General features: G+C 62.7%; 105 protein-coding genes and 12 pseudogenes (1 of these 117 running past the window's edge). 69 read left to right on the forward strand and 48 right to left on the reverse strand.

Translation table 11 applies throughout. From position 1 onward, the window contains the following. Positions 1-32 precede the first annotated feature (32 nt). From HV744_RS02815 to HV744_RS02830, 4 genes are all read right to left on the reverse strand, one after another. Positions 33-356: a hypothetical protein gene (locus HV744_RS02815; protein ID WP_175148030.1), complete on the reverse strand. Its 324-nt coding sequence runs from the start codon at positions 354-356 to the stop codon at positions 33-35. 59 nt (positions 357-415) lie between these two features. Beyond that, complete coding sequence (locus HV744_RS02820; RefSeq protein WP_175148031.1) at positions 416-2,482, reverse strand: MAC/perforin domain-containing protein; 2,067 nt, start codon at positions 2,480-2,482, stop codon at positions 416-418. Positions 2,483-2,503: 21 nt separating this feature from the next. Then, the gene (locus tag HV744_RS02825) at positions 2,504-3,370 is read right to left on the reverse strand and encodes a hypothetical protein (protein WP_175148032.1); all 867 of its coding nucleotides are present in this window, start codon (positions 3,368-3,370) and stop codon (positions 2,504-2,506) included. A 488-nt stretch (positions 3,371-3,858) separates the two neighbouring features. Further along, entirely contained in the window at positions 3,859-4,212 is a 354-nt protein-coding gene (locus tag HV744_RS02830) for a hypothetical protein (RefSeq protein WP_175148033.1), read from the reverse strand. Between the two features lie 525 nt (positions 4,213-4,737). Here HV744_RS02830 and HV744_RS02835 point away from each other — a divergent pair. Beyond that, positions 4,738-5,487: a glycoside hydrolase family 19 protein gene (locus tag HV744_RS02835; protein ID WP_175148034.1), complete on the forward strand. Its 750-nt coding sequence runs from the start codon at positions 4,738-4,740 to the stop codon at positions 5,485-5,487. 85 nt (positions 5,488-5,572) lie between these two features. Here HV744_RS02835 and HV744_RS02840 read toward each other — a convergent pair whose 3' ends face one another. Beyond that, positions 5,573-6,037: a response regulator transcription factor gene (locus HV744_RS02840; RefSeq protein WP_217469080.1), complete on the reverse strand. Its 465-nt coding sequence runs from the start codon at positions 6,035-6,037 to the stop codon at positions 5,573-5,575. A 763-nt stretch (positions 6,038-6,800) separates the two neighbouring features. On the opposite strand from HV744_RS02840, the gene HV744_RS02845 reads away from it, so the two are divergent. After that, complete coding sequence (locus HV744_RS02845) at positions 6,801-7,829, forward strand: NHL repeat-containing protein (protein ID WP_175148035.1); 1,029 nt, start codon at positions 6,801-6,803, stop codon at positions 7,827-7,829. Positions 7,830-8,213: 384 nt separating this feature from the next. Then, positions 8,214-8,636 (forward strand): cupredoxin domain-containing protein, encoded by a 423-nt coding sequence (locus HV744_RS02850; protein ID WP_175148036.1) that lies wholly within the window; start codon positions 8,214-8,216, stop codon positions 8,634-8,636. Positions 8,637-8,675: 39 nt separating this feature from the next. On the opposite strand, the gene HV744_RS37080 is transcribed toward HV744_RS02850, so the two are convergent. The 3 genes and pseudogenes from HV744_RS37080 to HV744_RS02865 all read right to left on the reverse strand — a co-directional run. Further along, a complete protein-coding gene (locus HV744_RS37080; RefSeq protein ID WP_246278921.1) occupies positions 8,676-9,026 on the reverse strand; it encodes a hypothetical protein in 351 nt (116 codons plus the stop codon). A 241-nt stretch (positions 9,027-9,267) separates the two neighbouring features. Further along, positions 9,268-9,804 (reverse strand): type III PLP-dependent enzyme domain-containing protein, encoded by a 537-nt coding sequence (locus tag HV744_RS37085; protein ID WP_246278922.1) that lies wholly within the window; start codon positions 9,802-9,804, stop codon positions 9,268-9,270. 94 nt (positions 9,805-9,898) lie between these two features. Beyond that, positions 9,899-10,684 (reverse strand): annotated as a pseudogene (locus HV744_RS02865) (LysR family transcriptional regulator); the annotation flags it as partial. Positions 10,685-10,798: 114 nt separating this feature from the next. On the opposite strand from HV744_RS02865, the gene HV744_RS02870 reads away from it, so the two are divergent. From HV744_RS02870 to HV744_RS02885, 4 genes and pseudogenes are all read left to right on the forward strand, one after another. Beyond that, positions 10,799-11,965 carry a mandelate racemase/muconate lactonizing enzyme family protein gene (locus HV744_RS02870; RefSeq protein WP_175148038.1) on the forward strand — a complete coding sequence of 389 codons (1,167 nt, stop codon included), beginning with the start codon at positions 10,799-10,801 and terminating at the stop codon, positions 11,963-11,965. A gap of 33 nt (positions 11,966-11,998) precedes the next feature. Next, a pseudogene (locus HV744_RS02875) lies at positions 11,999-12,205 on the forward strand (C4-dicarboxylate transporter DctA); the annotation flags it as partial. Positions 12,206-12,406: 201 nt separating this feature from the next. Further along, positions 12,407-13,177, forward strand: a complete 771-nt coding sequence (locus HV744_RS02880) for a tetratricopeptide repeat protein (RefSeq protein WP_175148040.1) — start codon at positions 12,407-12,409, stop codon at positions 13,175-13,177. Positions 13,178-13,459: 282 nt separating this feature from the next. Further along, positions 13,460-13,789: an ArsR/SmtB family transcription factor gene (locus HV744_RS02885; protein ID WP_175148041.1), complete on the forward strand. Its 330-nt coding sequence runs from the start codon at positions 13,460-13,462 to the stop codon at positions 13,787-13,789. A gap of 74 nt (positions 13,790-13,863) precedes the next feature. Here HV744_RS02885 and HV744_RS02890 read toward each other — a convergent pair whose 3' ends face one another. Then, entirely contained in the window at positions 13,864-14,067 is a 204-nt protein-coding gene (locus tag HV744_RS02890) for a hypothetical protein (RefSeq protein ID WP_175148042.1), read from the reverse strand. Positions 14,068-14,193: 126 nt separating this feature from the next. On the opposite strand from HV744_RS02890, the pseudogene HV744_RS02895 reads away from it, so the two are divergent. Both HV744_RS02895 and HV744_RS02900 read left to right on the forward strand, forming a co-directional pair. Next, positions 14,194-14,295: pseudogene (locus HV744_RS02895) on the forward strand (methylamine dehydrogenase accessory protein MauD); the annotation flags it as partial. 467 nt (positions 14,296-14,762) lie between these two features. Continuing rightward, a complete protein-coding gene (locus tag HV744_RS02900) occupies positions 14,763-16,025 on the forward strand; it encodes a phospholipase A (protein WP_246278923.1) in 1,263 nt (420 codons plus the stop codon). A 269-nt stretch (positions 16,026-16,294) separates the two neighbouring features. Here HV744_RS02900 and HV744_RS02905 read toward each other — a convergent pair whose 3' ends face one another. Next, positions 16,295-16,549, reverse strand: a complete 255-nt coding sequence (locus HV744_RS02905) for a hypothetical protein (RefSeq protein WP_175148043.1) — start codon at positions 16,547-16,549, stop codon at positions 16,295-16,297. 704 nt (positions 16,550-17,253) lie between these two features. Then, positions 17,254-18,076: pseudogene (locus HV744_RS02910) on the reverse strand (TonB-dependent receptor domain-containing protein); the annotation flags it as partial. Between HV744_RS02910 and HV744_RS37095 the strand changes: the two are divergent. Further along, positions 18,073-18,198, forward strand: a pseudogene (locus tag HV744_RS37095) (response regulator); the annotation flags it as partial. The pseudogenes HV744_RS02910 and HV744_RS37095 sit on opposite strands and share 4 nt — an antisense overlap. Positions 18,199-18,429: 231 nt before the next feature. Here the strand turns inward: HV744_RS37095 and HV744_RS02915 are convergent. Then, positions 18,430-18,759, reverse strand: coding sequence for an ArsR/SmtB family transcription factor (locus tag HV744_RS02915; RefSeq protein ID WP_175148041.1), 330 nt, complete (start codon positions 18,757-18,759; stop codon positions 18,430-18,432). 87 nt (positions 18,760-18,846) lie between these two features. Between HV744_RS02915 and HV744_RS02920 the strand changes: the two genes are divergently transcribed. After that, the gene (locus HV744_RS02920; protein ID WP_175148044.1) at positions 18,847-19,944 is read left to right on the forward strand and encodes an NADH:flavin oxidoreductase/NADH oxidase; all 1,098 of its coding nucleotides are present in this window, start codon (positions 18,847-18,849) and stop codon (positions 19,942-19,944) included. Positions 19,945-20,116: 172 nt separating this feature from the next. Here the strand turns inward: HV744_RS02920 and HV744_RS02925 are convergent, their stop codons facing one another. Next, positions 20,117-20,884 (reverse strand): DUF4410 domain-containing protein, encoded by a 768-nt coding sequence (locus HV744_RS02925; protein WP_175148045.1) that lies wholly within the window; start codon positions 20,882-20,884, stop codon positions 20,117-20,119. Positions 20,885-21,595: 711 nt separating this feature from the next. Further along, complete coding sequence (locus HV744_RS02930; RefSeq protein WP_175148046.1) at positions 21,596-22,051, reverse strand: hypothetical protein; 456 nt, start codon at positions 22,049-22,051, stop codon at positions 21,596-21,598. Positions 22,052-22,402: 351 nt separating this feature from the next. On the opposite strand from HV744_RS02930, the gene HV744_RS02935 reads away from it, so the two are divergent. After that, positions 22,403-22,825, forward strand: a complete 423-nt coding sequence (locus HV744_RS02935; protein WP_175148047.1) for a phasin family protein — start codon at positions 22,403-22,405, stop codon at positions 22,823-22,825. A gap of 89 nt (positions 22,826-22,914) precedes the next feature. Here the strand turns inward: HV744_RS02935 and HV744_RS02940 are convergent, their stop codons facing one another. Continuing rightward, positions 22,915-24,099 carry a zinc-binding metallopeptidase family protein gene (locus HV744_RS02940; protein WP_246278925.1) on the reverse strand — a complete coding sequence of 395 codons (1,185 nt, stop codon included), beginning with the start codon at positions 24,097-24,099 and terminating at the stop codon, positions 22,915-22,917. A 320-nt stretch (positions 24,100-24,419) separates the two neighbouring features. Here HV744_RS02940 and HV744_RS02945 point away from each other — a divergent pair, with 320 nt between their 5' ends. From HV744_RS02945 to HV744_RS03045, 21 genes are all read left to right on the forward strand, one after another. Next, the gene (locus HV744_RS02945) at positions 24,420-27,920 is read left to right on the forward strand and encodes a transglutaminase family protein (RefSeq protein ID WP_175148048.1); all 3,501 of its coding nucleotides are present in this window, start codon (positions 24,420-24,422) and stop codon (positions 27,918-27,920) included. A 29-nt stretch (positions 27,921-27,949) separates the two neighbouring features. Further along, complete coding sequence (locus tag HV744_RS02950) at positions 27,950-30,610, forward strand: circularly permuted type 2 ATP-grasp protein (RefSeq protein ID WP_175148049.1); 2,661 nt, start codon at positions 27,950-27,952, stop codon at positions 30,608-30,610. Further along, positions 30,607-31,497 carry a transglutaminase family protein gene (locus tag HV744_RS02955; protein ID WP_175148050.1) on the forward strand — a complete coding sequence of 297 codons (891 nt, stop codon included), beginning with the start codon at positions 30,607-30,609 and terminating at the stop codon, positions 31,495-31,497. Before HV744_RS02950 ends, HV744_RS02955 begins: the two co-directional genes overlap by 4 nt. A gap of 324 nt (positions 31,498-31,821) precedes the next feature. Further along, complete coding sequence (locus HV744_RS02960; RefSeq protein ID WP_175148051.1) at positions 31,822-32,244, forward strand: MarR family winged helix-turn-helix transcriptional regulator; 423 nt, start codon at positions 31,822-31,824, stop codon at positions 32,242-32,244. A gap of 81 nt (positions 32,245-32,325) precedes the next feature. After that, positions 32,326-32,748, forward strand: coding sequence for a MarR family winged helix-turn-helix transcriptional regulator (locus tag HV744_RS02965; protein WP_175148052.1), 423 nt, complete (start codon positions 32,326-32,328; stop codon positions 32,746-32,748). A gap of 82 nt (positions 32,749-32,830) precedes the next feature. Next, on the forward strand, positions 32,831-33,931 hold the full coding sequence (locus tag HV744_RS02970; RefSeq protein ID WP_175148053.1) for an HlyD family secretion protein: 1,101 nt from the start codon (positions 32,831-32,833) through the stop codon (positions 33,929-33,931). A gap of 7 nt (positions 33,932-33,938) precedes the next feature. Further along, a complete protein-coding gene (locus HV744_RS02975) occupies positions 33,939-35,510 on the forward strand; it encodes a DHA2 family efflux MFS transporter permease subunit (RefSeq protein WP_175148054.1) in 1,572 nt (523 codons plus the stop codon). A 10-nt stretch (positions 35,511-35,520) separates the two neighbouring features. Further along, the gene (locus tag HV744_RS02980) at positions 35,521-36,954 is read left to right on the forward strand and encodes an efflux transporter outer membrane subunit (RefSeq protein ID WP_175148055.1); all 1,434 of its coding nucleotides are present in this window, start codon (positions 35,521-35,523) and stop codon (positions 36,952-36,954) included. Positions 36,955-37,433: 479 nt separating this feature from the next. Continuing rightward, positions 37,434-38,690 (forward strand): MFS transporter, encoded by a 1,257-nt coding sequence (locus HV744_RS02985; RefSeq protein ID WP_175148056.1) that lies wholly within the window; start codon positions 37,434-37,436, stop codon positions 38,688-38,690. 76 nt (positions 38,691-38,766) lie between these two features. Beyond that, on the forward strand, positions 38,767-39,696 hold the full coding sequence (locus tag HV744_RS02990; protein WP_175148057.1) for a LysR family transcriptional regulator: 930 nt from the start codon (positions 38,767-38,769) through the stop codon (positions 39,694-39,696). Positions 39,697-39,920: 224 nt separating this feature from the next. Then, positions 39,921-40,415, forward strand: a complete 495-nt coding sequence (locus tag HV744_RS02995) for a cupin domain-containing protein (RefSeq protein ID WP_175148058.1) — start codon at positions 39,921-39,923, stop codon at positions 40,413-40,415. Positions 40,416-40,633: 218 nt separating this feature from the next. Further along, positions 40,634-41,653 (forward strand): hydroxyquinol 1,2-dioxygenase, encoded by a 1,020-nt coding sequence (locus HV744_RS03000; protein WP_175148059.1) that lies wholly within the window; start codon positions 40,634-40,636, stop codon positions 41,651-41,653. A gap of 47 nt (positions 41,654-41,700) precedes the next feature. Further along, positions 41,701-43,167 carry an aldehyde dehydrogenase family protein gene (locus HV744_RS03005; protein WP_175148060.1) on the forward strand — a complete coding sequence of 489 codons (1,467 nt, stop codon included), beginning with the start codon at positions 41,701-41,703 and terminating at the stop codon, positions 43,165-43,167. A gap of 7 nt (positions 43,168-43,174) precedes the next feature. Further along, complete coding sequence (locus HV744_RS03010; RefSeq protein ID WP_175148061.1) at positions 43,175-44,242, forward strand: maleylacetate reductase; 1,068 nt, start codon at positions 43,175-43,177, stop codon at positions 44,240-44,242. Positions 44,243-44,272: 30 nt separating this feature from the next. After that, on the forward strand, positions 44,273-45,145 hold the full coding sequence (locus HV744_RS03015) for an intradiol ring-cleavage dioxygenase (protein ID WP_175148062.1): 873 nt from the start codon (positions 44,273-44,275) through the stop codon (positions 45,143-45,145). A 5-nt stretch (positions 45,146-45,150) separates the two neighbouring features. After that, the gene (locus HV744_RS03020) at positions 45,151-45,462 is read left to right on the forward strand and encodes a YciI family protein (protein WP_175148063.1); all 312 of its coding nucleotides are present in this window, start codon (positions 45,151-45,153) and stop codon (positions 45,460-45,462) included. A gap of 3 nt (positions 45,463-45,465) precedes the next feature. Next, complete coding sequence (locus HV744_RS03025; RefSeq protein WP_175148064.1) at positions 45,466-45,798, forward strand: Rieske (2Fe-2S) protein; 333 nt, start codon at positions 45,466-45,468, stop codon at positions 45,796-45,798. A 114-nt stretch (positions 45,799-45,912) separates the two neighbouring features. Next, positions 45,913-46,305 (forward strand): cytidine deaminase, encoded by a 393-nt coding sequence (locus tag HV744_RS03030; RefSeq protein WP_175148065.1) that lies wholly within the window; start codon positions 45,913-45,915, stop codon positions 46,303-46,305. Beyond that, positions 46,302-47,267 carry a nucleoside hydrolase gene (locus HV744_RS03035; protein WP_175148066.1) on the forward strand — a complete coding sequence of 322 codons (966 nt, stop codon included), beginning with the start codon at positions 46,302-46,304 and terminating at the stop codon, positions 47,265-47,267. The genes HV744_RS03030 and HV744_RS03035 overlap by 4 nt, the downstream gene beginning before the upstream one ends. A gap of 280 nt (positions 47,268-47,547) precedes the next feature. Continuing rightward, on the forward strand, positions 47,548-48,483 hold the full coding sequence (gene panE, locus HV744_RS03040; protein WP_175148067.1) for a 2-dehydropantoate 2-reductase: 936 nt from the start codon (positions 47,548-47,550) through the stop codon (positions 48,481-48,483). A gap of 86 nt (positions 48,484-48,569) precedes the next feature. Beyond that, positions 48,570-48,869 (forward strand): hypothetical protein, encoded by a 300-nt coding sequence (locus tag HV744_RS03045; RefSeq protein WP_175148068.1) that lies wholly within the window; start codon positions 48,570-48,572, stop codon positions 48,867-48,869. A gap of 95 nt (positions 48,870-48,964) precedes the next feature. Here HV744_RS03045 and HV744_RS03050 read toward each other — a convergent pair. Then, a pseudogene (locus HV744_RS03050) lies at positions 48,965-49,114 on the reverse strand (ABC transporter substrate-binding protein); the annotation flags it as partial. A 458-nt stretch (positions 49,115-49,572) separates the two neighbouring features. Between HV744_RS03050 and HV744_RS03055 the strand changes: the two are divergent. The 4 genes from HV744_RS03055 (at position 49,573) to HV744_RS03070 (ending at position 52,917) form a co-directional block, all read left to right on the forward strand. Then, a complete protein-coding gene (locus HV744_RS03055; RefSeq protein WP_175148069.1) occupies positions 49,573-49,944 on the forward strand; it encodes a hypothetical protein in 372 nt (123 codons plus the stop codon). 210 nt (positions 49,945-50,154) lie between these two features. Beyond that, positions 50,155-50,526 (forward strand): hypothetical protein, encoded by a 372-nt coding sequence (locus tag HV744_RS03060; RefSeq protein WP_175148070.1) that lies wholly within the window; start codon positions 50,155-50,157, stop codon positions 50,524-50,526. Continuing rightward, entirely contained in the window at positions 50,526-51,089 is a 564-nt protein-coding gene (locus HV744_RS03065) for a lysozyme (RefSeq protein WP_175148071.1), read from the forward strand. Before HV744_RS03060 ends, HV744_RS03065 begins: the two co-directional genes overlap by 1 nt. A gap of 823 nt (positions 51,090-51,912) precedes the next feature. Then, entirely contained in the window at positions 51,913-52,917 is a 1,005-nt protein-coding gene (locus tag HV744_RS03070; RefSeq protein ID WP_175148072.1) for a C-terminal binding protein, read from the forward strand. 219 nt (positions 52,918-53,136) lie between these two features. On the opposite strand, the pseudogene HV744_RS37100 reads toward HV744_RS03070, so the two are convergent. Further along, positions 53,137-53,319: pseudogene (locus tag HV744_RS37100) on the reverse strand (carboxymuconolactone decarboxylase family protein); the annotation flags it as partial. Positions 53,320-53,421: 102 nt separating this feature from the next. Here HV744_RS37100 and pdxR point away from each other — a divergent pair. From pdxR to HV744_RS03115, 8 genes are all read left to right on the forward strand, one after another. Then, complete coding sequence (pdxR, locus tag HV744_RS03080) at positions 53,422-54,903, forward strand: MocR-like pyridoxine biosynthesis transcription factor PdxR (RefSeq protein ID WP_175148073.1); 1,482 nt, start codon at positions 53,422-53,424, stop codon at positions 54,901-54,903. 170 nt (positions 54,904-55,073) lie between these two features. Further along, complete coding sequence (locus HV744_RS03085) at positions 55,074-57,128, forward strand: bifunctional 2',3'-cyclic-nucleotide 2'-phosphodiesterase/3'-nucleotidase (RefSeq protein ID WP_175148209.1); 2,055 nt, start codon at positions 55,074-55,076, stop codon at positions 57,126-57,128. Continuing rightward, positions 57,125-57,871 carry a tetratricopeptide repeat protein gene (locus HV744_RS03090; protein ID WP_175148074.1) on the forward strand — a complete coding sequence of 249 codons (747 nt, stop codon included), beginning with the start codon at positions 57,125-57,127 and terminating at the stop codon, positions 57,869-57,871. Before HV744_RS03085 ends, HV744_RS03090 begins: the two co-directional genes overlap by 4 nt. 446 nt (positions 57,872-58,317) lie before the next feature. Next, complete coding sequence (locus tag HV744_RS03095; protein ID WP_007177969.1) at positions 58,318-58,770, forward strand: HU family DNA-binding protein; 453 nt, start codon at positions 58,318-58,320, stop codon at positions 58,768-58,770. Between the two features lie 381 nt (positions 58,771-59,151). Beyond that, positions 59,152-60,561 carry a circularly permuted type 2 ATP-grasp protein gene (locus HV744_RS03100; RefSeq protein WP_175148075.1) on the forward strand — a complete coding sequence of 470 codons (1,410 nt, stop codon included), beginning with the start codon at positions 59,152-59,154 and terminating at the stop codon, positions 60,559-60,561. A 161-nt stretch (positions 60,562-60,722) separates the two neighbouring features. Beyond that, positions 60,723-61,673, forward strand: a complete 951-nt coding sequence (locus tag HV744_RS03105) for an alpha-E domain-containing protein (protein WP_175148076.1) — start codon at positions 60,723-60,725, stop codon at positions 61,671-61,673. A 12-nt stretch (positions 61,674-61,685) separates the two neighbouring features. Next, positions 61,686-62,513, forward strand: coding sequence for a transglutaminase family protein (locus tag HV744_RS03110; protein WP_175148077.1), 828 nt, complete (start codon positions 61,686-61,688; stop codon positions 62,511-62,513). 168 nt (positions 62,514-62,681) lie between these two features. Next, on the forward strand, positions 62,682-63,554 hold the full coding sequence (locus HV744_RS03115) for a proteasome-type protease (protein WP_175148078.1): 873 nt from the start codon (positions 62,682-62,684) through the stop codon (positions 63,552-63,554). Between the two features lie 191 nt (positions 63,555-63,745). On the opposite strand, the gene HV744_RS03120 is transcribed toward HV744_RS03115, so the two are convergent. After that, positions 63,746-64,945: a porin gene (locus HV744_RS03120; RefSeq protein ID WP_175148079.1), complete on the reverse strand. Its 1,200-nt coding sequence runs from the start codon at positions 64,943-64,945 to the stop codon at positions 63,746-63,748. 425 nt (positions 64,946-65,370) lie between these two features. Continuing rightward, positions 65,371-66,666: a YihY/virulence factor BrkB family protein gene (locus HV744_RS03125; RefSeq protein WP_175148080.1), complete on the reverse strand. Its 1,296-nt coding sequence runs from the start codon at positions 66,664-66,666 to the stop codon at positions 65,371-65,373. Between the two features lie 228 nt (positions 66,667-66,894). Here HV744_RS03125 and HV744_RS03130 point away from each other — a divergent pair, with 228 nt between their 5' ends. Continuing rightward, a complete protein-coding gene (locus HV744_RS03130) occupies positions 66,895-67,434 on the forward strand; it encodes a YbaK/EbsC family protein (RefSeq protein ID WP_175148081.1) in 540 nt (179 codons plus the stop codon). A 198-nt stretch (positions 67,435-67,632) separates the two neighbouring features. On the opposite strand, the gene HV744_RS03135 is transcribed toward HV744_RS03130, so the two are convergent. From HV744_RS03135 to HV744_RS03145, 3 genes are all read right to left on the reverse strand, one after another. After that, positions 67,633-68,223, reverse strand: coding sequence for a BPSL1445 family SYLF domain-containing lipoprotein (locus HV744_RS03135; RefSeq protein ID WP_175148082.1), 591 nt, complete (start codon positions 68,221-68,223; stop codon positions 67,633-67,635). A gap of 225 nt (positions 68,224-68,448) precedes the next feature. After that, the gene (locus HV744_RS03140) at positions 68,449-69,837 is read right to left on the reverse strand and encodes an FAD-binding oxidoreductase (RefSeq protein WP_175148083.1); all 1,389 of its coding nucleotides are present in this window, start codon (positions 69,835-69,837) and stop codon (positions 68,449-68,451) included. A gap of 341 nt (positions 69,838-70,178) precedes the next feature. Continuing rightward, positions 70,179-70,940 (reverse strand): 3-oxoacyl-ACP reductase, encoded by a 762-nt coding sequence (locus HV744_RS03145; RefSeq protein WP_175148084.1) that lies wholly within the window; start codon positions 70,938-70,940, stop codon positions 70,179-70,181. 1,358 nt (positions 70,941-72,298) lie between these two features. Here HV744_RS03145 and HV744_RS37105 point away from each other — a divergent pair. The 4 genes from HV744_RS37105 (at position 72,299) to HV744_RS03165 (ending at position 75,705) form a co-directional block, all read left to right on the forward strand. Continuing rightward, on the forward strand, positions 72,299-73,096 hold the full coding sequence (locus tag HV744_RS37105) for a nitrilase-related carbon-nitrogen hydrolase (RefSeq protein ID WP_246278926.1): 798 nt from the start codon (positions 72,299-72,301) through the stop codon (positions 73,094-73,096). A gap of 312 nt (positions 73,097-73,408) precedes the next feature. Continuing rightward, positions 73,409-73,759 carry an FKBP-type peptidyl-prolyl cis-trans isomerase gene (locus tag HV744_RS03155; RefSeq protein ID WP_175148210.1) on the forward strand — a complete coding sequence of 117 codons (351 nt, stop codon included), beginning with the start codon at positions 73,409-73,411 and terminating at the stop codon, positions 73,757-73,759. Positions 73,760-73,858: 99 nt separating this feature from the next. Next, positions 73,859-74,320, forward strand: coding sequence for a DUF488 domain-containing protein (locus tag HV744_RS03160; protein ID WP_175148085.1), 462 nt, complete (start codon positions 73,859-73,861; stop codon positions 74,318-74,320). A 311-nt stretch (positions 74,321-74,631) separates the two neighbouring features. After that, complete coding sequence (locus HV744_RS03165; protein WP_175148086.1) at positions 74,632-75,705, forward strand: DUF6765 family protein; 1,074 nt, start codon at positions 74,632-74,634, stop codon at positions 75,703-75,705. A gap of 84 nt (positions 75,706-75,789) precedes the next feature. On the opposite strand, the gene HV744_RS03170 is transcribed toward HV744_RS03165, so the two are convergent. Both HV744_RS03170 and HV744_RS03175 read right to left on the reverse strand, forming a co-directional pair. Continuing rightward, the gene (locus HV744_RS03170; protein WP_175148087.1) at positions 75,790-76,026 is read right to left on the reverse strand and encodes a hypothetical protein; all 237 of its coding nucleotides are present in this window, start codon (positions 76,024-76,026) and stop codon (positions 75,790-75,792) included. A 53-nt stretch (positions 76,027-76,079) separates the two neighbouring features. Further along, positions 76,080-76,391: a hypothetical protein gene (locus HV744_RS03175; protein ID WP_175148088.1), complete on the reverse strand. Its 312-nt coding sequence runs from the start codon at positions 76,389-76,391 to the stop codon at positions 76,080-76,082. 371 nt (positions 76,392-76,762) lie between these two features. On the opposite strand from HV744_RS03175, the gene HV744_RS03180 reads away from it, so the two are divergent. The 4 genes and pseudogenes from HV744_RS03180 to HV744_RS03195 form a co-directional block, all read left to right on the forward strand. Beyond that, entirely contained in the window at positions 76,763-77,101 is a 339-nt protein-coding gene (locus HV744_RS03180; protein WP_175148089.1) for a hypothetical protein, read from the forward strand. A 207-nt stretch (positions 77,102-77,308) separates the two neighbouring features. After that, positions 77,309-78,172, forward strand: a complete 864-nt coding sequence (locus tag HV744_RS03185) for an H-NS family nucleoid-associated regulatory protein (RefSeq protein ID WP_175148090.1) — start codon at positions 77,309-77,311, stop codon at positions 78,170-78,172. A 22-nt stretch (positions 78,173-78,194) separates the two neighbouring features. Then, positions 78,195-78,680 (forward strand): hypothetical protein, encoded by a 486-nt coding sequence (locus HV744_RS03190; protein ID WP_175148091.1) that lies wholly within the window; start codon positions 78,195-78,197, stop codon positions 78,678-78,680. 275 nt (positions 78,681-78,955) lie between these two features. After that, positions 78,956-79,603: pseudogene (locus HV744_RS03195) on the forward strand (phospholipase D-like domain-containing protein); the annotation flags it as partial. Between the two features lie 363 nt (positions 79,604-79,966). On the opposite strand, the gene HV744_RS03200 reads toward HV744_RS03195, so the two are convergent. From HV744_RS03200 to oxlT, 5 genes are all read right to left on the reverse strand, one after another. Next, positions 79,967-80,509 carry a hypothetical protein gene (locus HV744_RS03200; protein WP_175148093.1) on the reverse strand — a complete coding sequence of 181 codons (543 nt, stop codon included), beginning with the start codon at positions 80,507-80,509 and terminating at the stop codon, positions 79,967-79,969. 166 nt (positions 80,510-80,675) lie between these two features. Continuing rightward, a complete protein-coding gene (locus tag HV744_RS03205) occupies positions 80,676-81,107 on the reverse strand; it encodes a PAS domain S-box protein (RefSeq protein ID WP_175148094.1) in 432 nt (143 codons plus the stop codon). A 102-nt stretch (positions 81,108-81,209) separates the two neighbouring features. After that, entirely contained in the window at positions 81,210-82,460 is a 1,251-nt protein-coding gene (gene frc, locus HV744_RS03210) for a formyl-CoA transferase (RefSeq protein WP_175148095.1), read from the reverse strand. A gap of 25 nt (positions 82,461-82,485) precedes the next feature. Further along, a complete protein-coding gene (gene oxc, locus HV744_RS03215) occupies positions 82,486-84,228 on the reverse strand; it encodes an oxalyl-CoA decarboxylase (protein ID WP_175148096.1) in 1,743 nt (580 codons plus the stop codon). A 64-nt stretch (positions 84,229-84,292) separates the two neighbouring features. Then, positions 84,293-85,633 (reverse strand): oxalate/formate MFS antiporter, encoded by a 1,341-nt coding sequence (gene oxlT, locus HV744_RS03220; protein ID WP_175148097.1) that lies wholly within the window; start codon positions 85,631-85,633, stop codon positions 84,293-84,295. A 647-nt stretch (positions 85,634-86,280) separates the two neighbouring features. Here oxlT and HV744_RS03225 point away from each other — a divergent pair. Next, positions 86,281-86,670, forward strand: coding sequence for a hypothetical protein (locus HV744_RS03225; protein WP_175148098.1), 390 nt, complete (start codon positions 86,281-86,283; stop codon positions 86,668-86,670). Positions 86,671-86,735: 65 nt separating this feature from the next. Here HV744_RS03225 and HV744_RS03230 read toward each other — a convergent pair whose 3' ends face one another. Beyond that, positions 86,736-87,383 (reverse strand): response regulator, encoded by a 648-nt coding sequence (locus HV744_RS03230; RefSeq protein ID WP_175148099.1) that lies wholly within the window; start codon positions 87,381-87,383, stop codon positions 86,736-86,738. Positions 87,384-87,385: 2 nt separating this feature from the next. Further along, the gene (locus HV744_RS03235) at positions 87,386-88,795 is read right to left on the reverse strand and encodes a cache domain-containing protein (protein WP_175148100.1); all 1,410 of its coding nucleotides are present in this window, start codon (positions 88,793-88,795) and stop codon (positions 87,386-87,388) included. Between the two features lie 294 nt (positions 88,796-89,089). On the opposite strand from HV744_RS03235, the gene HV744_RS03240 reads away from it, so the two are divergent. Next, the gene (locus HV744_RS03240) at positions 89,090-89,287 is read left to right on the forward strand and encodes a DUF3311 domain-containing protein (RefSeq protein WP_175148101.1); all 198 of its coding nucleotides are present in this window, start codon (positions 89,090-89,092) and stop codon (positions 89,285-89,287) included. Then, positions 89,284-90,765, forward strand: coding sequence for a monocarboxylate uptake permease MctP (gene mctP / locus HV744_RS03245; protein WP_175148102.1), 1,482 nt, complete (start codon positions 89,284-89,286; stop codon positions 90,763-90,765). The genes HV744_RS03240 and mctP overlap by 4 nt, the downstream gene beginning before the upstream one ends. An 83-nt stretch (positions 90,766-90,848) precedes the next feature. On the opposite strand, the pseudogene HV744_RS03250 reads toward mctP, so the two are convergent. The 4 genes and pseudogenes from HV744_RS03250 to HV744_RS03265 form a co-directional block, all read right to left on the reverse strand. Beyond that, positions 90,849-91,109, reverse strand: a pseudogene (locus HV744_RS03250) (PKHD-type hydroxylase); the annotation flags it as partial. Continuing rightward, a pseudogene (locus HV744_RS03255) lies at positions 91,107-91,331 on the reverse strand (TonB-dependent siderophore receptor); the annotation flags it as partial. The pseudogenes HV744_RS03255 and HV744_RS03250, both read right to left, overlap by 3 nt. Next, a pseudogene (locus tag HV744_RS03260) lies at positions 91,327-91,695 on the reverse strand (aldo/keto reductase); the annotation flags it as partial. The pseudogenes HV744_RS03255 and HV744_RS03260, both read right to left, overlap by 5 nt. Positions 91,696-91,906: 211 nt before the next feature. Then, positions 91,907-93,139, reverse strand: a complete 1,233-nt coding sequence (locus tag HV744_RS03265; protein WP_175148104.1) for an NAD(P)/FAD-dependent oxidoreductase — start codon at positions 93,137-93,139, stop codon at positions 91,907-91,909. Between the two features lie 346 nt (positions 93,140-93,485). Here HV744_RS03265 and HV744_RS03270 point away from each other — a divergent pair, with 346 nt between their 5' ends. Genes HV744_RS03270 through HV744_RS03285 form a run of 4 tightly spaced genes read left to right on the forward strand, consistent with a single transcriptional unit; the run spans position 93,486 to position 97,683 of the window. Continuing rightward, a complete protein-coding gene (locus HV744_RS03270; protein ID WP_175148105.1) occupies positions 93,486-94,232 on the forward strand; it encodes a DUF3348 domain-containing protein in 747 nt (248 codons plus the stop codon). 10 nt (positions 94,233-94,242) lie between these two features. Beyond that, the gene (locus HV744_RS03275) at positions 94,243-96,339 is read left to right on the forward strand and encodes a DUF802 domain-containing protein (RefSeq protein WP_175148106.1); all 2,097 of its coding nucleotides are present in this window, start codon (positions 94,243-94,245) and stop codon (positions 96,337-96,339) included. Further along, the gene (locus HV744_RS03280; RefSeq protein ID WP_175148107.1) at positions 96,336-96,983 is read left to right on the forward strand and encodes an OmpA family protein; all 648 of its coding nucleotides are present in this window, start codon (positions 96,336-96,338) and stop codon (positions 96,981-96,983) included. The genes HV744_RS03275 and HV744_RS03280 overlap by 4 nt, the downstream gene beginning before the upstream one ends. Then, positions 96,976-97,683, forward strand: coding sequence for a DUF2894 domain-containing protein (locus tag HV744_RS03285; RefSeq protein ID WP_246278927.1), 708 nt, complete (start codon positions 96,976-96,978; stop codon positions 97,681-97,683). Before HV744_RS03280 ends, HV744_RS03285 begins: the two co-directional genes overlap by 8 nt. Positions 97,684-97,688: 5 nt before the next feature. Here HV744_RS03285 and HV744_RS03290 read toward each other — a convergent pair whose 3' ends face one another. Both HV744_RS03290 and HV744_RS03295 read right to left on the reverse strand, forming a co-directional pair. Then, complete coding sequence (locus HV744_RS03290; protein ID WP_175148108.1) at positions 97,689-97,946, reverse strand: TFIIB-type zinc ribbon-containing protein; 258 nt, start codon at positions 97,944-97,946, stop codon at positions 97,689-97,691. Further along, positions 97,940-98,205, reverse strand: a pseudogene (locus HV744_RS03295) (TerC family protein); the annotation flags it as partial. The gene HV744_RS03290 and the pseudogene HV744_RS03295, both read right to left, overlap by 7 nt. Positions 98,206-98,326: 121 nt before the next feature. Between HV744_RS03295 and HV744_RS03300 the strand changes: the two are divergent. Then, complete coding sequence (locus HV744_RS03300; protein WP_175148109.1) at positions 98,327-99,208, forward strand: LysR family transcriptional regulator; 882 nt, start codon at positions 98,327-98,329, stop codon at positions 99,206-99,208. 52 nt (positions 99,209-99,260) lie between these two features. On the opposite strand, the gene HV744_RS03305 is transcribed toward HV744_RS03300, so the two are convergent. After that, on the reverse strand, positions 99,261-99,656 hold the full coding sequence (locus tag HV744_RS03305) for a TerB family tellurite resistance protein (RefSeq protein ID WP_175148110.1): 396 nt from the start codon (positions 99,654-99,656) through the stop codon (positions 99,261-99,263). A 150-nt stretch (positions 99,657-99,806) separates the two neighbouring features. On the opposite strand from HV744_RS03305, the gene HV744_RS03310 reads away from it, so the two are divergent. The 3 genes from HV744_RS03310 to HV744_RS03320 all read left to right on the forward strand — a co-directional run bounded on the left by HV744_RS03310 (position 99,807) and on the right by HV744_RS03320 (position 101,091). Further along, positions 99,807-100,052 carry a hypothetical protein gene (locus HV744_RS03310; RefSeq protein WP_175148111.1) on the forward strand — a complete coding sequence of 82 codons (246 nt, stop codon included), beginning with the start codon at positions 99,807-99,809 and terminating at the stop codon, positions 100,050-100,052. A 92-nt stretch (positions 100,053-100,144) separates the two neighbouring features. Further along, the gene (locus tag HV744_RS03315; protein WP_246278928.1) at positions 100,145-100,330 is read left to right on the forward strand and encodes a DUF2269 family protein; all 186 of its coding nucleotides are present in this window, start codon (positions 100,145-100,147) and stop codon (positions 100,328-100,330) included. 86 nt (positions 100,331-100,416) lie between these two features. Next, complete coding sequence (locus tag HV744_RS03320; protein ID WP_175148112.1) at positions 100,417-101,091, forward strand: HAD family hydrolase; 675 nt, start codon at positions 100,417-100,419, stop codon at positions 101,089-101,091. A gap of 70 nt (positions 101,092-101,161) precedes the next feature. Here the strand turns inward: HV744_RS03320 and HV744_RS03325 are convergent, their stop codons facing one another. After that, positions 101,162-101,914, reverse strand: coding sequence for a hypothetical protein (locus tag HV744_RS03325; protein ID WP_175148113.1), 753 nt, complete (start codon positions 101,912-101,914; stop codon positions 101,162-101,164). Between the two features lie 561 nt (positions 101,915-102,475). Here HV744_RS03325 and HV744_RS03330 point away from each other — a divergent pair. Continuing rightward, on the forward strand, positions 102,476-103,438 hold the full coding sequence (locus HV744_RS03330; protein WP_175148114.1) for a response regulator: 963 nt from the start codon (positions 102,476-102,478) through the stop codon (positions 103,436-103,438). A 30-nt stretch (positions 103,439-103,468) separates the two neighbouring features. Here the strand turns inward: HV744_RS03330 and HV744_RS03335 are convergent, their stop codons facing one another. Together HV744_RS03335 and HV744_RS03340 are read right to left on the reverse strand one after the other, a co-directional pair. Then, positions 103,469-104,419, reverse strand: a complete 951-nt coding sequence (locus HV744_RS03335; protein ID WP_175148115.1) for an alpha/beta hydrolase — start codon at positions 104,417-104,419, stop codon at positions 103,469-103,471. After that, positions 104,412-104,921, reverse strand: a complete 510-nt coding sequence (locus HV744_RS03340; protein ID WP_175148116.1) for a thioesterase family protein — start codon at positions 104,919-104,921, stop codon at positions 104,412-104,414. Before HV744_RS03340 ends, HV744_RS03335 begins: the two co-directional genes overlap by 8 nt. A gap of 381 nt (positions 104,922-105,302) precedes the next feature. Here HV744_RS03340 and HV744_RS03345 point away from each other — a divergent pair, with 381 nt between their 5' ends. Then, positions 105,303-105,629, forward strand: coding sequence for a DUF4148 domain-containing protein (locus HV744_RS03345; protein WP_175148117.1), 327 nt, complete (start codon positions 105,303-105,305; stop codon positions 105,627-105,629). 97 nt (positions 105,630-105,726) lie between these two features. Here HV744_RS03345 and HV744_RS03350 read toward each other — a convergent pair whose 3' ends face one another. The 6 genes from HV744_RS03350 to HV744_RS03375 all read right to left on the reverse strand — a co-directional run bounded on the left by HV744_RS03350 (position 105,727) and on the right by HV744_RS03375 (position 111,731). After that, positions 105,727-105,900 (reverse strand): hypothetical protein, encoded by a 174-nt coding sequence (locus HV744_RS03350; protein WP_175148118.1) that lies wholly within the window; start codon positions 105,898-105,900, stop codon positions 105,727-105,729. Positions 105,901-106,079: 179 nt separating this feature from the next. Then, on the reverse strand, positions 106,080-107,192 hold the full coding sequence (locus HV744_RS03355) for a porin (protein WP_175148119.1): 1,113 nt from the start codon (positions 107,190-107,192) through the stop codon (positions 106,080-106,082). Positions 107,193-107,274: 82 nt separating this feature from the next. After that, positions 107,275-108,525 carry an MFS transporter gene (locus HV744_RS03360; protein WP_175148120.1) on the reverse strand — a complete coding sequence of 417 codons (1,251 nt, stop codon included), beginning with the start codon at positions 108,523-108,525 and terminating at the stop codon, positions 107,275-107,277. Between the two features lie 88 nt (positions 108,526-108,613). Beyond that, on the reverse strand, positions 108,614-109,579 hold the full coding sequence (locus HV744_RS03365) for a PDR/VanB family oxidoreductase (protein WP_175148121.1): 966 nt from the start codon (positions 109,577-109,579) through the stop codon (positions 108,614-108,616). A 12-nt stretch (positions 109,580-109,591) separates the two neighbouring features. Next, a complete protein-coding gene (locus HV744_RS03370; RefSeq protein ID WP_175148122.1) occupies positions 109,592-110,374 on the reverse strand; it encodes an SDR family NAD(P)-dependent oxidoreductase in 783 nt (260 codons plus the stop codon). A gap of 85 nt (positions 110,375-110,459) precedes the next feature. Then, positions 110,460-111,731 carry an aromatic ring-hydroxylating dioxygenase subunit alpha gene (locus HV744_RS03375; protein WP_175148123.1) on the reverse strand — a complete coding sequence of 424 codons (1,272 nt, stop codon included), beginning with the start codon at positions 111,729-111,731 and terminating at the stop codon, positions 110,460-110,462. A 150-nt stretch (positions 111,732-111,881) separates the two neighbouring features. Here HV744_RS03375 and HV744_RS03380 point away from each other — a divergent pair, with 150 nt between their 5' ends. Beyond that, the gene (locus HV744_RS03380; protein ID WP_175148124.1) at positions 111,882-112,670 is read left to right on the forward strand and encodes an IclR family transcriptional regulator; all 789 of its coding nucleotides are present in this window, start codon (positions 111,882-111,884) and stop codon (positions 112,668-112,670) included. Between the two features lie 91 nt (positions 112,671-112,761). Next, positions 112,762-113,094, forward strand: a complete 333-nt coding sequence (locus HV744_RS03385; RefSeq protein ID WP_175148125.1) for a porin family protein — start codon at positions 112,762-112,764, stop codon at positions 113,092-113,094. A 44-nt stretch (positions 113,095-113,138) separates the two neighbouring features. Here HV744_RS03385 and msrA read toward each other — a convergent pair whose 3' ends face one another. Continuing rightward, positions 113,139-113,391, reverse strand: partial view of a peptide-methionine (S)-S-oxide reductase MsrA gene (gene msrA, locus HV744_RS03390; RefSeq protein WP_175148126.1) — the 3' portion only. It continues 515 nt past the right edge of the window; 253 of the gene's 768 nt are visible here — the last part of the coding sequence; its start codon lies off the right edge, out of view — the gene reads right to left on this strand; its stop codon occupies positions 113,139-113,141.

The following is a 113,391-nucleotide window of genomic DNA, read 5'->3' on the forward strand; positions in this document are numbered from 1 at the left end:
GTTTGCCTCGGGTGTGCCCCGCTCCCCGCAAATCAGGAAACGTTGATAAGCCCGAGCTCGTTGCTTAGGGTCGTGCCGGTGATGCTGTAGCGCGCCGTCTTCCCGCAGCCCTTCTGATAGGTGAAAGCCTGCTGCGCCTCGTTGTCGTTGCCCCAAACCACGATGGCCTTGAGCTTGACCTTCGAGCCGTCCGGCACGTTCAGCGCGCTCAGGTCGACCGTGCGCTCCTGGCCGAGCGGGATGTCGTTGTTGTCGGGGTAGGTTTTGCCCTCGCCGCCGGTGGCGGGCGCGGCGATCACATGGAGCTTGGCAACGAACCCCCCGCCATTCTTCAGGCTGATCTTTTCGATGTTCATGGTCTTTTCCTCTTCAGTCGCGCCGCCCTCCGACAATCGGGAGCGGCCTGAAATTCATTTCAGATGTCCACCTCCTCGCCTCCCGGCTTGACCGTCTGTGGTTGCGATTGTGGCTCTCCCGCCTGGACGGGGGCCGGCTGTGGAGTGTCGACCTGTTGCGGCCCGGCCGGCTGAACCGGTGGTAGCGTCCCGGGCGCATCGGCGCCTGGCGCCGGGCTCGCGGCGAAGCTGATCTCTTCGCCGCCCTGCTGGGTGCGGACGAGATCCTTCAGCATCTGGGCGCGGTAGGTCGCCCAGTCGATCGGCGTGGACAGCGCGGCCCCGAGCTCGTTCGAATTGAGCAGGATCGGGATGATGGTTTCCCTGAGGTCCGGGGGCAGGAGCGACAGGAGCGGCACGACATCGGCGAAAGCGATCGCGTTCCACCAGCCGGCGTGGCTCAAGGTCGCGGCCCAGCCATAAGGATCGAGAGCGAGCGCGGGGTTGCCGCCCGACGCGGTCACCTCGATCGCCTGATCGCTCGATTCGTAGATCCTGGTTGCGGATTCCTTCGTCTTGAATCCGCTGCGTGCGCTCGCCGTCACTGCCTTGTAGCTGCCCTGCACATCGGCGCTGAATTCACGCACGCGCTCGTTTTTGTCGGTATTGGCCTCGAGCTTGCGGTCCTGTCGATAGATCAGCTTGCCGCCGAAGATCGTGCGAAGCGGCACATGGGTGCCGTAGCTATCGAGGATGCGTGCGAGCGCACCGACACAGTCCGCGCCTGCCTTGCCTTTCGCGAGGGCCACGAGTGCGGTCGCATCATCGAAAAAGGGCTTGGAGAGCACGATGCTGCGCGAATCGATGACCACCTCGCCCCGCGCGACGAGATACTCGACCCGCAGGTGCAGCTCGCTGCTTGCGGTTTCTCTCGACCGGGTCGTTTCGTCCTTGTAATCCGACTTGATGGCAAGGCTCGCCGCCTTGCCCTCGACGCCGACCGAGCCGCCGACGTTCCATGAGAGCGAAGAGGAGATGGCGTCGAGGGTGCGCACCTGGGTCGCCGAGGTCGAGAAGCGCGTCGACGTGATCGGGCGGACCACCGCGACGAAGTCATCCTTCGATTCGGCGTCGAAGGCCGGGCGCAGCGCACGCTCGAGCTCGTAGCTGCCATCGGCCGCGAGCACGAACCGCAGGCCGTGCAGGTAACGCAACGCGCCGAGCAGCGCCGCCTGCTCGGAGACGTCCATGCGATCGAAGACGTCCTGCGGCGCACCGACGGGGATGGTCGGCCGGCCGAGGAAAGGCGCGAGCAGGTCCTGGGTATCGCGCAGGCTCGGCGTCGCGCCGGACCCGGCGGGTGCCGCGGCGGCGGTCGTGGTCGACGAACCCGAGGACGACGCGCCCGGGGTCGTCGCGGCATTGCGCTTGCGCGGGGTCTCGAAGCGAAAACGGAGGAGTCCGAGCTTGTCGTCGGCTTTGCCGAGCTTGCCACCTACGGTTTCGAAAGGCTCCATGTCGAGTGGCACGGGCTTCTGCGCGCTGTCGAGGAAGGGCAGATCGGCCGGCGCGTCTTCCTTGAGAAAGGCACGCAGATCCTTGAGGGTCTTGTCCTCGCCGCCGCCGGGCCAGTCGATGGCCTTGGGTTTGCCGCCGTCCTTGAGCAGCAGCAGCTTGTAGATCTTCGGCGCTGCCGCCGGCGCTGGTTTGGATTCGCGCTCGACCGCGAGCTCGTCGAGCCGGCGCAGATAGGTGCCGTCCTCGTCGGCGGTGGCGACGAGCTCGCCGCCGATGACGAACACGTCGGCGTCCGCGATCAGCTTCGCGTTGTTCTTGCGGAACTGGCCGAGCGTCTCGTCGGGCCGAACGAAGATCGAGTGCTTCTTGCCCGCCTTGTCGACGAAGGTGAGGATACGGCGTATCGGCACGATCGCCACGACCATGCTGTCGGTGAGTTGTGTATTGCTCTCGTCGGCATCAGGGACCACCTTGAGCGTCTCCGCGCTGGTGCCGCTGCGGAACTGGTCCTCAGTGTCCATCTCGCCGGTGCTGATGAAGACTTTGCGCAGGTCAGCGAGTGTCGCGGCATCGGGCGCGGCGTCGGGGCGCGACTTGCCGTCGCGTGCCTGGAGCGTGTAACTGATCACTTTGATGCCCTCCCTATTCCGCTATGCCGACGTGATCTTCCTGCGCGCGAGTTCGAGCGCCTCCGGCGAGTTCACGATGACCAACTTGATATCGACCGCCACCTCGCCGCCGGCTTCGGCTGGCGCGATTGGCACGGCCGGTCGTGCGGGGATCGCGGCACCGTGCGCGAGATAACCCATGAGGCCGGACGCCGCGGTGAGCACGGCCTGCACTTCGGCGGCCGCGACGGGCGCAGGGGCCGGTGCGGGGGCCGGCGCGGCGGCGGGCTTCGTGACCGGCAGCGGCTGAGAGAAATCGGTCGGCACATCGAAGAGCGCGTCGGTGTCTGCGAGTTCCTTTCCCGACACGCGCCCGGCGAAGCCTTCCGAAATGAAATGGGTGTCGACGTCGAAGATGCCTTCCGTGCTTTTCAGCTCGCGCAGATGCCTGAGCAACTTACCGATGCCGTCCTTGGAGACGTTGTCGATGCGCTTGCCGGGCGCATAGGCAGCCATCAGCGCCGCGAGTTCCTCGTAGTCTTCGCGCGGACAGAAGGGACCGAGGTCGGTCCAGCGCAAGCCGGCCGCGTCCACCTTGATGAGCGGGATGACCTTAAGGGTGATGATCTGGCGGTCGTCGGGGGAGATGTCAGGGCCGTCGAGACTCACCACGTCCCGCGCAACCGCGGACAGCGCGCGGTTGCTGTCGACCCAGCGGTCGAGCAGCACCGAGCCCTGACAGTCGAGGCCGTTCGGGTCAAAGTTGTCCGCGCTCTGCACGACCATGGCCTGCGTGGGCGCACCCGGTCGCTCGCGGCCACGCACCTCGAGCCGCGCCTGAAAGCCCCGTCGACCCGAGCTAGCAACCGAGAAGGTGAACGGCCGATCGCGAACGATCAGGAGCATCACGCTATTGTCTTTCTCGACAAAGAATCCACCCGGCCCTCCTGCTCCGCTCAGAAGGTTGATGACGGTCCGACCGCGAGTAACCTTGTCAGAGACGCTTCCGGTGATTGGCATGATGCGTCCTCCGAACGTCGCCACCTGCCGACGTTGCATTATAGTAAACAGTCCATATCAATTAATCGGGAATCGAAACAACCCAGCATCATCGTGTCGACGCGCGCGACGTGATCCGGCGGCGCTGAATGTGAGCCAGGCGTCTCGTCACGATCCGATAACGGCCCCTGCGAAAACAGAGTGAGTAATTGAAAGTCCTGTGACCGATGCTTATGGACTTAGCATTTTCTCTCTCCCTTGGCTCGACTGGTTGACCGCCTAACGCATAGCTAACCGACGCGCCACCGGACACCACTAATTCAGCTCTATCCATACACACCTAACGCTTCGCATCAGTCCGAGTAGATGCCGATTGTTGGGCTATTCACTGTGCTGGATTACATTCGACTCAGAACTGTGATCAGTCGTTGATTGGCTTCAGCCGCCTGGAAGAGCCGAAACCCTGGCTGGCCCAAGTGCGCCCTCACATCATTGAAAGCGTCATTAAAAGGCGCCTTCTGCGCGGGACCTTGAAGCACGACTTGAAGTCCATTAACTTCTAATCCATTGACGTTATCCCAGCCAAACGGATTTCCATCTCCGCCGTTCTGATCAATCCACGTTTGTATGCCGTTAAAATAAACCGTATAGGCAGCGATGTATTGGGCTTGATTGTTAAGGTCACAATTGGCCCATGTCGCGAGATTTGGGTTCTGCATTTGCGCTGCAAGTTGCGCTGGGTCGAATGGCATCACAGTGCTCCTTTCGGTTTGCATTTTCCTGCTGTGCCGAGGTCGAGACGTCGACACGGCGGATCTCACTGCCCAAGAACTGAAGCGTACGTTGAGCATCCTGGTAGCGCGCTCAAAGCGTGACAAAACATCCGCTTGTGATAAAAGGGCTGAGCTGTTAGCCAATCGGTTTTGAGAGATCAGAGTGAGCGTTGAGCGCAGCCCCCGGAAGACGAAGCGTGGAATGACGTATTTAAATTAGGATTTTTCATACGGTATAGATATGCCACTCTTTGCGTATTGACATGCGACCCCAATCGTGATGTGGCGATTCAAGCGCAATGAGAGATCGAGTCAATGCCCGGCAGCGTTGATTACTCGTGTGAGCCGAACCAAGGTCTTTCGAAAGGTGTATTCAACGTAATCCACGCCGCCGCATGGCCAGACCTCCTATCATGTAAAGCACGGCGGCCGTTCGTTAGATCATAATTGTCAGTAATACTGACAAGTGAGCGGCATTCTGGAGGTTCATTCTTTGGAGATCGTATGGACACTGAAACATTCCAGCGCGCGGCGAACCTCTCGCCGGCGCTCGCCGAACGCTGGATCTCAGCGATCACGGCAGCTGCCGACGAGTTCGACATCAACACGCCCGCGCGCCTTGCCGCGTGGCTTGCGCAGATGGGGCATGAGAGCGGCGGATTCAGGCTGCTGAGCGAGAGCTTCAACTATGCGCCGGATGCACTGAAAATTTTCTCGCGCATTCCCGCAGGCATGCGTTCGCAACTCGGACGACAGCCAGGCGAGACGACGGTCCCTATCGCACGGCAACGGCAGATTGCGAACCTGGCCTACGCGAGCCGGTTCGGTAACGGCGACGCCGCGAGCGGAGACGGCTGGCGCTATCGGGGGCGCGGGCTAAAGCAGGTTACGTTCAAGGACAACTACCGGGATTTCGGCCGCGACCTGTGTCAAAGGGAAGGTCATGAGATCCGCGCCCGTTACGCTCGAAACCGCGACGCCGCCCGATGCGGATCATGCTGCCAATGCCGCTCCGATCATCGGGACGGCGAATCCGGCGATCACAGTTCCGTCACCGGTCGGACCCGATCCGCCGCCGCCTACATCAAAGCCTCCCGGCGAACAACTGTTCCTCCGCCGAGACCTCAACGAGTCCTGCTGCTGCTCGACTTCATTTCAGGCCGACAGGATGTGCATATCCGGGATATCGGCGACATCAAGTACCCGGTTCGGCAAGACGACAGAGTTGGAGCGGCGCGTGAAGCGACGCGATGATCATGCGCTTGTTCACTTTCGATCGGTCGGATCAGAAGGCAGTTGACCTGGAGGTGAAGACGAAGCGCGGGGTGGCGTATTTGACTCAGGATTTGTCAGGCGCGACAGGTACGCCACTCTTTGCATTTTGACCGGCGACCCAGGCTGTAAGCTGACGGGTCGAGTGCATGCCGAGTTTGCGCAGAACGTGCTCGCGATGTTTGTCGACGGTGCGGGAGCTGATCTTCAAAGTACGCGCGATCTCTTTGCTGGATAGTCCACGACAAAGGAATACCACCACGCGAGTTTCGGCAGGAGTCAATCTGTGATCGGACAGAGACAGCGCGAGCGCGTTATCGAGACGAGCCCAAAGATGCTGGCAAGCAATGGAAGATGTGGTTGGGGCCGCCTTTTTTTTCTTTATTCGAGCGCCGTGGCGACGCACCGTGTCGATGCTGATTCCAAGTTGCGCCGCAATGGCTTTGTTGCTGATGCCTCGGGTGACTAGTTCGAGGATTTCCTCTTGTCGCGGCGTCAGAGCGCTGCTCGACCCGGTGCGCGTGGCCTTCAACGAGTTCGTTGCCGCTATTCTGGTCTATTGCATTCAGAACACGAATGAACCACCTCGTTACGTCAGCATGACACATACTCTCCGATGCCAAGTATAGGTCGAATGCGGCATTTGGCATGATCGTTCGCAATCCGGGCAATCACGGCGCGGCACGCTGTCAATGCACAGTGCATTAACGGAAACCGTTGTTAAAATCAGCCCCGGTGGCGCCTTACCCCACAAGGGTTGCATTAGTTACCCGCGTGTGTTGTCGCTCAATTTTTCAGGTCCGTTCCGGTTGCCGGAATCCTCGACTGGCGTTCGCTCTCCGCATTTTTCAGGTAAATAGATTACAAATTTCCGTTGCCTTGTGTTGATATGCACACATGTGCTGTCGATCCGAAACAGCGCTCGGGGCGTGCGTCGTGCCCGCGCATCCTTCGACGTGAAACGCATATTCATTGATCATTGGAGTGATCAAAAGCGCGGGCGCTCGAACGTATCATTCGCTCCGACTTGGGCTGCTGCCGTCCCTCCGAATGACAGGCGTTCCCGCCGTTCGTTGCCGGGCCTGAACGAGCCAATCATGCGTTAAAAAAAGCTCATCCATATGCGACATGGGGCCATAACACGTTAGCACGCCGGACTACCGTTCGATAACGATGGGCGTTCTCTCGCATCGTCCGCCAAAACACAGGTTCCAACTGGCGGAAGTTCGTTCTGCCTCCGCCCGGCGTCTATGCTTGATGAGCGCATTCGCACAATATGACCGAGGAGGCCTGTCATGAAACCCGCGCTATGTGTCGCCGTCGTCAGTATGCTGTTCGGGGTCCAACTGGCGCACGCCGCCTGCCCCAACGACGCCGCCTTTCTCGCCCTCGGTGATCAGATTCGCGGTTACTCCTTGCGCGCCAACGGGGCGACCGAGCCCTGCCAACTGCTGCAAGGGCCGCTCACCACCCTCATGACCGCTGGAGCGACGGTGATCGACAAAAAGGACTTCTTTCACGTTGCGCAGTTTCTCACCAGCAGCACCGTCGACATCTTTCCGCGGAAGGCCGAGGGCAATGAGGCGCCGCGTCGCTCGTTCATGTTGACGGAGACAAATGATCTGCTCAGCATCGCGGTGGATTCCCACCTGAACGACTTCGTCATGACCGTTCGACCGTCCGAAGCAGGAGTGCTGGTCGTTCCCAATAACAGCTCTGGTCCTCTGCCCAATCCGATTCGCATTACTGATGCGAATATCAGCCAGTACGTGAGCATTGCCATTGACAGCGACGACAATCTGCTGATTGCGGGTTATGACATACAGGGGGCGGTGATCATCGACACGCTTGGCACGAGCCGGAGCATTACCTCCCCGCCGCTTCTGCGCAGCCTCACGGGTAGCAAAACCGGCCTGTTGCCGGGGGGCGTAGGCTTCGCAAGAAACGACATGACGATCGCTGTCGATCCTCGTACGGACGAATTATTCGTCTACAACGCGACCACGGACCTGACGCAGATTCAGGTGAGCGTTTTCGCCGCCAAGGCGAACGGCGATGTGCCGCCGGTACGGACAATCAGCGGTCCAGCCACGGGAATCACTGGGCCGGGCGTGCCGGGAAACAAGATCGCCGTTTCCTCGGACGGGCGGCTCCTTGTTGCCGAGCCAAACCTGCGCATTCTCGCGTTCGCGCCGGGAGCAAGGGGCAATGTGGCACCGTCCCAGGTCATCGAGGACTCCACCCCCGGTCCAATCACCCAGGGAGGGATTGCGGTCCGCTCGGGAAGGCGCGGGCAACAGAATGAAAAGGACGATGATCGATGAAACGGAGAAGCCGGTGGCAATAATCCGATCGAACTTAGACCTCTGGCGTCGAGCGGCCGACGCTGCCGCTCGACGATAACGGACAGTGACATAAGCGGTGTTCTGACGACGGGCAATGCGCCGGTAAACGGCGCAGCGGCCCTGCATGAGACGCGCCGCTCGGTTCATAAGCGCATCAACCGCGTCACCCCGCGATCAGGTCATGCACCCGAGTATCAACATGACCGTCACCACGCACTGGTCGAGCGCGTCACACCCGGACCTCGGCTCAGGCCAAAGGAATAAATCCCCCGCGCGATACGTTTAGCAATCAGCATCTGCCGGTGAGCAGGCTAAAGCGCTCGACTATGTTTCAATCGCACTCGTCCGATGGGGGGAACGGCTATGTCCGCAAGATTCAGAGGCTGCACCACAATCTTCGTATGCGCGGCCGCGCTCAGTCTCGTTTCGGTGTCAAGCGAGGCAAGCGAAACGATACGAGTGAAGCTGCTATCGAACGCGATTCAGCTCGATACAGGCAGCGTCAAGGCGGGAACGCTCACTTTCGAGGTGACGAATGCGGCGGACAATAACATGAAGCACGAACTGGTTGTGCTGAAGACCGATACGGCCGACGATCGGCTGCCGGTGAAGAACGGACAGGTCCCCGAAGCCAGATTCAGGAAGATGGGCGAGGCGGAAGACGTGGCGCCCGGCAAGAGCAAACGTCTCACACTCATGCTCGCACCGGGCCATTACGTGCTGATCTGCAACAAGGCCGGTCACTATTCGCAGGGGATGCACACTGCGTTGCTCGTCACCCGCTAAGTTCATTCGCGTACCGGCACGTGGTTTTCTGGCGCGCCATCAAGTGATCGAGAACCTGATCGATGCCTCGCACGAAATGCGTGCGAGGCACATGACTATCGAGGTTGAACGAGTAGAAATGCCGACGTCGCGGTTTCGCCCCGGCGCTGCCCATCGACCATGCCCTGTCAGCGCTTGAAAATAACCTTCGCTGTTTCGAGGTCGATCGGAGAGGATGTATGCTGGTGGGTAATCTTCCACCCGTCGCCTTTCTGACGACCATACACCCCACATGTCGAAGACCAACACATCGCCGTCGTACAGCGCGACGAACGAGTCGACGTCTTTGGCGAATACCGCGGCTTTGTAGCGATCCAGAACCAGCAGGATCGGATTGTCGAGTTTGTCCACTGTGTTTCCTCCTGAATCAGATGATGACGACGGCTGGAACTCGGGTAGAACAGCGAATCCGAGGGATCTTGACGGGTTGCTTTCAAAGCAACGACGATCGACAAGCCGCAGGATCGACATCTAACAGGAAAAGATCTGCGGACTCGATATTGGGCTGCGTTGGTCAAATCTTGCCGCGCTCAGGCCGCCGGGCACCGACACCGTTGCCACCCACTCGACATGAAATCGAGCCTGCACTTCATCACCTCGACAAACCACGCGCATCGACCTTCCACACCGCCTCGACGCGCGCGTCTCGCACGCACACGAACTCATCGTAGAGATTCACCGTGGGATCGCAATGCCCGGGAACGATGAGTACGCGCTGCCCGATCAGCGGCTCGGTCACATAATCGCGATCGTTCGCAATGTCCAGCATGCCGTGCTCGTCGCTGGCTCCGACGTATGCCAGTTCGGGCATCTCCAAAGGGGAGAGCGGCGGGGGAAGCGGCGCCACATGCCGCGGCAATCCCGAATCGACAGCCAGCCCCTTCAGCCCGACATCGCACACCGCAACGCCGGGTCGCGGCGCGCTCATGATGGTGGAGAGAATGTGAAGACTCTGCCGCGGCTTTTCGAAAGCCGTCCATTCGAGGCTGCCGTATGCACCGTCGCCGAACACATAAGAGCCGGCCTGAACCTCGGTATAGATGCCGCTTCGCGCATCGAACTCCACCGTGCCCGTGCCCCCGCCGGTGACGACGGGTGTGCGGACGCCATGCCGCTCCAGCGCGCTCACGAACTCCGCTGCACGCTGTGCCGCGAGGCCCGCCGCCTCCCGGCGAGCCTGCCACGACGTAATCTGCTGCGCGCCGCCGTGATACGCCTGAATCCTCCGGAAGCACGATCCGCAAGCGCCCGCTCTCCAGATACCTGGCAAGATCCCATTCCGACCGGACGAGAATGCCGTGGCCGTCTAGCGCCCAGCCCAGCACGATGTCGCCGTCGTTGCTCGACAGCATGCCATGCACCTTGATCGCTTGCGCGTCGCCGTTGTGCATGAGACGCCAGATCCCATACGCGTTGTCGTTCTGGCGATGCACGATGCACTGGTGGTTCGACAGATCGGCGAGCGTTTCAGGCGTGCCGTGCAGTTCGAGATAGCGCGGCGACGCGCACAGGAACCGTCGATTCGACATCACCCGGCGCGCATTGAGCCGCTTGTCCGGCAACTCGCCGAAGCGGATCGCCAGATCCACACCGCTTTCGACGAGATCGATCGGCCGGTCCGTGACGTCCAGTTGCACTTCGACGTGCGGATACCGCTTCGCGAATTCGGAGACGAGCGGCGCGATCGTGGTGCGCCCGAATCCCAACGTCGCGTTGATCCGTAGCAGCCCTTTGGGCACGGAGCGGCTGGACGAGACGACTTCCTCCATCTCCCGCACTTCGGCCAGAATTCGCGTCGCGTAGTCGAGGTAGGTCTCGCCTTCGGCGGTCAGGCTGATGCTGCGCGTCGTTCTGTTGACCAGGCGCACGCCCAGGCGCGCTTCCAGTTGCGCCAGCCGTTTGGTGGCCGCCGGCGGCGTGATGTCCATATCGCGCGCCACGGCGGACAGATTGCCGTGCCGCGCGAGCAGGACAAAGAACTCCAGATGGGAGGAGAGGTCGCTTTTCACCTTAAGTTAATAAAGAAGTGACTTTGAGTGAATCATAACGCCGGTCGTCGCGAATAACCTATGAACTCACGCAGCCGGTTGCTTCGACAATCGGCAGTGCTATAGGAGACATTCATGAGAATCGTTGAAATCCGCGAAAGGACTGTACCGATCAGTTCCCCGATCCGCAATGCCTACATCGACTTCAGCAAGATGACGCTGAGTCTCGTCGCCGTGGTGACGGACGTGATCCGGGACGGCAAGCCTGTCGTCGGTTATGGCTTCAACTCCAATGGCCGCTACGGCCAGGGCAAGCTGATGCGCGAGCGCTTCATTCCGCGCATTCTCGAAGCCGATCCCGCAACGCTCGTCGACGCTACCGGCGATAACCTCGATCCGCACAAGATCTGGGCGACCATGTTCACGAACGAGAAGCCGGGCGGTCACGGCGAGCGTTCGGTCGCAATCGGCACGATCGATATGTCGATCTGGGATGCGGTGGCGAAGATCGAAGGCAAGCCGTTGTTTCAGTTGCTCGCGGATCGCTATGGCAACGGTCAACCCGACCGCAAGATTTTCGTGTACGCGGCGGGCGGTTACTACTACCCCGGCCAGGATCACGGCAAGCTGAAAGATGAAATGCGCAGCTATATCGACCGTGGTTATACGGTCGTGAAAAAGAAGATCGGCGGCGCGTCGCTCGACGAAGATCTGCGCCGTATCGATTCGATTCTGAGCGTGCTTGGCGACGGTCAGAAACTTGCCGTCGATGCCAACGGCCGCTTCGATCTCGACACCGCAATCCAGTACGCGAAGGCGCTGTCGCCATACGATCTGTTCTGGTACGAGGAACCGGGCGATCCGCTCGACTTCGAATTGCAGGCGACACTGCGCAACTACTACGACAAGCCGATGGCGACCGGCGAAGACCTGTTCTCGATGCAGGACGCCCGTAACCTGATCCGTTACGGCGGCATGCGTCCGGATCGCGACTGGTTGCAGTTCGACTGCGCATTGAGCTACGGCCTCGTCGAGTATCTGCGCACGCTCGACATGCTGCGTCAGCACGGCTGGTCGCCGAGCCGCTGCATTCCGCACGGCGGCCATCAGATGTCGTTGAACATCGCGGCCGGCCTCGGTCTGGGCGGCAACGAATCGTATCCGGATCTGTTCCAGCCGTACGGCGGCTTCCCGGATGGCGTGAGGGTGGACAACGGCTATATCACGATGCCCGACTTGCCCGGTATCGGCTTCGAAGGAAAAGCGGATCTCATTGCCGAGATGCGGAAGTTGTCCGCTTAGACGGCGGGCACCTACGCGCCGATCCGAAAGCCTCGCGCGATGACCAATCTGATCGGCAACGGGGTCGCCACCATTGTGGTCGCGCGCTGGGAGGGCGCGCTCGATATGAATCAGGCGCGAGCCGTGCTCAACCGGGAATCGGCAAGCAATGGCATCGACGCGTTGAGGCCGGTCGGCCAGGAAACGCAGGAGCGACCGGCTTCAGCGAAGGAAACGCTGATCCGCTCCGGTACCCATTGACTCGTTGAGTCGATGCCACGGCTCTTCGCAATAACAGCCTGCTTTTGCGTGGATGTCCGCGGCGCGGATGAACAGATTGCTGTCGATACGCGATACCTCGCGAAACGTCGCACGAGCGCATGGTGTAATAAACTTGCCCATAAAGAATCAGCGCTGCCGTTCCCGGCAGGCGCTCCCATAGCGCTCAAGGATTGAAAAGACATGCCATATTTTTTTGGAATCGGTCTTCACGTCATCATCGCGATCTGCTTTGCCGTACACGCAGTGCGCAGCCAGCAGGGCCTCTACTGGCTTTTCATCCTGTTCGTTTTCCCGATGCTGGGTAGCGTCGTGTATTTGTTCGCTGTCTACCTGCCGAGCCTGCGCCAGTCGCGCGGCGCGCGAGCGGCCACGCAGGCTATCACGCAGTTCGTCGACCCCAATCGTGCGTTGCGCGAAGCACGCGCCGAATTCGACCGCTCGCCCACCGTCCAGCATCGCATGCGACTCGGTGAAGCGTTGCTGGAAGCCGGCAACGCAAGCGAAGCGCTCGAGCACTATCAGGCCGCCGCCAACGGCCCCTTCGCGAACGACCCTGTCTTACTGCTCGGCTTGGGGCGGGCACAGTTTGCGATGGGCAATTACACAGCAGCCGACGCAACCTTGTCGAACCTTTTCGCGGCCAACCCGCAGGCCCGTAATCAAGGTGGACCGGCGCTGCTTTATGCACGCACGCACGCCGCGCTTGGGGAGCCCGATGCGCGCGCGGCCTTCGAGCAGGCGTTGACCTGCGCGACCGACGTGGCCCCCCGCTGTCTGTTCGCGGACTGGCTGGCGGAGCAACTGGACGCGGCAGATCGCCGTCGAGCGGACGACTTGTACACGGAAATCGTTCACGACGCCAAACACTGGCCGCGCCACGCAAAGGAGCACAATCGGGAATGGCTGCAGCGTGCACAGGCAGCGCTGGCGACGGCATCGACGCGTCGATGAAAAGAGGCTCCATGTTCGGAGCTTGTGTCGCCGATAGCGAGCTTCAGCTTGCGTACGACCTGTTCGAGGGCGTCCATCATCCGGCTCCCGGGCCACTGCGACTCTTCGATGGAAGGCGTCGCGCCGATTTTTTTCTTCATCGCTGCAACGAACTTCTCTGTCACCGGGGGGCAGAGTACGCCCGCGCTTCTTGATCGGGCTAAACTCCTGTGGATAGGCTTGTACGGTAGTTCGATAAACATCGAATGACCGAGTATCGCAGAAACCTTTATCATTTGCACAATGCGCACCTATACCCATCCGGCCGCCGAGGACTTCACGCTCGGACGGCTGTTCCATGCTCTGAGCGATCCGGTTCGCCTCGAAATCGTCCGGCGGCTGTCATCGGTCGATGAGGCCACCTGCGGCGAACTCGACGGCGGCCGTCCCAAGTCGAGCGTGTCCCATCACTTCCGGATCCTGCGCGAGGCGGGGCTGGTGCGCACGCGCGTGGCCGGCACCGTACATCAGAATTCGCTGCGGCGCGCGGAACTGGACGCCCGTTTTCCGGGCTTGATGGAGGCGATTGTCAGGCAGATCGTCGCGGAACCGGTGGTGGGCGAGCCGGTTTGAGGGGCGATTGGGGGTGGGCTGAGGACCTCTGGAAAGCGAAAGACAGTTGGACCCCCGGCAGTGCTTCACATCGATCATGGCGAAGCGAGCAGCGCTGCGACCATCGCGTTGATGTTCTCCTGGTCAGGAGGCAAATTCGGCGGTCCCATCTTCAACGACTGTCCCCGTTTTGACGCCTTCAGAAACAGCCCGCGATACCGCAGGTTGAAGAACAGCGAGCCGCCTTGCCGACCGGTAAGCGGCACGCCGTGATTCTCCTGGACCGCTGCTTCCAGCATGTCGATCCAGTCCTCGATAAACGCGCCGGCGCCATTGCGAAGATGTAATTGGACTCATTGGTTTCGCTTGTCGTCGAAGCTCGCGCTGGACGCCTGCACAGCCTGACTCGCAGCTTTCAACTCAACATCGCGCTCGTGCACCAGGTCGGCATCGTGTATGAACGCATGATGCCTGTCGGAGCGTTGATGATCGACAAGGGCTCCGCCGTCGGCGCACTTGCTCCGACGTGACACATATCGGTCACCCCTACCAAAGAAGATCTCGAGTTTGCCGGCCGATGGAAATTTTCCTTTACGATTGCTGGCCGATCGCCGGACATCGTAATGTCTATCGCCGGTGCGAAAGTACCGGTGACAGTCGTCGACTGAACCCGTTTTTTCCGTCTGTACATCCGTGCATGTCCGTACGCCACTGCTAGCGAAGCACATCACGAATAACAAGTAAGCTTTATAGAAGGAAGAATCAATCAACTCAGATACCTGATCAGAAGTAGAACGGTCTGAAAGACCGAGTTTGGGTCAGACTTCCCGCGCTATTCGCTTAGGAGTTCATTGTGATCAATCTTCCGGGACTTTCACTCTATCGTCGCCGTCGACACGATCTCGAACCCCTGCTACGGCAACCCTGTACACGCACGCTGGCAACGCGGACAGCCGTCGAACCGGACCGTCCACCAAAGCGCGATGGAAACGGCGTGTCATACCGGATGGCAATGGCGGGTCTGTCCGTCGCATTGACGTTTCCGTGCGCGGCCAGCGCCGCAGTTTCCATACTGCAGCCACCACGCGAAGCGACGACACAACAACCGCTCGAAGTCACGCTGATGTATAGCGGCGACCAGCCGATGCCCGAGGACTTCAAGATACCGCCGCAGTTGACGGTCACGCTGACGAATGGCGACTTCCCGCCGAGGCAGGTTGTCCTGACGCGCGAACCGGGCGCACCGGACCATCTCACGCTGCCCGCGACGCAATTCCGCAAGATACGCTTCTCCGCTGCCTGGCCTGACTGGGCACGAGGCTTCGTGAAGATCGACGTGGTGGGTCTTGACGTCTCTCCAGTGATCGTCGCACTGACGCGAACTGGACGTGGCACAGCGGAGGCGGCGGCTGGACCGTCCGCCGCCACGACGCCAACCGGCCAGGCAGCGCAAACGGATCAGTCCGTCGCGCAAGCCTCCGCACAACCGGGATCTCCCACGCCGGGCAACCGGCCGCTTCCAGGCATGGACAGCATGTTGTTGAGCCGCTTCTCGACTTTCGAGCCGATCTATTTCGCGGACGGTTCGAACGGCAACAATATGGCGAGGTTCCAGTTCAGCCTGAAGTTCAGGATCAAGATTCCTGATGATCCACGTTCGCGAGGCTTGTTCGACAACCTGTATTTCGCGTACACACAGACGTCACTGTGGGACATCCGCGAGCACCAGTCGCCATTTCACGATACCGCCTATCAGCCGCAAGTGTTCTACTCGATTCCGAACACAGGATGGGCTAGTCCCATCTTCAAACAGATGTCGGCAATGGCCGGCCTCGGACACGAATCCAATGGCCGGGATGGCGACGAATCACGCAGCATCGATATCGTCTTCGTGCGTCCCACCTGGGAAATCGGCGACACGCAGTCGAATCATCTGACGGTCTCGCCGAAGGTCTACTACTACATCCCCTCCCGCAAGGAAGATAACCCGGATATCGCGGACTACCGCGGCTACGTCGATCTGCTCATCAAGTACGGCAGCCCCAATAGCTGGGAGCTCGCAACGACACTACGCAAGGGCACGAAAAGCTGGTATGGCAGCATCGACACGCAACTGACCTATCCGCTCGCCAGGATCTTTGGCGATGCATGGGGCGGCTATCTCTGGCTCGGTTACTTCAACGGCTACGGCGAAACCATTCTCGACTACAACAAGAAGCACTGGATCGCCCGCATTGGCTTGAGCCTCGCGCGCTGAACCTCATGGCCATCACGACGAGCGTGCCGCGTCTACTGATCTGGCGGCAGCGGCGGCGACCGGCTTGATGCAGTTCATCGAGCGGGTTCACCCGCTTCACGCTCGCTACCTTCTGAACGGGCCCGTTCGGTAGGATGCGGTTTGGCCGCGTGCCACTTGCACTACCTAAGGCAATCGTCGGAAAAACACACGGCATGTTGTCAGTCCTCGCGCAACGAACTGCTCGGCAGCCGCGCACGGTATTCACTTGCGCCGAGCCCGCCAATGCTTTATTCGACGACACCGATCAGATTTTCGATGTCATTCTTGATACGCATTTGTGCTTCCCGCACAGCGGCATCGCGCGTATTGGCGACGAGCGGGAGCATTAACCCTGAACCCTTGAATTCGGCTTCGAAATGCACCCATGCTGCGTACGAGCAGACGCCCGAAGCTTTTTGCACGAGATTGACCGTTACGTCGTATGTGCGTCGCTTACCGTGTTGGCGGGTGTATTGAAAACGGCTTAACACTGGCTTGTACATGACGTCTCCTTTGCTGACTGTTTCTCTTTGGCCTACTGCCCCGGAATCCAGTTTGTTTTGCAGACAGTCGTCAACTGTCTCAGCAACGTTCGCCGACTGTCACGGCGAGTCGTTAGCTTTTTGCAGCTTCGTCCACGGTGGGCGATTTGCCGAATGGGCGGCGAGGCATCGGTGCGCCATCGACAAAAGCACTCGCACAACGCACGGCAAACTCGTATGCACAGGCGGGGCTTGCGAACTGACCAAGATCACCCAGTGAGATGGATTCGCCGTCTTCCTTCAGAATGCAGGCGCGGGCTACGAACGTGTGGCCGTACCTTACGCTCGAGGCCTGAATTGCTGCGCCACGGTGAAATAGAACCATTGCGTGCCTTCCGATCGCAGTTGAAAGAAAGGTCATTGTAATATTGTCAAATCCGCATGGGGTGACTGTTACCTTTTCACATGAGGCGCTTAAGTACGACGGGAAATGAAGCGGAGATTGTCGATATCGGCAGCGGGCAGTCACACCCGCGACACCTGTAAGGCCCGGCAATTGCATCTCCGTCCATGTCGCATTCAACGCGCCGGCTATGTTCTTCTCGACGAATTGACTACCGCGCGCAGCCTGGCTGAAACAAACAAAAACGCCGCCAGGCGCGAGGCGCGGCGGCGTTTTTCATCATGTTTCGAAATCGCCCCGAAAGGCGACCCGCTTCCAACGATCAGAAGTCCGTGGTCATCAACATCAGGAACGTGCGCGGTGCGCCTTGCGTCAGATAACCGCCGGTCGTTGAAGCCCAGTACGATTTGTTCGCGACGTTCAGCACGCTGGCGCGGAACGTCGTCGGCCTGCCGAACAGCACGGCTGCGTAGCGCCCGCCGAGGTCGACCGTATCCCACGTCGGGATCGACAGCGTGTTGGTCGTGTTCAGATACTGCGGGCCGGTGTGCGTCCAGCGAGCGGTCAGCGTCAGGCCGTTGACCATCGGCACGTCGTACTCGGCGCCCAGGTTGAAGATGAAACTCGGCACGCCGATCGGCCGTTTGCCGTCCGTCGCGGCGCTGGCGGTGTCGAGTTGTGTGGCGTTGATATTCGTTGCACCGGCGATCACGCGGACGCCCTTGTACGGCTCGCCGAACACGGAGGCTTCGATGCCGCGATGACGCTGCGTGCCGTCCGCAACGAAAATGTTCTGGCTATTCGTGAAGGTTTCCGGCTTCTCGATCTGGAACGCGGCCAGCGACGCGCCGTATGTGGTTCGCGAAGAACGCCACGTTCTGCCACGGCCTGACGACGAGGCCGAACAGCGGCGTCATCAGCGATTGGTTGTAGGCCTGGGTCTGCTTGCCCGTGTAGTCGAACGTATTCGCGAGAATCGACTGATGGCGCGCGCCGATCGTGAACAGCACGCGATCGTTCAGGAAGCCTAACGTGTCGGACACGGAGACGCTGCGCATCAACGTGAGCGCCGTGGTTTGCGGATCGGCCAGATTGCCGCCCGAATAGAGCGTCGGCGACGACGGCACCTGCGGCGTGTTGTACAGATCGGGATGACGATCACGTCAAAGAAGCCGGCAAAGCATGTCACAATTTCGACGGCTATTGTCAAAAAGGCACGGCGCCGTCCGCGTTGCTCGCGCTGATGCGAAAGCTTTGGCGCGAATAGTGCGGATTGCGCGAATTGCGTCACTCGAGCGGATTGCGTGGATTGAGTCGGCGTTCGACTCGCCGGCCGTTTTTCGCCGAACCGGCCTGAACCGGACAGAGGCAAACAGACGCAGATCAAACCGGATCAGACAGGACGGCCAGCGACTGCGCCGTGCGGTTTGCGGGCGGGACAGGCCACGCCAGCACTCCTCAGCCGAACGGCAACTTCCGGCCAACCCCTAGCCGCCCCTCAAACCGGCTCGCCCACCACCGGTTCCGCGACGATCTGCCTGACAATCGCCTCCATCAAGCCCGGAAAACGGGCGTCCAGTTCCGCGCGCCGCAGCGAATTCTGATGTACGGTGCCGGCCACGCGCGTGCGCACCAGCCCCGCCTCGCGCAGGATCCGGAAGTGATGGGACACGCTCGACTTGGGACGGCCGCCGTCGAGTTCGCCGCAGGTGGCCTCATCGACCGATGACAGCCGCCGGACGATTTCGAGGCGAACCGGGTCGCTCAGAGCATGGAACAGCCGTCCGAGCGTGAAGTCCTCGGCGGCCGGATGGGTATAGGTGCGCATTGTGCAAGTGATAAAGGTTTCTGCGATACTCGGTCATTCGATGTTTATCGAACTACCGTACAAGCCTATCCACAGGAGTTTAGCCTGATGTCCGCATTGTTTCAGCCCTACAAGCTCAAGGACGTATCCTTGCGCAACCGTATCGCCATTCCGCCGATGTGCCAGTACACCGCCGAAGACGGTCTGATCAACGATTGGCACCGCGTGCACCTGGCCGGTCTCGCGCGCGGCGGCGCGGGGCTGGTGATCGTCGAGGCGACGGCCGTGTCGCCGGAAGGCCGTATCACGCCGGGCTGCGCCGGCATCTGGAATGACGAGCAGGCCCAGGCTTTCGCGCCGGTGGTGGCGTCGATCAAGGCGGCCGGCTCGGTGCCGGGTATCCAGATCGGTCACGCGGGGCGCAAGGCCAGTGCCAACCGTCCGTGGGAGGGCGACGATCACATCGCCGCCGACGACAGCCGCGGCTGGCAGACCATTGCGCCGTCGGCGATCGCGTTCGGCGCGCATCTGCCGAAAGTGCCGACAGCCATGACGCTCGATGACATCGCGCGGGTTCGCGAAGACTTCGTCGCCGCCGCGAAGCGCGCGCGCGACGCGGGCTTCGAATGGCTCGAATTGCACTTCGCGCACGGCTATCTCGGCCAGAGCTTCTTCTCGACGCATTCGAATCAACGCGACGACGCCTATGGCGGCAGCCTGGAAAACCGCAGCCGCTTCCTGCTGGAAACGCTGGCCGCGGTGCGCAAGGTATGGCCCGAGCATCTGCCGTTGACCGCGCGTTTCGGCGTGATCGAGTACGACGGCCGCGACGAGGAAACCCTCGCGGAATCGATCGAACTCGCGAAAAATTTCAAGCGCGAAGGGCTGGACATGCTGAGCGTCAGCGTGGGCTTCTCCACGCCGAAAGCGGCGATTCCGTGGGCGCCGGCGTTCCTCGCGCCGATCGCCGAGCGGGTGCGTCGCGAGGCCGGCATTCCGGTTTCGTCGGCGTGGGGGATCGATACGCCGGAGCTGGCGGACCGTTCGGTGAAGAACCAGCAGCTCGATCTGGTGATGGTCGGTCGCGCGCATCTGGCCGACCCGCACTGGCCGTACCACGCGGCGCGCAAGCTCGGCATCGAGCGCGCGTCGTGGACGTTGCCCGCGCCTTACGCGCATTGGCTCGAACGCTACGCGGTCGCGTAAACGCGTTGGCATCGGACTGAAATCAGTTGTACCGATATGTGCTGTTGGCCCGCGATGCGGTGTGGCTGCGCATTACGAACGCATGAACAAAAACGCGCGGCAGTGTGGAGTTCCGCTCCACACTGCCGCGCAGTTTTTTTACCCGCTCGCCATGCGATCCAATTGCGGGCGATCAGCCCTTCGTATGTTCCGTCGACAACCATCCGCCGTCGACGCCAATCTGCGCAATCTGTTTCGCCACCGCATCGGCGAGGCGCTTCGCGTCCGCTGAGACACCGGCCCGTTTGGTTTCGGATACCGCGTGCAAGCCGCCGCCCACGGCCGCCATGGTCGCGATGCTGCCGGCGGCCGCGCCCACGCCCGCGGTTTCGACCATGCCAGGCGCCTTGCCGCTGTCCGCGTCGGCGTTGAAGCTTTGCACCAGACGCGGCGTGCCGCCCGCGGGTTTGTACAGAATCTGCACCGAGCTGTTTACCTCGCTCTTGCCCGCGCCGAGGCCGATCAGCGTGCGGCGGCGGCGACTGCCCGAGTCGATCGTATCGAAGCAGCCTTGCACGAGCAGCACGTTCTGATCGGCGGGCGCGGGGCCATCCGAGCGAGTCGCGTGCAGACCCAGCATTTGCAGTTGATGGACGATTTCGTTCGCCACCTGCTCGCGTACTTCGTCTGCATCGGTGACCTGTTTTTGTGCCGCGGATGAACCGCCGAGGTGCGTTTTCAGTTTCTGCAACATGCCGCTGTCGAGTTTGACCTGATCGGGATTCGCGTCGAAGGTGTACACATAAATGGTGTCCGGCCGCACCTGCGGCTGCGCGCTCGCTTCGCTCGCGTTCCTGATGCTGCCGCCTGCGCAGCCGCCCAGCAACGCGCTGCAGCAGACCATTGCCACGCAGACCAAACGGGTGGCGTTCTTCTTGAGGAAATTCACTGAAGTCAACATGTTCATCCTGTCGTCGGCACGCGGTGCCGGTAGGTTCGAACGTATCAGCCGATGATCGGGCAACCGTAGGATCGTTGATCACCGGCGAAACGTATTCGCACGTGAAACACTCTTGATCTCATGCGTCCTTGTTTCGTACGCACCGGCAGCGAAACGAAGTATGGGCGAGTCACTTGCCGAACTCCATTCAACAATTATTTCGTGCTATGTCACGCTGAAAAGCGGTGACGCAGCGATGCTGCCGGCGGCGTTGGCGCGGCGCTAAAACGGAGCGGGACGGGGCGGGAGAGACGGTTCGCGGGCTCAGATCCGCTTCATTCGCACGTGGCGCGAAGTCGTGAAATGGCGCGAGGTGCGCCGCGAGAATCGCGCATCAGTTCAAGGCGAGCCTGACGATGCAGCACAGGACGAAGACGAGCAGGGCGGCGGCAACTGCCAGATTCAGCGGGTAGCGCATTCTTCACCAGGCACTAGCGTTTCAGGTGCTCTTATCCTAATCACCTGATGGAAGATGAAAAGTGGCAGTGAAGCGGCTATGTGGGGAAGCTAACGTAGCGTGCTGGACGAGGGCGCTGTGGGTTGGCGGGAGCGCTTCCAACTGGCGGGGGCGGGTACGAATTGCTGACATCGGCACCGCGTGACCGCCATCGCACACCCGCACATCACGCCCGCATCGCACGCCGCACGGCACCCCGCCCACCACCCGCCAAGTTACTGCGCCTGACCCGCCGCCGGTATCCCCGGCCCAGCATGCGGCGCCTTATTCGCCGCAGCCAGATCCTCCGACAAACTGGTGCGCAGCGTCGCGATCGCCTGCTCGGGGTTGGCGGGCTTCAGCTGCTCGCGAGCCAGCGAATCGTAGATGTAGTGCCGCAGCATCGGATCCTGCGTCTTGCTCAACACGTCGTGATACACGGCAATGATCTCGCCCGGATGTCCGCTCATCGCATACAGCCGGCGCAACTGCTCCAGATCGTTGATCACCGCAAAACCCGGGCCCCGCGGACCCATCATCGAACCCATCGCGCCGTGCGGCGCAGGCGGCCCGTCGCCGCGCTGCATTTGCGCGGCCGACGGAGGCGGCGCTGCCTCCTGGGCGAGCGCGGCCGTCGCGGCCACGGTCAGAATGGCGGTCAGGGCCGCGCCGAAGATTGTTGCTTTTTTCACGATGTCGCTCCCGTCGAGACAATGCCGGCGCCTCGGTGCGTCGGCATATAAGCAACCGTAGCCGACATGGCGTTTCGTAGGGTTACTGAAGTCGTCGTGTAACTTACCAAACCTTGCATGCAGCGCCGCCGGCGCGCTCGAAGCCGCAAGAAGGGCGCGGTGCGAGCCAGGGTGAGTCCGCTGGCGCAATGCTTCCGGATAGCGCATGATTGCTCCAATGTGCCGTCCGACCCCAGAACCAGCAAGCCTTTGCCGGTTGTGCGGCGCACGCCGCCGCCAGTGCCTGCGTCACGCGAAGATGTCGCGGCGCTGCACCGCCGGCGAATATTCAACCGTTAAGGAGGATTTCGCATGGACCGACCTGACGCCGCCAATCCGTTTGGCGATTTCACCAAAATGCTGGAGCAGTTCAAGCTCCCCGGCTTCGACGTTCCCGCCATCATGGAAGCGCGGCGCAAGGACATGGAAGCACTGGTCCAGGCGAATCAGACGGCCTTCCAGGGGATGCAGTCGCTTGCGCAGAAGCAGGCCGACATGTTGCGCTCGACCTTGGGCGAGCTGCAGTCGTTGACGGGGCAGTTGTCGGCCGGCGGCGCCGCGCCTTCGGCGAAAACCGCCGAGCTGATCCAGCAGAGTTTGCACAAGGCGCTCGCCGATATGCAGCAACTGGCGCAAGCCGCTTATCAGACGCAAACGGAGTCGTATGCGGTGATCGCAAAACGCGTAGAAGAGAATGTGCAGGAGCTCAAGTCGCTCTTGCAGCAGAAAAAGTAGCGGGCGCTAAAGCGTCGAGTCGCTCGATTCGATTGCGACGCGTCTCGTCTCGTTTCTCCGAGCAATGGATACCGTGGATGGCCATCGAGTCATCCGCGGTTTTTTTTTGCCTTGATTTTTGTGTTGGGGATGATTGCCTCTTGCGCAACCTGCACCGGCAACTGCCCCGCAGCGACCTGTCCCGCCGGCGTCGCCGTCTCACGCGGATGCGACTTGTCGCTCGCCTCCTCGATCACCCGATGCACGAAGCGCAGCTTGTCCACCACCGGCGCGGCCAATGTGAACGGATAGCCATCCGCCATCCCAAGACTGCGGTTCAGGCTGTTCAACGCATAGGTGAGCGGAAACCAGCGCTTCATCAGATTCTCGAAGCTGGCGTCCTCGACCGGGGTACGGTCGGTGAGCGTCGGCTCGCTCGGATCGTCGGGCAGCAGCGCGACGCCGTACGAAGTCGACGTATCCAGCACGTCGACGATCAGCATGTAGTGCGCCCACGTCTCCGCCCAATCCTCCCACGGGTGCATCGTCGCATACGCGCTGATGTACGACGCCTGCCAGTCGGCCGGCGTGCCGTTGCGATAGTACGCGTTCAACGCCTCGCCGTAGTCGACGCTCTCGTCGCCGAACAGTTTGCGGTAGGGCTCGAGCCAGCGCGGGTTGTTCTCAACTAGCTGGCTGAAATAGTAGTGGCCGGTTTCGTGGCGGAAGTGGCCGAGCAGCGTCCGATACGGTTCGCCCATCGCGGTCCGCACCTTCTCGCGGTGCGCGTCGTCGGCCTCCGCGATGTTCAGCGTGATCAGTCCATTGTCATGGCCGGTCATCACGCGCGAACCGTCGCCGCCGTCCTCGAGAAATTCGAACGCGAGGCCATGTTCGGGGTCCGCCTGGCGCGACTTCACGTCGAGGCCGAGTCCCGCCAAGGTATAGAGCAGGCGCCGCTTCGCCGTCTCCAGCCGATACCAGTAGAGCCGGTTGTCCGGCGCGCTCAAATTCGGAATCGTGCGGGTCAGCTGGCAGGCGCGGCACAAGACGTCGGGCGAGTCGGCGGGGATCATCCAGTTGCAGACGTTTTCGACCGCGTAGTTGTGGCACTGGCGAAACAGTGCGCCGTCCGCGCCGGGATGCAGGCTGCGCCAGCGTCCTTCGCCGGCGTCTTCGAACGCGCTGATCTCCGCCAGTTCAGGTACGTAGCCGAGCAACGACTCGCACCGTTCGCAGCGAACGTTTTCGAAAAACACGAGGTGCGAGCAGCGATTGCAGTGGAAGGTTTTCATCGGTCGAGCCCGGGAGGAAGTGGCGGTCGTGAGCGAAGACCCGCCGCAATCTTCATGCCGCATTTGCCAGAGGTCACTGGTTTAACGCACATTACGTACATGATCGTGCATGGGCGCTGCGCCGCTTTGGTGCGCGGCTTTGCAACGGGCAGGGCAATCCGCGCGGTTCGATCGTCCGGACGGTCGGCCACGCGCGGCAGACTTCGCAGCAGGCGGTGATCCGGGCCGTACACGCCGTTCACACGGCTTTCGCGCTCGTTCTATAAACGGCATGAAGCTTGCTTTTTGGCGGGCTGCCATCCTTCGTCCAGGAGTCCGGTGTGTCCATACGCGTCGCGTTGCATCATGTCACACATTACCGCTACGACAGGCTGGTCGCCCTGTCGCCCCAAGTCGTGCGTCTCAGGCCTGCGCCGCATTGCCGGACCCCGATCCTCGCTTATTCGATGCGGGTCGAGCCAGCCGAACACTTCATCAACTGGCAGCAGGACGCGTTCGCCAACTATCAGGCGCGCCTCGTCTTTCCCGAGAAGACGCGCGAATTCAAGGTGACCGTGGATCTGGTCGCCGAGATGGCCGTGTATAACCCGTTCGACTTCTTTCTCGAACCATCGGCCGAGCAGTTCCCGTTCGACTACGCGCCCAGCCTCGCGCTCGAACTCGCGCCGTACCGCATCAAGCGTCCGATGACGCCGCGCTTCGCCGAGTTCGTCGCGAGCATCGACCGCACGCCGGCCCGCACCGCCGACTTCCTCGTCGCGCTGAATCAGCGGCTGCAACGCGAGATCCGCTACCTGATCCGCATGGAGCCGGGCGTGCAGACGCCCGAGGAAACGCTCGTAAGCGCCGCGGGATCGTGCCGCGATTCGGGCTGGCTGCTGGTGGAAACCTTGCGGCAACTCGGACTGGCGGCGCGCTTCGTGTCCGGCTATCTGCTGCAACTCGCGCCCGACGTCAAATCCATCGACGGCCCGAGCGGCACCGAAGTCGACTTCACCGATCTGCACGCGTGGTGCGAGGTCTACTTGCCGGGCGCGGGCTGGATCGGCCTCGATCCAACCTCGGGACTGCTCGCGGGCGAAGGGCATATCCCGGTCGCTTGCACGCCGGAGCCGGGCAGCGCGGCGCCGATCTCCGGCGCGGTCGACGAGTCCGAAGTCGAGTTCGAGCACACGATGTCGATCGAACGGGTGCTGGAGACGCCGCGCGTCACCAAGCCGTATAGCGAAACGGTGTGGGGCGACGTGCTGAAGATGGGCGCGCAGGTCGACCGGCAGCTTGCCGACATGGACGTGCGCCTGACGATGGGCGGCGAGCCGACCTTCGTGTCGGTGCGCGATCGCGACGCCGCGGAATGGAACACCGACGCGCTCGGCCCGACCAAGCGCGGTTATGCGGTCGCGCTGATAGAGAAGCTGCGCGCGCGCTACGGCGCGAACGGCTTCCTGCATATCGGCCAGGGCAAGTGGTATCCGGGCGAGCAGTTGCCGCGCTGGGCGATGTCGCTCTATTGGCGCGCCGACGGCGAGCCTTGCTGGCAGAACCCGGCGCTGTTCGCCGACGAGCGCGAGCCTGGCCGCTACACGGCCGGCGACGCGCAACGTTTCCTCGCGCATCTCACGACCAGGCTGTCGCTCGACACGGACTGCATCCAGCCCGGTTTCGAAGACGTCTGGTACTACCTGTGGCGCGAGCGCCGCTTGCCGGTCAATGTCGATCCGTTCGACGCGCGGCTCGACGACGAACTGGAGCGCGCGCGTTTGCGTCGCGTGTTCGATGCGGGGCTCGGCGGCGCGACCGGTTATGTGCTGCCGCTCGCCCGCGAACGAGACGTGCCGCACGACGCGCCGAAGTGGGTCAGCGGCCGCTGGTTCTTCCGCGACGAGCGCATGTACCTGATTCCTGGCGACTCGCCGATGGGTTATCGGCTGCCGCTCGACGCGCTGCCGTGGGTGTCGAAGACCGACTATCCGTATCAGCACGCGCACGATCCGTTCGCGCCGCCGGTGCCGTTGCGTTCGGCCGCGCAGTTGCGGATGCAATACGACGTGGAGCAGTACGACGGCGAGCAGCGTGCCGCGACCTCGAACCCGGCCGCGGACGAGGCACGGCAGGCCGCCGCGTTGTCGCGGTCGGCGGCGGACCTGCTGAGCGGCAGGGCGGGCAGCGGCGTGCCGGCCTACGCCCGCCAGCCTGGCGACGAGCAGGCGCCGGCGCGCGGGCGGTCGTCGAAGGAAACACTGCGCACGGCGATCTGCGTCGAAGCGCGCGACCCGAAACGCGCCGCCGGTCCGAAAGCCGAAACGGACGCGTTCGGCAGCGGCCGCACGCTGCTGCATGTATTCATGCCACCGCTCACTGAACTCGACGATTACCTCGACCTGCTCGCTGCGGTCGAAGCGACGGCGGCCGAGTTGCAGATGCAGGTGGTGCTCGAAGGCTATCCGCCGCCGCGCGACGCGCGTCTGAACGTGTTGCAGGTGACGCCCGACCCCGGCGTGATCGAGGTGAACATTCATCCGGCCGCGAACTGGGAGCAATTGGTCGACCACACCGAGTACCTGTATCAGTCGGCGGCGCAAAGCTATCTCAGCAGCGAGAAGTTCATGACCGACGGGCGGCACACCGGCACCGGCGGCGGCAATCACTTCGTGCTGGGCGGCGCGACGCCCGCCGACAGTCCGTTCCTGCGCCGGCCCGATCTGCTCGCGAGTCTGATCGCGTACTGGCACAACCATCCGTCGCTGTCGTACCTGTTCTCGGGGCTGTTCATCGGGCCGACCAGCCAGGCGCCGCGTATCGACGAAGCGCGCAACGATCAGGTCTACGAACTCGAAGTCGCGTTCCGCGAGTTGCAGCGGCAGATCGACCTGCTCGGCGGCCGCGATAGCGCGAACCTGCCCGCGTGGATGATCGACCGCTCGTTGCGCAACATCCTGATCGACGTGACGGGCAACACGCACCGCGCCGAGTTCTGCATCGACAAACTCTATTCACCCGACGGCCCGACCGGACGCCTCGGCCTGCTCGAATTGCGCGGCTTCGAGATGCCGCCGCACGCGCGCATGAGTCTCGTGCAGCAGCTGTTGCTGCGCGCGCTGGTGGCGCGCTTCTGGCACACGCCGTACACGCAGCGGCTCACGCGCTGGGGCACCGAGCTGCATGACCGCTTCCTGCTCGGTACTTTCGTGAAGATGGATTTCGACGACGTGCTCGGCGAGTTGAACCGCGCCGGTTTCGCGTTCGACAGCAGCTGGTTCGCGCCGCATTTCGAATTCCGCTTCCCGCTGGTCGGCGCGACCACGGTGAGCGGCGTCTCGCTGACGATCCGCAACGCCCTCGAACCCTGGCACGTGATGGGCGAAGAGGGTTCGGCGGGCGGCACGGTGCGTTATGTGGACTCGTCGGTGGAGCGGCTCGAAGTGTGCGCGCTCGGTCTGAACGACAACCGCCATGTGCTGACCGTCAACGGCGTGCCGGTGCCGTTGCAGCCGACCGGCCGCGTCAGCGAATACGTGGCCGGCGTGCGCTTTCGCGCATGGTCGCAACCGTCGGCGCTGCATCCGACCATCGGCGTGGACGCGCCGCTCACTTTCGATCTGGTCGATACATGGAGCGGCCGCTCGATGGGCGGGTGCCAGTATCATGTCGCTCATCCGGGCGGGCGCAATTACCAGACCTTCCCGGTCAACGCCTACGAGGCGGAGAGCCGGCGGCGCGCGCGCTTCTTCGCGTCGGGTCATACGCCGGGGCCGCTCACGGTCGACCTGCCGCAGCGCAGTCTCGAGTTTCCGTTCACGCTCGATCTGCGCTACTGGTGAAACCCACACACGCTTAGAACGACACGACCTTGGCCTTTCAATCGACTTTTCCCTTCGAAGCGTCCGCGGCGCGCGCGGACGCTTTGTCCCTGTTGCGGCTGTTGCCGGGCTACGACGGGCATTGGGACGAGTTGCGCGACGCGTCGGGCGCGCTGCGCGAGCCGTGGCGGCAATTCTTCGAGCGGCTCGGCGAAGACGGTGTCGCGCGGCTGGAAGATCACTGCGCATCGATCGCGCAGCAGATCCGCGATAACGACATCAGCTACAACGTCTACGCGGATAACGGCGAGTCCCGGCCATGGGCGCTCGACCTGCTGCCGTTCCTGATCAGCGAGGACGAATGGGCGCATATCGAGCGCGGCGTGACGCAGCGCGCGCATCTGCTCAATGCGATCGTCGCCGACGTCTATGGGCCGCAGACCTTGCTCGAACGCGGGCAACTGCCGCCCGCGCTGGTGTTCGGGCATCCCGGCTATCTGCGTTCCGTGAAGGGGTACACGCCGCCTGGCGGCCAGTTCCTGCAAGTGGTCGCGGTCGACCTCGCGCGCACCCCGGATGGCGACTGGACCGTGACGGCGCATCGCACCGAGGCGCCGTCGGGTCTCGGTTACGCACTGGAAAACCGGCTGATCGTGTCGACGCTGTTCGCCGATCCGTTCCGCTCGATGCACGTGAGCCGCCTCGCGCCGACCTATTCGCAACTGATCGCGACGCTCGCGCAGTCGGCGCAGGCGACGATGCGTCACAACGATGGCGCCGGCGCCGACGCGTCGCCGCGTATCGCGTTGCTCACGCCGGGGCCGTTTAGCGAAACCTATTTCGAGCACGTGTTTCTCGCGCGCTATCTCGGCGTCACGCTGGTCGAAGGCAAGGACCTGACCGTGCGCGACGACATGCTCTACCTGAAGACGCTCGGCGGGCTCGAACGCGTACACGTCGTGCTGCGCCGTCTCGACGACGCGTTCTGCGACCCGGTCGAACTGCGCGCCGATTCGAGCATCGGCGTGCCTGGCCTGTTGCAGGTGATGCGCGCGGGCAACGTGATCGTCTCGAACGTGCCGGGTTCGGGCTTTGTCGAGTCGCCGGCCTTGCACGGTTTTCTGCCGGGCATCGCCGAGGTGCTGCTCGACGAAGACCTCGTGCTGCCGAGCGTCGCGACCTGGTGGTGCGGCGAAGAGGCGGCGCGCGAGCATGCGGTCACGCGGCTGGACGAAGCGTTCATCGTGCCGACCTGGCCGGTCGCGGGGCGTGATGCGCCGCCTGGCATCGAGCACGGCAGGCAGAAGCTGTCGACGTGGCGCGAGCGCATCGAGTCGATGCCGGATACCTATACGATCCAGCAAGTGCAGCGCTATTCGTGCACGCCGCGTTACGAGGACGGCACCATCGGCCGCCGTCCGTCGGTGTTGCGCGCCTACGCGATTGCTGACGTCAACGGCGGCTGGCATGTGATGCCTGGCGGCTTCACGCGGATGGCCGCCGAACGCCAGGCGACGGTGTCGATGCAGTATGGCGGCAGCAGCGTCGACACCTGGGTGCTGTCGAGCCAGCCGACCTCGACCTTCACGCTGCTGCCTTCGCCGATGCAGCCCGCCGACCTCGCGCGCAAGCATCGCACCGTGTCGAGCCGCGCGGCGGAAAATCTGTTCTGGGCCGGACGTTACGGCGAACGCGCCGAAAACAATGTGCGGCTGCTGCGGCTGATTCTCGACTCGCTGGAAGGCAACGATGCCGACGCGATGTTTCCGACCCTGGTCGAACTCGCGATGCAGTGTGGCCTCGTGCAATTTGGCGATATGTTTTCGCCGCATTCGCCGCAAGCGTTCGAACGGGCCTTGGTCGCGAATTTGAGCGAGAGCACCGGAGCTGTGAGCATCGGCCAGAACCTGAACTGCCAGGCGCGCTCGAGTGGCGAAGTGCGTGGGCGGCTGTCGAACGATCACTGGCGCACGATTCTCGCATCGCGCAACGACTTCCGCGATGCGTTGCAGACACTGATGCCGGCTGCGGAGTTCGGCGGCGGTTCGTCGTCGCAAGGCAATGGGAATGGCAACGGTAGCGGTAGCGCGAATGGCCGCAGCGAACGCTACGACCGTTATGACCGCGTGACCTTGGTGAACGCGCTCGAACGGCTGTCGGTGCAATTGTCGGCGATCAGCGGCGCGCAAGGCGACCGCATGACGCGCGACGAAGCCTGGCGCCTGCTGTTCGTGGGGCGCCACATCGAACGCGTGTCGGCGATGACGTCATTTCTGCGCGTGGTCGCCGACAACGGTCAACTCGCCACGCCCGCCGGCTTCGATCTGTTGTTGCAACTGTTCGACAGCACGCTGACCTACCGCTCGCTCTATCCGGGCCGCTTCGAAGTGCCGGCCTTGCTCGACCTGCTGGTAATCGAGCCGACCAACCCGCGTGGCATCTACGGCGTGTACGAGCGTCTGCGTAACAAGCTCGATGAGATTGCGGTGGCCGCGGGCAGCGTGCGGCATCGTCCGTTCGCGGAGTTGATGCCGCCCGCCGCGTCGTTGCCGTCGCTGGAAGCGCTGTGCGAAGTCGACGAAAACGGCGCATACGGCCAGCTGATCACGGTCTGCGATCAGATCGGCGGATTTGTCGGCGCGGCCGCGCATGAAATCAGCGCGCGCTATTTCAGTCACGCGAGCACGGTCGCCTCACAGGTGTGGTCATGAAGAATGCGCCGACCGTGCTGTCCGTTGCGCATCGCACGACTTACCGTTATGCCACGTATGTGGAGACCGCGCAGCATCTCGCGACGATCCGGCCGATTGCCTGTTCGTGGCAGCGGGTGGTCTCGCACAGCGAGCGGATCGAACCGGAGCCGTCGTATCTGAACAGCCGTATCGATGCGTTCGGCAATGACGTGCTGTACTTCGCGCTGGATACGCCGCACGAGCGCCTGCAACTCGTCAGCGAAACCACGGTGTCGCTGACGCCGCGCTGGACCGACCTCGATCCCGACGCCACACCCGCATGGGAAGAGATGGCCGACGCGCTGGAGTTTCGCGTCGGCGGCCAGTTCCGGCCCGAGGTCGAGTTCTGTTTCGCGTCGCCGAATATCGTGCCGCGGCCGTCGCTGCGCGCCTATGCGTTGCCGAGCTTTCCGCCCGGCCGGCCGATCGCCGCGGGCGCGATCGATCTGATGCACCGGATTCATGAGGACTTCGCGTACAAACCCTCGGCGACTATGTTCGATACGCCCGCCGAGCGTGCGTTCGAACTGAAGAGCGGCGTGTGCCAGGACTTCGCGCAGGTGATGATCGGCTGCTTGCGCTCGCTGGGTTTGCCGGCGCGCTATGTCAGTGGTTATCTGCGTAACGATCCGCCGCCGGGGCAGCCGCGCTTGATCGGGGCGGATGCGTCGCATGCGTGGGTGTCGGTGCATTGCCCCGGTAGCGGCTGGATCGATCTCGATCCGACCAATGACGTGCTGGCCGATGTCGATCACGTGACGCTCGCAATCGGCCGCGACTACAGCGACGTGTCGTTGCTGCGCGGAATGATTCTTGGCGGCGGCGCGCATCGGGTGGAAGTGGGCGTGACGGTGCTCGCGCTTTAGTCCTTCTGGCAAGTCTCTCTCTGCGTGGACTGATGCCGGCGAGGTGCCGCGCATCGGTCGTGGCGCTCGTTTCATGCCGACTTGGTCTGGTTGTTTTGGTGAAAAGCGATTCGCCGATCAAGACCGTGGTCGATCTGAACGGTAAGAAAGTCTCGACCACCATAAGACGTTATTCGTCGAGCCGTCCTTAGATTTTGAATGGTGCGCCGAACATTAAGCCGCTACTGCGAACTTGTCTATCTGAGGATTGCCAGTTCCGCTGACAGCACCCCCGAGGCGAAATAAAACTTGACGCTGTGCGTATGCACATATAGACTGCTCACCATGACCCGTCCTCTCTCTTACGACGAATGCAATTGCTTCGCGCTGCGCCAGGCGGCGCGGCACGTCACGCAAATCTACGAGCGCCATCTCGGCGCGGTGGGGCTGACGGCTGCGCAATTCACGATTGTCGCCAAGCTGGCCCGCACGCCGAACCTGCCGATGGCGGACCTCGCGGACGCGATGGTGATGGAGCGCACCACGCTGGTCCGCGCGATGAAACCTTTGCAGCGCGACGGCCTGGTGGTTGCCGAATCGGCGGAGCACGACAGCCGCACGTTTCTGTTCAGCCTGACGGAGAAGGGCGAAACGACTTTCGATCAGGCCGCCATTGCATGGCGCGCCGCGCAGGACGAGTTTGAAAAGAAGTTCGGCCAGGCGCGCGCCAAAACGCTGCGTGCCGAATTATTCAGCATCACCGGCTAGTTAGGGCGCATGCACTCGTTTCGGCGAGTGTCGGTACGCCTACTTGTGTGCATATGCACTTGTTAATGAGGAAGCGCAGCGATGGAAGTGCTATTAGACGACGACTGCTTTGCGATCCGCCAGGCCGCACGTTATGTGTCGCAGATTTACGACCGGCATCTGGCGAATGTCGGCCTGACCATTACGCAGTTTTCGCTGCTGGGTCGGCTCAAACGCACCGGCCCGATGACGATGAAGCAAATGGCCGAAGCGATGCGCATGGAGCGCACCACGCTGGTCCGCACGATTCAGCCGTTGCGCCGCAATGGCCTCGTGTCGAGCGAGGCGCTCGGTGCGGATGTGCGGGCGTTGTCGATTGCGCTGACGGCCGCCGGTGAAGGACGGTTGCAGGCCGGGCGCGAGCACTGGTATGCGGCGCAAGCCGAGTTCGAGCACCGCTTCGGCGAGCGGCGCGCGGCCGCGCTGCGCGGCGAACTGTTTGCCATCACGCAGGACTCAATTTGAGGGCCGCCTGTGGCGGTAGCGGAGACCGGCGCCATGCGCCGTTTTTTTCAACGTAACGAGTGCATACGCACATATCGACATCATGTCCACTACACCTTCGACTGTCGCCCCGCCGAGTGCGGCGCATATTGCCAAGCCGGCAAAGCGCATTCCGTGGATGCTGCTCGCGATCATCTCGGTCCTCGTTGCGCTGGCGCTTGCCGCGTCGTACTGGTTCTTCGTCGGCCGCTTCGTCGAAACGACCGACGATGCGTACGTGGGCGGTGACGTCACGGTGATGGCGCCGAAGGTGAACGGCTTTGTCACCGACGTGCTCGTGCATGACAACCAGTTCGTCCATGCCAACCAGGTGCTGATCCGCCTCGACGCGCGCGATTACGACGCCCGTCTTGCACAGGCCAGCGCGGAAGTGCAGCGCGCGCAAGCCGCCGTCACCGAGTTGCAGGCGAAGAAATCGTTGCAGCTCGCGACCATCAACCAGCAGGCCGCCGAGGTCCGGGCCTCCGGCGCCGAGCTGACGCGCAGCGCCGCCGATCAGACGCGCTATCGGGAACTGGTGAAGGACGACGCGGTATCGAACCAGGTGGTCGAACGGGCCGATGCCGATCTGACCAAGGCGCATGCCGCGGTCGATCGCAGCAGAGCGGCGCTGGTCGCGGCGCAACGGCAGATCGCCGTGCTCGACGCGCAGATCGGCGACGCCGAGGCGCGCATCGCCACCGCGCAGGCGGCACAGCGCGTCGCGGCATTGAACGTGGAGTACACGACGATTCGTTCGCCGATCGACGGCTATATCGGCAATCGCACCGCGCGAGTGGGGCTGCTGGCCAACACCGGCGTGTCGCTGCTGACGGTAGTGCCGTCGAGCGGACTGTGGATCGACGCGAACTTCAAGGAAGACCAGTTGAAGAAGATGCAGGTCGGCGACAGCGTCGACGTCGATCTCGACGCGTCGAGCAGGCGGCTTCACGGCGTGGTGGAGAGCCTTGCGCCGGCCACCGGCGCGACCTTCAGCGTGCTGCCCGCCGAAAATGCCACCGGCAACTTCACGAAGATCGTGCAGCGCGTGCCGGTGCGCGTGCGGCTCGACGTGCCGAAGGAGATGCAGGGCGTGCTGCGGCCCGGCCTCTCGGCCAACGTGAAAGTGCATGTCGATGCCGGCAGCGCGCCGGTGCGCGGATAAGCCGATCATGACTCAAGTTCTCGACAATCCCGCCGACCAGCCGACCCGCACCAAGGTCTTCGCGTTCGCGCTGATGTGCGTCGGCTTCTTCATGGCGACGCTCGATATCCAGATCGTGGCGTCTTCGCTCAGAGACATTGGCGGCGGCTTGTCCGCGAGCCAGGACGAACTCTCGTGGGTGCAGACCTCGTATCTGATCGCTGAAATCATCGTGATCCCGATGTCCGGCTGGCTCACCCGTGTGTTCTCGACCCGCTGGCTTTTCACGTTCTCCGCGTTCGGCTTCACGGTCACCAGCATGCTGTGCGGCCTCGCGTGGGACATCAACTCGATGATCCTGTTCCGCGGTCTGCAAGGCGCGGCCGGCGCCGCGATGATACCGACGGTCTTCACCACCGCGTTCGTGCTGTTCCCCGGCAAGCAGCGCCTGATCGCGTCCACCACGATCGGCGCACTGGCGTCGCTCGCGCCGACCATCGGTCCGGTGATCGGCGGCTGGATCACATCGCAATGGTCGTGGCACTGGCTGTTCTATCTGAACCTGGTGCCGGGCATCGCCGTCACGCTGATGGTGCCGAAGTACGTTCACATCGACAAGGTCGATCTCTCGCTGCTGAAAAAAGGCGACTACCTCGGCATTCTGCTGATGTCCGGCTTTCTCGGCTGCCTTGAATACGTGCTCGAAGAAGGCCCGCGCAAGAACTGGTTCGGCGACGACGTGATCGTTCTGTGCGCGTGGGTGGCGGCGATCTGCGGCTTTCTTTTCCTCGTGCACGCGTTCACCGCCAAGGAACCGATCGTCGATTTGCGTGCGCTCGCGGTGCGCAACTTCGGTATCGGCAGTTTGCTGTCATTCATCACGGGGATCGGGATTTTCTGCACGGTGTTTCTGACGCCGGTGTTTTTATCGCGCGTACGTGGCTTCGAGTCGTTGCAGATCGGCCTCGCGTTGCTGTCGGTCGGCTGCTTTCAATTGCTCGCGTTGGCCGCGTATTCGACGCTGGCGCGCTTTGTCGATATGCGCTTGCTGATGGTGTTCGGGCTCGCGCTGTTCGGCATCGGCTGCTATCTGTACGTGCCGCTGACAAGCCAATGGGGCTGGCAGCAGTTGCTGATCCCGCAGGCGTTGCGCGGCATCGGTCAGCAGTTCTGTATCCCGCCTATCGTCACGATGGCGCTGGGGACGTTGCCGCCGTCGAGGCTTCGATCCGCGAGCGGTCTCTTCAACCTGATGCGCAACCTCGGCGGCGCGATCGGCATCGCGGTGAGCAGCACGATGCTCAACGACCGTTTGAACCTGCACTACGAGCGGCTCGACGAGCACCTGAACGCGGGCCGGCCAGTGGTCGAATCGATCTTGCAGAGGCAGGCCGCGTATTTTGCGGCCATCGGCGGAGATGTGCTGAACGCGGCCAACGCGGGGCTCGACCAGTTGCACGCGTTGCTGATGCGCGAAGCGCTGGTGCTCACTTTCTCCGACACGTTTCTCGCGGTGTCGCTCTGTTTCGTGGTTGGTTTGCTCAGCGTGCTGTTCTCGCGCCCGTTCGGCAATACCGCACCGCCGCCCGACGCTCATTGAGGAAATCAACATGAAGCCGATCGTAATCAAAGTACTGGCGAGTGCCGCCTTGCTGACGCTCGCGGCGTGCGCGGTGCAGCCGGCCACGCACGCGGATCTGCCGCAGACGGTCAAGACCGTCGCGCCGGCCGCGTGGAGTGTCGACGCGCCGCAAGACAGTGTCAGCGCCGACACGTGGTGGGCGCAATTCGGCGACCCTGTGATGCACCAACTGGTCGAGTCGGTGCTGACCGGCAATCTCGACGTGCAGGCCGCGGTGGAGCGCGTCAAGCAGGCGCAGGATCTGGTGATTCAAAATCGCGCGGCCCTGTTGCCGGAGTTGAACGCCAACGCGACCGCTTCGACCACGCGGCAGAACACGCCGCCGCCGCTCGGCTATGTACGGCAGGCGGGGTTCGGCCTGTCGGCGAGCTGGACGCCCGACGTGTTCGGCGGCGAACGTCTCGCGGTGCTGGCCGCGCAGGCGCAGGTGTCGGGGCGCGAGGCGGCGTTGAATCAGGTGCGGCTCGCGCTTGCCGCGAACACGGCGGCGGCGTATATCGATCTGCGCTGGGCGCAAGCGCAATTGCAGATTCTCAGCGACAACGAGCAGATCCGCGCTCGTGCGCTGAGACTCACGCAGGAGCGTCTGCACTACGGACTGTCGACGCAACTCGATGTCGCGCGCGCACAGAATCAGCTCGAGGATTTGCAGTCGCAGATTCCGCGCATGCAGTCCACCGTGCAGCATCAACTGAGTCTGATCGCGGTATATTCGGGGCGCACGCCGGAGAGCGTCGACAGTTTGCTGCTCGCCGATGCCCGCGAGATTCCGGTGCCGGCGCAAAGCGCACCGCAGGTGTTGCCGTCCGACGCGCTATTGCAACGGCCCGACGTGCGCACTGCGTATGCAACGGTCGAACAGCGCGCGGCCGAAGTGGGGGTGTCGAAAGCACAGCGCTATCCGCAGTTCAGGATCAATCTCGCCGACGGACTGCTCGCTTCGTCGTACCTCGGCTTGCCGACGCTCACCGACAACCTCTTTAGCGCGGCGTTGAATGCGACGAGCCCGATCTTCAACGCGGGCCGTATCACCGCGAATATCGACGCGAGCGAGAGCCGCATGCGTGAATCGCAACTCGGCTTGCAACAGACCATGCTGCAAGCGCTGAAGGAAATCGAGGACAACCGCAGCGATCTGGTGAGCGGCGCGGTACAGGTGCAAAGGCTTGGCGGCGCGCTTGATGCGTCGAACCATGCGCTGCGTCTGTCGACCGAGCTGTACAAGGGAGGGGCGTCGAGCTTCCTCGATGTGCTCACCGCGCAGGAGGTGTATCTGCGTGACTCGGAATCGCTGAACCAGGCCAAACGCGAGCATGCGCTCGCGGCGGTCGCGTTGTACCGGTCGCTTGGCGGCGGCTGGGATGTGGGTGAAACGGTGGCGGCTGTGTCGGCGCAACGCTGACGCGCGCAACGCGGCGCACAGCACGCGCCATGCAGCGGCCGCCCGCCGGCCGCGCCCGTCTACCCGTACTTGTCCTGGGGAGGCGAGGACAGCCAACAATTCGCGGCCGATGGCCGCCGTCGGGCCTTGACCGCTCGCGTTGCGGCCCGTCCGCGCGCAATTGTTTGCGATTCGCGAATGACCTATTCGGCGGTTGACCCGTACCCGCCGCACCGCACTTACGAATATCTTTGCCCCGTCGATGCCCGATGTCGATGCCGCCCTGGTGCAATGCAGGCATAAGCCAGGCGCGATCGGGTGCAGCGGGCAGGTACGCCGCGGACGTCGACGAAGCCGCGCATTCAAGCTCGCGGATCAACGCATGTTTTGAATCCAGCGACCCCGACGGCGCGGCCAGCGCCAACAAATGTCGCGCGTTTGCACCGGAGGCCCGATCGGCGTTGTCCTCCGCGTGCGACGACCGGCCTATGGAGACACAGATGAAAGCGAACGAGTGGGACGTAGCCTATGAGTGGAAAGCCGTGGTGCTGCTGGCTCTCGGCTTCGGGCTGGTGGGGCTCGACCGGTGGCTGATCGCGCCGCTCTTCCCGTCGATCATGAAAGACCTGCACCTTGACGCGCAGGACGTCGGCAACTGCATCGGCATCCTCGGGCTTTCATGGGGGATTTTCGCGGCGCTGATGGGCGGCATCTCCGATAAGATCGGACGCCGCAAAGTACTGATCCCGGCAATCGTCGTCTTTTCGCTGCTGTCCGGCTTTTCCGGGATGGCCGGCGGCCTCGCGAGTCTGCTCGCCGTGCGCGCGCTGATGGGTATCGCCGAAGGCTCCTTCTGCCCGACGAGCTTCGCTGCCACCGCGGACGCGTCGCATCCGAAGCGCCGCGGCTTCAACCTCGGACTCCAGCAAAGCGGCTTCGCGCTGTTCGGTCTCGCGCTCTCGCCGATCGTCGCAACGCAACTGCTCGGTGTGATGACGTGGCGCTGGGTGTTCGCGCTGGTGTCGATCCCCGGGCTAATTCTGGGCCTGCTGATGTACCGCGTGATTCGCGAGCCGCAAGCCGGGCCGAAGCGCGTCTCGACGCGCTCCGAACGCGGCAACTGGCGCGACGTGCTGAAAAGCCGCAACATCCGCGTCGCGATGGCAGCGCTGTTTTGCGCGATGACCGGCGTGTTCGTGCTGGGCGCCATGCTGCCGTTGTATCTCACCGAATATCTGGCGCTCGACACGCAGCGCATGGGCGTCGTGGTGTCGGCGATCGGCTTCGGCGGTTTCGTCGGCCAGTTCGGCTTGCCGGGCCTCTCCGATCTGGTCGGCCGTCGCGTTGCGGGCATCGTCGGCTTCGCGGGCACCGCGGTCATGCTGTACCTGTTCCGCGGACTCGGGGCTCAGCCTGTCGAACTGTTCGCAGTGCTGTTCGTCGCATCGTTCTTCACCCTCGGGCTCGTGTCGCTGCTTTCCGGACCGGTGGCGACGGAAGCGGCGCCGGCCGGCATGATTTCGACGTCGATCGGCGTCGTCGTGGGGGCGGGCGAGATCTTTGGCGGTGGCGTAGCGCCGGCGCTGGCCGGCTTCGTCGCGACGCACTTCGGGATCCAGAATATCCTCTGGCTGCCGATTTGCGCCGTCGTGCTCGGCATCGGCGTGTGCCTGCTGCTCGAAGAAACCGCGCCGGCCAGTCTGCGTCGGCGCAGCCGCCTCGCAATCGACTTGCCGGCGAGCGAGCAGCCTGAATGAAGCGGCGCGCTCCATTGCCGCGACCCACACCGGCCCGTATACACTGGCAAGCCGGACTGGTGGAGAAGGGAGCAGCATGGACCGTTTTCTGAGTATCGAAGCCTTCGTGCGGGTGGCGGAGACGAGCAGCTTCGCCGAGGCCGCGAGGCAGTTGGGCGTGACGAGTTCGGTCGTCACGACCCGCATCCAGCAGTTGGAGAAGTTCGTCAATGCGCCGCTCTTTCATCGCAGCACGCGGCACGTGCGTCTATCGGAAGTCGGCGAAGCGTTCTATCGCGAGTGCTCCGAAGTCGTGGGCCGCGTCAACGAGCTGACCGACCAGATGCGCGAGTTGCGCGCCACGCCCACTGGCCGGCTGCGCATCCAGATGCTGCCGGGCTACGCGCTCGGGCACTTCGGCGCGCCGCTGGCGGAGTTCAACCGGCGCTATCCGGGCATCCAGCTCGACGTGATCGTCAACGACCGCGTGGTCGATCCGATCGAAGAGGGTTTCGATGTCGCGTTCCAGATCTTTCCACCTATCGCGGAGTCGCTGATCGAGCGGCGCCTCTTCGCGGTGCGGCGCCTGTTCTGCGCGACGCCCGCGTATATCGACGCGCATGGCGCGCCGCAGCATCCACGCGAATTGCTGCAGCACACCACGGCGCTCTATTCCGGCTATCCATCGCGCAACCGCTGGGTGATGACGCGCGGCGACGAAGTCGTCGAGATGGAACTGCCCGGCATGATCCGTTCGAACTCGGTGCATTTGCTGCGCGATTACGCGCTGACCGGCGGCGGCGTGGTGTGCCTCCCAACGCTGGTGGCGAGTGCGGCGCTGCTGGACGGCTCGCTCGTGCCGATCCTGACCGACTACACGCTGTCGCCGCTGAGCTTCGCGGCCGTTTATCCGGCCACCCAGCGGCAGGCCTTGAAGGTGAAAGCGCTGGTCGAGTTTCTGGCTGAATACCTGGGCCCGGAGCCCGCGTGGGACCGGCCGCTCATCGCGCGCGGCTGGGTGAGCTAGGGCGGTGATTATTTGGAAAGCCCGAATGCGGTAATCGCCCGATTACCGGTTGTGGCCATCCCGTTGCGGACATAAAGTTAATCCAACGACACTTTCTACAACAGCAACCATGTTGCATGGGACCAGAGTAAGCGCTAAAGCGCTAACTCTGGTCGACCGCAACGGATTGCATGGGACCAGAGTAAGCGCTAAAGCGCTAACTCTGGTCGACACAGGAGACAGCAATGACTGAGTCGTCATTCCACACCGCCTTTGGCTCGCTCGACGGCTACCGCAAGGGCGAAATCGAAATCACCACCGGCGATGCCCGCCACTATGTGTTCTCCAACGTGTTCGAAGTCGCTTCCGCATCCGCGCCCTATGAAAAGGTCGTGGTCGGCAAGAACCTCGAATACGTGATCGAGGCGCTGCGCACCGAAGGGCAATCAGCGTGGTTCGCCTGCGCGCACGATGAGTTCGTGATCCTGATGGACGGCGAAGTCCGCATCGACTTCATCAAGCTCGACACGCCGCCGCAGAGCGGTACAGGCACCGTCGACGTGGGCCAGCATCCCGCCGGCCGCGCGATGGGCCATGTCGTGCTGCGCCGCGGCCATCAGGCGCTGCTGCCGGCCGGCTGTGCGTACCGCTTCAGCGCGCAAAGAGCGGGCGTGGCGCTCGTGCAGACAACGCTCGGTGAACTCTCGGTGCAGAAGTGGGCCGACATCTGCCTGCACTGATGCGCGCCGCAAACACGCACACGACCCGATCATCCGCTTAACCACAGCAACCATCTTTCATGGGACGGGAGTAAGCGCTAAAGCGCTAACTCCCATCGACATACAACATGCATGGGATGGGAGTAAGCGCTAAAGCGCTAACTCCCATCGACATACAACATGCATGGGATGGGAGTAAGCGCTAAAGCGCTAACTCCCATCGACACAGGAGACAAGACATGGCGACTCTCGAGACCATCAATCACCCGGCCGGCTTTGCCGCCGACACCGTGCGCGCAAGCGAGCCCGATCCGGTGACCGGCTATCGCCGCTTCACGCTCGGCGCGTTCGAATTTCTGCGCGATGAGTACTTCGTCAAGATCAACTGGCCGGCGAAAGGCCAGACCCGCACCCACGCGGTACCCGCCGACGCGTTCCTGCGCGCGATGATGCGCGACGTCGCCTGGGGCTTCTTCTACGGCTGGGTCAACTTCGATCACGTGTTCGGCACGCGCAATCACTACGGCAAGGTCGACGTGTACGCGGGCTCGTTCAACGGCATCATGAAGGAAGCGGGCGTCGACTATATGGAGTCGTTCGAGACGCCGACGATCATGGCGACCTTCAAGGCGATCCTGCACGACTGGACCAACGAAGGCTTCGACCCGTTCGCGGCGCCGGAAGAAACGGGCACCGCATTCGGCCGCAAGCATGGCGACAACGATGCGGCCATCGAGCGCACGCGCATTGCGACGCGCCGCATGCCGGGCCTCGAAGGCGACTCGCCGCTGCGCGACGACCTGCCGGTGAACCGCGCGTTCGCCGATGTCACGCAGGACGAGCCGGAGCTGCATGTCGAGCCAGGCTTCGAAGGTCAGTTACACGCGTTCAATCTGTTCAAGTATCTGTCGCGCTCCGATGTGACGTGGAATCCGTCCGTCACGTCCGTATGCGGTCAGAGCCTGTTCTGTCCGACCACCGAGGAATACATCCTGCCGGTCTTTCATGGCAATGATCGGGTCGAGTGGTTCCTGCAGCTCTCCGACGAAATCGTCTGGGACATCGGCGACAAGAACACCGGCGCGCCACGCGCGCGCATCACGATGCGAGCGGGCGACATCTGCGCGATGCCTGCCGACATCCGTCATCAAGGCTATTCGACCAAACGCTCGATGCTGCTCGTTTGGGAGAACGCAACGCCCAACCTGCCGAAGCGCTACGAAAGCGGCGAACTGAGGCCTTACCCGGTTGACTTCTAAGCGTTCGACTTACAAAGCGCCGCGCCCGCATTTACCGAGGACCATTCATGCAAACCCAACTGTTCATCGACGGCCGCTTCACTGACGCCGTCGAAGGCGGCACGATCGACGTGCTCAATCCGCACGACGGCTCGCTGATCACGAAGATCGCTGCCGCCACGGCCGCGGATGTCGACCTCGCCGTCGCCGCTGCCACACGCGCGTTCCCGAAGTGGGCCGCAACGCCCGCCGCCGAACGTGGCCTGCTGCTGCTGCGCCTTGCCGACGCGATCGAGGCGAACGCCGAGGAGCTCGCGCAGCTCGAATCGCTCGACACGGGCCACCCGATTCGCGACTCGCGCGCGCTCGACGTGCCGCGCACGGCCGCCTGCTTCCGCTATTTCGGCGGCATGGCCGACAAGCTGCAAGGCTCGGTGATTCCCGTCGAAGCCGGCTTTCTCAACTACGTGCAGCGCGCGCCGATCGGCGTGGTCGGGCAGATCGTGCCGTGGAATTTCCCGCTGATGTTCACCAGCTGGAAGATGGGCCCGGCGCTCGCGGCCGGCAACACGGTCGTGCTCAAGCCGTCGGAGATCACGCCGCTGTCGACGCTGCGCATCGTCGAGCTGATGGCCGAGGTCGGCTTTCCGGCGGGCGTCGTCAACATCGTTCCGGGCTATGGTCACACGGCCGGGCAGCGGCTCGCCGAGCACGAAGGCGTCGGCAAGATCGCGTTCACCGGTTCGACGGCGACCGGGCGGCGCATCGTCGAGGCGTCGCAGGGCAACCTCAAGCGCGTGCAGCTCGAACTGGGCGGCAAGGGCGCCAACATCGTGTTCGACGACGCGAATCTCGACGCGGCCATCAACGGCGCGGCCTGGGCGATCTTCCACAACCAGGGGCAGGCGTGCATCGCCGGGTCGCGTCTGATCCTGCACGAGCGCATCGCCGATGCGTTCCTCGAACGCTTTGTCGCGCTGGCCGCGTCGATCCGGGTCGGCAATCCGCTCGCTCCCGACACCGAGATGGGGCCGCTTACGTCGCAGCAGCACCAGGAACGCGTGCTGGCTTTCGTCGACGTGGCGCGCGAGCAGGGCGGCCGCGTGCTGACCGGCGGCAGCGCGCCGCAAGACGCGTCGCTTGCGAACGGCTACTACGTGCGTCCCACGGTGGTCGAAGCCTCCGGCCCGAACGACCGCGTCGCGCAAGAGGAAGTGTTTGGCCCGTTCGTGACGGTGCTGCGTTTTCGCACCGACGACGAAGCACTCGCGATCGCCAACGGCACCGGCTACGGACTCGGCAGCGGGCTGTGGACACGCGACCTGTCGCGCGCGCATCGTGTCGCCGGGCAGATCGAAGTGGGCATGTGCTGGATCAATTGCTACAAGCGCGTCAATCCTGGCAGCCCGTTCGGCGGCGTGGGGCAGTCGGGTTATGGGCGAGAGATGGGCTTCGAGGCGATGCACGACTATACGGAAGCCCGTTCGGTGTGGGTCAATGTGGATGGCCAGGTGCCACCGCATTTCAGGCGCTGAGGCTCACATGGAGAGCTTCGTGTTTCAGGGGACGCCGTCGCGCGTGGTGTTCGCGTGGGGCGCGCTGGCGACGCTGCCGGCGGAAGTCGAGCGGCTGGGCGCCCGCCGTGCGTTGATCCTCGCGACGCCCGAGCAACGGCCATTGGCCGACGAGGTGGCGCGCGTGCTCGGCGCACGCGCGGCGGGTGTGCATGCGCAGGCCGTGATGCACGTGCCGGTGGAAGTGGCGCGTGCCGCGCGCGACGCGGCGGCGAAGCTCGATGCCGACTGTTGCGTGGCCGTGGGCGGCGGCTCGACCGTCGGTCTCGGCAAGGCGATCGCGCTCGAATCGTCGCTGCCGATCATCGCCGTGCCCACCACCTACGCGGGCTCCGAGATGACGCCGATTTACGGGTTGACCGAAGGCCGTCTGAAGCGCACCGGGCGCGATATGCGCGTGCTGCCGCGCACGGTGATCTATGATCCGTCGCTGACGCTTTCGCTGCCGGCGGGCATTTCGGCGGCGTCGGGCGTCAACGCGATGGCGCATGCGGTCGAAGCGCTCTATGCCGAGGATGCCAACCCCGTCATCAGCCTGATGGCGGAAGAATCGATCCGCGCGCTCGGTGAAGCGTTGCCGGTCATCGTGCGTGCGCCCGACGACGCGGCGATGCGCAGCCGCGCGCTGTACGGCGCGTGGCTTGCGGGTACGTGTCTGGGCGCGGTAGGCATGGCGCTGCACCACAAGCTCTGTCACACGCTGGGCGGCACGTTCAATTTGCCGCACGCGCAAACCCATGCGGCGATGCTGCCGCACACGGCGCACTACAACCATGCCGCCGCGCCCGAAGCACTCGCGCGCGTGGCGCGTGCGCTCGGCGGCAAGGACGCAGCCGAGGCCGGTCCGCTGCTGTTCGAGCTGAACCGTGCGCTCGGCATTCCTGCGGCGCTGGCGCAGCTCGGCATGCCGGAGCAAGGGCTCGACGAAGCGGCGGAACTCGCGTGCCAGAATCCGTATGCGAATCCACGTGCCGTCGAGCGCGACGCGATCCGCGCGCTGTTGCAGCGCGCATGGCAAGGGGCGCCGCCGGCCTGAACGTGGTAGCGAATCACATTGGAGGAAGACATGTCGATCAGCGAAAAAGAGGCCGAGCGAGCCTTGACGGAGCAAGTGGTGGCGAGCTTCGCCGCCACGCCCGACGAACGGCTGCGCATGCTGATGCAAAGCCTCGTGCGGCATCTGCACGCATTCGTGCGCGAAGTCGAGCCGACCGAGGCGGAATGGATGGCGGCCATCCGCTTCCTGACCGAGACCGGCAAGATGTGCGACGACGTCGTGCGCCAGGAGTTCATCCTGCTGTCGGATACGCTCGGCGTATCGATGCTGGTCGACGCGATCAATCACCGTTACGCGACGGGCGCGACGGACACCACGGTGTTCGGGCCGTTCTACATGCGCGGCATGCCTGAGCGCGCATATGGCGAAAACATCGCGTTGAGCCCCGGCGCCCCGGCGCTGGTGCATGGCCGCGTGCTGTCCACGGACGGCATGCCGATAGAAGGGGCGGTGCTCGACGTGTGGCAGACCGCCGAAAACGGCATGTACTCCGGACAGGACACCGCGCAGCCGCACGGCAATCTGCGCGGGCGTTTTCGTACCGACGCCGAAGGCCGCTATGCGATCACCACGATCGTGCCGGTGAGCTACCCGATTCCGACCGACGGCCCGGTCGGCCGGATGCTTGACGCGACGGGCCGGCATCCGTGGCGTCCCGCGCATCTGCACTTCATGATCGACGCGCCGCAGCACCGCAAGCTCGTCACGCATCTGTTCGACGAGGCCGATCCGTATCTGACGTCGGACGCGGTGTTCGGCGTCAAGCCTTCGCTGATGGTCGCCTATCGCGAGCGTACCGCGGACCACGAGCTGGCCCGCAGGTTCGGTTTCGACGGCCCATTTTGCGAGGCGCGCTACGACTTCGTACTCGACCGGAACTGAAGACGATGGCACTTTTCTTCGCGGTGTTCGCCACCGACAAACCCGGCATGCGCGAAGTGCGCGAACGGGTCCGGCCGGTGCACCGGAGCTGGTTGCGCAGCGCCGCTCACCGCGGCGTGCGTGTGCGCCTCGGCGGTCCGACGCTCGTGCCTCAATGCGATGCGATGAACGGGACCTTGCTGGTCGTCGAAGCGGAAGGCATCGACGACGTGATGGAATTCGTGAGTAACGATCCGTACATGCAGGCGGGCTTGTTCGACCGGGTTGAAATTCGCCCGTGGGACTGGAGCCTCGGTAATCCCGAGCGGAGAGTCTGAGCGATGAGCGAGATGCAGTTGTGTCGTCTCACCGACGTTCCGGACGGCGGCGCGCGGGTCATCGACGTGTCGCCTGGCGACGCGCCGATCGTGGTCGTACGGCGCGGCGCACAGGTATGGGCTTACGCTAACCGGTGTCCGCATTTTTCGGTTCCGCTCGACTTCGAGCCCGGCGAGATATCCTGCTACCGGGCGCAAGTGCTGATGTGTGCGCACCACAGCGCGTTGTTCCGCTTCGAGGATGGACACTGCATCGAGGGGCCGTGCGCCGGGGCGAGTCTGGACGCGATGAAGGTCGATGTCGATGCGAACGCGTGGATCGTCCTGATCCAGTAAGCCGATGTTCCGGGATTGCCGGTGCTCGATCAGCGTACCCTTGCTATGCTGTCGTTCGCGTTGCGCGGCTTCGCGGACTTCGCGCGGACGCTGAACTGAATCGAGGATCGCCGCATGAACATGGAACAACTACTGGAACGCGCGGGCGTCGCGCGAGAAAAGGCCTATGCGCCTTATTCGAAATTCAAGGTCGGCGCCGCGTTGCTGACCAGGGACGGCCAGGTATTCGACGGTTGCAACGTCGAAAACGCGTCGTATGGTTTGTGCAATTGCGCGGAACGCACGGCGTTTTTCAGCGCAATCGCCGCGGGCTATCAGCGCGACCAGTTCGCGGCGCTCGCCGTGATCGGCGATACGAAGGACGGCCCGATCGCACCGTGTGGCGCTTGCCGCCAGGTGATCCTCGAACTGGGCGGCCCCGGATTGCCGATTCGCCTCGGCAATCTGCGCGGCGCCACGCGCGACACCACCGCGCGTGAGGAACTGCCGGACGCGTTCTACCTATGAGCCAGCACAAGGTCATCTACGACACCGACCCGGGCGTCGACGATGCGATGGCGCTGGTCTTTCAGGCGCTGCATCCGGACATCGAACTGCTCGGTCTGACGAGCGTCTTCGGCAACGCGACGCTCGACACGACCACGCGCAATGCGCGCTTTCTCGCTGGACGCTTCGCCGCCGGCGTGCCGGTCGCGCGGGGCGCCGCGGCGCCGCTCAGGCGCGCCGCGCCCGAGCCGCTCGCGTGGATTCACGGCGACAACGGACTCGGCAACATCGCGCTCGACATGACCGATGCAGCCCCGCTCGACGCGCGTCCCGCGCACCGCTTCATCATCGACACGGTGCGCGCGCATCCCGGCGAGATCACGCTGCTCGCGGTGGGCCCGCTGACGAACCTCGCGTTGGCGCTCGCCGACGATCCGCGGATCGCGTCGCTGGTCAAGCAGGTGGTGATCATGGGCGGCGCGTTCGGCACGCACGGCGTGCTCGGCAACGTGACGCCCGCGGCGGAAGCCAACATGCTGGGCGACCCCGACGCGGCCGATGTTGTGCTCGGCGCGGCGTGGCCGGTCGCGATCGTCGGCCTCGACGTCACGCAGTCCACCATCATGAGCCATGACTACCTGGCGTCGCTGCGCGATCGCGGCGGCGCGGCGGGGCAGTTCGTGTGGGCGGTGTCGCGGCACTACGAGGCGTTTCACGAGCAGAGCGCGCAATTGCCGGGCATCTATACGCACGATTCGTCCGCGGTCGCGTACGTGCTCGCGCCGCATCTCTATACGACGCGCAGCGGTCCCGTACGGGTATTGACGGAAGGCATCGCGGTGGGCCAGACCATCCAGAAGCCTTCGGCGCTGCCGGTGCCCTCGCCGGATTGGGACGACCGCCCGGAGTGCAAGGTCTGTATAGGCGTCGATGTGCCAGGCATGCTGGCGCTCTACGAGAGCACGATTTGCGGCACGCTCTAGCCAACGTTGTTGGTTTGAAATTTGAAAGGCGCCGCTCGCACACGCGAGCGACCGATAGCGCCAAAGCAGCGCGCCCTATCGGACCGCACTGGACTGCGCCGGACGCCGCGATTAATCTGAGTTAAGCGACGGTGCATTGCAGCACACGCGGGTCCGGCAGTCGTAGCCGGTGCCGATCGCCAATCTTTGCTACATTTGTGCATCAGCACTGCGTACGCGCCCGGCAAGTCTCCGCTGCCAGGCGCGGCGCGCGTGACCGACATCTATCAAGAGGCCAAAGATGCGAATTCTAGTAGTAGGGGCGGGCGCGGTGGGTGGTTACTTCGGCGGGCGTCTCGCGGCGGTGGGTCAGGACGTGACCTTCCTCGTGCGCGCAGGCCGGGCGGAAAAGCTGCAGCGTGACGGACTCGTCATCAGCAGCCCGCGCGGCGACCTCAAGCTGCACGGCATCAAGACGATTCTAGCGGGCGTCAGCGCCGAGCCGTTCGATCTGGTGCTGCTCAGTTGCAAAGCCTACAGTCTCGACGATGCCATCGATTCCTTCGCGCCGCTGGTCGGCGAGTCGACGCTGATTCTGCCGATGCTAAACGGCATGCGCCATATCGACGTGCTCACCGAAAAGTTCGGCGCGTCGCGCGTACTGGGCGGTCAATGCGTGATCGCCGCGACGCTCAACGCCGAGCAGCACATCGTGCATCTGAACGACATGCACGCGGTCACTTTCGGCGAGCTGGCGGGCGGCATATCGGAACGCGTGCAGGCGATTGACGACGCGATGGCCGGCGCAAATTTCGATGTGTCGGTCAGCGACAGCATTCTGCTGCGCATGTGGGAGAAGTGGGTGTTCCTCGCCACCCTGGCGGCGAGCACGTGCCTGATGCGTGGTTCGGTCGGCGATATTCTGGCTGCGCCGGACGGCAAGCGCGTGATCGAGAATCTGTTGGGCGAGTGCCGCGCGGTGGCCGAGCATAACGGCTTCACGATGGGCCCGGACTTCGACGCCCGCGCCACCCAGACGCTGTTCACGCCCTCGCCGCTGACCGCGTCGATGCTGCGGGATGTGGAAAGTCACTCGCATACCGAGGCCGATCACATTTTCGGCGATCTGATCTCGCGCGGCGGCGACGCGCAAAAGGGCGAGCACGGCGTGTCGCTGCTGCGCATCGCCTATAGTCATCTGAAAACGTATGAAGCGCGTCAGACCCGCACGTCCTGATTGATGGACGCGGCTGGCGCGGCTCGCGCGGTAACGCAACGGATTGAGAAGTACCGCCATCGCAGCCTAACGATCGGAGGTGAAGCATGCCGAGTCCAACCGGATCGGTGCCCGCGCTCAGTGCCGCTTCGGCAACCATCTTCTCGATCGGCATTGTCTTTCTTGGCTACTGGGGTCTGTATGAGCCGACGAAGTGGCGTGTCGTCGACATCGTGGTCTTCGTGTCCGCGCTGATCGGCTTCGGCTGCCTCGGGCTCGTGCCGTGGATGGCGACGAGCCCGGTCGAACCGGAAAATAGCGACGTCCGCATCCGCGTCGCGCGGCGTTTGTTTCTCACCGGTGTGATCGCGATCTGGCTTGCGGTGGCGATTTCGGTGGTGTTCTGAACTGAGCTTCGCTCGCGTCTCGCGTCCAGCAAAAAAACGCGCGCCTTGCAGCAACAAGGCGCGCGTTTTTCGTTGAACGTTCAAGCGAGGCGTGCTCAGCGCTCGATCTGCCGGTTCCAGCGCGTGTCCCACTGCGCGCGGTGCGCATTGATCGTGTCCCAGTCAACCACCGTCACCTTGCGCACCAGTTCGTCGACGTTGCCGAGGCTTTGCTGCATCGGCGGCGCCATCTTCGCGAGACGGTCATCACGAAGGCGGCACTTCGTCGGGAGCGTCTGGATCGCACACACTGCGCGCAGTGCGTCGCTCAGGAAGTCTTCTTCGGTGGCCATGAATTCCGAGTGTGTCGGGTTCCAATTCGTCGGGATTGAATAGGCCGCGCGCCTTCTGGTGGCTGTCACCATCAGGCCCAGTGCCTTGGGGGGCCACGTGACGCGGATGGCCGGGGCGTTGTCCGCTTGGATGCTTGAACTCGGGCCAATACTCGTTGAGCGTAGGAGACGGGTTGGTGTGCGTTTGCGGACAGTTTCGGTAGACCTCTAAGTGGATGCTTTGCGATATCGCAAAGTTTTGCGACGTTTGGAGTATCTCCTCATGCGCGACAGATAGACCTGACAATTCTTTGCAGAATACCTATGGACACCCAATCAAGGAAGTGCAGACAATCTGCCGCTCGCCTCTCGCGCGTCACAGGAGAATAAGTTTGGCTGGACACACACACGATAGCTGTCCGTATCTCATCCACTCATCGCTGAACCTCTATGCGATGGTGTGCAAGCAGCTTGAAAATCCGCCGCAGGCTCACGAAAGCAATTTCCGCAACGACATGCAGGCAATTTGTCACGGAAAGCCCAATGACCTGATGATCTGCACTTACCTTAGTCCGCTCGATGCGGTAATGGGATCGCTTGGGTTGTGTGGGGAAGATGACTATTTCTGGCCGCTTGATCTTCGCTGCCTGGACACTCGCGCTCTGATTCATGGCACAACGGATGCCCAAGGGCGCACGGAGCGGCACGCGACTGACATCGCAGAAAGCACCCATGTATTCCTGGGTCACAGGTCGAGGATATAAGCGATGTCATTTTTTTATGCGGCAGTGGAAGGCGATCCGCTCGACAGTGGGACAGAGAGCCATGTTATTTCGACCGCTAACGTCGGCACGATTGCAGACGGGACCGGCAGACCTCGCAGGATGGCGTTTATAGGCGACGCCGCATGGTGTGCTGCGTGCAAGAGCATGGGCGTAATCGTGGGCGGCGCGCCTGTGCGTGCGGGCGGGCGCATGGTGGACAACGTGAATGGCGGCAGACTCCAGGCAGTGGGCGGCGATGAGATTCATTGCAAATGCGCGCAAGCCCCGCGGATCATCGCGGTATATGGGCGCAGCTGGACCATCCAGAACAACAGCGATAGCGAAACAAGGACTGTCGCGAGCCGTGCTACCTCTCAAAGCGCACCATCCGTCATTTACGACGAACAGTTCACGCTAAAGGACGGCAACGGCATGCCGCTGCCCGATACCTACTACACGATCCGATTGCCTTCGGGCGAGCTGGCGCACGGCGTAACCGACTCACAGGGGCGCACGGAACGCTATCCGACTAGCGACGCTCAGCAGATTTCCATTCCAGTTGGTCACAATCGGGAGCATTAATGTCTGAGCCACTTGGCAGTGCCGTAACGAATACAGATCCAAATTCGTGTGTAACAGTTCAATGTGCACGAATCGGAAAGCCGTGGCATATCTCGCCGCGCGGCATCGAGTTCACGGCTCAATGGGAGGCATTTCGTGCACAAATGTACGATCACGATGGTGCTGGAGGCGGCGGTAATACAACGATTGGATACGGGCACCTTGTCCATATGGGGACAATATCCGGTGCACCATCTGAAGCGCCATATTTTAATGGCATTACTGAGGTTCAAGCCAGGCAATTACTTCATCATGACGTATGTGAGGCTGAGCGAATCGTAAATAATAGAATCTATGTTCCTCTGTTTCAGTATGAATACGATGCAATTGTTGATTTTATCTATAATCATCGAAGCCATAATGATGATTTCTTTGCTCTCGTCAATTCCGGACATTACGATCAAGTGCCAGCGGCATTTTCGCAGTACACAAGCGCTCACGGCGCGCATCCGTTAGGGTTGGTTAGGCGCCGTCGAGCCACAGGTCGTTTATTTGCCACTGGGAATTATGATGCGAATCACTAAAGTAGCACTGTTACTGGTCCTGGTGTGCGCGACTTCAACTGCGTTTGCCGACGCTAGTTGCGAAGCAAAGGCGAAGACGCGTGATGACTATCTTGCGTGTACGAATACAGACACAAAAAATATTTTGAGCGATGCGGAAAAGCTTTATCAAAATCTCCGATCCAATTTAAAGGATGAGAAATTGGTAGAGCTGGAGCGGAATCACGAAATATGGAGGAATAAATTGCAATCCGATTGCAAGTTATTCGGAATTGCATTCAATGACTGGACGGATAATTATATGCCAGACACTGATTTTCAGGTGGCTGCATGCAAGGAGGATGTCGTCAAGCGACAACTTGAATTTTATGAGTGGCTATCTTGTCCCGGTGATATGGAGTCGTCCAAAAGCCCAAAATGTTCAACAATAAAACGGGTTCTTGGTCATGAAGCCCGTTAGCTTCGCAATTGTACCGTTGTGCTTCACTTTCGCCGCGCCCTTATTTGCGAAGACGATATATCGGATGAGTTCGATTACAAAAAGATCGAATCGTCGTCCCGGTATTTTGCCGGACGCACTCGCGCTGAGATTGACCACTTGTGCAAGACTGATGAGCACGCGGCCACAATGGATTTGTCTGCTTGCGCCCAATTGCGCTTTGAGGGGGCTATTATTGATTTCTGGGATTGCATGACTCAAATAACAAGGCGTCGTCTTGATGATTTAACCAAGCCGAACGCGGACGATTGATCGAAGTCACGCGTCAATTCGGCGGGGTTAAATCGATCCAGATCTGGAAAAAACAACGCACCGTCGCGGGGCGTTTCACTTTGAGTTCAAAACATGACTAAAACTTTCGGCACAAACCCGGTTCCCGTGGTGGGCATCATTGAACCGGGCTATGCCGACTACACCATCGAGCGAACCGTGCTGGCCCAGATCGGCGCGCAAGTGCGCAGCCTTCAATGGGGCACAAACCGGGCTGATCTGCTCAATCAGCTTGAGCAGGTCGATGTAGTACTGGTGCGCGATGTGCCGCTCAACGCGGAAGCGATTGCCCGCATGAAGCCAGGTAGCGGCATCGTCCGCTACGGCGTGGGAGTCGATACCGTCGATCTCGATGCCGCCACCGCCCGGGGTATCCGGGTGGCCAATGTGCCTGACTACGGCGCCGATATCGAGGTGAGCGACCACGCAGCCGCGCTTACGCTCGCGCTCGCGAGGCGCATCGTTTCGCGACACGGGCAGGTGATGCAGGGTCAGTGGAACATCGGGCAACGTGAACCGATCTTCCGGCTCGCCGGTTCCACGTTGGGCCTGATTGGATTCGGCCGGATAGCGCGTGCCTACCTGGCCAGAATGCGGGCCTTCGGAATCCGCGAAGTGCTGGTGCATGACCCTTTCGTCAGTGCCATAGAACTGGCTCAACACAAGGTCGTCGGCGTTGATGCCGACGAGATATTTCGCCGCGCCCGGATCATTTCGCTTCATGCCCCCGCTTCGGCTGCGAATCATCATCTGGTCAACGAGCGCACGCTGGACCTGATGCGCCCGGATGCCTGCCTCATCAACACCTCGCGTGGCGCGCTGGTCGATACGGCTGCGCTGGCGCAGGCGCTGGCCGAGCGCAAGATATTTGGCGCGGCGCTCGATGTTCAGGAAGTCGAACCGATGCCCGACACGTCGCCATTGCGTGAGCTGCCCAACGTGATCTTGAGTGACCACGTAGGCTGGTACTCGGAGGCGAGCGTGGCAAGTCTTCAGGAAGGCGCGGCCCTGGCCGCGCTCGAAATTCTCACGACCGGTACTCCGACCAACTGGGTAAACCGCTGGTCGAGCAAGCAATAAGCCCCAAGCATTTCCCGCGCAACTCAATAACAATCTGGAGACTCACCAGCAGTACTAACGCGGGAATGATGGCCCTGGCAGGCATCCTCCTGGTGGGCGGAATGCTTGCCCTGCTGGCAGTTCCAGCCCGGCTGGTCAACAAGTAGTAACGTTTGCGCCGGAATGCGGTGCCCCCTTTGCATCGCGATTCCTTTACGCGTCGATCCGTGTTTCACGCTGTTCGGTGAGACGCGGCTTCACCGCTTCCCACACCGCGTCGGGCACATGCGTTTGCGCGACCAGCGTCACCGCTTCGCTCCATTCGAGCGCCGCGCGTTCGCGCCCGGTGAAGAACGGCGCTTCGCGCCACGCCGCCACCGTGGCGAGACGCCGCTCGGTTTCGCCGTGCTTGCGCGCGTTCCTGATCGTAAATGTCCGCTCCGATGGCGGCGACGGAGGTAAGCTTACGTCTGCCATTGGTCTTTCGAAATAACCATTTCCCGGATATTTGAGGTAACCACTCGAATGGACATCCATATCGCGGTCGAAGGGCATCACGATCTGTCCGGACAGATCTATCGGCAGTTGCGCGCCGGCATACTCGAAGGGCGCCTGGCAGGCGGCATGCGGCTGCCGTCCACGCGCGATCTCGCGACGCAACTGGGCGTGTCGCGCAAGACCACGCTCGACGTCTTCGAGCGGCTGCTCTCCGAAGGCTATCTGAGCGCGCGCGCCGGTTCGGGCACCTTCGTCGCGGACGGCCTCGAGCGTCTGCCGGTGGAGCGCCCCGCACAGGCGCGGGCCGCCGAGTCGTCACGCGAGCAGGCGAAGTCGAAGGCCAAAGCCGCTGCCGCGCGCGCCCAGCCGCTGTGGGAGCAGATGCCCGAGAGCTTTCCGCTGCCGCGGCCGTCGGTGCCGTCGCCGCAAGATTTCGTCGGCGGCGCGACCGACAAGGCGCTGTTCCCCTTCGACGTCTGGCGCCGCTGCGTGAATCACGCGTTGCGTGCGCAAGCGCGCGGTCCCGGCACGTATCGCGAGGTGGCTGGCGAACAGGAGCTGCGTCTCGCGATCTCGCGCTACCTCGCGTTCAACCGCGCGGTGTCGAGCAACTGGGAAGACGTGATCGTGACGCAAGGCGCGCAGCACGCGCTCGATCTGATGGCGCGCATCACCTTGCGGCCGGGCGAAGTCGCCGCCATCGAAGACCCCGGCTATCCGCCTGCGCATGCGTGCTTCACGGCCACCGGCGCGCGCGTCGTGCCGGTGCCGGTGGACCGCGAAGGGTTGATCGTCAGCAAGCTGCCGGACAAGGCGCGGCTCGTCTACGTGACGCCGTCACATCAGTTTCCGCTCGGCATGCCGATGAGCCTGGAGCGTCGCGTCGAGCTGCTCGAATGGGCGCAGAAGCGCGGCGCGGTGATCATCGAGGACGACTACGACTGCGAGTACCGCTTCGAAGGCCGGCCGATGGAGCCGCTGAAAAGCCTCGACCGCGCCGGACTGGTCGCCTACGTGGGCACCTTTTCAAAGACGATCTTTCCGGAACTGCGGGTGGGTTACCTGGTGCCGCCGGCATCGCTCTATGGTCCGCTCGTCAAGGCGCGCCAGATTGCCGACTGTCACGGCTGCACGCTTACGCAAACGGCGCTCGCGTCGTTCATACTCAACGGCGACTTCGCCAGGCACCTGCGGCGCATGCACAAGATCTACGCGCAACGTCGCGCGATGCTGCTCGACCATCTGCGCGGCGACCTCGCGCGCTGGTTCGAACTGATCGTGCCGACCGCGGGCATCCACATGGCGGCGCGTCTGCGCGCGCCGTTGACGGAGGAGGTACTCGTGAGCGCGGCGCGCGAAGCGTCGATCGGGCTCTATGGGCTCGCGCCGTTTTATCTGCACGCGCAGCCGCAACCCGGGTTGATGTTCGGCTACGGCAGCATCGCGGTCGAACATATCGACGCGGCGCTCACGACACTCGCCCGCATCCTGCCGCGCGTTGCGCCATGACGGCGCGAACAGTCATCCAGATTACTTGAGCCTATCTGACGCCATACAGATTGGTGTCACAAAGCCACCGTACTCTTGCGCCTCTGTAATTGTTTGTAAGGCAAGCCGGCCGTTTGGCCCGGCTCGATCACACGACAAAACGGAGGGGCGTAAGAATGAGACTGATGTTGATGAGAGGGAAGCGGCTGCGCACACGCAGCGCGATCGGCACGCTGGGTGCGTTGAGCACACTCGGCGCAATCGGCATGACGGCATGCAGCAGTAGCATCGACACGCCGCCGGCGCAGGTAGCCAACGGCACGACCGCGACGCTGGCGTTGCTGGAAACCACCGACATTCACACCAACCTGCTCAGCTACGACTACTACAAGCTGGCCGAAGACAAGTCGCTCGGACTGGAGCGCACGGCGACGCTGATCGCCGCAGCGCGCAAGGAATTCCCCAACACGATGTTGCTCGACGACGGCGACACGATCCAGGGCACCGCGCTCGCCGACTATCAGGCGCAGGTCGCGCCGGTCGATTGCAAGACCACGCTGGGTGTCTACAAGGTGATGAACCTGCTGAAGTACGACGCGGGCACGATCGGCAATCACGAATTCAACTACGGCCTGCCGTTCCTCGCGCAGGTCACCGGCAGCGCGTTCGACGTGCCGAACATGAGCCCGGTGGCTTCGCAGCCGGCATGCGCGGGGCCGAACTTTCCGCTGGTGCTGTCCAACGTGCTCGGCGCGAAATCGCAGCAGCCGATCTTCAAGCCGTACACGATTCTCGAACGTACGCTGAGCGCCACCACGCCCGACGGCAAGACCGTCACCGTGCCGGTCAAGGTCGGCGTGATCGGCTTCACACCGCCCGCGATCATGGCGTGGGACAAGCGCTGGCTCGACCGTAACGTTTACACGCAGGGACTGGTGGAAAGCGCAGCGAAGTACGTGCCGGAAATGAAGGCGAAGGGCGCGCAGATCATCGTCGCGATGTCGCATGGCGGGCTCGACAATTCCACCTACTCGCCGTCGATGGAAAACGGCAGCTACTACCTGTCCAAAGTGGCCGGCATCGACGCGATGCTGATCGGCCACTCGCACCAGGTGTTCCCCGACAAAAACAGCACAGTCGCGCAATTCAACCTGCCTGGCGTCGACAAGGTGAAGGGCACCGTCAACGGCGTACCGACCGTGATGGCGAATTTCTGGGGCAAGCATCTCGGTGTGATCAAGCTCGCGCTGAACTACACGAACGGCACGTGGACGGTAGACCGCAGCGCCAGCACCGCTGAAGCGCGCTCGATCCAGAATGCGGACAAGACGTATGTGACGGTCGACCCGGCGATCTCGCAGGCGATCGCCGCCGAACACGCCGCGACCATCAACTACGTGAAGACGCCGGTCGGCACGACGGACTTCCGCATGACCACGTACTTCGCCGATGTCGGCGACGTGTCGGCGATCGAGATCGTCAACCAGGCGCAGGCGGCCTACGTGCAGGACTACATCGCCGCGAATCTGCCGCAATATGCGGGGCTTCCGGTGCTGTCGGTGAGCGCGCCGTTCAAGAGCGGTTTCGGCGGCGGCAACGATTTCACCGATGTCGCGCAAGGCAATGTCGCCATCAACAACGCGGCCGACCTGTACCTCTATCCGAACACGATCTATGCGGTGAAGGTCACGGGCGCCGAGCTGAAGGCCTGGCTCGAAACCGCGGCGCAGCGCTTCAACAAGATCGATCCGGCCAACACGGCGGCGCAGGCGCTGGTCAGCACCTATCCGGGCTATAACTTCGACATGATCACGTCGAAGGATTTCAGCTACGAGATCGACGTCACACAGGCGGTCGGCAGCCGGATTCGCGACCTGAAATACCAGGGCGCGGCGATTTCGGATACGCAGTCGTTCATCGTCGCGACCAACAACTATCGCGCGAGCGGCGGCGGCAATTTCCCGGGGCTCGACGGCAGCAAGACGATTTACGCGTCGCCGGATGCGAGCCGCGACGTGTTGATCGCCTATATCAAGAAGGTGCAGGCGATCAAGGCGGCGAGCAACGGCAGCGATCGCAGCTGGCACTTCACGAAGGTGGCGACAACCGGCCCGGTGACGTTCACGTCGGCGCCGAACCTCGTCGCGCTCGCACAAGCCGACGGCATCGCCAACGTCAGCCAGATCAAGGCCGACGACGGCAGCGGCAAGGGACTCGCGGTCTACTCGGTGGACCTCAGCCAATGAGAGCGCGCGCTTTCCTCGCGGTGACGGCGGCAGTCGCGATCTCGGCCGGGGCGCTCGCGACCATGGCGGCCACGCGCGTCAGCAACGTGCAGATCGACGACTGGCAGATGCAGGGCACGGCCACGCACGCGGCCGCGCCGGTGTGGCGGCTGCGTCTGAGCGCGGCGCTCGGCAACGCGGTCGCGCGTGAGGCGCTCGCCGACGTGCTGGTGAGTTCGGCGGTGTTCGAGGAGCGCTTCGAAGGCGTCGGCTTATACCGGCAACTGGCGCTCGACGGCGTGCCGCGCGCGCAAGCCACGTTGGGGCATCTGTTGTTGCTCGGCCTGCCTGGCATCGTACCGGACTATGTGGAAAGCCGCCGGTGGCTGACACTCGCGGCGTCGCGTGAGCCGCGCGATGCCCAGGCCGCGTACGATCTCTCGACGCTTTATCGCAATGGCTACGGCGTGACGCGTGACGCTGGCCTGGCGATTCGCTGGCTCGAACAGGCGGCGCAAGCCGGTCTGCCGCTTGCGCAATTCCGGCTCGCCAACGAGTACCGTTTCGGCGCGACGCTGCCGCACGACGACGCGTTAGCGCTGCAATGGCTCACGCGCGCGGCCAATGCGGAGTTTCCCGAGGCCAACCTCGCGCTGGCGATCGCGTATCGCAACGGCGAGCTCGGCATGGCGCGCGACGAAAACGAATACTGGGCTCACGTGAAGGAAAGCGAGCACGATCTCAAGCACGTCAGCCGGCAGTAGTCGTCTCGCATGGAGAACCGTCTGCGCTTCTCTGTCGCAGCGCGAATCGGACAGCCCCCGCAGCGCTTTTCGCTGCGGGGGCTGTTGTTTTCCGCGGCGTGAAGTGTGCGAGGCTCGTCATCGGGAGAGACTCGGCAAGAGCGCTTTGCGTGATCGCAAAGCGCTCGCCGCAACCCTGTCCCGAAGATGAAAAGTGCCTGTATACAGGCATCGAAACGAACTGTAACGTGCGTTACGTGTTCGTGTTGCGGACCTCGCCGACACACGTTTATCCGCTAAAACAAGCATCAAAATGTGTTGCGGAGTCTGCGCCGCGCAACAAACCTGTGCGCTTATTCACAAAAGAGTCGCGCAAATCGCATTAGCGCTTGTAGAATCCGGCGTTGAAGCGTGCACATACCGTGTGCGCTTCGTGCAATTCACTGACCACAACAGGTAGGAGAAACATGCCGACTTCCGCAAAAAAGGTGGCCAAGAAGGCTGCTGCCCCGGTACCGACCAAGAAGGTTGCTGCAAAGAAAGTTCCTGCGAAGAAGGCCGTCGCAGCTAAGAAGGTCGCCGTGAAGGCGTCCAGCGCACCGTCGCCGATCAAGGACACCTTCACGAAGGCCTCGTTGGCTGCTCACGTCGCTGAACGCGCCGCTGTGGAACCGAAGACCGCCAAGGCCGTGCTGGCCGCGCTCGAAGACACGATCCTCGGCGCCGTGCACAAGAAGGGCGCTGGCGAATTCACGCTGTCGGGTCTTCTGAAGATCGTCGTGCAAGCTGTGCCGGCGAAGAAGAAGCGCTTCGGCAAAGACCCGTTCTCGGGCGAAGAGCGTTGGTTCCCGGCCAAGCCGGCTAGCGTGCGCATCAAGGCACGTCCGCTGAAGAAGCTGAAAGACGCTGCAGCAGGCTGATCGCGCATCACGCGTTGCCGTGGTTTTTAACCATGGCTTTTGACCATGGTTTTTGACCATGATTAGCGTTTGAGCCGGTCCGCAGTGCGAGTAGTCCGAATCCCCGTGGGTGCGAATCCACGGGGATTTTTTATGTACGCTCCCTGGCTGGCGAATCCCGCTCGCGTGCATCGCAGTGCCGCGGATGCACCGTACTAGCGCATCATTGGCCGCCGCAGTACGATGACAGCGAAGCCATGCCGGCCGGGATGCGCAGTTAGCGTGCATGCAGCGTGTTTCGCACGCCAAAATCTCAATGGCATAGCGCTTGCTTGATCGATTGTCGAACACCGAATGCGCAGCGCATTCGCCTTCTATCCGACAACAAGAGCGGGGCGTGACATGCGATGCTATGACGAGATGCGTCATCATGACGATGCCGTGCGGCCACACTACGCGCGCTTTGAGCGATGGTTGGTCAAGCAGGGCAACGAGGCGATCGCACGCAAGCGTGCGGAAGCCGACCTGCTGTTTCGCCGGGTCGGCATCACATTCGCGGTGAACGGCGACTTGTCGGGCACCGAGCGGCTGATCCCTTTCGATCTGATCCCGCGCATCATTCCGCGCGGCGAGTGGCAGACGCTCGAAGCGGGTCTGCGTCAGCGGGTGCAGGCGCTCAATCTGTTCATCCACGACGTCTATCACGATCGCAACATCGTGCGCGCCGGCATCGTGCCGGCCGAGCAGGTCTATACCAATGCGCAGTACCGGCCGGAGATGCAGGGCGTGAATGTGCCGCTCGGTGTTTACGCGCATATTGCCGGTGTCGACGTGGTGCGCGCCGGCGACGAGGGCGAGTTCTACGTGCTCGAAGACAATCTGCGGGTGCCGTCGGGCGTGTCGTACATGCTCGAAAACCGCAAGATGATGATGCGGCTGTTCCCCGAACTGTTCGTGCAGAACCGCATCGCGCCGGTCGCGCACTATCCCGATCTGCTGCTCGATACGCTGCGCTCGGTCGCGCCCGAAGGCGTCGACGATCCGGTCGTGGTGGTGCTCACGCCGGGCATGTACAACTCCGCGTATTTCGAGCACACCTTCCTCGCGCAGCAAATGGGCGTGGAACTGGTCGAAGGCAAGGACCTGTTCGTCGACGACAACTATGTGTTCATGCGTACCACCCAGGGGCCGAAGCGGGTCGACGTGATCTACCGCCGCGTCGACGACGACTTTCTCGATCCGCTCGCGTTCCGCAACGACTCGGCGCTCGGCGTGCCGGGTTTGCTGACCGCGTACCGCGCCGGTCGCGTGGCGCTCGCCAACGCGATGGGCACCGGCATCGCCGACGATAAATCGATCTACCCGTACGTGCCGGACATGATCGAGTTTTACCTCGGCGAAAAGCCGATCCTCAATAACGTACCCACGTTCCAGTGCCGCAAGCCTGACGACCTCGCCTACACGCTCGCGCATCTGCCGGAGCTGGTCGTCAAGGAAGTGCATGGCGCGGGCGGCTACGGGATGCTGGTGGGACCGGCGTCGACGCAAGCCGAAATCGAAGCGTTCCGCGAGCGTCTGATCGCGCGGCCGGCCGGTTATATCGCGCAGCCCACGCTGGCGCTGTCCGCGTGTCCGACGTTTGTCGAAGCGGGCATCGCGCCGCGCCATATCGATCTGCGTCCGTTCGTGCTGTCCGGCAAGACCGTCACGATGGTGGCCGGCGGCCTCACGCGCGTCGCGTTGCAGGAGGGGTCGCTGGTCGTCAATTCGTCGCAGGGAGGCGGGACCAAAGATACGTGGATGGTCGACTGACGCGGTTGTCGATGCGCTCGCCGTTGCCGCTCACCGAGCGGTCAGGCTAGCGCGCTCGCAACCCGGCGCGCCGGGGCAGCACGCCGCCGGCGCATACGGATAACCAGCGCGGGCCTGTTACCTTGCCGAAGGCCTCGCGTCATCAGATACGGAACGCCGTCATGCTAAGCCGCACCGCCGATCACCTTTTCTGGATGGCCCGCTACATGGAGCGCGCGGAGAACACCGCCCGCATGCTCGACATCAATCTGAAGGCGCTGCTGTTGCCGCAGACGCCCGAACAGGAGGCGCGCGCGCAACGTTCGGTGCTGCGCATCTCCGAACTCGAAACCGCGTTCGCGCAGCGCTACGACGAACCGACCCGCGAACACGTGCTCGATTTCATGGTCGCCGACGCGAACAATCCGTCGAGCATCCATTCGTGTTTGCAGGCCGCGCGCGAAAACGCCCGCGCGGTGCGCGGCACGTTGACGACCGAGTGGTGGGAAACCATCAACGACACGTGGCTCGAATTCAACGAGCGCATCTCGTCCGGCCAGGCGGCGAACAATCCGGGCGCGCTGTTCGAATGGGTGAAGTTCCGCTCGCATCTGTCGCGTGGCGTGACGATCGGCACCGCGTTGCAGGACGACGCGTTCTTCTTCACGCAGCTCGGCACCTACCTCGAGCGGGCCGACAACACCGCGCGGATTCTCGATGTGCGCTTCGCGGACGTCGAACCGAATTCCCGCGACGCCGCGCGCCAGCTCGAAGATTTCTATTACTGGACCTCGATTCTGAGCTCGGTGTCGGCGCTGGAAATCTACCGCAAGGTGTATCGCGACGTCGTCACGCCGGCGCGGGTGGTCGAACTGATGATCCTGAACCAGCAGATGCCGAGATCGCTGCTCGCGTCGCTCGAAGGCGTCTGTGCGAATCTGGCGATGCTGCGCACGGCGGGCTCGAACCAGTGTGAACGCTTCGCCGGCAAGCTGCGCGCCGAGCTGGTCTATTCCGACATCCGGCAGATCTTCGAAGCCGGTCTGCACGCCTATCTGACGCAGTTCCTTGCTCGCGTGTTCGAGCTGGGCAATCTGATCGCGCGTACCTATCTGATGCTGCCAGTCGCCTGACGGAGTTTTTATATGTACCTGACGATCCGCCACGACACGTCCTATCGCTACGAAGCGACGGTCCACTATTCGATCCAGCAATTGCGTCTGACGCCGGCGAGCGGCGCCGCGCAGGTGGTGCGGCGCTGGAGCATCGACGCGCCGGGCAAGCTCGACGCGACCTTCGATGCGTACGGCAACGTGCTGCATACGCTCGTGATTAACAAGCCGCACAGCGAGATCCGTCTGCATGTGTCCGGCGAGGTGGACACGATCCCGCTGGTCGACGGTCTGCTGCGCGACGCGGTCGGCCCGATTCCGCTCGAACATTTCACCTGCGCGACGCGGCTGACCGAGGCCGACGCGGCGATCCGCGAACTGGCCCAAGCGGTGCCGAGTCTCGCGAGTTCGGCCAATCTGATCGAGCTGTCCGAACAGATCGTGCAACGCGTGAAGTACAACCCGGGCATCACCGAAGTCACCAGCACGGCCGCTCATGCGCTCGCGCTCGGCAACGGCGTGTGTCAGGACCATGCGCATCTGATGCTGGCGTGCTGCCGCGCGCGCGGCATTCCGGCGCGCTATGTGAGCGGCTACATCGAGCCCGGTGAAGTTCCTCCTGAGGGGACTTCCTCCGGGGCGCCGCACGGCGCGAGCCATGCGTGGGTCGACGTATGGCTCGACGGCAAGGGCTGGATTTCGATCGACGTCACGCACGCCGCGTTTGCCAGCGAAATCTACTGCCGGCTCGCCGTCGCACGCGACTATGAAGCCGCCGCGCCGGTGCGTGGCCGGCGTATCGGCGGGCTGGAGGAGCAGCTGAAAGTGTCGGTGACCGTCACCGCGCAATTGTCCCAGTAGGGGCGGGGGAGGGCGCTTCGCTGACGGCTTGCAGGCAGGCTTGCCAAGGCTCCAGCGAGCGCCCCCCTCACAAACTCCAGATTGGCCCGCAAAGGCCGTAATACGGAACAGAGGCGCATGCGTGCGGCATTACAATAGCGCTGTTCAGTTGTTTTTTGCGGGTACCTTATGACCTACTGTGTCGCGATGGCCATCGACGAAGGGCTCGTGTTCCTGTCGGACACGCGCACCAATGCGGGTGTCGATCACATCAGCACCGCGCGCAAGATGGCGGTGTTCGAGCAGCCGGGCGAACGCATGCTCGTGCTGCTGGGCGCCGGCAATCTGTCGCTCACGCAAGCGGTGCTGCACGAACTGTCCGAGCCCATCGATCCCACTGTGCCGACGCTCTGGAGCGCCCCCACGATGGCCGACGCGGCCCGCGTGGTCGGCCGCGCGGTGCGTTGCGTGCATCAGCGCGAGGCGCAGGCGTTGCAGGAATTCGGCGTCGACTTCAATTGCAGCTTCATTCTCGGCGGACAGATCGCGGGCAACCGGCCGCGCCTGTTCATGCTCTACTCGGCGGGCAACTTCATCGAAGCGTCGGCTGTGAACCCGTATTTCCAGATCGGCGAGGCCAAGTACGGCAAGCCGATCATCGATCGCGTGCTGACACCGTCCACGCCGCTCGACGAAGCCGCCAAGTGCGCGCTGATCTCGATGGATTCGACGCTGCGCTCGAACCTGTCGGTGGGCTTGCCGCTCGATCTGCTGGTGTACGAGAAGGACGCGCTGCGCGTCACGCGCTACGTTTCGATCGATCACAACAATGCGTACTTCGAGATGATTCACAGCACGTGGGGCGAGCAGTTGCGCCAGGTGTTCGGTTCGATTCCCGATCCGGACTGGCAGGATTCGCCCGATGTGTCGGTGTTGCAGCGGGAGCGGTCGCTGGTGCTGCATCGTGCGCCGGTGGGCGCCGACGGCATCGAGCATGAACTCGATGTGAAGCCCGCGCAGACGCTGGCGCAGGCGGACAAGGGGAAGGCGCAGCGGCGCTAGCGCGTTTGTTGTGCAATGCGAGGGCCGCCGCCGAATCCTGTCGCGGATTGGGCGGCGGCTTTTTTCTGTTGCTGCAGCCGTCTGCCAAAGCCGCCGCGCGGCGAAACCTCAAGACGAAAAAAAACCAGCCATCGGCATTGCCTCTGGCTGGCTCTTTACTACGTCGCTTTCAGCTACGTAGCAAGTCCCGATCAGAACTTGTGACGGATACCGAGGCTGACCATGACCTGCTTGTCGGTGCTCGACTGGTTGCCATACGAACCGATCGAAGCCGTGGCCGACTCGAGGCCGCCGCCCACGCCCGGTGTACGCTGTTCGCCGCTGGCATGCTGCCATGCGCCAACCAGGTAGAGGTCCGTGCGCTTCGAGAGCGAGTAATCGCCGCCCAGCGACACCTGGTGATACGTCGCGGATGCGTCGCCGTGGCCCTTCGTGTAGGCGTAGCCAACACCCAGCAGCGCTGCCGGCGTGAGCTGATAGCCCAAATAGGCGCGGCCCACTTCATACTTCTGGGTCTGACCGAAGGTCGAGCTTCCGTCATGGTAGTACTGCGCGTTGCTGTAGCTCAGGTTGCCCGTCCACGGACCGGTAACGTATTGAACCGAAACCGAACCAATGCCGATTCGCGACGCAGTAGCGTAGGCGGCGTTGATGCCTGCTGAGGTCGGGAAGTTGGAGTCAAACATGCCATCCGACGTGCCGCCCCATCCCGTCGTGCGAACGAGGGCCGTCGCGTGGTTGTTGCTCATCGAGAGGTAGCCACCAGCGACGCTGAACGGACCGTTTGCATACGTTCCCGCAGCACCCCACGTTTGGCCCGAACCCGTTTGACCTGCAACACCGCCCAGTGCGTACAGACCTTCGAACTGGAAGCCTGCGAACACCGGCGAAACGTACTTGAGCGCGTTGCTCGTGCGCGAACTGTTGTCGTTGTTGTCCACGTCGCCCGGCGTTGCGAACGTGCTGCCGAAGAAGTTGTCGCCGGTCAGCGGCTGAACCATGTCGACGAGCGGGTCATACTGACGACCAGCAGTGAACGTGCCGTAGGCATCGTGGCTCAAGCCAACGTAGGCCTGGCGACCGAACAGCAGGCTGGTGCCGTTATAGCCGTAGCTGCCCATCTTGCCGTTGTTCACGTTGAAGCCGTTTTCCAACTGGAAAATGGCCTTCAGACCGCCGCCCAGATCCTCCGAGCCTTTCAGGCCGAAGCGGCTACCTTGCAGGTTGCCGCTGAAAAGTTGAAAGACGTGCCCGCCAACGGGCGTGGCATTGTTCACATACTGGACCGATTCATCGATCAAGCCATAGAGGGTGACGCTGCTTTGAGCATGTGCCACGCCGGTGACGCCCAGCAGCGCCAGCGAGAGGGTAGACAGTGCGATTCGTTTCATCCATTTCTCCACGCGATGATTAGTTTCGTTGTTGCGAAAAGGAGAATAGCTCACAGGCTCTATTGGCAAGAACTGGAAAAAAAAGAGTGTCTCCAAAAACCGACAAACCACGCAAAGCCTTGTATTTAAAGCCCGTTATCGATTGCTTCTGTTTTTGCAATATTGATTCGTTGATCGAGCATTATTGTGGTTTTGTTGACGGTGACGGAGCGGTTAAGCACACTTTCGACACTTATTCGAAGGCTTTCCGTAATGAAGTCGTCTAATGGTCTGGACCACTTTGTAGCCAGACAATCAAGACGAAGCGATGTGGCGTCCGAGGGGCTCGCTAGACAGAATTGATGTGTTGTGTGCTGGTGCAACCTGCCGGGACCAAAGGTGCAACCTTTAACTCGCGGCTTAAGCCTTACGGGTTGCTCATATTGTCAGTTGTCGTCGGCATTGCGACGCGCCATCGTTGCAGCGGCCAGCCCGGCCGCCGCCGCGAGCAGCACCGAAGTCCACGGATTGCGCCTGACATAGCGGTCGGCCGCCGCAGCTTTGCGGCTGCCTTCGACCAGCGCGTTGGCCACGGTGCGAGCGGCTTGCGCTTCGGCCAGCGCGACACTGCGGCCGACCTTGACGGCGGTCGCACGCGCCGACGCGCGGTTGCGCGCTTGAGCCCGGAAGGCCGTGGGGGAAAGCGCCCCGGCCGCTGCGCGGGCCGCGGGCGTCGCCGCGGCGTCACGGACTGCGCGCTCGTCGGCGCGCGGCGCCGCATACGCTGAAACCGTCGACGCCGCCAGCACCGACGCAAGCTTCGCGCGGCTGCCGGGCGGCGCGCCTGCCTGGATGCCCCAGCTTCCTCGCGGATCGTGCAGGCGTCCGCGCGCCGCTGAAAATTCCGCGCCGAGCAGCAGCACGGCGGCCGAGAAGTACAGCCACATCAGCAGCACGGCAAGCGAACCCGCCGCCCCGAACGAACTCGCCATCCCGGCGTGAGCAATATATAGAGCGAACAGTTTCTTGCCGGCCGTAAACAGCACGGCCGCGACGATGCCGCCAACGAGCGCATCGCGCCAAAGCACCTTGGCGTCCGGCAGAAACCTGAGCAGGCCGGCGAACGCGAACACCAGCACCAGCAGGCCGACGCCGAGTTGCAGCAGGTTGCCAATCGCCACATACGGCGAGTCGCCCCACAGCCATTTGCCGATAAAGATGATGACCGTATCGAGCACCAGCGAGACGATCAGCAGGAAGGCGACGCCGAGCACCAGTCCGAACGAGATCAGACGGACCCGCACCAGCGCGATCACGCTCGACGTACGCGGGCCGGTGTACGGCCATACGAGATTGAGCGCGCTATTGAGCGACGAGAACGTGGCCGACGCGCCGATCGCCAGCGCCGAAAATGAAATGATCGCCGCGATGCCGCCGGCGCTGCCGCTGTGATGCGCGTTCTCGACGATGGTCTGGACCCCCGCGGCGGCCTGGTCGCCGAGCAGGCCGTGAATGTGGCTGTACAGTTCGCCGCGCGCGGCCGCGGGGCCGAAGAACCAGCCGGCCACCGCGATCACCATCACCAGCGTGGGCGCAAGCGAGAAGGCCGCGTAGAAGGCGATGCTGGCGGCCATGGCTGCGCAGCGGTCGTCCGCGAACTGCCGGAATGCGCCGATCGCCCAGTTGGCCTGCTTGCGAGCCGCGTGCTGGAGGTTCTCGGCGGAAAGGGTGTCGATGTCCATGGTCGTGTTTCTCAATGGAGTGCTGGCGTCGGATACGCCGTGTGCGAGCCGTTGAGGTGGCGCCGACGCAGTCTTCGCATCAATGCCTTCCGCAAACCTTGTGCCTGTCACTATACAAGCTAACGGTGCGGCGGGCGCTTGCCAGGCGCGTCGAAGGATGCCGCGCGATACATCTCGGGCGAAGTGTGCCGTTAGAATGCGGAGTGATCCTCACACACCTTGCTCTCTATGCACTCGCACGAACTCGGACAGCAGCTGGACGTCATTGCGGCGGAACAATTGGGCGCGCACTTGCCTGCGCATGTCGTCGAGCAATTGCCGGCTCGCGGCGTGACGGTCTTTGCCGTCACCGACGACGCATCCGACACTGCCGCATTCAGCGCGCGCTATGGCTTCGGCCTGGAAGACTGCGCGAACACGATTGTGGTCCGCTATAAGAAAGAGGGCGCCGAGCACTACGCGGCGCTGGTCTCGCTGGGCTCGTTGCGGCTCGACATCAACGGCGCGGTGAAGGCGGCGCTGGGCGCGCAGCGGCTCTCGTTCGCCAAACGGGAGGCGGCGGTGGAGCACAGCGGGATGGAGTTCGGCGGGATTACCGCGTTCGGCTTGCCGGCCGACTGGCGCATCCTCGTCGACGCCGCGGTGATGGAGCGTGCCCAGATCGTGATGGGCGCGGGCGTGCGGGCGGCCAAGCTGTTGCTTGCGCCCGACGTGCTGCGGCAGTGGCCGCGCTGCGAAGTCGCCGCGCTGACGCTGCCGGCGGAGTGAGGCGCGAAGCGCTCGCCTTGCAGGCAGGCAGACTGGGCCAGGGTGCCGCGACGCAGGCAAAGCAAACCGTTCACGCTGGCGCGTCTTGTCACAAATTGCGCATCGCTGAGGTGCGGGCGTGCAGGATGCGCCGGACGTGTCTGAGCGAGCGGCGTCGGCTCATGCTGGCCGCGGCAGCGTGACGGCGAGCGCGCAAGCTTAGATGATCAGACGCGAAACCTTGGTCCCTTCGAGCGACACGCCGGCCATCAGACCGCCGTTCGTCAGCACGAAAGCTTCGACCGGGCCGGTGGCGGTGGAGGTGTCGACCGCCCCGTTCGCACCGACCTTCAGCACGGCGACGGTGGCATCCGCGCCGGCCGCCCATCCCTGGCTGTGCAGGAACGTGTCGAGCGCGTCTTGCGTCATGAACAGGAACACGAGGGCCTTGGACTGCGCGCCGATCTGCAAACCGAACGAGCCCGCGACGGTGCTGTAGTAGCCCGTCGTGCGGCCGTCCACGCGCAGCGCGCCTTCGCCGTATTGGCCGCCGATCCAGAAGCCCGCCGAGATCACCGATGGGAACACCAGCACGCCGCGCGCCTTGCCGACCAGTTCGCGCGAACCTTCGACGTTCTCGTAGAGGCGCGCCAGCGTCGAGTCGACGCCCGCATTGATGGTGCCGCGCTTGCCCGCGTTGGCCGAAGGTGACGCGCTCGAGGACGGCGAAGTCGTCGTGCAACCGGCGAGGCCGAGGCCAGCCGCGGCGAGAGCAGCGCTGCCGGTCAGGATGAATTGTCGTCTGCGCATGATGGCTTTCCTTTTACGTTATCGAGGTTGCGGGAGTGGCGTGTGGCGGTCTGCTTGCCGTTCGCATCCTGGCACGGATGCGATGATGACAGCATGCCCGTACGGTGATTGCTGACCAGCAGATAGCGTACCTGAACCCCGCGCGCCTGCGCATGGACGGCGTGGTTTGCCCCGTATTGGCGGGGAATCAGCGAGGTCTTGCGCTGATCTCCCCGCCGCTCACCTCTAAGCCGCCGGACGAATGTTCTGGTTGTGACGGAAAAGGTTGTGCGGATCGTAGCGGCTTTTTACAGCGACGAGCCGTTCGTAGTTTGGCCCATACGCATCGGCGACGCGGCCGCCTTCTTCCTGCGTCATGAAGTTGACGTACACACTGCCGAGCGCGAACGGCGCTGCCGCGTCGAAGAACGCACGTGACCAGGCGATGCAGCGCTCATCGTCGCTCGCATCGTCCCAGCGGCCATGCACGTTCATCGCGTACAGGGTGTCGCGGCTCGGGTAGGCGGTGGCCGCGACCGGTACGCGCTGCGTTTGCGCGCCGATCTGTCCGAAGAAGATTTCGCACTGCGGGGACGGCAGCTTGCCGATCGAATCGAGCAGCGCGTCGATCAGGCCGTCTTCTATGCTGCCGAGATTGTGCGACTTCCAGTAGTTGCGCGCGCCCGGCGTGAGCAGCGGGTCGAACGCCTGCTGCCACATCACGTACGGCATCGGGCCGAGATGTTCGCCGAGCGGCGTCCCATAGCCGCGCACGGGTTCCACGACGGACGGCCCGTTTTCGACCGGGCCGTTATAGCACATGGCGAAAACGATCACCGGCTTGCCGTGCACCTCGGGCGGCAGGAACGGCAGCGGCGGCGCCAGCCGCAGAATCGCCCAGACGCTGAGATCCTCCGGCGTGCCGGCGAACGCGGCGCGATACTTGACGAGCGCGTCTTTCGCCTGCTCGATCGGCAGGACGACGAGGCCGCCGTACACGAGCGGTCCGATCGAATGCAGTTGAAACTCGAACAGCGTGACGACGCCGAAATTGCCGCCGCCGCCGCGAATCGCCCAGAACAGATCTTCGTGCGAATCGGCGCTGACGTGCAGTAACTCGCCAGCGGCGGTGACGATGTCTGCTGAAATCAGGTTGTCGATCGTCATGCCGTATTTGCGGCTGAGCCAACCGAAGCCGGCGCCGAGTGTCAGGCCCGCGACGCCGGTGGTCGAGTTGATGCCGAGCGGCGTGGCCAGCCCGAATGCCTGCGCTTCGTGATCGAAGTCGTGGAGCGTCGCGCCCGGTTCGACATACGCGCGCCGCGCCGCCGGGTCGATACGCACCGATTTCATCGACGACAGATCGAGCACCAGACCGTCGTCGCACAGCGCGCTGCCGCCGATGTTGTGACCGCCGCCGCGAATCGCCAGCGGCAGGTTGTTGTCGCGCGCGAACGTGACGCCGTAGCGCACGTCGGCGGCGCCGGCGCAACGCAGGATCAGCGCCGGATGCCGGTCGATCATCGCGTTCCAGATACTGCGGGCTTTGTCGAAGCTCGCGTCGCCGGGCAGCAGGAGCTCGCCCCGGATTGCGGATTTCAATTCGTCGGTGGCGCTGCTGGACACATTAACCATGGCTGGCCTCATCGGAGAGTGGAGGGCGCTCCCAGCACACTATTCAGATGACCAAAGTAAATAGAAAGTGTATTGAGAGATTTGTTTGCGTCCAGTAAACGGGGCAGCCTCATTAAGTCAAACAAAGGTATACCCGAGCTTGCCGCTGATTTCGCGCAAATGCTCGCGCGGCAAGCGTCCGCGGGCCGCAGCGGCGGCGCTGACTCGTGCCGGCGCCGTGGATGGTGGAAATGCTTCGGGAAAAGTTCGCGCGATCAACTGTTGGTTTGCGCCGCGCAGGTGGCTGCGCCGCGACACTTTTCGTTTTGCCCGCTTGCGTGCGGGGGCGCTGTGGTGGCCGCTCAGCCCTTCACGAGGCCACCGTCGACGATCAGATTCTGCCCCGTCACCGCGCGCGCCCATGGCGACAGGAAGAACAACACGGCGTCGGCGAATTCCTCGGGCGTCGTGACGCGCCGCACCGGCGTGGAACTGGCGATCAGTTCGAAGACGAATTCAGGCGTGGCCGCGCTCGCGTCCGTGGTGCGCAGCAGGCCGCCCGACACCATGTTGACCGTGATGCCGTCGGGGCCGAGATCGTGCGCAGCGGTGCGCGTCAGTGACAGCAACGCCGCTTTGGCCGCCGTGTAGTCGTGATACGGGACCACGGGGTTCTGGAACAGATTGGTGCCGACGTTGACGATGCGGCCGAACTTTCGCGAGCGCATGCCGGTCGCGGCTGCCTGGATCGTATTGAGCGCGCCCTTGAGCGAGCCGTCCAGTTGCTGCTGAAAACGCGCCCAGCCGATGGAGTCGATCGACGGGCGCGCGTCGCCGTCGAACTGGAAGTCGGCCAGCGCGTTGTTCACGACCGACACGATGGGCTGTCCGGTTTGCGCCTGCGCCGCTTCGAACAAACGCGCGACCGCGGCGGCGTCGGTGACGTCCGCCTGGAGCGGCAGCACACGGTCGCCGAGCTCGTCTCTCAGCGCGCGCGCCAAGCTTTGGCTCTTGCGGTAATTCACGATCACGCCCGCGCCTTCGCGCACCAACGCCCGCGTGATCGCCGCGCCGAGTCCGCGGGCGCCGCCGGTTACCAGCACCCATTGTTCGGATAGAAGCATCTGTTTTTTCCTGTTGTCGATGAAGTTGCGATGTTTCTATTGTCGCCTGATTCGGGGTTTCGCTCGCTGTGTGGGGTAACGCACGAGGAGTCGATGAAGCGCTTCGGATGAAGCCCGTTTTCGCGCTTGTGCGGTGATGGGCTGGCGCGTTGAGTTGGGCTCGAGTGCAAGGCCGGGCTGCTGTTCTCTCCAACTCCGTCTGTGGGATTGCACTTGCTCAGTTTCGGCAGTCATGAGTTTGTGTGCGATTGAACACTGAATAAGAACGATCGGGAAAGTCATAACCCAGGTTGCTTCGCGAAAATCGCGTTGGACTTTGCGGCCGGTTATTCGATTCATCCGATGAAGTGGTCGGCATATTGGTCTAAATAATGATTCGGACTGCGTAAGTAAAGATAAATACTCCCGGCATTTTTTGAGTTCTGCAATTGACGATTCTTGACGGTTGGGCCATGCAATTAACTGGAAATAGATCCGCAATATCGCTGTGCGTGGGATAGCGCACTGTCGCGGCATGAGGCTCCGAATAACTTCAACGTCCATCAGGCCTTGCGGTGCCGTTCTAACGACGATGCTCGTGCGCAGCCAGTTGTTTCTCCCGGATCACGGCAAATCGGACCGGGATTCTTCGCGGGAGATATGCCACGCGCGATGCGCTTTTGTGTCGCGTGAAGTAACGCCGACTGGGCTTTGAATTTTCGTTTTTAACAGTGAACAGAGATTCGCTCGTTATCTGGGCCAGTCACTAGTGGTAAATGGTTAGGATAATGAAATGAAAAACAAAAACGGGGACGCGCGGACGTTGGGGACGCGACGGGCGGTATTGGCGGTTGCGGTGAGTCTGTATGCGGCGATGGCGGGTGCTCAAACGAAGCCGGCGGCGTCCGCCGCGCCGACGGCAAGTTCCGCGGTGCTGGTGTTGGCGCAGGCATTGCCGGTTGATTGTCCGTCGTCCGGCGCGCCTGGTTGCACGCTGCAGGACGGTGCCTTGCTGGCGCCAGGCGGGCGAGGGGTTGCTGCCGCGGCGGTAGGCTCGGGGACGACATCGTCCGTCGGTTCGCAAGGCAGCGATGGCAATGGTGTTGCGTCGGCAGGATCGGGAAGTAGCGGCGGAAGCGGTGCGAGTGGTGGAAGCGGAGTGACCAACTCCAGTTCTGGGGGGCTCGGTGCGGGGAGCACGGGCGGCGGTAATGACGGCGGCGGGAAGGGCGGGACGGGCTCGGGTGGTGGGACGGGCAGCGGTGGGACGGGAAGTGGTGGGACGGGAAGCGGTGGGACAGGTGACGGTGGGTCGGGTGGCGGCGGGACGGGGACGGGTGGCGATGGGGGGAACGGTAGCGGCGGTGACACCGGCGGTCATGGCGATGGCGGTCATGGCGATGGTGGTCATGGTGACGGTGGCCATGGCGATGGTGGTCATGGTGGCTATGGCGATGGTGGTCATGGTGACGGCGGTCATGGCGCCAGCGGCCACGGTGACAACGGTCATGGTGATGGTGGCCACGGCGACGGCGGTCATGGCGCCAGTGGTCACGGTGAAGGTGGCCACGGTGATGGTGGGCATGGCAGCAGCGGTCACGGCGACGGAGGCAACGGCGGTAGCGGCCCGGGTAACGGCGGCCCTGGAAACGGAGGCAACGGCGGTAGCGGCGCAGGAAATGGTAGCTCTGGAAACGGTGGCCATGGCGGCGGCGCCGGAAATGGAGGCAGCGGCGGCGGCTCGGGCAATGGTGGCTTCGGAAACGGAGGTAACGGCGGCAGCAGTTCGGGCAACGGTGGCGCTGGCAACGGAGGCAACGGCGGTCCCGGAAACGGCGGCAACGGCGGCAGCGGTTCGGGTAATGGCGGCGCCGGCAACGGAGGCCATGGCGGCGGCTCGGGCAACGGTGGCTCCGGAAACGGCGGCAACGGTGTCGAATCACGTCGGCACGACCGGCGGCTGGGCGACGTGCGGTGCGAGCGCGATCTGGAGTCCGTATGGCGACGTAGTCGCACAGGCCGGCCGCGATCGCGACGAAGTGATTACCGCGCTACTCGATCCGGCGGTGCTGGCCGACGTCCGTGAACGTGAAACGGTGCTCGCGGATTTCAACGCGCGTGGTGAAGTGACGGCAGCTAATAACTACACGATGTACACGGTGCAGAGCCTCGATTGAATAACGTCTAACAGCGCATGCCAGTCGGTCTCGGTCTTCAGCATGCCGACAACCGACCCCGCAGCCGATGAACATGAACGGCGTGATCCGCCGCGCAATTTCGCGATAGCTCGCATCATCGGACGCCTATGATGTTTTCCGTGGAGCCGAATTCACGTTGGCCGCGTACGCCGCCGACATCGCATAAACGATACTGTCGGGCGACGGTATTCAACATGCGATCCGCTACAATGGCGCGCATTACCCCACTGGAGACTTGCTTTGAAATCAATCGTTGCTTTGGTTGCTGCAACTGTTCTTTCTTCGACGGCAATGGCCGCCGCGCCGACTACCGAAAAACTGCCTTCCGGCGTCATCGTCGAACACGTGACGCAAGGCACCGGCGCCCAACCCGCAGCCGACGATGTCGTGAAGGTCAACTATCGCGGCACGCTTCCGAACGGCACCGAGTTCGACAGTTCCGCGAAGCACGGCGGCCCGGCAACCTTCCCGCTCAATCGCGTGATTCCGTGCTGGACGCAAGGCGTGCAGAAGATGAAAGTGGGCGGCAAGGCCAAACTGACCTGCCCGGCGGCAACCGCTTACGGCGAGCGTGGCGTCGGCCCGATTCCGCCGAACACCGACCTGACGTTTGAAGTCGAACTGGTCGGCATCGTCAAGTAAGGCCGCGCGAACTGCGTTGAGAATTGAGCCCCGCTCCGGATACCGTTGCGGGGCTTTTTGTTTTTCCGGGCGCTGATCGCCCACCGTTGGGTATTCATCATGAAACGTGAAAACAAGGCAATGCAGGTTGCGACCATCGGTTTCACCGGCAAGGATGCACAGACGTTTTTCGATTTGCTGAAAAGCACCAAGGTGCGCACTGTTCTCGACATCCGCCTGAACAACACCTCGCAACTCGCGGGCTTTGCGAAGAAACAGGATCTGCCTTACTTTCTCGACAAGTTGTGCGATGCAGCGTACGTGGAAATGCCGGAACTGGCTCCCGAGCCGGACCTGTTCAGGCGCTACCAGGCCAAACAGCTGGCGTGGGACGATTTCACGGCCGAATACATCGAACTGATTGCAAAGCGCCGAGTGGAAAGCAATCTGGATGTCGATCTATTCCACTCGGCTTGCCTGCTTTGCAGTGAACATTTACCACATCACTGCCACCGGCGGCTCGCGGTCGAGTATTTGAATTCGCAATGGAATAGCCGCATGACGATTACTCACCTGTCCTGACGCGCATAGAGTGGACGAAGATATGAGGAGAGGTTTTTCTCCGCGTACGCGGAATGTGCCGTTCCAGATTTGCGTCCGCTTCTATCAGTAGCCCGAAAGTTTGACTGGTGGTGATGTGGCCGGCCGTGCCGTTCGGCATGGCGAATCACTCCTGATCGCCGGGACCCTAAAGCAGAAATGGGATATCTTTTTTAAAATCGGGCTGCGTCCGGTCGTCTACCATCTACTCAAGCGCCGACCCGGCATCCGCTTCGCCGCGCGATCGAGAAGACCCCCCCGCCGTCATTCGTCGTGCGTCAGGAGTGCCTGCCATGAATATCGATTTTCACTATGGTGTGGTCTATATTGCCGCCCGTGCCGGCGGAATGACGCCCGGCGATGCGCTGACCGTCGCGCACGCTTGCCAATACGTCGACGATGCGACGACCCGGGGAATACTGCGTTTCAAAGGCGGCGAGACCTTCGAGCGGTTTGCCACCGCGCACAAGCTATTCGACTACGCGAACACGGAGAGCGACCAGAATCGCCTGGTGTGGACGCCATTTCATTTTTTGCCAGCCGGCGAAGGCGAAACCCTGGAAGAAAAAGCCATCTGCCGGCCGGACAGCGAGATCGCGCGCGAAGTGGTGCGGTGTGCGATCCGGCAGCGCGACTCGGAGACGGGTTTGCATCGACTGGGCGTGACGCTTCACACGTACGTCGATACCTGGGCACATCAGGGATTCGCGGGGATCGAAAGCCAGTGGAACCGGGTGCATCTGCTGGAGGCTCAGGATTGCACGCGTAAAGGCTGGCTTGCCAGTTTCAAGCTCGCCACCGAGCATCTGCTGGAGCACATCGAGGAAGACGTGCTGACGATTGCGTTGCCCGTCGGTCACGGCGCCGCGCTCCATTATCCCGATCAGCCGTGGGCGCGTTGGCATTACATCGACGGTAGAAACAACTTCGTCTCGAGACATAACTTGCCTGAGTTCGTGCAGGCAGCCGAGATGGCTTGCCGGGTAGTGCGCGCCTATATGGCGGGGCGGGAAGATTTTGAAGCCCAACCCGGTTTGCCGGCGGATGTGAAAGACACGCTCACCGAACTGCTCGATACGAATCGTGATATGGACGATGACCAGCGCTTGCGAAATATCTGCGAATGGGTGAAAGCCGGCCGCATTCCGGGTTTGAAAGAGCCAATTCCAGCTTATATCGCCAAGGGGCGCGGCTCGTGGAAGTACCAAGCCACCGGTTTGGAGGGCGACGACGACACCGGGGACAGACCGGAGTGGACGAGTGCCTTTGAGAAAAGCGACTACCGGCTCTTTCACGACGCGGTCAAGCAACATCGTTTCGTGACCACGCAGGAGATTCTGCCCGCCCACGGACTGCGGATCGCGTGAAGGAGTCGGCGGGGAAGCGCCGCCGCAAACAAGGCCTTGACCATTGCTGCGTGACTTTGGCGGCGGCTCTTCCTACTTGCCAGACTATCGCATCTTTGCCTGCTGACGCTGAGCGGCCTGCTCCTCAGCGTGCTTTTTTGCCATGTGCCGTCCGACCAGACAGCCGCCGACCGCGCCGACGACCGCGTGGTGCCCGGCATAGTGTCCCGCCACTCCGCCCACGACCGCTCCCTTCATGCAGCCGGCCGCGTTTGCCGTGCCGACCATCGCCGAAGTGAGTGCCACCGCTGCAAGGGCGGCTCTAATATAACCAGCTTTCATCTGAAAGTACCGTGCTGTTGGGATTGCCGAACGTGGTGCTATTCGTCTTCTTTTCAATAGCCACCCCAGCGGTTATGTTCACGCCATTCATGTTCGCGCCACTGTTCGCGGCGCCATTCGTGTTCTCGCCATTCGCGACGCTCCCGCCATTCTCTCGCACGCCAGTCGCCGTCGCCGCGATAGGCCACTGCGACCGGAGCTGGACCGTAGCCAACAGGCCGAGCGACGTAGACGGGCGGAGGTGGCGGTGCATAGACACCGACCGGAATGCCGACGCCGACGGCCACATCCACGTGCGCCGATGCCGCCGACGAGGCCGCCAGAACTGCCAGACCCAATGCCGCGCCAATGATCTTCTTGTTCATTTTCCCTTCTCCTTGCACGTCGAAGCGCGCTGCTTCCGGTTGATTCCCAGTGATTCCGCGTGCTGCCGGTTTGCCGCTGGGCACGGTTCGAAGTGTAGACGGCCGGTCCTGACACAGGTGAAACAGTGCTGCGAGATCCGTAACGCGGAGTTACCGGTGTCCCCGCGTACGCATTTCGCCGCCGTCGCACATGGTCTTTGCCATTGCCAATAGTGTTTTTTTTTAAAGCCGGCAACCTGGAAAACTCATTTTCGAATAAAAAATGAACTACTGTCCTTTGAATATTCAGATGCTTGCCTATAGTAGAAGCGGCTATTGCTGCAAAGCACAGCCGCCGCCTTTTCGTTGATGCAGGTGACGGGGAAACACACATGACGCCATCGAATGCTGCAATCTATCAGTCCCAGACTTGCACGCCGGAGTCGCTACGCACGCTTGCCGGCTATCTGGAGTTGGCGCTCGACGAGGGGGAAAGCGTGGTCCTGATGCGGATCGGTACGCAGGTGCGCAGTGTTTATGTCGGCGACCCGTCCGGCGCCCTGGATGATCTGAAGGATTCCGGTGTAGTCGATGCCTTTCAGGCGGACGAGATGCTGATGCTGACGAGCCTGGGACTCAACCGGATAACGGCCGACGGTCAACAGTACCGTTTTGTACGTAGTGTGCGTTACATTGCCGATCGCCAGGCCGTCGTTTTTACGCCAACCTGAGCCGCGGTGCCGGAATTGGAGAGGCAAGAGAAGAGTCCGCAGGAAAGGAAAAGGAAGAGAACTTGGGTAATTGAGTAGCGGGCCTGAAAGGTTCGTACTCGAACGGAACGTGAATGGGTTGCGTCGATGTCTTAAAGGCCACACAGATCTGCCTTTCTTCTGTTATTCATGGCATAGTTCGACGATTACCACACAGGGAGGGATCAAATGCCAACGTTAGAGCAAATCCAGGCGAAGCTTAAGAAACTCCAGGCGCAAGCCGACCTCATTATTGCCAGGAAAGCGCAAGTCGCGGTCAATCAGATTCGCGACCTGATGCTCAAGCACGGCCTCACTACTGAGGATATCGAAGCCAAAGCAAAGGCGAAACGTACCGCGCGAGGCTTGAATGGCCATCCCGGGAACGGCAAGGCAAAAGCCATCGGCGCAGCTAAAGCGGCGAAATACCGCGACCGTAAAACCGGCGCGACCTGGACGGGTCATGGCCGCGCGCCGGGCTGGATTGCCGGCGTGAAGGATCGCACTCAATTCCTGATCGAAGGCGCAAGCGAAGTGAAGTCCGTGGCAAAGGCCGCGCTCTCTCATGCAAAAGGCAGTAAAGGTCAGCCGAAAGGCGCGCAGCCGCCGAAGTACCTCAATCCGAAAACCGGCGCGACCTGGAGTGGCCGTGGTCCGGCGCCCGCATGGCTCGCGACGGTCAAAGACCGCACCAAATTCCTGATCGATAGCGCAGCGGCAGCGGCGAGCGGTGCTGGCCATCAAGCCGCTAAAACCGCTACCAAGGCTGCTACGAAAGCCGGCAAAGCCAAATTGGCAGCGACCAGCGGCGCGGTGAGCAAGCAAGCCGCAGCCAGGAAAGTCGTGGCGAAAAAAGCCGCAGCGTCCAAAAAGACGGCCGCGAAAAAGGCTACGGCAGTGACCAGAAAAGTCGCAGCGAAGAAGCCCGCCGCGACGAAGACGGTCGCGACCAAAGCGGCAAGAAAAGCGCCGGCTCGCAAAGCCGCCGCTAAAACCGTCGCAACCAGCGCTGCGGCAGCGCCGCAAACTTCGGCAGTGCAAGCCAGCGCATGAGCGCAACGGAGTCGTGAAGTAGATGACTAGCACGATCGATTCACCCCGGCAGGAAGACCAGGTCCTCCTGCTGGACTCCGTTCCTCATCCGGCAGCCGATGCCGCCGAACCCTTCATCGTCGCCAGCGACCGCCGGGTGATTCTGGCTTACCCGATTGCGGAAGCCGACTTTGAGCGGTTCGGACCATTCGATCCCGACGACGATCCCTTCTGCACGGTGCTATTTCCCGATGCCGTGTTTCATCGGGTCGGTCCGCCGGGCGATGTCGATCTCGAGATTCATCCACTCGCCATGCAGGGTCTGCTCGGCTATTCGGCGCATGAAGTCGTGAATTCGTCGCTGGCCGCGGAGATTGCGGCAGTTGCATCAATGGGACCGGCACTGCGCCATTTTGTCATTACGTTTCAGGACTCGACGTTCGAATGCGTGGCGTCCGACTATACCGTGGTCGGCGTATACGGCGCGGGCGAGATTGCCAGCCGGGAAGCGTTCTCACTGGTCAGGTAAAGGAAGCGGTAGCAAAGCAAGCTAGCAAAGCGCGCTCCCGCAACGGGCACGCGCAATGCGTGCTGCGTTCGTGGTCAAGGCCGGCCCTCAGGTCCGGCACGCTCCGTCAAACGCAGGGCGCGCATGGGGTGTCCTGCCGCTTTGCATCGAGGCCACGCATGCCGACCATTGCAGCTACCGCATTCGTCACGCTCGTCATCATATTGGTGATCGCCAATCTGTCGAGCGGCGAGAAGAAGATCGAACACAAGATTGAACGGCTGTATTCGAGCGACGGTCATGTGCAGGCCGTGTTCATGGACAACTGGGTCAAGGCGACCGGCAACGTATTGCACGGCCCCGACTATTTCCCGCACGTCGAGCCGCAAGGAGAGGGTCTCGCGCATATGTTCAGCAGTTCGCCGTCGGGCGGCAGCGACGATATGCAGTTGATGTACCTGATGGCGATCACCTCGGCCACGCACAGCATTCATCTCGCGAGCGCCTACTTCGTACCCGACAAGCTGACCGTCAACGCGATCGTCGAGGCCGCGAAACGCGGCGTGAAAGTGCAGGTCATCACGCCGGGCAAACGCATCGACACGCACACCGTGCGCGAAGCGTCGCGTGCCTGTTGGGGCGAGCTGCTCCAAGCCGGTGTCGAAATGTTCGAGTACCAGCCGACCATGTTTCATTGCAAATTGCTGGTCGTGGACGAGTACCTGGTCTCGGTCGGTTCGACCAACTTCGATAACCGCTCGTTCAAATTAAACGATGAAGCGAACCTGAACATCTATGATCGCGCCTTCGCGAGGCAGCAAACCGCCACCTTTGCGGACGACATCATGAAGTCGCAACGCGTCACGCTCGACGCATGGATACACCGTCCGCTGACCGAGAAGCTGATTGAAAAGTGTGTACGGCTACTGGATACGCAGCTCTGATAAAAGGAGCTGTGAAGCCACGAAAATGGCATCTCGATGCTCTATACATGGATTGGATTTCAAAGAAATGCTTTCAAGAGAAGCGTTTTGAAAAATGATTCCTCTATCGTCTATTGACAACTAATCCTGAGGCTGCGGGGCGGGCTATCTTTCCGAAAGCGGCGACGGCGCTTCTCTACGCTTTCAAATCGTGATACGCCCCGGCCACGCAGACGACCCGCGTGCACGATGACGTTTCGCGCGACGCCGATGCAAGCCGCGCCTGCGAGGAACGTGGCGGTGTTGTCGGTCACGTGCGTGAAGCCGCGCAGCGTCGGTGATGGCGTGGTCGCTACGTGGCTTTTTTTCGTGGCCGGTCGCACGCTAGTTGCCGGGATTGAGCACTGGCTTGTCCGGGTTCGCAAGCGTTCTGTAGGGAAGTTGCGAGGCGTGCGGGTCGGTCGTCGTGTTGTCGATCACGCGTTCGACGTCCGCCGTCTTCGCGAGTTCGGTGAGGAAGGTGTGCTTGTCGAAGCCGGGCGCGATGCAGCCTTCCACATAGATGAAGCGGCGTTGCAGCGTGAGCCACAGGGTCGACTGTTCGCGCCAGTGCGTCGCGAAGTTGAGGTTGGCGAGACGCCGCTGCACGGCGTCGGCGATCTCCGCGTCGTACAGATAGGCGTTCGACAGACGGCAGCGGCCTTCGATCCAGCAGCTATTGCCGCGTTCGATCCGGTAATGGCTGTCGTCGAGCCATTCCTTCTCCGTTTCGAATGGACCCAGCGGTGTTGGGCATTCGCTGATTGCTTTGGAGATCTGAAAGAACGGGTCGTGGCCGCGGTTGATGCGCGGCTGTTCGGCATGAACCTGAGTGACAGACATGCAGAGCAGCAGACTGGCGAGGCGCAGTTCGATCGGGCGTTTCATCCTTAACCCGCTCCAGGTGTTGGGCGTGCAAATGTGAAGAATGGGACAGCAACCCTATTCTTACACCTGGAGCGGGGAACTGCTTGACGGACAAAGTGCGGCGACAGTCATCCCGGCTGCCATCGCGGCAGATGCGCAACGGGAACTGCTCCTTCAAACGGCGCGCTCACGCGCTTGCGGATGCTTCCAGTTCCGCAAGACGTTTGCGTAGCAAGCGATCCTCCTGGAAACGGGTGGTCTCGTCGCGGATCACTGCGACGATGCCGGTGAGTTCGTTTTTCGGTGAATGCAGCAGCGCGACTGTGAAGGCGATCGACATTGACCGTCCGTCCTTATCCACGGCGGGGACACGCAGCACATCATTGCCGTAACGGGTTTCGCCCGTTGCCATGGTCTTGTGATAACCGTCCCAATGGCGGCCGCGCAAGCGCTCCGGAATGATCAGGTCCAGCGACTTTCCGAGCGCCTCGCTTTGCGTAAAGCCGAACATGCGTTCGGCCGCGGGGTTCCAGAAAGTGATACTGCCGCCGGCGTCGGAGATGATGATGGCGTCGCCGATTGCATTGGCGAGTTGCTGGAAGTCGATGGCAGTTTGCACGGCGTTCCTCCAAAGTGAAAACGCAGATTTGCAACGGATGCGGCGCCGCGAGGGGCGCCGCATTGGCACGTCAGAGCCTGAAGCTGGGCCTGCGTGACACCGTCAAACTGCTTTGACTTCGCGTAGATTGAAAATATCCTGCTGGCTGTAGCCAAGGCCCATCAGCACTTCTTCCGTATGTTCTCCGAGCAGCGGCGACGCGGTGACTTCCGGCTTCATGTCCGAGAACTTGATCGGGCTGCCGACGGTCAGATACGAGCCGCGTTTCTTGTGCGGCACTTCGACAATCGTGCCGCTCGCGCGTAACGACGGATCGTTGGCCAGTTCCTTCATCGTCAGCACCGGCGCGCACGGAATGTCGAACTTGCGCAAGATGTCGACCGCTTCAAATTTGGTCTTGTCGGCCAGCCATCCTTCGATCGTCTTGAAGATCTCGAAGATATGCGGTTGACGCGCTTCAGCGGTCTTGTAGGCGGGATCATCGATCCACTCGGTTTTGCCGAGTGCCTTGCAGATCGGTTCCCACGCGTGGCCCTGGATCGTGAAGTAGATATACGCGTTCGGGTCCGTTTCCCAGCCCTTGCACTTGAGCACCCATCCCGGCTGACCGCCGCCACCCGCATTGCCGCCGCGTGGCACCACGTCGCTGAATTCGCCGTGCGGATACTGTGGATATTCCTCGAGATAGCCGACACGTTCCAGCCGTTGCTGGTCACGCAATTTCACCCGGCACAGATTCAGCACGCTGTCCTGCATCGATACGGCGACCTTCTGGCCCTTGCCGGTTTTGTCGCGTCCCAGCAGCGCGGTCAGAATGCCGATCGCCAGATGCATGCCGGTGTTGCTGTCGCCGAGCGCCGCGGCGCTGATGGTCGGCGGACCGTCCCAGAAGCCGGTGGTGGACGCCGCGCCGCCCGCGCATTGCGCGACGTTTTCATAGACCTTCAGGTCGTCGTAGTGATGGCCGTCGCTGAAGCCCTTCACCGAAGCGACGATCATCTTCGGATTGAGTTCGTTCAGGCGTTCCCACGAAAAGCCCATCCGGTCCAACGCGCCCGGACCAAAATTCTCGACCAGAACGTCGGACTCGCGAATCAGCTTTTCGAGCACTTCCTTGCCTTCGGGCTTTTTCGTGTCCAGCGTCAGCGACTTTTTATTGCTGTTGAGCATGGTGAAGTACAGCGCGTCGGCGTCGGGAATGTCGCGCAGCTGGTTACGCGTGACATCGCCCGAACCCGGTCTTTCAACCTTGATCACATCGGCGCCGAACCAGGCGAGCAACTGCGTGCATGCGGGACCGGCTTGAACGTGGGTGAAGTCGATGATCCTGATACCTTCGAGAGGCTTGGTCATGTTGATAGCTCCGTAGTTACTAAGATTACTTTTTCATTGCCGCGCTTTGCGGATTCAGATTGGTCAGGCGGCCGCTCTCGGTGCCGGCCGCTTCGTCGATGACGGCATTGATCAAGCTCGGCTTGCCCGATGCGATCGCTGCGAGCAGCGCCTTCGTCAGTTCTTCGGGTGTGGTGGCGTGATAACCGACGCCGCCGAACGCCTCGATCATCCGGTCGTAACGCGCACCCTTCACGAACACGGTCGGCGCGACGTCCTTGCCGCCCGTCGGATTCACGTCGGTGCCGCGATACACGCCGTTGTTGTTGAATACGATCGTGCAAACCGGCAAGTCGTAGCGGCAGATCGTTTCGAGTTCCATTCCGCTGAAGCCGAACGCGCTGTCACCTTCGATCGCGACAACCGGCTTGTCGGTCGTGACCGCCGCGCCGATCGCGAAGCCCATGCCGATACCCATGATCCCCCACGTGCCCGAATCGAAGCGTTTGCGCGGCTCGTACATGTCGATAATGCTGCGCGCGTAGTCGAGCGTATTCGCGCCTTCGTTGACGACGTTGATGTCCGGGCGCGTCTTCAGCACGTCGCGAATCGCGCGCAACGCGCTGTGGAAGTTCATCGGTGACGGGTTCTTGTCGAGCGTCGCGGCCATCTTGGCGAGATTCTTGTTCTTGCGCTCGTTGATCGCGCCGATCCACTCGGCGTTCGGTTTGCCGAAGCTGGCGTCGATGCCCGCGCGAAGTGCCGCCACGCATGAACCGATATCGCCGATCAGCGGCGCGGCAATCGCGACGTTGCTGTCGATTTCCGTCGGCGAGATATCGACCTGGATGAACCTCTTCGGCTCCGCGCCCCACGTTTTGCCTTTGCCGTGCGAGAGCAGCCAGTTCAGACGCGCGCCGATCAACACGACCACGTCGGCTTCCTGCAGCACGAACGAGCGCGCCGCCGACGCTGATTGCTCATGCGTATCGGGCAACAGGCCCTTGGCCATCGACATCGGCAGATACGGAATGCCGCTTTGCTCGACGAAGCCGCGGATCTCCGCGTCGGCCTGCGCGTACGCCGCGCCCTTGCCGAGCAGGATCAGCGGACGTTTGGCGCTCTTCAGCACCTCGATCGCACGCTTGACCGATTCCGGCGCCGGCAACTGACGCGGCGCGGCGTCGACGACTTTCACCAGCGACTGCTGCGCCTTCACGGCGTCGAGCGTTTGCGAGAGCAGCTTGGCCGGCAGGTCCAGATACACACCACCCGGGCGGCCCGACACCGCCGCGCGAATCGCACGCGCCACGCCGATGCCGATGTCCTCCGCATGCAGCACGCGATACGCGGCCTTTGCGTAAGGCTTGGCCGCGTTCAACTGATCCATTTCTTCGTAATCGCCCTGCTGCAGATCGACGATCTCGCGTTCGCTCGAGCCGCTGATGAGAATCATCGGGAAACAATTGGTGGTCGCATTGGCGAGCGCCGTCAGGCCGTTCAGAAAGCCCGGTGCCGACACGGTCAGGCAGATGCCCGGCTTCTGCGTGATATAGCCGGAAATAGCGGCCGCATTGCCTGCGTGCTGTTCATGACGAAAGCCGATGAAGCGCATCCCTTCCGCTTGTGCCAGCCGCGCCAGGTCGGTGATGGGGATGCCGACCAGTCCAAAAATGGTATTGATGTCATTCAGTTTCAGCGCGTCGATGACGAGGTGGAATCCGTCGGTCGTTTCGGTCGCCTGTTGTTTCAACGTGTCGTTGGTTGTGGACTGGTCGGCTTCTGCCATGACATCTCTCCTTGGTGGCGGGGCGTTGTGTGGTGGGTCGTGAGGGGCGTGCTCACACTGTCGTTTACTCGGATGAACCGCTGGACCATGGCTGCAGCCGTGGTTCGGCAACGGCTACGCCGGCTCGCGCGCCCGAGTCTTCGATCCAGCGCTTTCTCATGGGGGCAAGGATGAACTTCGCGCATATGGCGGCCGCGATCGATATCACTGCCGCCGAGATGAACACGGTGCTCCAGCCGCCGCTCGCCGACAGAAGCGAGGCGACCGGCACCAGCATCGCGGCCGTACCCTTCGCGGTGTAAAGCGTCCCCGCATTCGCAGCGGCGTATTTGCTGCCGAACGTGTCCGCGCAAGTCGCGGGGAAGATCGAGAAGATCTCGCCCCAGCAGAGGAATACGGCGGCCGCGAAGAACATGAACGCATACGGGTTGTGGCCGAACTGCATCAGCCCCAGCAGCGCGACGCCTTCGCCGAGGAAGATCATGAACATCGTGTTTTCGCGGCCAATACGGTCCGACAAAAAGCCGCATAGGGGACGGGTGAGTCCATTGCACAGATTGTCGATCGACAGCGTCATCGTGAGGAGTGGCAGCGTGATGCCGATCAAACTCACAGGCAGCCTGGCAAAGCCGTATTCCTTCGCGATCGGCCCAAGCTGCGCGGTCGCAATGATGCCGCCGGCCGCAACGAACACGAACATGAAATACAGCACCCAGAACAGCGGTGAGCGGATCATCTGGCCGGACGTGTAATCGATCTTGCTGGCAACGATACGTTTAGCCGGGATCGCGGTGGCGGGCGGCTTCGGCCGCACCAGCATGGTGGCGAGCAGCAGGATGCAGACGCCCTGGAAAATGCCGAAGAACATGAACGCGTGCTCGTAGCCCGAACGCTGGATCATGTTGGCAATCGGGATCACCGTGACGGCTGCGCCGGCGCCGAAACCCGCTGCGGTCAACCCGGCTGCGAGACCGCGTTTGTCCGGAAACCATTTGAGCGCCATGCCGACGCAGGTGCCATATACACAGCCCGCACCGATACCGGCGATGACTGCGGCGACGTACAGGTGGGAGAGACTGGTCGCATGCGCATTGATGACCCAGCCGAGCGCTGCGCACAGCGCACCGCCGATCACCACCGGGCGCGGCCCGAACTTGTCGACGAGCCAGCCCTCGACCGGCACGAGCCAGGTTTCAGTGACGATGAAAATCGTGAAAGCGGTCTGGATCGCCGCCTGGCCCCAATGGTGGGCGTTGTCCATCGGCACGACGAACAGTGTCCACGCATACTGCAGGTTCGCGACAAGCCCCATGCACACGATGCCGATCGCCAGTTGCACCCACCGGTGCTGCCAGAATGGTGCGCGTGATGCGCGGCCGCCTTCCGATACGTTGGAACGTCCCATGTCTGCGTCTCCTTCCGTCGCGCTCAAGCGGCACGTTGGACTTACGTGATCGAATCGCTTCGTCGCCGGCTTGTCTGCGGGCAATGAAGCGCCAATGGTCGGCCAGAGGGAACTGCACTAACGACAACCCTTGCTCGCTGAGCGCACAACAGTTGAGTGAAAGCTATTGCACATGCAGCGGGTGTGAGGGGATGCTGCGCGAGATCGGCGATAAACGAAAATTAAAACATTTTATGGTTTGCATTAGGCATCCGTAATATAAGGGTCTACCCTTTTGATCTCGGCTTGATGCGGAACGCGCGACTTTCCGTCAACGGCGGGTCTTCCAGACGTTGGCTGACTTGTGTTTTTTTCGCGCGCAGGCCTATGAACCTGGTTTCGCCCGGCGGGTAGTTGCTGTGAAAATTGATCAGAACGAAGAGCACGCGCGACGGTGTTCTCGCGGCGCTGGATGCTGGCGGATTTCCTGTGATGCAATGGAAGGGGAGCTAAGTGCACCGCTAGAATGGATGTCTTCCATCGGCGCCGTCGCAACGGCCGTCTAATGTATAAACAAAATACTATCGTTTTTCGAAAAAACTTTAACTATTGTTTATTTATGCGCGCTTCTATTCTTGGTCCATGTCATTTGCCGGAAGGAGACGACCATGAACCCCTCTCAATCCCATGCTCGCGACAGCGCGCACGATGCGGAAGTGCAGGCGCAACTTTGTGCCTATAACGCCGCTTTCGACGAACTCGGCCTGCGCTTTCGTTGGGATGAGCGCACGCTGACGTCGCTGGCCATGATTGACGGCGAACAGGAGCAGATTGCCGCGTACATCGAAGCGCATCATGCGCACTTGCTGAAAGCCTATAGCGCCGAGTTTCTGAGCCGAGCCATTCTCGAGAAGAAAAACGCCCGCTATCCAGCGCGTTTACAGATGCGCGTCGATCGCGCGCCGCATCCGGGCCAAGTGACGCATCAACCGCAGACGAGCCGCTGGTCCGAACGCATGTCGTATGACGTGGAGTTGCCGGCGCTGGCTGGCGTGTAGACCTCGATGCGCGGCGCGAGCGTGCTGCCTGGAGACGGCCGCGCGCCGCTCACTGCCTTAGCGCCTCAGCGCTTCGCGCGCCGATTCTCGACCGCGAACTTGATCAACTCCGCCTGGCCTTCAATGTCGAGCTTGCGCTTCAGATTCAGCCGATGCGTCTCCACCGTACGCACGGACAGATCATTGCGCTGAGCGATCTGCTTGCTCGACAAGCCTTCCGCCAACGCATCGAGAATATCGCGCTCGCGCGGCGTCAGGCGTTCAACCGGTGACTGCATCGCCGACGCCTGAATCAGCCGCGCGCCCAGGCCCGCGCTGAAAAACGTCTTGCCGTCGAGCACCGCGCCGATCGCCTGAATGATTTCGGTGGCGGGCGAGTCCTTGAGCACGTAGCCGCTGGCCCCCGCGCGCACCGCCTGGGTCACGTATTCGAGGTTGTCGTGCATCGACAGCATGAGCACGCGAATCGCGGGAAAGCGTTCGTGAAACAGGCCTGCCAGCGCAATGCCGTTCATCCCGTTCATGCCGACGTCCATCAGCACCAGATGAGGCGTTTCGCTCGCGGCGAGCGCGAGCGCTTGCTGCGCATCGCCCGCTTCGCCGACGACTTCGAAATGGCGCACCGCTTCGAGGTGCGCGCGCAAACCGTCGCGCACGAGCGGGTGATCGTCGACGAGAAGCAGGCGTGCGATGGCGGGGGAGATGTCGTTCATGATCAGAGTTCCTGCAAGGGCGGCAACGCCGCCTCGGGTGTTCCAGGCGGCACGCGTGCGGTGACGACGGTATGGCCGGCTTGCGAGGCGAGCGACAGCGTGCCGCCGAGCGCTTCGAGCCGCTCGCGCATATTGCGCAGACCGATGCCCGAGCGCCGGCCGACGAAAGCGTGCGTCACGTCGAAGCCGCGGCCATTGTCCGCGATCGTCAGCGTGACCGCGTCGTGCGAGATTTCGAGCGCCAGCGCCGCGCTCGACGCTTGCGCATGGCGCACGATGTTGGTCAGCGCTTCCTGGGCGATGCGAAACAGCACGGTGTTGACCGCGTCCGGCAGCGTCGCCGCATGCGTGTGCGCGATTTGCGTGAAGCCGATCGCGATGCCGGACTCCTCGCTGAGTTCGCGCGTGAGTTGCTCCAGCGCGGCGGCGACGCCGAGATCGTCGAGCATCGACGGACGCAGCGCGTGAGAAATGCGCCGCACTTCGCGCAAGGTATCGCCGAGCCGCGCGAGACTGGTGGAGAGCGCGGCTTCGGCGGCGGGCACGCGCGCGTCGCCGCGCTCGAAGCGCGCGAGTGCGGATTCGAGCAGCAGCTTCACCGAGACCATCATCTGGCTGATGCCGTCGTGCAGTTCACGCGACAGGCGCGCGCGTTCGTTTTCCTGCGACTCGACCACCTGCTGCGCGAGCCGTTTCAGTTTCGCGTCGGCGCTGCGGTATTCGGTGACGTTGAGCACGACCGCGCACAGCGCGATCACCGCGAGTCCGGCCACCGCGATCGCGTCGATCCACTTCATTGTGCGATCGATGTTGGCCGCCGCGCCTGCGTCGATATGCGCGAGCGTCGAGTCGACGTCGTCGAGATAGATGCCGGTGCCGATCATCCAGCCCCAGCGTTCGAGCGGCACCACGTAGCCCAGTTTCGACGCGACCTTGCCGGTCGACGGGCGATGCCACAAATAGCGCACGTAGCCGCCGCCGCGCGAAGCCGCGGCGAGCAGTTGCTGGATCGTCGGCGTACCCTGGCTGTCGCGCAGCGACCACAGATCGCGTCCCACGAGGTCGGGCTCGCGCGGATGCATCAACGAACGGCCGTGCATGTCGTAGACGAAGAAGTAGCCGTCCTTGCCGAAATCCATTTTCTCCAGCACGTCGAGCGCGCGGGTGCGCAGCAGCGCGTCGTCGCGCGCGTTGTCCTGGCCGGCGTTGTAGAGCGGCGCGATCGCGGTGGTGGCGAGCTCGACGTAATGCTTGAGTTCGATTTCCTTGCTGGCCATGTACGCGGCCTGGGTCGTCGCGTGCTGCGTTTCGGCGAGCGCCGTGGCTTCGCGGCGCACGCCGGTTTCGATGCTGGCGATGGCCGCCAGAAAGGGCACGATCGCCAGCAGGACAATCTTTGCTTTGAGTTTCATCGTTGAAAAAGCTGCCTACAGGCTACGTAGTATTACGTAGCCGGCTTACGTAGTTGCGCGCTTGTGAGGACGCTCACGAAGGCGAATACTACATCCCCACGGCGTACCGCGCCTGGCGGCTCGTTGTGCGTTCCCGATGGAACCGTCGCGTGATCCGGGCCGTCCCGGTATTTTCACAAGCAGGCGGGAGACGCCTGCACCCGGTTTTTCCGCCTGCTACCAGATAACCGGTTTTCCGCGCACCAGGCCACGCGCCACGGTGCGCGGTGTCGATAATAGACTTAGGAGAAGTTCGTGGAGACCTCCCCATCCGCCGGCCGTTCATGGCTCTGGCTCATTCTGCTGATCCCTTATATCGCGCTGTTGTGGCTGCCGTTCTATAACGACACGCATCCGCCGTTGGCCGGCTTTCCGTTCTTCTACTGGTATCAGTTCCTGTGGGTGCCGTTGACCTCGCTGCTGATTTATATCGTGTATCGAGGTGTCAAATGAACGAATTGAATCCCGTGAATCCGGTCGCGATGAGTGTCTTTATCGCGTTCTTCGTGCTCGTCACCGTGATCGGTTTTTTCGCCGCGCGCTGGAAACGAGGCGACCTGACGCAATTGCATGAATGGGGTCTTGGTGGCCGCCAGTTCGGTACGATCATTTCGTGGTTCCTCGTGGGCGGCGACTTCTATACCGCCTATACCGTGATCGCGGTGCCCGCGCTGGTTTATTCGGTGGGCGCGTACGGCTTCTTCGCGTTGCCGTACACGATCATCGTCTATCCGTTCGTGTTCGCGGTGATGCCGAAGTTGTGGAAGGTCGCGCACGCGAAAAACCACATCACGGCCGCGGACTACGTGCAGGGCGAATACGGCGGCAAGTGGTTCCCGGCGGCGGTCGCGCTGACCGGCATTGTCGCGACGATGCCGTATATCGCGCTGCAACTGGTCGGCATGCAGGTGGTGATCAAAGGGCTCGGCGTGAGCGGTGAAATGCCGTTGATCGTCGCGTTCGTGATTCTCGCGCTCTACACCTATGCGAGCGGCCTGCGCGCGCCGGCGATGATCGCGTTCGTGAAAGACATCATGATCTATATCGTGGTGATCGCGGCGGTGTGGCTGATTCCGGTGAAGCTCGGCGGCTACGCGCACGTGTTCGACGCGGCCGACGCGCACTTCAAGGCCAAGGGCGGCGCGACCGGCATCATTCTGAAGCCGACGCAGTTCACCGCGTTCGCCTCGCTCGCGTTGGGTTCGGCGCTGGCGGCGTTCATGTATCCGCACACGATGACGGCGGTGCTGTCGTCCGCGTCGGCGAAGACGGTCAAGAAGAATGCGATCTTCCTGCCGGCGTACACGTTGCTGCTGGGTCTGATCGCGTTGCTCGGCTATATGGCGATTGCCGCCGACGTGAACGTCAAGTCGGCGTCGGACGTGGTGCCGGCGTTGTTCGGCACGCTGTTCCCGCAGTGGTTCGTCGGCTTCGCGGCCGCGGCGATTGCGATCAGCGCGTTGGTGCCTGCCGCGATCATGTCGATCGGCGCGGCCAACCTGTTCACGCGCAATCTGTGGCGTCCGCTGGTGTCGCCGAATATCACCCCCGAGAGCGAGGCCTCGACGGCGAAGATCGTTTCGCTGGTGGTGAAGTTCGGCGCGCTGCTGTTCATCGTGTTCCTGCCGACGCAGTATGCGATCGACCTGCAACTGCTCGGCGGCGTGTGGATCCTGCAGATTTTCCCGGCTATCGTGTTCTCGCTGTACACGCGCCGCCTGAACACGCCGGGTCTGTTCCTCGGCTGGCTGGTCGGGATCGTGATCGGCACAGGGCTGGCGATCTCGCAAGGGCTCAAGCCGGTGTACGCGCTGCATTTCGGCGATACCGCTTATCCGCTGTATATCGGCCTGATCGCGCTGGCGGCGAATATCGTCGTGACGTTTGCGGTGTCGGTGCTGGCGCCGCGCAGAGTGGTGGCCACGGCCTGATCGTTATGTTTGTCTGAGCAGAACGCCGCGGAGCTGTTGCTTCGCGGCGTTTTGTTATTGCGTCGGCGGTTTGCTTGCGCGTCTCAGGCGTCGGCCCAGCGGCGTAGCAGATTGTGATAGATGCCGGTGAGGCTGACCACCGTGGGGTCGTTCGAACCTTTCTCGGCGGCAAGACGCTGCACGTCGTTGTCGAGTTGAAACAGCATGGTGCGCTCACCGTCGTCGCGCACCATGCTCTGAATCCAGAAGAACGACGCGATCCGCACGCCCCGCGTGATCGGGCTCACGTGATGCAGACTCGAAGCCGCGTAGAGCACCATGTCGCCGGCGGGCAGCTTCGCGCGGCGCCACACCATGCCGTTCACGACGTTGCCCTGGCTGTCGTCCGGCTGGGTCCAGATGTAGTTCTGGGTCGACTTCGTATCGCGCGTGGTGTTGCGGATCGTCAGTTGGCTGTTGATGTCGTGCTCCACACGCACGGTGCCGACATCCGACGTCGTCTTGCGGAAATCGCGGTCGATCAGGCCGTAGAAGTAGTGACGGTCCACCTTGGCCGGGTAGATGCTGGCAGAACAGGTCGATGCGATCGGTTTTGAGGCGCTTGAGCGACGCTTCGGCGACCACGCGGATGCGCTCGGGACGACTGTCGAGCGGCCGCTTCGAGTCGCGGTCCTGGAAGCCGAATTTGGTGGCGATCACGATCTGGTCGCGAAACGGCGCCACCGCTTCGCCGACCAGTTCCTCGTTGACGAACGGGCCGTAGCACTCGGCGGTGTCGAAGAAAGTGACGCCCTGCTCGAAGGCGGACTGAATCAGTTTGATGCCCGCGGACTTCTCGGTGGCCTGGCCGTAGCCGAGGCTCAGACCCATGCAGCCGAGTCCGATCGCGGACACTTCCAGCCCGCTGTTACCCAGTTTGCGCTTTTGCACGTTGTTGCTCCTTGGCGGATTCCGCGGGCGCCGGCCCTGCCGTCGGCAGGGCGGACACGTCGCGCGAGGTTCAGGGACACAAGCTTAGGGCGGGGTGTGCGGGACAACAATACGGACGGGATGGCATGGGGTTATGAGCGGGATTCATCTATGCCTGTGCCTGTGCCTGTGCGCGGGCGCGGGCCGGAGCCCGCCGGGCTCGGCCAGACGGCTAGAACCGCTCCACCCGGAACGGCTGCGGGTTCACGATGGTTTCCTCACCGGTCATCATCTCGGCGATCAGCCGGCCCGTTACCGGGCCCAGCGTGAGTCCATGGTGCGCGTGGCCGAATGCGAACCACAAGCCCTGGTGATGTTTCGCAGGCCCGATGACCGGCATCATGTCCGGCGTGCAGGGGCGGCCGCCCATCCAGGGTTCGTCGTCGAGACGTTCGCCCAATGGAAACAGCGTGCGTGCAATCGGCTCGACCGCTTCGAGTTGTGTCGGCGTTTTCGCCGCATCGCGCCGCGCGATTTCCGCGCCGGTGGTGAGCCGGATGCCGCGCGCCATCGGCGCCAGCAGATAGCCGTTCTCCACATCCAGCACCGGATGATTCAGCCGGGCGTCCCGCTGCGGCGCATAGTGCATGTGGTAGCCGCGTTTGACGGCAAGCGGCACGCGATAGCCGAGCCGCGAACTCACGCGATCCGACCACGGTCCCAGCGCGACGACCGCCGCTGCCGCCGTGATCGTGCCGGCTTCCGTATCGACCTGCCAGCCTTCGCGAAGCGTGTCCGCGTCGCCGAAAAAAAACCGTCCGCCCAGCGTTTCGAAATACTTCGCGTACGCGGTGACGAGCGCATTGGGGTCGCTCACGGAATCGGAGTCGGGGTAGCGCAGGCCGCCTCGCAAGCGCGTGTCGAGATCGGGCTCCATCTGATGCAGGCGCGCCGGATCGAGCGCTTCGAACGCGACGCCATATTCCTGATGCCACTGCTCGGCGAGCCGGGTTTCCGCGTCCTGTACCGCGCCGGTGCGAAACACCTTCATCCAGCCGATCGGGCGCAGTAGCGCGCTCGCGCCCGCAGCGGCGGCGAGCGCGCGGTGTTCGCTCACGCAATGTTCGATCAGCGTCGAGTACGACTTCGCGATCTCGGCATGCTTTGCCGGATGCGAATTGCGCCAGTACTGCCAGAGAAACGGCGCGGTCTTGAGCATCGCGTTTGCGTGGTAGCGAACGTCCGGCGACTGGTTGCGCGCGTAGCGAAGCAAGGTGCCGAGTCCGCGCGGAAACGCGTAAGGATAAACGCCTTCGCGCTGAATCAGTCCGGCGTTGCCGAACGAGGTTTCGTTGCCGGGCAATTTGCGGTCGATCAGCGCGACCTGGCGGCCGCGTTTCTGAAGATGCAACGCAACGCACACGCCTACAATGCCCGCGCCGAGCACGACGGTATCGAATTTCATGCTGCCTGTTTGCCTCGCTTGAAGTCACTGAGTTCGAAGATATCGACGACCCAATCGACGAACGTCCGGGTTGCCGCGCTCGCATGCCGGCCCTGAGGATAAACGATGGAGACAGGGACTGGCGAGCATTTCGCGTCGGCCAGAACGTCTTTCAGGCATCCTGATTTCAGATACGGCGACGCGACGAACTCCGAAGTTCGCCAGTGAGGATCACGCAATCGATGCCGTCATTAATCAGGTCCGCGCAACCACGTTGAAATGCGTCGCTTCAACGCGCCACATATCGACCGACACCAGCCCTCACCCCGTCACCGTGTAAACTGCTGACTTTTTTGACTCCGGTGGTATGTTGCAAGCCCCCCAGCGCACAGCTCCCAGCGGCCCGGCGCTCATTCGCCTATTGGCGCGTCTGGCGGATGTCGATGTCCCCGAATCCAGGCAATCGCTGTCGGACCGGCTGAGCCAATGGCTCGGCTGGACAGACGCGATCGCGCTGTCGTCGGCGCTGAACGGCAATCCGCCCGCCGTCGCCGCCGGTGCGCGCGCCTTCGGCAGCGCCGAAGAGGCCGAATGCATCCGCGTGCGCAGCGCGCTGACCAAGGCCGTCGTCGGCGACAGCGTGTTTGCTGCCGCGCGGCGGCGTGGGCCCGCGCAAGCGCAGGGCGTCGCCGTGGACGCGCAGGTCGATTACGCGGTGTTTCGTCAGCGCTACCTCGCGCTCCAGCAGTCGATGGAAACGGCCATCGCCAATCTGCGCGGCCGTCTGCGTGGCATGCTCGCCGCCCGGACGCCGGCGATGGCCCGGCTCGCGGTGGTGGATGCGGTGATGGAGCGCGCGCTGAGCGAGCGCGAGCGGAATCTGCTGGGCTCGGTGCCCGGATTGCTGGCCGGGCACTTCGAGCGTTTGCGCGAGGCCGGGCAGCAGACGCTCGCCGCCGCCGGAACAGCCGAGGCTTCCGACGGCGCCGCGCCGGTCACGCCCGGCGCGTGGCTGGACGTATTCCGCAAGGATATGCAGAGCGTCCTGCTTGCTGAACTGGATGTTCGTTTACAACCGGTCGAAGGGTTGCTCGCGGCCCTTCGCCCCCGCTAACTGGGACACTATGTCCAGATATCGTATTGATCTCGTTGTGTTTCTGGCAGGTCTGGCCGCTGCGTGCTGGATCGCCGCCAGCTATGTCGGTTCGAACCCATTGGCGCTGGCCGTCACCCTGTTGATCGTTGCGTGCTACCTGGCGGGCGCGCTCGAATTGCGCCGCTACAGCCAGGCGACTGCCACATTGACTCGCGCGCTCGCGGGGCTGTCCGCGCCGCCGCCGAGCCTCGCCGCGTGGCTCGACCCGCTGCATCCAGGCCTGCGCAACGCGGCGCGGCTGCGCATCGAGGGCGAGCGCGTGGCCTTGCCGGGACCGGCGCTGACACCGTATCTCGTTGGCCTGCTGGTGTTGCTGGGCATGCTGGGCACGCTGCTCGGCATGGTGGCGACGCTGCGCGGCACCGGCATCGCGCTGGAGAGTGCCACCGACCTGCAGGCGATCCGCGCGTCGCTGGCGGCGCCGGTCAAGGGGCTGGGCTTCGCGTTCGGCACCTCGATTGCGGGCGTGGCAACTTCCGCGATGCTGGGGTTGCTGTCCGCGTTGTGCCGCCGCGAGCGGCTCGAAGCGGCGCAGATGCTCGACGTGAAGATCGCGACGAGCTTGCGTGTCTACTCGCAGACCCATCAGCGCGAGGAAAGCTTCAGGCTGCTGCAGCGCCAGGCTGAGGTGATGCCCACGCTGGTCGAGCGGCTGCAGACGATGATGGCGGCCATCGAGCAACAGAGCGCCGCGTTGAGCGAGCGGCAGATTGCGAGGCAGGACGCGTTCCATCGCAAGACCGAGACCGCTTACCTGCGACTCGCGGGCGCCGTCGAGCAATCGTTGAAGGACAGCGTCGCCGACAGCGCGCGCGCCGCCGGCGCGGCGTTGCAGCCGATCATGGAAGTCACGCTGGCCGGTCTCGCGCGCGAGAGCGCTGCTTTGCACGACACGGTATCCACTGCGGTGCAGCGGCAGCTCGACGGACTGTCGAGCGGCTTCGAGGCGACGACCACGCGCGTCGCGGACCTCTGGAATAACGCACTGACCGGGCAGCAGCGCTCGAACGACGAACTGGCCGGGCATCTGCGCACGTCGCTGGAGCGCGTCGCCGAAACCTTCGAACAACGTTCGGCTGCGCTGCTGGACGGCGTGTCCGCGCGGCTGGACGCGACGGCGGGCAGCGTGTCGCAAGCGTGGCAGGACGCGTTGTCACGGCAGGAAAGCGTCGGCGAGAAGCTGGCGGCGAATAACCAGCAAGCGCTGGCGACGGCTGCGGCGACCTTCGAGCAGCATTCGGTGTCGCTGCTGCGCACGGTTGGTCAGTCGCATGCGGACTTGCAGACCGACCTGGCTTCGCGCGATGAACAGCGGCTGGCCGCCTGGACCGAGACGCTTGGTTCGATGGCGACGACGTTGAGCGAGCAGTGGGAACAGACAGGCGCACGCGCCGCGAGCCGTCAGCAGGAGATCTGCGAGACGCTGGCGCAAACCGCACGCGATATCTCCGCGCAAACGCAAGCGCATGCGAGCGACACGATCGGCGAGATCGGCCGCCTCGTGCAAGCCGCATCGGAAGCGCCGAAGGCCGCGGCCGAAGTCGTCGCCGAACTGCGTCAGAAGCTCTCCGACAGCATGGTCCGCGACACCGCGATGCTGCAGGAGCGCAGCCGTTTGCTGGAAACGCTGGAGACGTTGCTCGATGCGGTGAACCTCGCGTCCACCGGGCAGCGCACGGCCGTCGACGCGCTGGTCGCCACGTCGGCGGATCTGCTGGAGCGCGTCGGCACCCGCTTCACCGACCACGTCGAGCGCGAGACCGGCAAGCTCGGCGCGGTTGCCGCGCAAGTCACCGGCAGCGCCGTTGAAGTGGCGAGCCTCGGCGATGCGTTCGGCGTGGCCGTGCAGGTGTTCGGCGAATCGAACGACAAGCTGGTGACTCACCTGCAACGGATCGAAACCGCGCTGGACAAGTCCCTTGCACGCAGTGACGAACAACTGGCCTATTACGTCGCGCAGGCGCGTGAAGTCATCGACCTGAGCGTGATGTCGCAGAAGCAGATCGTCGAAGACCTGCAGCATCTCGCGGGCCAGCGCGCGTCCGCCGGAGCCGATGTCGTATGAGCGAGGAAATCGACGGCGGCGTGGAGCCGGCCGCGCCGATCTGGCCGGTGTTTGGCGACCTGATGTCGGTGCTGCTGGGTGCCTTCGTGCTGATTCTGGTGAGCGTCATCGGCGTGCAGCTCGAGCTATCGAACAAGCTGGAGCAGGAGGTCAAGCAGCGTCAGGCGGAAACGCAGCGCCGCAAGACCCTGGAGCAGGCGTTGGCCGGGCCGCTGGCGGCAGGGCGTGTGACGCTCGTCAACGGACGCATCGGCATTAGCGGCAACGTGCTGTTCGCGCTGAATTCCGCTCAGTTGCAGCCGCAAGGCCGCGATCTGCTGAAGTGCCTGGCCGGACCGCTGTCCGCTTATCTGCAGGCCAACGACGAAATCCTGATGGTGAGCGGCTTTACCGACGACCAGCGCCTGCGCGAAGGCAATCGTCGCTTTGCCGACAACTGGGAACTGTCGGCCCAACGCGCGTTGACGGTGACTCGTGCATTGATCGACGCGGGCGTGCCGGCGCCGTCGGTGTTTGCGGCCGCGTTCGGCTCCGGGCAACCGGTGAGTTCGAATGCCGACGACCAGGGGCGGGCCAAAAACCGCCGCGTGGAAATTGCGCCGATCCCGAGGCCGTCGACTGCAACGGTGAAGCCCGGTGCGTAGCAACGACAGCGGCGATAACGGCGATAGCGGCGATACCCGCGTGACAAGCGAAGCCCGCGCGACGCTCGACGCGTGGCGCGAGCGCGGCGCGGATCGCCTGGACCCGGTCCGCTTTCATTTCATCGCGGCGCTGGAGCGGCGCGCGGCCACCCATAGCGGCGAAGCGCGACGCGTCCTCGACGACAGGCTGTCAGCATTGCTCGACGCCTATGCAGCGGATCTTGAGCGCGCCACGGCTGCGGTTGCCGAAGCGGACGCCGTCGCGCTGACATCGGCCTCACGGGAGCCCGCTCACGAAACGCTTGCGGGACTGATCGACCACATCGCCCGTCGTATGCCGGCGGATCGCGATGGCGCCGCTTCGTATCCAGAGTTGCCGGCGCTCGATTACTTCAGGGAAGTCTGGTCCAAAGTCCGTGCCGAGAAACAGTTGCGCCAGTCGCTGGCGCAAGTGCCTGGGAATGCCGGCCCGCTCAACTCGAGCAGCCTCGTGCACCGGTCACTCTCGTTGATGCGCGAGTTGTCGCCGGGGTATCTCAAGCAGTTTCTGTCGTACGTCGATACCTTGGCGTGGATGGAGCAGTTGAACGGCGGCGGCGCGCCCACGGGTAAAGAAGCGCCTCGCGCCGGAACTGCCAGCAAAGGTGCTCGGAGCAAAGCGCGCCAGGACGCTAGCGCCGCGCCGTTCCGGCTGCGCTGACGCGTTTAGTCGAAATCGAACACATCGAAAATCGAGCGTTTCTTTTTATGCCCTCGATACCCGGTCCGATGATCGTCGTACCCGCGATTGCGGTCTGCTTCATACGCGTGGTCCCTGTCGCGCTGACCATCGCGACCGGCGCGTGCAGTCGATGAAGCGTCGACATGCTCCGCGCCCTGCGCAATCAGTTTGTCGAGTTCGCCGCGGTCGAGCCACACGCCGCGGCAGACCGGACAGTAGTCGATCTCGATCGGGCGCGCCACGAAAACTCGTGACCGAAGAGCGTGATCGCGGCTTCGGTCAGTTGCGCGATCCACGCGACTGTGCCGAGCAGCGCCAGCCGCATCACGAGCGCAAGCAGGATGCCGACGCGCTGCGTGCGCGTTGTGCTTCGGGCAGCTTGTTGCTGAGGATCGAGATGAGGATCAGGTTGTCGATGCCGAGCACGATTTCCATCACGACCAGCGTCAGGAGCGCTGCCCATGCGGCGGGATCGGCGATGAGTACGGGCAGGGAGTCCATGGAGTCGTGGGAAAAAGCGATGCGGTGAATGACGCGGAACCGCCATCATCGTCGTCTTCATGGTTCGGATAAATCAGTGATAAGCTGAATGACATATCGTTTATTTCGAAATGTCTGAAGCATGCTCAACTACCGTCACCTGTACTATTTCTGGATCGTCGTAAAGGAGGGCGGCTTCGCGCGCGCGGCCGAACGGCTCGACATGGCCGTCCAGACGATCAGCGCGCAGGTGCGCGAGCTGGAGAAATCGATCGGGCGTCAGTTGCTGAAGCCCGCCGGGCGCGGCGTCACGATGACCGAGGCTGGCGAGACGGCCTTCAATCGCGCGGAGCAGATTTTTCAGCTCGGCGAGGCGCTGCTCGACGAAATGCGCGATGCGGGCGGCGAAGGTATCGCCCGGCTCGCCGTCGGTTTGTCCGACGGCATTTCAAAGCTCGCCGCGCATGCGCTCCTTGCGCCAGTGCTCGATACGCCGTCGCTCAGGCTGCTCTGTCACGACGGCGAACCTGCGCACCTGTTGTCGGAGCTCGCGCTGCATCGGCTCGATCTCGTACTCGCGTGCCAGCCGGCGCCGCCCAACGCGGACCTGCGCGTGCTGAGTCAGCGCCTTGTCGGCTCACCGGTGGATTGGTATGGGCCCACGGAGACGGTTCGCAAGTCCGCGCGTGCTGGTTTTCCGCAGTGCCTCGCCGAGGTGCCCGTGCCCCTGCCGACCCGGCACGGCGCGTTGCGTGCGCGGCTCGACCGCTGGTTCGAGGCCGAAGGCATCCGGCCGCGAATTGTCGGGGAATTCGAGGACAGCGCGCTGATGGCCGTGTTCGCCGCGCGCGGTCTCGGCGTGTTTCCGCTCGCGGAACTGGGCGCGGAGGACTTGTCGTTGCTGCGCGGCCTGCGCTGGCTGGGTCGTGCGCAAGGCGTGGTCGAAGAGATCCACGCGATCCGGTCGCGGCGCGGGCAGCACCATGCGCTCGCTTCCCAGGTGCTCGCCGCCGCACGGTCGTAATCGCACCATGCACTCGACGTGCGCGGCGGCGTTCTGTGCCGCGGGCTTGCGTTTATTGGCGGATTTTTGGACCCCACGCGTTGAACACCGCGGCGAGCAACGCGATCTCGCCGTCCGCCAGATGGCCGTCCGCGACCGTCACCGCGAGGCACAGGCGGATGACTTTGTGACGCAATACAGGGTCGTCGATTTCGTCGATCAGCGTGGCGAGCTGGGCGGTGTCGAGATGGTCCACCGCCAGCTCGGGCGACATGTGCGCGATCGAGCGATCCTCGCACAGCGTCTGCACGATCTGTGCGAATTGCGCCGGTGCAAGACCGAGTTGGTCTGCGATGCCCAATATTTCGAGTGCGCGTTCCTCCGAGCTGCACACGTGCCCGTCGGAAGTCAGCGCGAGCGCCACGATGCGTGCAGCGGCCTGAGGACTGTTGCGCGGATAGGTTCGCATGATAGGTTCCTTTGCGCGGACGCTGTCCGCAGTGATGAGGAGCCTCAGTCTGCGGCAGGGTGTGGATCGGATAAACCTGCTATTTAAAGAGCGAAGGTTCGGAAAAGACGAAGCGAGGGCGGCAGGGTGGATGAGAAGGTCGGCGGACGCTTGAGCAAGCTTTCCGCGCCGCTCGGCGCATGTGAGGAAGCGCCGGATGGCGCGGCTTGCCGATTCATCCTCGGCCAGTTGAAGAACCCCTACTTTCTCGGCGACGAGCCCGGACTCACGCAAACTTCAGGCTGGGTCGACGCATGGACTTCGAAGCCGAGTGCCTACGTCGTAGCGGCCGAAAACTCGCGCGACGTAGCGGAGGCCATCAAGGTTGGGTGGGATTGCGGGAAGAGTTGGGGCTGACGCCGGAGTTGATTGAGCAGGGTGGGGCGGCAGGCAGTGAGTTGGAGCGGCAACTTGTCTCGCAGTAGTCGTTTTGCCTGGACAGCGCGAAGGTGGTCGGGCTGCAACCCGAACTCGCGAGAATCGCTGCCATTGCAAACGCGCGCGGCCACGGCGAGTTGCTACCGCGATATTGGCGCTATGCCGGCTGGTGGACGTTGCCCGGATATCCGGCGTTTGCTTCGATGCTGGGCGTCTACTATCTGATGGTATTCAAGCCCACGCCTGGGATGACGTGAGCAGTTGCCCACCGCGTTTCGTAACCGGCCTGCTCGTCCAGCAATACATGGCATATTGACGACACCCGCCATCACCGGAGCCCGCCATGCGAATCCAGACATCATTTCTATTCGATCTCGACGGCACGCTCGTCGATAGCGTCTACCAGCACGTGCTCGCCTGGAAAGAAGCGCTGGACAGTGAAGGCATCCCGCTGTCGGTCTGGCGGATTCATCGCAAGATCGGCATGAGCGGCGGCCTGTTCACGAATCAACTGCTACGCGAGACGCACGGTGAAATCAGCGTCGAGCGGGGTGAGCGGCTGCGTCGTGCACACGCCGTGGCCTATCAGCGAATGCGTGCGCAGGTGTGCCCGCTGCCGGGCGCCCGCGAATTGCTCGACGCGCTGACGCAGGCCGGAACGCCGTGGGCAGTGGCGACCAGCGGCCGGATGGAGACCGCCGCGCTCAATCTGGAGGCGCTGGGCGTCGACCCGGCGCAAGCGGTTGTCGTGACGCGCGACGACGTCAAATACGCGAAGCCCGACCCGGACCTGTTCATTGCTGCCGCGCAGCGCCTCGGCGTGCCGATCGAGCACACGGTCGTGGTCGGCGACAGCATCTGGGACATGCTCGCCGCGCGGCGATGCCGTTCGCTAGGCGTGGGCCTGCTGTCGGGCGGATACGGCACGGAGGAACTCGAACGCGCGGGCGCGTTGCGGGTCTACGACGATCCGGCCGACCTGCTGGAACATCTGGACGAAGTGGCGTCGCGGCCCTGACTCTTCGGCGTGATGGTGCTCGAAGCATGCGCGCGGTCGCCGCGCAACGACGCGCGCAACGCGCATCGGTTCAGCGCTTGTCGGATTGCCACGTCGACGAAGATGACGGCGTCACCTTCGAGGACTCCCTGACCAGTTGATCGGTCATCGCCGACGCGACCGGATTCGAGCCTCGGCCAGTCGGGCCGCTGTCGCTGCCGTTGCCGCTGCTGCTGTTTGGCGGTAGCGGCAGCGACGGATCGGGCTTGGCGGACTCCTTGACGAGTTGCGCCGTCAGCGCCGCCGATACCTGGTTCGAGCCGCTGCGTTGCGCATCGTCATGCTTGCGCCCACGCGTCTGTTCGGCCTGCATGACCGGTTTCGACTGCGTATGGGCGGACTGTTGGACTTGCGCCGGGGCGACCGTGGGGGCTACAGGTTGCGATCCAATCGCGGCGTGCCTGGCCGCCTGGCCGGCGTCAGGCGCGATAGTCGCGACAGCCGGGGCGGGCGTAACCGTCGCAGCCTTTGGAGCCGTCGCGGCCGTCGTGGCCTTCGCAGCCAGGGCGGGCGCAACCGTCGCAGCCTTCGGAGCCGCCGGAGCCGGCGTCACCACGGCGCGCATGTCCATGCCGCCGGCAGGCGGCATCGCGCGAACCACACTGCCGGCCACCACATGAGTTTCGCTGGCCACGGAGTCGTCCGCTGCCGCTGTGATGGCGCTGCTGGTCACGGTGCCGGTTACCGCCGGCCGCCGTTCGTCTTTCGGAAAAAGTAGATAACCGGCGACGCCGAGATCAATCACGAGCAGGCCGATTATCAACACCTTGCCGGTATTCGTCATATTTAACCAACGGATCTTTCAAGGATTGTGATAAGTCGATGATAAACGACTGCTTCCCGAACGATCGTTCGCATCGCGCGGCAACGATGGCTGATGTCTGAATGGAGCTTGAACGGGCCAGGTCGCGTGCCCTCTACTGTGGCGATCAAGATTCCGTTGCGCCGCAGCGGTCTTTCTCCATTTCGCCCCAATTTAGCCGGTACATGCAATCCGCATACGCATTGCTGGAATGCGACGCAAGTTTGTACTGTTCGGGCTAAGAGCCCTGTACTATACGGTTCAACGGGAGACCGGCCTGTCCGCCAGCGTTCGACGATCTGGCGTAGGAACACGGACGAGGCGCGCCGGCCTGTCCCCCTGAAAATATTATGCTGCGACCGGCAACGGCAAAAACAACGCGCTGACCATACTGCACTCGGACGAGCGGTTCACGACGAGGTTTCGACCGCCGTTCATACCGGGGCTATCGCTGCGCGGCATGCCGTCCCGGCCACGCCTTTGCGTGGCTTGCCGGCCTGCCTCGGGAGTGCGCCAGCGGCGACGTGACGGACCACGTGAAACATGAACAATTTTATTCGACCACCTGTTTTCTATCCGGCAACGGTTGTTTTCGTCGATGACAACGACAGCTACCTGGATGCGTTGCGCCGGTTCTTTCCGGACACTTTGACCAATCTGTTTTTCACGCGGCCGCAAACCGCGCTCGGTTTCATCCGTCAGCACGCGCGCGAGAATTCGCTGGAGTTCGCTTCAGCGTCGGCCTGCCTGAGCGAGCCGGGTGTCGAGCGGTTCCTCGAAACGTCGGCCGAGCGGGACGTCGTCGCGCGGCGTTCCCGTTTCGAGGAAGTCGCCGCGGTTGTCGTCGATTACGACATGCCGGGCATGAACGGCGTCGAATTCCTCTCGTCGATATCCCATTTCCGTTGCGCGAAAGTGCTGCTGACCGGCGTCGCGAACGAGACCGTCGCGGTCAAGGCGTTCAATGCCGGCATCGTGGATCTGTATCTGCGGAAAACGGACGCGGATTCGGCCAACCGGCTGGTTCATTTTCTGAAGGACGCCAAAAGCCGGCATTGCTCGGAATCGGGCTGGCTGGCGTTGGGCGAGAACGGCATGACGTATTGCGATCCGCGAACGCGCAAGGTGATCGACGACGTGGTGGCCGCGCAAGGCATCATTGAGTACTACTGGCGTCCGGAGCAGAACGTGATTCTGATGTTCGACCACGGCGGCAACCCGAGCGTGTTCGTCGCGTGGGCCGAGAACGACTGGATCTCGCAGGGCGAGATCGTGGCCGACGAGGGCGGCCCTGCCGAACTGTTGAGGCAACTGGCGGTGCGCGAGGTGATGCCGCTGTTCTGGCCGGACCTTGCCTACCGTGGCGGCATGGAGTTCAGGAAGCTGACACCGCGCGGCATCCCGGGCTGGGGCGACGCGTTCTATGGCTGGACCCGCATCGATCCGGCCGAGGTGGGCTTGGACCTTCTGACATTCTCGCAGTGGCGCAATGAGCGCAATCGCTGACTTTGGCTGACCTCACGGATTCACGCCAGACTAACGGCGAGCCTGGGCGGACAGAAAATCGCACACCTCCTTATGCATTGCCTGCACGCCGGGGCTCGATTCGAGCGCGCGCCAGCATCCATGCACAAGCCCGACGCCGATACTGAGTCGCGCGTCTCCACCTGCTGCAATGATCCGCTCGACAAAGACGCGCGCATCGTCCCTTAACGGATCGTGTTCGACGCCGAACGCAAGCGTCGGCGGCAGGCCGTCGAAGCGCGTCGCAGCGAGCGGGATCGTCCACGCGGGGTAGGACGCGGACTCGCCGTTGCCCCAATACGAATCGCGGAACGTATGAACGTCGACAAGCGTGAGCATCGGTGCATGCGCTTCGGTGTCGCGCGCCGGCAGTTCCGGCTCGGTGCCGAGCATCGGGTAGACCAGCGCCAGCCCGCGCACGCGCCGCATGCCGTCGTCGCGCAGCCGCATCGCGATGCTGGCCGCGAGCGTGCCGCCGGCACTGTCGCCGGCCAGTTGCAGCGCGGCGTCGGTGTGCAGATCGAAAGGCAGGCGCCCTGCCAGCGCGGCGAGCGTCACCGCCATGCAGTCGTCATGCGCGGCCGGTGCACGGTGTTCGGGAGCGAGCCGGTAGTCGACCGCGACCACGTCGAGCCCGGTATCCGCAGCGATGCGCGCAGTCACCATCTGATGGCTGTTCAACGAGCCGAGCACGAAGCCGCCGCCGTGAAAGTACAGCACCGTGCCGCGGACATCTCCGTGAGTCTTGTCACGATGCCGGTAAAGCCGCAGCGCGATCGCACGACCCGCGTCGGTTGTTAACCCGGCGTCCTGGGTCGTGATCTCGTCCGGCAGCGGCGGGGTCAGCATCGCCGCATACCGGTCGTACATTTCGCGCTGCTCACGCGGCGTCGATGCGGCGGTGTGCGCGGGATAGATCGCGGTGGCCCTTGCGATGAATGCGGCAATTTCCGGTTCAAGCATGTCCACTCCCATTGCGTTGCGTTGTGCCGGGCAAGCCGATTGCACGTCCCGCAAATCTTGCCGGCGGCAACGCGGCGTGGGCGTTGGCCAACTCCCGCACGTGGGCCTCGACATCGCGATCGAACGCTACGGCTCGTGGCCCGCTGGTGTCGACGTGCAGCAACATCTGCTCGCCTGCGGCCACAGGCTCGTCGTCAGTCCCGCTGAACATTTCGAGGTACAGATGCAGCCGCTTCGCATCGTGCCCGAGCACTCGCATGTCGACCCGAACCTGCGCGCCTTCCTTGATCTCATGCAGATAGTTGAGGTGCGCTTCGAGCGTGTAGATCGAGCGCCGGCGCTCTTTGCGCACCGTGTCGGGCAAACCGATCAGGTCGATCAACACATCGGTCGCGAAGCTGAAAATCAGCATATAGAACGCGTCGCGCAAGTGGCCGTTGTAGTCGACCCATTCGGCCCGCACGGTGTCGCAGTAGGAGGGCAGAGCAACGTGTTGCGGCATGGGCGATTGGTCTCCTTGATTCACATGTACTGGCCGTGGCGCCGCGCGCTTGCGATGCCCGGGTGCTGACGCCTCGCTGCCCAAGCGAAGGCGAGCGATTCGTGGTGGCGAGTCACACCTACATTGTGTGGCGGCCCACCTCGGCGCCTCGGTACAGGTCCGGATAGCGACCGGCAGGCGTCAGGTGGCCGTAATACCCCGCAAGATAGCACGGTTAAAAGCGCGAACACCCGCACCCGCGCCGAATTATGACGTTCGACGCAACAGTGAATTCTTGGTTTGTGGGTTTACCCTAGATTACTAGGTCCCTAGAGTGTCCCCATTCGCTGCAGACACATAGGTCTCCAGCACCGCATAAAAGAATCTCTGGAGGTAGGAATCATGAAATCGCTGATCGAAGCTGTCGTTATCGCTGCTCTCATTACCGCGCCGCTCGCCGCTTTTGCTCAATCCAATCAGCCGCTCACTCGCGCTCAAGTGCGCGCCGAACTGGTTCAACTGGAAAAGGCCGGCTATGACCCAGCTACCGCGAACAACTACGACTACCCGGAAAACATTCAAGCGGCCGAAGCGCGTGTCGCGGCCCAAAACGCCAACGCGCAAACCAGCGGCTATGGTTCGGCAGCCAATGGTTCGTCGCAGGCAGGCAGCCGCACGGACGCGACGTCGAGTTCGTATTCGGCTCCGGTCGCCAGCTACGGTCATTAGTCGACCGCGGCGCGAGCCCGGCTCTCGCGCTGGATTAATGTGCATCGAACACGAATGGCTTGCTTTCACCGCATGGTGAAGCAAGCCATTCCTACATTCAGGCCCGGGTATAAGCAGGCTTCGGCCCGATTTGCTGGCCGCTCACTTCGACTCGCGGCGGAGCATCGCACGCATCGATTTTGATCCGCTCAATGAGCTGATCGGTCTTGCGGGCGCTGAGCACCGGCGCCATCAAATCGCGCGCCTTCGCGTTGACGGCTTCGGTATTCAATGGGTTCTCCTTGGTGCCGGGCGGGAAATTATTATGCGGATCCGCTCAAATCCTCTCGACTCCTCAGTCCGAAATAGCCCGAAGAATTCGGGTAGGTCAGATGTTATACGCGTTCTATCGCAACTGGTTGCGCCGGCGCCGCGTGTGTCGCCGCAACATACTCCACTCGCACCGGCAACCTAAAACGTATGCACAATCCCGATTGCGATCGCTAGCTGATTTGCACCTGTCGCCACGGGCGTCGTAGATCCCGTCGCGCTCAACGCAGACTTTGCGCTGTTTATCACGTAAGTCACATCGGTATATAGTGCTGTCCGTTTGGAGAGCCAGTAGTCAGCGTTGACCCCAGAACTCAGCGCGTGGGCCGATACTGTGCGATACGAGTGATAATAGGACGCCGCCGAGAGATCAAGTTGCGGCGTCACCTTATATCGTAGGCCACCAAATGCCATGTATTGTGGCGGCGATGCCTGCAGGGTAGCCGCGATCGTGTTGAGCACCAGTTCGTAGCCGCCGTAAAGCGTTGCGTTGCCGATCTGCCAGGATCCGCCCGCCACGTACCGGCGCTCGCTATCGCTCGCCGATGCGGCGCTTTGGCCCTGCCGCTGTTCATAGGCGAATGTCAGATTGATGGGTCCCCGACGATAGCGGGCTCCGACGTCAAACTGCTTCCCGATCCGGAACGCCCCGGGAACCTGTCCGCCGTTGGGCACCGTGGAGTCGTAGCCGAAGCTGTAAAGAACATTTGCCTCGAAAGGCCCCGCGTGACCGAGGTACGCAATGGCGTTATCGGCCCGTCCGACGAACTGGGAATCCTGTGCCGAAAGCCCGTAGCTCGAATAGTTCAGGGGATCGAGCGGAAGAAAATACCGGTACATCGGCGTCATCTGACGTCCAGCCATCACCGTGCCAAAGCGATCCGACTCGAGACCGACAAACGCCTGCCGACCGAACAGCCGGCCACCCTGCTGTAGCGCTCCGCTATTCGTGGCGAATCCTGATTCCAGCGTGAAGATCGAACGCACGCCCTCGCCGAGATCTTCCTTTCCTGTAATGCCCCACCGCGAATTGATACGGTTACCGGTGTTGACCCTGAATAAGTCGCCCGATCCTTGCTTCGCCGCATGACTCACGTATTCAACACCTGAATCGACGATGCCGTAGAGGGTCGCCGAGGATTGTGCATGCGCACCGGCGCTCGTGCCTCCTCCAATTCCACAGGCGAGAAGAATACTCAATGAACGGATCGCACTGTTTGACTTCACCGTCAGTCTCCTTTTCGCTTCTTTCATTTATTTAGTCATCCAAAATTGTACAAGCGGTCAAGCCGGCATGAAAACATCTGTTGTTACTCACTCCGGTTTTATCGCACCTTCATTCCCGGGCAATGTGCTTGCTGACAAAGAACATTGCACAGACGCCCACCAGGGGTCCGACGGCGAGGGTAAGCAGCGCGAGCATGAACGAATGGGTGTTGCCATATACATGGCCCACTGCGAGAGGAGACACGGCACTTCCCATCTGCCAGACAGCATTGGTCCATCCGGCGCTGGCACCGGCAAGACGCTTTCCTGACGCATCGCTGACCTGCGCCATCAGAACGGGAAGGTAGCCGAACGAAAAGGCTCCGAGTATCGGCGCCACCAGATAAAACTGCGCCGTTGTCGAGCAATTGCCAAAAACCAGCAGTGTGACCACGAAAGCAAGGAGACAGAGGATCGACATCAGCTTGCGTGAGACACCCGGCAGGTCGGAAATCCATCCGAGTGTCGGTTTGGCGATCATCGCTCCTATGCCAAACGATGCGATGATGGAGCCCGCCACGACTGGCGCAATGCCATACTGCCTGGTCATCAGCGCATTGCCCCACGCGCCGAACCCCACGGTTGCCCAGAGACCTCCGCATCCGGCAATGGCAAGGATGATCAGATTGCGGTTGCGCAGCAGGCCTAGCATCTCCTTCACGCTGTTTCGCGCAGGCTGCGAATCGTTTGCGGGCCGGTTCTTCAACAGCAGCAGCGCGACAAAACCCCACGCAAACGTAACGACGCCGAGCATCCGGAAAGTGTTGGACCAACCGTGCTGCGCGGAAAACGACGGCACCACGGCGTTGGCGATGATCACGGCCAGTGACGTGGCAGTCGTGTAAATACCCATGGCGCGACCGCGGTCCCGCGTAAACCAGGCGGGAATGATTTTCATGCCGGCAGAGTAATCCGCGCCCGCGGCAAAACCCATGGCAAGCTGGATCACGATCCCGGTCATCAACGAATGGGTAAAGCCGAAGCAGAAAGTAAAGACGCCTAGCGGCAGCAGGGCCAACGTCAGCATTGTCCGTCCGCCAAGCAGGTCAGTCAGTATGCCGCCGACCACATTGGCCAGCACATAGCCCACATAGAAGGCCGTCACGAACGCGCCGAGCAGGGCGACTTCGAGCCCAAGAGAGGCGCCCACGGGTGCCGCGACCGTGCTCCACGCCACCCGGTCGATATAGCTGAGCAGGAACGCCGCCCATACGATAAACAGTGCAACCCACCGGTAACTGCTCGCCTCTGTGCCTGCGGAGGTTTCCGCGGTCCAGACTCCACTGGATACGTCGCCAGACGACGCCAGATTTTTCTCCATGACTCCTCCGATGCAAGGCGTGCGCGCGGCCGCCGTGATGTTCTGATTCTTGATCCAGCCTGTCGATGCAGGCTGGTATGTCCCACTGCTACAGATCGAGCACGAGCATCCGCGACCTGGCCCGTGAACAGCACGGCAGGAACTGATCGTTGCGAGCCTGCTCGGCGGGCGAGAGATACAGATCGCGATGATCGGGCTCGCCATCCAGGACCCGCGTGAGACAGGTTCCGCAAATACCCTGCTCGCACGAGACCGGCACGTCCACGCCAGCTTCGGCGAGCGCCTGAATAACGGTCCGGCCGGCGGGAACCGACACGACGCAACCGGAGCGCGCCAGCCGGACATCGAACGATGACTCGTCGCCTGTGGCTGCCGGCGCCGCGGCAAAATACTCGTAGTGCAAGCGCTCGGCAGGCCAACCCAGCGAACGCGCCGTGTCGAGCACTGCGTTCATGAATCCCTGCGGGCCGCATACATACAGATGCCGTTCGGGTTGCGGGTTTGCCAGCAGCGCATTGAGATCGATGCGTTGGGCACCTTCGCCATCATCGAAGTGATACTGTACCCGGTGTGCCCACGACGAACGCGCGATCCGTTCCGCGAAGGCCGCGCGAGCGCGCGATCGGGTGCAGTAGTGCAGGCTGAACGCAGCTCCCTCGCGATCCAGATGCTCGGCCATGCAAAGCAGCGGCGTCAGTCCGATGCCTCCCGCGCACAGCAGATGTTCGACATTGCCCTTTGCGAGCGCGAAATGATTGCGCGGCGCATTGATCTGGATTTCGTCGCCCTCATGCACGGCATCGTGCATGCCCTTCGAGCCGCCACGTGATGCCATATCGCGCAGGACGGCGATCAGGTATCGATCACGCTCCGACGGCGCATTGCACAGCGAGTACTGCCGGATCAGTCCACCGGGTACGTGCACGTCGATATGGGCACCCGCCTCGAACGGGGGCAGCTCGCCTCCATCGAGGCTGACGAGTTCGAAGCTGACAATGCCGTCAGCCTCGGCATGCCGGCGCGCAACGCGCACGGTAATTCTGGGATTGTTCATGCCGCCCGCCCGTTACATGATCGACAGACCACCGTCGACCATCAGCGTCGTACCGGTGATGAACGATGCTTCGTCACTCGCGAGCCACAGAATCGGCCAGGAGATTTCTTCAGGCGCGGCCCACCGCCCGATCAACGACGTATCGTGCCTCTGTGTTTTGAGAACCTCGACGCTGTTGCCCGCGGCGCGCGCCCGGTTGACGTGAAAATCGGTGAGCGTGGAACCCGGACATACCGCATTCACGCGCACCCCGTGCGCCGCCTCCTCGAACGCGAGTGTGCGTGTCATCGCGAGCATGCCGGCCTTGGTCGCGTCATACAGGCCCATGCCCTTTCGACCCGTCACGGCGTAGCAGGACGACACATTGACTATGCTGGCAGAGCCCGACTGGCGCAGTAGAGGAAGCACCGCCTTGCAATAGTTCGATGTGCCAATCAGATTGACTGACACCATGGCTTGCCACTCGGCCGGCGTTGCCTCCGCGAGCGGACTGTAATTGCGCACGGCGGCATTGTTAACCAGCACGTCGAGCCCACCGAACGACTCGGCGGCATGCTGAGCCGCGCGTAGCGCATCGGCTACGCTGGACACATCGGCCACGAACGTTTTGATCCGGGCGGATGGATCCAGCCGGATCAGTTCGTCAGCGACATTTGCCAGCCCTGCCGGGTTCGCATCGACCAGCACGACGGCCGCACCCTCGCCACAAAACACGCGGGCCGTCGCGCCCCCGATTCCACCACCGCCACCGGTGATCAACGCGACCTTGCCTTGAAGTCTTGTACCTTGCTGCATTTCATGCCGACGTTGCGCCGGCCTCCTTATTGCGGAATACGCAAACAGTGATCGAAAAAGCCGGGCGAGCGCCCGGCTCAGGAAATCAGATCGAGTAGATCGGCTGCCCTTTGCCGTCGACAAGGTGAATCGCAGCCCATTCCTGCGGCTTCTGATCACGTGGCAGCAAGGCGCCTGCTGCCCGCACGCGCTGCTGATCGGCGTCGATCGCGGGCGGATCGGAATCCGGGAGCAGCGCCGTCGCTGCCTCGTACAGCATGCGACGCGCCATCACGATCGCACGGTCGGTCGGCAACAGCTTTTCCTTGCTGTGGTCCTGGATCGGCCCCATGCTTTCCTGCAGCGAAGCATCCTGCATGGCAAAGCCGAATACGCCCGAATAAGCCCGCTTGTCCTTCTGTGCCTGGCGGTCGATGAGGTAATCGTTGTCCTTGTTGGCCCGTGGCCGGAACGTGCCCGGCTCGTATTCGCAGTGGATCCCCTTGCCCGCCTCCAGGTCGGTCAACTCCTGCTCGTTCAACGGACGGTCGGGACGGAAGTTGATGCTCCAGGCCCAGCAGTTGTTGTCGTCGATCGGTACCCACACGTGGCCCGCCAGCGAATGGCCGCCGAATGGCGGGATCAGCGTGTACCACGGAAACAGCCACTGCGTCACACGCCAGTAGTACGAATCCGGTTCGCCATTGCGGCGGCCGAAGAGCGTCAGGCCAAACTGCGTCTTCTCGATTTCGAAGATCACATTGCCGTCCGCCTTGATGTAGTCGAGCGCCTTGGTGCCCTGATGCATGGGGTCTTCGTCGACTTCATAGCGATGTACATACGATACGTGGCTCGTATCGATCCCGCCTTCCATCGCCTGCAGATAGTTCGATTCCTGGAGTCGCTTGGAAACGAACACATGGCTTGCGGGGAGATTGCACCACTCGAGATCGGGCGGAGCCGGCTGGCGGTCCTTCGGTCCCATGTAGGCCCAGACGATTCCAGCGCGCTCGATGCACGGATACGCCGTGATGCCCATGTGCTTGCACGCCTGAGGCGCGGACGGCACGTCGACACAGTTGCCGTCGCGATCGAATTTCAGGCCGTGATACGCGCAACGGATGCCGTTTTCCTCGTTGCGACCGAAATACAGCGACACGCCGCGATGCGAGCAAAACTCGTCGATCACGGCCGGGTTGCCTTCTGAGTCACGAAACGCCAGCAGTTTCTCGCCGAGAATCTGCACCCGCACCGGCGGGCAGTCCGGATCGGCAATCTCGCCCGTTAAAAGCACCGGCACCCAGTAACGACGCATGAGATTGCCCATTGCGGTGCCCGGGCCTGTGCGCACCAGGGTTTCTGACATGTTCCTGTCCATTCTTTCCTCCGAATCAGGTTTGCGTGTTGTCCGCTGTGTGAGAATTAAATTTCATTGTACGGACAGTTTAATCTGAGTCAAGCACTCAGCACCCAGGAGTTTCACTACAATGCGAAATCAGCTAGGGCCAGAAAGAACAGGAAATTTCAGATGGAAGAGAAAAAATCGCATGAAAGTGTGCGTGCAGTCGAGAGAGCGCTGGAAATTCTTCTGGCGTTCCGGCCTGGCGACGACGAACTGTCAGCGGCCGAACTGCTTACCCGCGTGGATTTGAGCCGACCGACGTTGTACCGGCTGCTCAATACGCTCGAGCAGCAGGGATTTCTCGTCTCCTCTGGGGAGCCGCAGCGTTTTCGCCTCGGGAGTGCCGTCGCACATCTGGCGCATGTCTGGATCACGGGTCAAAGCGTCGCCGAGCTTGCGCAGCCTATGCTGCGAAAACTGTGGGAAGCGACTGCGGAAACGGTGGCCCTGTTCGTGCCTGACGGCGTGTATCGCCTGTGTGTCGCGGAGATCCAAAGTGCGCAGCCGCTGAGTTTCCGGCGGGGTGTCGGTTACCGCGAAAAGCTCGTGCTCGGAGCGAGTGGCCGGTCGATCCTTTCCCAGATGCGGCTTTCCGCCGAAGAACTAGGCCGCTACATCTCCGATTCGAAACCGGACGTCGCGCGCCTGCTCACCGAGCTGGAAACGATTCGCACACAGGGCTTTGCAACAAGCCGCCATGAATTGATCGAAGGTGCCGTGGCGGTCGCCGCACCGTTCTTCAATGGGGCAGATCAGGTAGCCGGTTCAATCTGCATATTCGGCCCGAGCGTGCGCGTCACTGATGAGCGGGTCGTGCTGTTTGCCGAGCTGCTCAGACATGAAGCAGGGAACCTGTCGCGAGCCTTGGGGCAGCAGGCGAGGCAGGTGCTCGATAAGGCAGGTTCCCGTTCATAAGGACCGGCTGTGCGAGGTCCGGCGAGCGCTTCGACTCACGCGTCCGTCGCTGCAAACGGAGGCGATAGTTGCCGCCCCAAAGACCTGCCGCTTGCTTGACGGGACCTCCAACGGACGCCTGTGTCGAGAATACGGATCCCGGCTTCTCCGAAGCGGACGTTGCAAGTCGACGGACCAGCAGCGCATCATCGGCGCGGGGGCGAGCTACGACTTCGGCATCGTCAACGTGCTCGCGAGTTATACGAACGTGCTGTTCAACTACCCGGATTCGTCGGGGCTCAGGCTGCAAAACGGGGAACCAGGCGGTTATAAGCGCTTTACGCCTGCGTGGCTCGTGGGTGTGTCGTATGTATACACGGCCGGCGATTACTCCGTTTTCGACGAGATCACGCCCGACTACCGCAACCGCGAGACTGCCTGTTGAGCGGAGAACCGGGCGCTGCCGTGCTCCACGTCTCAAGGAGCGAATCAAAAAACGCAGCAGCGCCCAATTGCCTGCCACGCGCCCGTCTTCAGCAATACCGGATCGTTGCGGTACAGCTCGGGAAACATTCGCTTCAGTCCGCTCACTTTCGGCAGATCGTTAATGGCGATATACGGGTAGTCGGGATGAAGGGCGAGGAAGTTCTGGTGATAGTTTTCCGCTGGATAGAAGCCCTTGAAGTCCTCCACCCGCGTGACGATCGGCCCGGAAAACACATGCGCCTTGTCGAGCTGCGCG

It is taken from the genome of Paraburkholderia ultramafica (assembly GCF_902859915.1).
In the GTDB taxonomy this organism is placed as follows: Bacteria; Pseudomonadota; Gammaproteobacteria; order Burkholderiales; family Burkholderiaceae; genus Paraburkholderia; species Paraburkholderia ultramafica.

Bases quoted from the DNA above. Each gene is read 5' to 3' on its own strand.
- HV744_RS02815 (WP_175148030.1), bottom strand. From the start codon at position 356: ATGAACATCGAAAAGATCAGCCTGAAGAATGGCGGGGGGTTCGTTGCC.
- HV744_RS02830 (WP_175148033.1), bottom strand. From the start codon at position 4,212: ATGCCATTCGACCCAGCGCAACTTGCAGCGCAAATGCAGAACCCAAAT.
- HV744_RS02835 (WP_175148034.1), top strand. From the start codon at position 4,738: ATGGACACTGAAACATTCCAGCGCGCGGCGAACCTCTCGCCGGCGCTC.
- HV744_RS02845 (WP_175148035.1), top strand. From the start codon at position 6,801: ATGAAACCCGCGCTATGTGTCGCCGTCGTCAGTATGCTGTTCGGGGTC.
- HV744_RS02850 (WP_175148036.1), top strand. From the start codon at position 8,214: ATGTCCGCAAGATTCAGAGGCTGCACCACAATCTTCGTATGCGCGGCC.
- HV744_RS02870 (WP_175148038.1), top strand. From the start codon at position 10,799: ATGAGAATCGTTGAAATCCGCGAAAGGACTGTACCGATCAGTTCCCCG.
- HV744_RS02880 (WP_175148040.1), top strand. From the start codon at position 12,407: ATGCCATATTTTTTTGGAATCGGTCTTCACGTCATCATCGCGATCTGC.
- HV744_RS02885 (WP_175148041.1), top strand. From the start codon at position 13,460: ATGCGCACCTATACCCATCCGGCCGCCGAGGACTTCACGCTCGGACGG.
- HV744_RS02890 (WP_175148042.1), bottom strand. From the start codon at position 14,067: ATGCTGGAAGCAGCGGTCCAGGAGAATCACGGCGTGCCGCTTACCGGT.
- HV744_RS02905 (WP_175148043.1), bottom strand. From the start codon at position 16,549: ATGTACAAGCCAGTGTTAAGCCGTTTTCAATACACCCGCCAACACGGT.
- HV744_RS02915 (WP_175148041.1), bottom strand. From the start codon at position 18,759: ATGCGCACCTATACCCATCCGGCCGCCGAGGACTTCACGCTCGGACGG.
- HV744_RS02920 (WP_175148044.1), top strand. From the start codon at position 18,847: ATGTCCGCATTGTTTCAGCCCTACAAGCTCAAGGACGTATCCTTGCGC.
- HV744_RS02925 (WP_175148045.1), bottom strand. From the start codon at position 20,884: ATGTTGACTTCAGTGAATTTCCTCAAGAAGAACGCCACCCGTTTGGTC.
- HV744_RS02935 (WP_175148047.1), top strand. From the start codon at position 22,403: ATGGACCGACCTGACGCCGCCAATCCGTTTGGCGATTTCACCAAAATG.
- HV744_RS02940 (WP_246278925.1), bottom strand. From the start codon at position 24,099: ATGAAAACCTTCCACTGCAATCGCTGCTCGCACCTCGTGTTTTTCGAA.
- HV744_RS02955 (WP_175148050.1), top strand. From the start codon at position 30,607: ATGAAGAATGCGCCGACCGTGCTGTCCGTTGCGCATCGCACGACTTAC.
- HV744_RS02960 (WP_175148051.1), top strand. From the start codon at position 31,822: ATGACCCGTCCTCTCTCTTACGACGAATGCAATTGCTTCGCGCTGCGC.
- HV744_RS02965 (WP_175148052.1), top strand. From the start codon at position 32,326: ATGGAAGTGCTATTAGACGACGACTGCTTTGCGATCCGCCAGGCCGCA.
- HV744_RS02970 (WP_175148053.1), top strand. From the start codon at position 32,831: ATGTCCACTACACCTTCGACTGTCGCCCCGCCGAGTGCGGCGCATATT.
- HV744_RS02975 (WP_175148054.1), top strand. From the start codon at position 33,939: ATGACTCAAGTTCTCGACAATCCCGCCGACCAGCCGACCCGCACCAAG.
- HV744_RS02980 (WP_175148055.1), top strand. From the start codon at position 35,521: ATGAAGCCGATCGTAATCAAAGTACTGGCGAGTGCCGCCTTGCTGACG.
- HV744_RS02985 (WP_175148056.1), top strand. From the start codon at position 37,434: ATGAAAGCGAACGAGTGGGACGTAGCCTATGAGTGGAAAGCCGTGGTG.
- HV744_RS02990 (WP_175148057.1), top strand. From the start codon at position 38,767: ATGGACCGTTTTCTGAGTATCGAAGCCTTCGTGCGGGTGGCGGAGACG.
- HV744_RS02995 (WP_175148058.1), top strand. From the start codon at position 39,921: ATGACTGAGTCGTCATTCCACACCGCCTTTGGCTCGCTCGACGGCTAC.
- HV744_RS03000 (WP_175148059.1), top strand. From the start codon at position 40,634: ATGGCGACTCTCGAGACCATCAATCACCCGGCCGGCTTTGCCGCCGAC.
- HV744_RS03005 (WP_175148060.1), top strand. From the start codon at position 41,701: ATGCAAACCCAACTGTTCATCGACGGCCGCTTCACTGACGCCGTCGAA.
- HV744_RS03010 (WP_175148061.1), top strand. From the start codon at position 43,175: ATGGAGAGCTTCGTGTTTCAGGGGACGCCGTCGCGCGTGGTGTTCGCG.
- HV744_RS03015 (WP_175148062.1), top strand. From the start codon at position 44,273: ATGTCGATCAGCGAAAAAGAGGCCGAGCGAGCCTTGACGGAGCAAGTG.
- HV744_RS03020 (WP_175148063.1), top strand. From the start codon at position 45,151: ATGGCACTTTTCTTCGCGGTGTTCGCCACCGACAAACCCGGCATGCGC.
- HV744_RS03025 (WP_175148064.1), top strand. From the start codon at position 45,466: ATGAGCGAGATGCAGTTGTGTCGTCTCACCGACGTTCCGGACGGCGGC.
- HV744_RS03030 (WP_175148065.1), top strand. From the start codon at position 45,913: ATGAACATGGAACAACTACTGGAACGCGCGGGCGTCGCGCGAGAAAAG.
- HV744_RS03035 (WP_175148066.1), top strand. From the start codon at position 46,302: ATGAGCCAGCACAAGGTCATCTACGACACCGACCCGGGCGTCGACGAT.
- panE (WP_175148067.1), top strand. From the start codon at position 47,548: ATGCGAATTCTAGTAGTAGGGGCGGGCGCGGTGGGTGGTTACTTCGGC.
- HV744_RS03045 (WP_175148068.1), top strand. From the start codon at position 48,570: ATGCCGAGTCCAACCGGATCGGTGCCCGCGCTCAGTGCCGCTTCGGCA.
- HV744_RS03060 (WP_175148070.1), top strand. From the start codon at position 50,155: ATGGTGGACAACGTGAATGGCGGCAGACTCCAGGCAGTGGGCGGCGAT.
- HV744_RS03065 (WP_175148071.1), top strand. From the start codon at position 50,526: ATGTCTGAGCCACTTGGCAGTGCCGTAACGAATACAGATCCAAATTCG.
- HV744_RS03070 (WP_175148072.1), top strand. From the start codon at position 51,913: ATGACTAAAACTTTCGGCACAAACCCGGTTCCCGTGGTGGGCATCATT.
- pdxR (WP_175148073.1), top strand. From the start codon at position 53,422: ATGGACATCCATATCGCGGTCGAAGGGCATCACGATCTGTCCGGACAG.
- HV744_RS03085 (WP_175148209.1), top strand. From the start codon at position 55,074: ATGAGAGGGAAGCGGCTGCGCACACGCAGCGCGATCGGCACGCTGGGT.
- HV744_RS03090 (WP_175148074.1), top strand. From the start codon at position 57,125: ATGAGAGCGCGCGCTTTCCTCGCGGTGACGGCGGCAGTCGCGATCTCG.
- HV744_RS03095 (WP_007177969.1), top strand. From the start codon at position 58,318: ATGCCGACTTCCGCAAAAAAGGTGGCCAAGAAGGCTGCTGCCCCGGTA.
- HV744_RS03100 (WP_175148075.1), top strand. From the start codon at position 59,152: ATGCGATGCTATGACGAGATGCGTCATCATGACGATGCCGTGCGGCCA.
- HV744_RS03105 (WP_175148076.1), top strand. From the start codon at position 60,723: ATGCTAAGCCGCACCGCCGATCACCTTTTCTGGATGGCCCGCTACATG.
- HV744_RS03110 (WP_175148077.1), top strand. From the start codon at position 61,686: ATGTACCTGACGATCCGCCACGACACGTCCTATCGCTACGAAGCGACG.
- HV744_RS03115 (WP_175148078.1), top strand. From the start codon at position 62,682: ATGACCTACTGTGTCGCGATGGCCATCGACGAAGGGCTCGTGTTCCTG.
- HV744_RS03120 (WP_175148079.1), bottom strand. From the start codon at position 64,945: ATGAAACGAATCGCACTGTCTACCCTCTCGCTGGCGCTGCTGGGCGTC.
- HV744_RS03125 (WP_175148080.1), bottom strand. From the start codon at position 66,666: ATGGACATCGACACCCTTTCCGCCGAGAACCTCCAGCACGCGGCTCGC.
- HV744_RS03130 (WP_175148081.1), top strand. From the start codon at position 66,895: ATGCACTCGCACGAACTCGGACAGCAGCTGGACGTCATTGCGGCGGAA.
- HV744_RS03135 (WP_175148082.1), bottom strand. From the start codon at position 68,223: ATGCGCAGACGACAATTCATCCTGACCGGCAGCGCTGCTCTCGCCGCG.
- HV744_RS03140 (WP_175148083.1), bottom strand. From the start codon at position 69,837: ATGGTTAATGTGTCCAGCAGCGCCACCGACGAATTGAAATCCGCAATC.
- HV744_RS03145 (WP_175148084.1), bottom strand. From the start codon at position 70,940: ATGCTTCTATCCGAACAATGGGTGCTGGTAACCGGCGGCGCCCGCGGA.
- HV744_RS37105 (WP_246278926.1), top strand. From the start codon at position 72,299: ATGGCGATGGCGGTCATGGCGATGGTGGTCATGGTGACGGTGGCCATG.
- HV744_RS03155 (WP_175148210.1), top strand. From the start codon at position 73,409: ATGGCCGCCGCGCCGACTACCGAAAAACTGCCTTCCGGCGTCATCGTC.
- HV744_RS03160 (WP_175148085.1), top strand. From the start codon at position 73,859: ATGAAACGTGAAAACAAGGCAATGCAGGTTGCGACCATCGGTTTCACC.
- HV744_RS03165 (WP_175148086.1), top strand. From the start codon at position 74,632: ATGAATATCGATTTTCACTATGGTGTGGTCTATATTGCCGCCCGTGCC.
- HV744_RS03170 (WP_175148087.1), bottom strand. From the start codon at position 76,026: ATGAAAGCTGGTTATATTAGAGCCGCCCTTGCAGCGGTGGCACTCACT.
- HV744_RS03175 (WP_175148088.1), bottom strand. From the start codon at position 76,391: ATGAACAAGAAGATCATTGGCGCGGCATTGGGTCTGGCAGTTCTGGCG.
- HV744_RS03180 (WP_175148089.1), top strand. From the start codon at position 76,763: ATGACGCCATCGAATGCTGCAATCTATCAGTCCCAGACTTGCACGCCG.
- HV744_RS03185 (WP_175148090.1), top strand. From the start codon at position 77,309: ATGCCAACGTTAGAGCAAATCCAGGCGAAGCTTAAGAAACTCCAGGCG.
- HV744_RS03190 (WP_175148091.1), top strand. From the start codon at position 78,195: ATGACTAGCACGATCGATTCACCCCGGCAGGAAGACCAGGTCCTCCTG.
- HV744_RS03200 (WP_175148093.1), bottom strand. From the start codon at position 80,509: ATGAAACGCCCGATCGAACTGCGCCTCGCCAGTCTGCTGCTCTGCATG.
- frc (WP_175148095.1), bottom strand. From the start codon at position 82,460: ATGACCAAGCCTCTCGAAGGTATCAGGATCATCGACTTCACCCACGTT.
- oxc (WP_175148096.1), bottom strand. From the start codon at position 84,228: ATGGCAGAAGCCGACCAGTCCACAACCAACGACACGTTGAAACAACAG.
- oxlT (WP_175148097.1), bottom strand. From the start codon at position 85,633: ATGGGACGTTCCAACGTATCGGAAGGCGGCCGCGCATCACGCGCACCA.
- HV744_RS03225 (WP_175148098.1), top strand. From the start codon at position 86,281: ATGAACCCCTCTCAATCCCATGCTCGCGACAGCGCGCACGATGCGGAA.
- HV744_RS03230 (WP_175148099.1), bottom strand. From the start codon at position 87,383: ATGAACGACATCTCCCCCGCCATCGCACGCCTGCTTCTCGTCGACGAT.
- HV744_RS03235 (WP_175148100.1), bottom strand. From the start codon at position 88,795: ATGAAACTCAAAGCAAAGATTGTCCTGCTGGCGATCGTGCCCTTTCTG.
- mctP (WP_175148102.1), top strand. From the start codon at position 89,284: ATGAACGAATTGAATCCCGTGAATCCGGTCGCGATGAGTGTCTTTATC.
- HV744_RS03265 (WP_175148104.1), bottom strand. From the start codon at position 93,139: ATGAAATTCGATACCGTCGTGCTCGGCGCGGGCATTGTAGGCGTGTGC.
- HV744_RS03270 (WP_175148105.1), top strand. From the start codon at position 93,486: ATGTTGCAAGCCCCCCAGCGCACAGCTCCCAGCGGCCCGGCGCTCATT.
- HV744_RS03275 (WP_175148106.1), top strand. From the start codon at position 94,243: ATGTCCAGATATCGTATTGATCTCGTTGTGTTTCTGGCAGGTCTGGCC.
- HV744_RS03280 (WP_175148107.1), top strand. From the start codon at position 96,336: ATGAGCGAGGAAATCGACGGCGGCGTGGAGCCGGCCGCGCCGATCTGG.
- HV744_RS03300 (WP_175148109.1), top strand. From the start codon at position 98,327: ATGCTCAACTACCGTCACCTGTACTATTTCTGGATCGTCGTAAAGGAG.
- HV744_RS03305 (WP_175148110.1), bottom strand. From the start codon at position 99,656: ATGCGAACCTATCCGCGCAACAGTCCTCAGGCCGCTGCACGCATCGTG.
- HV744_RS03320 (WP_175148112.1), top strand. From the start codon at position 100,417: ATGCGAATCCAGACATCATTTCTATTCGATCTCGACGGCACGCTCGTC.
- HV744_RS03325 (WP_175148113.1), bottom strand. From the start codon at position 101,914: ATGACGAATACCGGCAAGGTGTTGATAATCGGCCTGCTCGTGATTGAT.
- HV744_RS03330 (WP_175148114.1), top strand. From the start codon at position 102,476: ATGAACAATTTTATTCGACCACCTGTTTTCTATCCGGCAACGGTTGTT.
- HV744_RS03335 (WP_175148115.1), bottom strand. From the start codon at position 104,419: ATGCTTGAACCGGAAATTGCCGCATTCATCGCAAGGGCCACCGCGATC.
- HV744_RS03340 (WP_175148116.1), bottom strand. From the start codon at position 104,921: ATGCCGCAACACGTTGCTCTGCCCTCCTACTGCGACACCGTGCGGGCC.
- HV744_RS03345 (WP_175148117.1), top strand. From the start codon at position 105,303: ATGAAATCGCTGATCGAAGCTGTCGTTATCGCTGCTCTCATTACCGCG.
- HV744_RS03355 (WP_175148119.1), bottom strand. From the start codon at position 107,192: ATGAAAGAAGCGAAAAGGAGACTGACGGTGAAGTCAAACAGTGCGATC.
- HV744_RS03360 (WP_175148120.1), bottom strand. From the start codon at position 108,525: ATGGAGAAAAATCTGGCGTCGTCTGGCGACGTATCCAGTGGAGTCTGG.
- HV744_RS03365 (WP_175148121.1), bottom strand. From the start codon at position 109,579: ATGAACAATCCCAGAATTACCGTGCGCGTTGCGCGCCGGCATGCCGAG.
- HV744_RS03370 (WP_175148122.1), bottom strand. From the start codon at position 110,374: ATGCAGCAAGGTACAAGACTTCAAGGCAAGGTCGCGTTGATCACCGGT.
- HV744_RS03375 (WP_175148123.1), bottom strand. From the start codon at position 111,731: ATGGACAGGAACATGTCAGAAACCCTGGTGCGCACAGGCCCGGGCACC.
- HV744_RS03380 (WP_175148124.1), top strand. From the start codon at position 111,882: ATGGAAGAGAAAAAATCGCATGAAAGTGTGCGTGCAGTCGAGAGAGCG.